The organism is Paenibacillus sp. J22P169 (assembly GCF_059691995.1).
In genome coordinates, this window is sequence record NZ_JCAUAO010000001.1 from 922,744 (window position 1) to 1,038,086 (window position 115,343).

Annotated in this window: 101 protein-coding genes (2 of these 101 only partly in view); 17 read left to right on the forward strand and 84 right to left on the reverse strand. The window is 43.9% G+C overall.

Going from position 1 to position 115,343, the window contains the following annotated elements:
• The 25 genes from AC58QG_RS04450 to AC58QG_RS04570 all read right to left on the reverse strand — a co-directional run.
• Nucleotides 1–667, reverse strand: partial view of a Gfo/Idh/MocA family protein gene (locus AC58QG_RS04450; protein WP_497360892.1) — the 5' portion only. Its footprint begins 233 nt before the window's first position; 667 of the gene's 900 nt are visible here — the first part of the coding sequence; the start codon lies at nt 665–667; the stop codon falls past the left edge of the window.
• Nucleotides 643–1,932 carry a DegT/DnrJ/EryC1/StrS family aminotransferase gene (locus AC58QG_RS04455; RefSeq protein WP_497360893.1) on the reverse strand — a complete coding sequence of 430 codons (1,290 nt, stop codon included), beginning with the start codon at nt 1,930–1,932 and terminating at the stop codon, nt 643–645. Before AC58QG_RS04455 ends, AC58QG_RS04450 begins: the two co-directional genes overlap by 25 nt.
• Nucleotides 1,933–1,956: 24 nt before the next feature.
• Entirely contained in the window at nt 1,957–2,982 is a 1,026-nt protein-coding gene (locus AC58QG_RS04460) for a Gfo/Idh/MocA family protein (RefSeq protein WP_497360894.1), read from the reverse strand.
• 105 nt (nt 2,983–3,087) lie between these two features.
• The gene (locus AC58QG_RS04465; protein ID WP_497360895.1) at nt 3,088–4,266 is read right to left on the reverse strand and encodes an N-acetylglucosamine-6-phosphate deacetylase; all 1,179 of its coding nucleotides are present in this window, start codon (nt 4,264–4,266) and stop codon (nt 3,088–3,090) included.
• Between the two features lie 64 nt (nt 4,267–4,330).
• Nucleotides 4,331–5,914: an extracellular solute-binding protein gene (locus AC58QG_RS04470; RefSeq protein ID WP_497360896.1), complete on the reverse strand. Its 1,584-nt coding sequence runs from the start codon at nt 5,912–5,914 to the stop codon at nt 4,331–4,333.
• A 93-nt stretch (nt 5,915–6,007) separates the two neighbouring features.
• On the reverse strand, nt 6,008–6,880 hold the full coding sequence (locus AC58QG_RS04475; RefSeq protein ID WP_497360897.1) for a GNAT family N-acetyltransferase: 873 nt from the start codon (nt 6,878–6,880) through the stop codon (nt 6,008–6,010).
• Nucleotides 6,881–6,912: 32 nt separating this feature from the next.
• Nucleotides 6,913–7,656, reverse strand: a complete 744-nt coding sequence (locus AC58QG_RS04480; RefSeq protein WP_497360898.1) for a creatininase family protein — start codon at nt 7,654–7,656, stop codon at nt 6,913–6,915.
• A gap of 4 nt (nt 7,657–7,660) precedes the next feature.
• A complete protein-coding gene (locus AC58QG_RS04485; RefSeq protein ID WP_497360899.1) occupies nt 7,661–9,349 on the reverse strand; it encodes a polysaccharide deacetylase family protein in 1,689 nt (562 codons plus the stop codon).
• A gap of 68 nt (nt 9,350–9,417) precedes the next feature.
• Complete coding sequence (locus AC58QG_RS04490) at nt 9,418–10,695, reverse strand: DegT/DnrJ/EryC1/StrS family aminotransferase (protein ID WP_497360900.1); 1,278 nt, start codon at nt 10,693–10,695, stop codon at nt 9,418–9,420.
• Nucleotides 10,696–10,734: 39 nt separating this feature from the next.
• A complete protein-coding gene (locus AC58QG_RS04495; protein ID WP_497360901.1) occupies nt 10,735–11,730 on the reverse strand; it encodes a Gfo/Idh/MocA family protein in 996 nt (331 codons plus the stop codon).
• 6 nt (nt 11,731–11,736) lie between these two features.
• Nucleotides 11,737–13,479, reverse strand: coding sequence for a polysaccharide deacetylase family protein (locus AC58QG_RS04500; RefSeq protein WP_497360902.1), 1,743 nt, complete (start codon nt 13,477–13,479; stop codon nt 11,737–11,739).
• 55 nt (nt 13,480–13,534) lie between these two features.
• Entirely contained in the window at nt 13,535–17,248 is a 3,714-nt protein-coding gene (locus tag AC58QG_RS04505) for a hypothetical protein (RefSeq protein ID WP_497360903.1), read from the reverse strand.
• A 50-nt stretch (nt 17,249–17,298) separates the two neighbouring features.
• A complete protein-coding gene (locus tag AC58QG_RS04510) occupies nt 17,299–18,057 on the reverse strand; it encodes an SDR family NAD(P)-dependent oxidoreductase (RefSeq protein WP_497360904.1) in 759 nt (252 codons plus the stop codon).
• A 39-nt stretch (nt 18,058–18,096) separates the two neighbouring features.
• A complete protein-coding gene (locus tag AC58QG_RS04515; RefSeq protein ID WP_436245376.1) occupies nt 18,097–18,492 on the reverse strand; it encodes a Rid family detoxifying hydrolase in 396 nt (131 codons plus the stop codon).
• A 5-nt stretch (nt 18,493–18,497) separates the two neighbouring features.
• Nucleotides 18,498–19,793: a M20 family metallopeptidase gene (locus AC58QG_RS04520; protein ID WP_497360905.1), complete on the reverse strand. Its 1,296-nt coding sequence runs from the start codon at nt 19,791–19,793 to the stop codon at nt 18,498–18,500.
• A gap of 2 nt (nt 19,794–19,795) precedes the next feature.
• The gene (locus AC58QG_RS04525; RefSeq protein ID WP_497360906.1) at nt 19,796–21,112 is read right to left on the reverse strand and encodes a hypothetical protein; all 1,317 of its coding nucleotides are present in this window, start codon (nt 21,110–21,112) and stop codon (nt 19,796–19,798) included.
• A 15-nt stretch (nt 21,113–21,127) separates the two neighbouring features.
• A complete protein-coding gene (locus AC58QG_RS04530; RefSeq protein ID WP_497362778.1) occupies nt 21,128–21,964 on the reverse strand; it encodes a sugar phosphate isomerase/epimerase family protein in 837 nt (278 codons plus the stop codon).
• Nucleotides 21,965–22,078: 114 nt separating this feature from the next.
• Nucleotides 22,079–23,005 carry a GNAT family N-acetyltransferase gene (locus AC58QG_RS04535; RefSeq protein WP_497360907.1) on the reverse strand — a complete coding sequence of 309 codons (927 nt, stop codon included), beginning with the start codon at nt 23,003–23,005 and terminating at the stop codon, nt 22,079–22,081.
• 11 nt (nt 23,006–23,016) lie between these two features.
• A complete protein-coding gene (locus tag AC58QG_RS04540; protein ID WP_497360908.1) occupies nt 23,017–24,069 on the reverse strand; it encodes a response regulator transcription factor in 1,053 nt (350 codons plus the stop codon).
• A gap of 4 nt (nt 24,070–24,073) precedes the next feature.
• Entirely contained in the window at nt 24,074–25,852 is a 1,779-nt protein-coding gene (locus AC58QG_RS04545) for a sensor histidine kinase (protein WP_497360909.1), read from the reverse strand.
• A 139-nt stretch (nt 25,853–25,991) separates the two neighbouring features.
• Entirely contained in the window at nt 25,992–27,965 is a 1,974-nt protein-coding gene (locus tag AC58QG_RS04550) for a DUF4838 domain-containing protein (protein ID WP_497360910.1), read from the reverse strand.
• A 15-nt stretch (nt 27,966–27,980) separates the two neighbouring features.
• On the reverse strand, nt 27,981–28,847 hold the full coding sequence (locus AC58QG_RS04555) for a carbohydrate ABC transporter permease (protein WP_497360911.1): 867 nt from the start codon (nt 28,845–28,847) through the stop codon (nt 27,981–27,983).
• A gap of 30 nt (nt 28,848–28,877) precedes the next feature.
• The gene (locus tag AC58QG_RS04560) at nt 28,878–29,846 is read right to left on the reverse strand and encodes an ABC transporter permease (protein ID WP_497360912.1); all 969 of its coding nucleotides are present in this window, start codon (nt 29,844–29,846) and stop codon (nt 28,878–28,880) included.
• Between the two features lie 112 nt (nt 29,847–29,958).
• Nucleotides 29,959–31,584, reverse strand: coding sequence for an extracellular solute-binding protein (locus AC58QG_RS04565; protein ID WP_497360913.1), 1,626 nt, complete (start codon nt 31,582–31,584; stop codon nt 29,959–29,961).
• A gap of 117 nt (nt 31,585–31,701) precedes the next feature.
• Complete coding sequence (locus AC58QG_RS04570) at nt 31,702–33,072, reverse strand: hypothetical protein (protein ID WP_497360914.1); 1,371 nt, start codon at nt 33,070–33,072, stop codon at nt 31,702–31,704.
• Between the two features lie 429 nt (nt 33,073–33,501).
• On the opposite strand from AC58QG_RS04570, the gene AC58QG_RS04575 reads away from it, so the two are divergent.
• Complete coding sequence (locus AC58QG_RS04575) at nt 33,502–36,084, forward strand: LamG domain-containing protein (RefSeq protein ID WP_497362779.1); 2,583 nt, start codon at nt 33,502–33,504, stop codon at nt 36,082–36,084.
• 101 nt (nt 36,085–36,185) lie between these two features.
• Here the strand turns inward: AC58QG_RS04575 and AC58QG_RS04580 are convergent, their stop codons facing one another.
• The 11 genes from AC58QG_RS04580 to AC58QG_RS04630 all read right to left on the reverse strand — a co-directional run bounded on the left by AC58QG_RS04580 (nt 36,186) and on the right by AC58QG_RS04630 (nt 46,929).
• Nucleotides 36,186–37,016, reverse strand: coding sequence for a carbohydrate ABC transporter permease (locus tag AC58QG_RS04580; RefSeq protein WP_497360915.1), 831 nt, complete (start codon nt 37,014–37,016; stop codon nt 36,186–36,188).
• Complete coding sequence (locus AC58QG_RS04585) at nt 37,013–37,912, reverse strand: carbohydrate ABC transporter permease (RefSeq protein ID WP_497360916.1); 900 nt, start codon at nt 37,910–37,912, stop codon at nt 37,013–37,015. The genes AC58QG_RS04580 and AC58QG_RS04585 overlap by 4 nt, the downstream gene beginning before the upstream one ends.
• A 72-nt stretch (nt 37,913–37,984) precedes the next feature.
• The gene (locus AC58QG_RS04590; RefSeq protein WP_497360917.1) at nt 37,985–39,295 is read right to left on the reverse strand and encodes an ABC transporter substrate-binding protein; all 1,311 of its coding nucleotides are present in this window, start codon (nt 39,293–39,295) and stop codon (nt 37,985–37,987) included.
• A gap of 93 nt (nt 39,296–39,388) precedes the next feature.
• A complete protein-coding gene (locus tag AC58QG_RS04595; RefSeq protein WP_497360918.1) occupies nt 39,389–41,122 on the reverse strand; it encodes a histidine kinase in 1,734 nt (577 codons plus the stop codon).
• The gene (locus AC58QG_RS04600; protein ID WP_497360919.1) at nt 41,119–41,946 is read right to left on the reverse strand and encodes a response regulator transcription factor; all 828 of its coding nucleotides are present in this window, start codon (nt 41,944–41,946) and stop codon (nt 41,119–41,121) included. Before AC58QG_RS04600 ends, AC58QG_RS04595 begins: the two co-directional genes overlap by 4 nt.
• A 91-nt stretch (nt 41,947–42,037) precedes the next feature.
• Entirely contained in the window at nt 42,038–42,643 is a 606-nt protein-coding gene (locus AC58QG_RS04605; protein WP_497360920.1) for a FumA C-terminus/TtdB family hydratase beta subunit, read from the reverse strand.
• Between the two features lie 15 nt (nt 42,644–42,658).
• On the reverse strand, nt 42,659–43,564 hold the full coding sequence (locus tag AC58QG_RS04610) for a fumarate hydratase (protein WP_497360921.1): 906 nt from the start codon (nt 43,562–43,564) through the stop codon (nt 42,659–42,661).
• 22 nt (nt 43,565–43,586) lie between these two features.
• Nucleotides 43,587–43,949 (reverse strand): succinate dehydrogenase/fumarate reductase transmembrane subunit, encoded by a 363-nt coding sequence (locus tag AC58QG_RS04615; RefSeq protein WP_497360922.1) that lies wholly within the window; start codon nt 43,947–43,949, stop codon nt 43,587–43,589.
• A 48-nt stretch (nt 43,950–43,997) separates the two neighbouring features.
• Entirely contained in the window at nt 43,998–44,453 is a 456-nt protein-coding gene (gene sdhC / locus AC58QG_RS04620) for a succinate dehydrogenase, cytochrome b556 subunit (protein ID WP_497360923.1), read from the reverse strand.
• A gap of 17 nt (nt 44,454–44,470) precedes the next feature.
• Nucleotides 44,471–46,207 carry an FAD-binding protein gene (locus tag AC58QG_RS04625; RefSeq protein ID WP_497360924.1) on the reverse strand — a complete coding sequence of 579 codons (1,737 nt, stop codon included), beginning with the start codon at nt 46,205–46,207 and terminating at the stop codon, nt 44,471–44,473.
• Nucleotides 46,207–46,929, reverse strand: coding sequence for a succinate dehydrogenase/fumarate reductase iron-sulfur subunit (locus AC58QG_RS04630; protein WP_497360925.1), 723 nt, complete (start codon nt 46,927–46,929; stop codon nt 46,207–46,209). The genes AC58QG_RS04625 and AC58QG_RS04630 overlap by 1 nt, the downstream gene beginning before the upstream one ends.
• Nucleotides 46,930–47,050: 121 nt before the next feature.
• On the opposite strand from AC58QG_RS04630, the gene AC58QG_RS04635 reads away from it, so the two are divergent.
• From AC58QG_RS04635 to AC58QG_RS04660, 6 genes are all read left to right on the forward strand, one after another.
• Nucleotides 47,051–47,797, forward strand: a complete 747-nt coding sequence (locus AC58QG_RS04635) for a GntR family transcriptional regulator (RefSeq protein WP_497360926.1) — start codon at nt 47,051–47,053, stop codon at nt 47,795–47,797.
• A 33-nt stretch (nt 47,798–47,830) separates the two neighbouring features.
• The gene (locus tag AC58QG_RS04640; RefSeq protein ID WP_497360927.1) at nt 47,831–48,616 is read left to right on the forward strand and encodes a sulfite exporter TauE/SafE family protein; all 786 of its coding nucleotides are present in this window, start codon (nt 47,831–47,833) and stop codon (nt 48,614–48,616) included.
• 113 nt (nt 48,617–48,729) lie between these two features.
• Nucleotides 48,730–49,008 (forward strand): UxaA family hydrolase, encoded by a 279-nt coding sequence (locus AC58QG_RS04645; protein WP_497360928.1) that lies wholly within the window; start codon nt 48,730–48,732, stop codon nt 49,006–49,008.
• 3 nt (nt 49,009–49,011) lie between these two features.
• Nucleotides 49,012–50,169, forward strand: coding sequence for a UxaA family hydrolase (locus AC58QG_RS04650; protein WP_497360929.1), 1,158 nt, complete (start codon nt 49,012–49,014; stop codon nt 50,167–50,169).
• A 203-nt stretch (nt 50,170–50,372) separates the two neighbouring features.
• Nucleotides 50,373–51,164 carry a FadR/GntR family transcriptional regulator gene (locus tag AC58QG_RS04655; RefSeq protein ID WP_497360930.1) on the forward strand — a complete coding sequence of 264 codons (792 nt, stop codon included), beginning with the start codon at nt 50,373–50,375 and terminating at the stop codon, nt 51,162–51,164.
• A 24-nt stretch (nt 51,165–51,188) separates the two neighbouring features.
• Nucleotides 51,189–52,253 (forward strand): YeiH family protein, encoded by a 1,065-nt coding sequence (locus AC58QG_RS04660; RefSeq protein ID WP_497360931.1) that lies wholly within the window; start codon nt 51,189–51,191, stop codon nt 52,251–52,253.
• 383 nt (nt 52,254–52,636) lie between these two features.
• Here AC58QG_RS04660 and AC58QG_RS04665 read toward each other — a convergent pair whose 3' ends face one another.
• The 3 genes from AC58QG_RS04665 to AC58QG_RS04675 all read right to left on the reverse strand — a co-directional run bounded on the left by AC58QG_RS04665 (nt 52,637) and on the right by AC58QG_RS04675 (nt 55,441).
• Nucleotides 52,637–52,942, reverse strand: coding sequence for a hypothetical protein (locus AC58QG_RS04665; RefSeq protein ID WP_497360932.1), 306 nt, complete (start codon nt 52,940–52,942; stop codon nt 52,637–52,639).
• Between the two features lie 656 nt (nt 52,943–53,598).
• Nucleotides 53,599–54,567 (reverse strand): hypothetical protein, encoded by a 969-nt coding sequence (locus AC58QG_RS04670; RefSeq protein ID WP_497360933.1) that lies wholly within the window; start codon nt 54,565–54,567, stop codon nt 53,599–53,601.
• Nucleotides 54,568–54,907: 340 nt separating this feature from the next.
• Complete coding sequence (locus AC58QG_RS04675) at nt 54,908–55,441, reverse strand: GrpB family protein (RefSeq protein WP_497360934.1); 534 nt, start codon at nt 55,439–55,441, stop codon at nt 54,908–54,910.
• A 644-nt stretch (nt 55,442–56,085) separates the two neighbouring features.
• Here AC58QG_RS04675 and AC58QG_RS04680 point away from each other — a divergent pair.
• Nucleotides 56,086–56,580, forward strand: a complete 495-nt coding sequence (locus AC58QG_RS04680) for a hypothetical protein (protein ID WP_497360935.1) — start codon at nt 56,086–56,088, stop codon at nt 56,578–56,580.
• Between the two features lie 172 nt (nt 56,581–56,752).
• Here AC58QG_RS04680 and AC58QG_RS04685 read toward each other — a convergent pair whose 3' ends face one another.
• The 11 genes from AC58QG_RS04685 to AC58QG_RS04735 form a co-directional block, all read right to left on the reverse strand.
• Nucleotides 56,753–58,618: a glucosidase family protein gene (locus AC58QG_RS04685; RefSeq protein WP_497360936.1), complete on the reverse strand. Its 1,866-nt coding sequence runs from the start codon at nt 58,616–58,618 to the stop codon at nt 56,753–56,755.
• Nucleotides 58,619–58,635: 17 nt separating this feature from the next.
• Nucleotides 58,636–59,709: a LacI family DNA-binding transcriptional regulator gene (locus AC58QG_RS04690; RefSeq protein ID WP_497362780.1), complete on the reverse strand. Its 1,074-nt coding sequence runs from the start codon at nt 59,707–59,709 to the stop codon at nt 58,636–58,638.
• A gap of 21 nt (nt 59,710–59,730) precedes the next feature.
• Nucleotides 59,731–61,308, reverse strand: a complete 1,578-nt coding sequence (locus AC58QG_RS04695; RefSeq protein WP_497360937.1) for a DUF3502 domain-containing protein — start codon at nt 61,306–61,308, stop codon at nt 59,731–59,733.
• Nucleotides 61,309–61,348: 40 nt separating this feature from the next.
• The gene (locus AC58QG_RS04700) at nt 61,349–62,257 is read right to left on the reverse strand and encodes a carbohydrate ABC transporter permease (RefSeq protein ID WP_497360938.1); all 909 of its coding nucleotides are present in this window, start codon (nt 62,255–62,257) and stop codon (nt 61,349–61,351) included.
• 44 nt (nt 62,258–62,301) lie between these two features.
• Complete coding sequence (locus AC58QG_RS04705; RefSeq protein ID WP_497362781.1) at nt 62,302–63,216, reverse strand: ABC transporter permease; 915 nt, start codon at nt 63,214–63,216, stop codon at nt 62,302–62,304.
• Nucleotides 63,217–63,294: 78 nt separating this feature from the next.
• Nucleotides 63,295–66,003 carry a beta-galactosidase gene (locus AC58QG_RS04710; protein ID WP_497360939.1) on the reverse strand — a complete coding sequence of 903 codons (2,709 nt, stop codon included), beginning with the start codon at nt 66,001–66,003 and terminating at the stop codon, nt 63,295–63,297.
• Nucleotides 66,004–66,258: 255 nt separating this feature from the next.
• Nucleotides 66,259–67,791, reverse strand: a complete 1,533-nt coding sequence (locus AC58QG_RS04715; protein WP_497360940.1) for a response regulator — start codon at nt 67,789–67,791, stop codon at nt 66,259–66,261.
• Nucleotides 67,792–67,804: 13 nt separating this feature from the next.
• A complete protein-coding gene (locus AC58QG_RS04720) occupies nt 67,805–69,604 on the reverse strand; it encodes a sensor histidine kinase (protein WP_497360941.1) in 1,800 nt (599 codons plus the stop codon).
• Between the two features lie 23 nt (nt 69,605–69,627).
• Entirely contained in the window at nt 69,628–70,923 is a 1,296-nt protein-coding gene (locus AC58QG_RS04725) for an ABC transporter substrate-binding protein (protein ID WP_497360942.1), read from the reverse strand.
• 97 nt (nt 70,924–71,020) lie between these two features.
• The gene (locus AC58QG_RS04730; protein WP_497360943.1) at nt 71,021–72,520 is read right to left on the reverse strand and encodes a glycoside hydrolase family 32 protein; all 1,500 of its coding nucleotides are present in this window, start codon (nt 72,518–72,520) and stop codon (nt 71,021–71,023) included.
• Nucleotides 72,521–72,623: 103 nt separating this feature from the next.
• On the reverse strand, nt 72,624–72,827 hold the full coding sequence (locus tag AC58QG_RS04735) for a hypothetical protein (protein ID WP_497360944.1): 204 nt from the start codon (nt 72,825–72,827) through the stop codon (nt 72,624–72,626).
• A 212-nt stretch (nt 72,828–73,039) separates the two neighbouring features.
• Between AC58QG_RS04735 and AC58QG_RS04740 the strand changes: the two genes are divergently transcribed.
• Nucleotides 73,040–73,375 (forward strand): hypothetical protein, encoded by a 336-nt coding sequence (locus AC58QG_RS04740; protein ID WP_497360945.1) that lies wholly within the window; start codon nt 73,040–73,042, stop codon nt 73,373–73,375.
• 205 nt (nt 73,376–73,580) lie between these two features.
• On the opposite strand, the gene ppsA is transcribed toward AC58QG_RS04740, so the two are convergent.
• From ppsA to AC58QG_RS04775, 7 genes are all read right to left on the reverse strand, one after another.
• Nucleotides 73,581–76,199 carry a phosphoenolpyruvate synthase gene (gene ppsA / locus AC58QG_RS04745; protein WP_497360946.1) on the reverse strand — a complete coding sequence of 873 codons (2,619 nt, stop codon included), beginning with the start codon at nt 76,197–76,199 and terminating at the stop codon, nt 73,581–73,583.
• Between the two features lie 215 nt (nt 76,200–76,414).
• Entirely contained in the window at nt 76,415–77,668 is a 1,254-nt protein-coding gene (locus AC58QG_RS04750; protein WP_497360947.1) for a serpin family protein, read from the reverse strand.
• Nucleotides 77,669–77,760: 92 nt separating this feature from the next.
• A complete protein-coding gene (locus AC58QG_RS04755) occupies nt 77,761–78,765 on the reverse strand; it encodes an aldo/keto reductase (protein WP_497360948.1) in 1,005 nt (334 codons plus the stop codon).
• A gap of 25 nt (nt 78,766–78,790) precedes the next feature.
• Entirely contained in the window at nt 78,791–79,123 is a 333-nt protein-coding gene (locus AC58QG_RS04760) for a carboxymuconolactone decarboxylase family protein (protein WP_497360949.1), read from the reverse strand.
• Between the two features lie 33 nt (nt 79,124–79,156).
• Entirely contained in the window at nt 79,157–79,843 is a 687-nt protein-coding gene (locus tag AC58QG_RS04765; protein WP_497360950.1) for a DUF4405 domain-containing protein, read from the reverse strand.
• Nucleotides 79,844–79,867: 24 nt separating this feature from the next.
• Complete coding sequence (locus tag AC58QG_RS04770) at nt 79,868–80,548, reverse strand: cytochrome P460 family protein (protein WP_497360951.1); 681 nt, start codon at nt 80,546–80,548, stop codon at nt 79,868–79,870.
• Nucleotides 80,549–80,826: 278 nt separating this feature from the next.
• Nucleotides 80,827–81,765, reverse strand: a complete 939-nt coding sequence (locus tag AC58QG_RS04775; protein ID WP_497360952.1) for an AraC family transcriptional regulator — start codon at nt 81,763–81,765, stop codon at nt 80,827–80,829.
• Between the two features lie 210 nt (nt 81,766–81,975).
• Here AC58QG_RS04775 and AC58QG_RS04780 point away from each other — a divergent pair, with 210 nt between their 5' ends.
• The 3 genes from AC58QG_RS04780 (at nt 81,976) to AC58QG_RS04790 (ending at nt 84,840) form a co-directional block, all read left to right on the forward strand.
• A complete protein-coding gene (locus AC58QG_RS04780) occupies nt 81,976–82,827 on the forward strand; it encodes an aldo/keto reductase (protein ID WP_497360953.1) in 852 nt (283 codons plus the stop codon).
• Nucleotides 82,828–83,126: 299 nt separating this feature from the next.
• Nucleotides 83,127–83,831 carry a hypothetical protein gene (locus AC58QG_RS04785; protein ID WP_497360954.1) on the forward strand — a complete coding sequence of 235 codons (705 nt, stop codon included), beginning with the start codon at nt 83,127–83,129 and terminating at the stop codon, nt 83,829–83,831.
• Between the two features lie 286 nt (nt 83,832–84,117).
• A complete protein-coding gene (locus tag AC58QG_RS04790; protein ID WP_497360955.1) occupies nt 84,118–84,840 on the forward strand; it encodes an NPP1 family protein in 723 nt (240 codons plus the stop codon).
• A gap of 108 nt (nt 84,841–84,948) precedes the next feature.
• Here the strand turns inward: AC58QG_RS04790 and AC58QG_RS04795 are convergent, their stop codons facing one another.
• From AC58QG_RS04795 to AC58QG_RS04815, 5 genes are all read right to left on the reverse strand, one after another.
• Nucleotides 84,949–85,764, reverse strand: coding sequence for a DUF2785 domain-containing protein (locus tag AC58QG_RS04795; RefSeq protein ID WP_497360956.1), 816 nt, complete (start codon nt 85,762–85,764; stop codon nt 84,949–84,951).
• Nucleotides 85,765–85,808: 44 nt separating this feature from the next.
• Nucleotides 85,809–86,357: an HAD-IIIA family hydrolase gene (locus AC58QG_RS04800; RefSeq protein WP_497360957.1), complete on the reverse strand. Its 549-nt coding sequence runs from the start codon at nt 86,355–86,357 to the stop codon at nt 85,809–85,811.
• Between the two features lie 116 nt (nt 86,358–86,473).
• Nucleotides 86,474–86,992, reverse strand: a complete 519-nt coding sequence (locus tag AC58QG_RS04805; protein WP_497360958.1) for an AAA family ATPase — start codon at nt 86,990–86,992, stop codon at nt 86,474–86,476.
• Nucleotides 86,993–87,080: 88 nt separating this feature from the next.
• Nucleotides 87,081–88,205, reverse strand: coding sequence for a Gfo/Idh/MocA family protein (locus tag AC58QG_RS04810; protein ID WP_497360959.1), 1,125 nt, complete (start codon nt 88,203–88,205; stop codon nt 87,081–87,083).
• A gap of 114 nt (nt 88,206–88,319) precedes the next feature.
• Entirely contained in the window at nt 88,320–89,648 is a 1,329-nt protein-coding gene (locus tag AC58QG_RS04815; RefSeq protein ID WP_497360960.1) for an aminoglycoside phosphotransferase family protein, read from the reverse strand.
• A gap of 317 nt (nt 89,649–89,965) precedes the next feature.
• Between AC58QG_RS04815 and AC58QG_RS04820 the strand changes: the two genes are divergently transcribed.
• Nucleotides 89,966–90,526 carry a 5' nucleotidase, NT5C type gene (locus AC58QG_RS04820; protein ID WP_497360961.1) on the forward strand — a complete coding sequence of 187 codons (561 nt, stop codon included), beginning with the start codon at nt 89,966–89,968 and terminating at the stop codon, nt 90,524–90,526.
• Between the two features lie 161 nt (nt 90,527–90,687).
• Here the strand turns inward: AC58QG_RS04820 and AC58QG_RS04825 are convergent, their stop codons facing one another.
• The 9 genes from AC58QG_RS04825 to AC58QG_RS04865 form a co-directional block, all read right to left on the reverse strand.
• Entirely contained in the window at nt 90,688–91,746 is a 1,059-nt protein-coding gene (locus AC58QG_RS04825; RefSeq protein ID WP_497360962.1) for a metallophosphoesterase family protein, read from the reverse strand.
• Between the two features lie 220 nt (nt 91,747–91,966).
• Entirely contained in the window at nt 91,967–92,707 is a 741-nt protein-coding gene (locus AC58QG_RS04830) for a metallophosphoesterase family protein (RefSeq protein ID WP_497360963.1), read from the reverse strand.
• 74 nt (nt 92,708–92,781) lie between these two features.
• The gene (locus AC58QG_RS04835) at nt 92,782–94,377 is read right to left on the reverse strand and encodes a DUF5050 domain-containing protein (protein ID WP_497360964.1); all 1,596 of its coding nucleotides are present in this window, start codon (nt 94,375–94,377) and stop codon (nt 92,782–92,784) included.
• Between the two features lie 63 nt (nt 94,378–94,440).
• Entirely contained in the window at nt 94,441–94,830 is a 390-nt protein-coding gene (locus AC58QG_RS04840) for a DUF3888 domain-containing protein (protein ID WP_497360965.1), read from the reverse strand.
• Between the two features lie 163 nt (nt 94,831–94,993).
• Nucleotides 94,994–96,127, reverse strand: a complete 1,134-nt coding sequence (locus AC58QG_RS04845; protein ID WP_497360966.1) for an extracellular solute-binding protein — start codon at nt 96,125–96,127, stop codon at nt 94,994–94,996.
• Nucleotides 96,120–97,901 carry an RNA polymerase sigma factor gene (locus tag AC58QG_RS04850; RefSeq protein WP_497360967.1) on the reverse strand — a complete coding sequence of 594 codons (1,782 nt, stop codon included), beginning with the start codon at nt 97,899–97,901 and terminating at the stop codon, nt 96,120–96,122. The genes AC58QG_RS04845 and AC58QG_RS04850 overlap by 8 nt, the downstream gene beginning before the upstream one ends.
• A gap of 265 nt (nt 97,902–98,166) precedes the next feature.
• Entirely contained in the window at nt 98,167–98,571 is a 405-nt protein-coding gene (locus AC58QG_RS04855; protein WP_497360968.1) for an NUDIX hydrolase, read from the reverse strand.
• Nucleotides 98,572–98,627: 56 nt separating this feature from the next.
• Nucleotides 98,628–99,920, reverse strand: a complete 1,293-nt coding sequence (murA, locus tag AC58QG_RS04860) for a UDP-N-acetylglucosamine 1-carboxyvinyltransferase (protein WP_497360969.1) — start codon at nt 99,918–99,920, stop codon at nt 98,628–98,630.
• Between the two features lie 19 nt (nt 99,921–99,939).
• Nucleotides 99,940–100,641: an FHA domain-containing protein gene (locus AC58QG_RS04865; protein ID WP_497360970.1), complete on the reverse strand. Its 702-nt coding sequence runs from the start codon at nt 100,639–100,641 to the stop codon at nt 99,940–99,942.
• A 256-nt stretch (nt 100,642–100,897) separates the two neighbouring features.
• Here AC58QG_RS04865 and AC58QG_RS04870 point away from each other — a divergent pair, with 256 nt between their 5' ends.
• On the forward strand, nt 100,898–102,247 hold the full coding sequence (locus AC58QG_RS04870; RefSeq protein ID WP_497360971.1) for an MATE family efflux transporter: 1,350 nt from the start codon (nt 100,898–100,900) through the stop codon (nt 102,245–102,247).
• On the opposite strand, the gene AC58QG_RS04875 is transcribed toward AC58QG_RS04870, so the two are convergent.
• The 7 genes from AC58QG_RS04875 to AC58QG_RS04905 all read right to left on the reverse strand — a co-directional run bounded on the left by AC58QG_RS04875 (nt 102,244) and on the right by AC58QG_RS04905 (nt 108,127).
• A complete protein-coding gene (locus AC58QG_RS04875; RefSeq protein ID WP_497360972.1) occupies nt 102,244–102,984 on the reverse strand; it encodes a hypothetical protein in 741 nt (246 codons plus the stop codon). The two genes, AC58QG_RS04870 and AC58QG_RS04875, sit on opposite strands and share 4 nt — an antisense overlap.
• A 75-nt stretch (nt 102,985–103,059) precedes the next feature.
• Nucleotides 103,060–103,527: a GlcG/HbpS family heme-binding protein gene (locus tag AC58QG_RS04880; protein ID WP_497360973.1), complete on the reverse strand. Its 468-nt coding sequence runs from the start codon at nt 103,525–103,527 to the stop codon at nt 103,060–103,062.
• Nucleotides 103,528–103,681: 154 nt separating this feature from the next.
• Nucleotides 103,682–104,827, reverse strand: a complete 1,146-nt coding sequence (locus tag AC58QG_RS04885; protein ID WP_497360974.1) for a winged helix DNA-binding domain-containing protein — start codon at nt 104,825–104,827, stop codon at nt 103,682–103,684.
• 39 nt (nt 104,828–104,866) lie between these two features.
• Nucleotides 104,867–105,328, reverse strand: a complete 462-nt coding sequence (locus tag AC58QG_RS04890; protein WP_497360975.1) for a GNAT family N-acetyltransferase — start codon at nt 105,326–105,328, stop codon at nt 104,867–104,869.
• Nucleotides 105,329–105,352: 24 nt separating this feature from the next.
• Nucleotides 105,353–106,102 carry a class I SAM-dependent methyltransferase gene (locus AC58QG_RS04895; RefSeq protein ID WP_497362782.1) on the reverse strand — a complete coding sequence of 250 codons (750 nt, stop codon included), beginning with the start codon at nt 106,100–106,102 and terminating at the stop codon, nt 105,353–105,355.
• Nucleotides 106,103–106,453: 351 nt separating this feature from the next.
• The gene (locus AC58QG_RS04900; RefSeq protein WP_497360976.1) at nt 106,454–107,302 is read right to left on the reverse strand and encodes a helix-turn-helix domain-containing protein; all 849 of its coding nucleotides are present in this window, start codon (nt 107,300–107,302) and stop codon (nt 106,454–106,456) included.
• A 78-nt stretch (nt 107,303–107,380) separates the two neighbouring features.
• On the reverse strand, nt 107,381–108,127 hold the full coding sequence (locus AC58QG_RS04905) for a phytanoyl-CoA dioxygenase family protein (protein ID WP_497360977.1): 747 nt from the start codon (nt 108,125–108,127) through the stop codon (nt 107,381–107,383).
• Nucleotides 108,128–108,366: 239 nt separating this feature from the next.
• On the opposite strand from AC58QG_RS04905, the gene AC58QG_RS04910 reads away from it, so the two are divergent.
• On the forward strand, nt 108,367–108,855 hold the full coding sequence (locus AC58QG_RS04910) for a hypothetical protein (RefSeq protein WP_497360978.1): 489 nt from the start codon (nt 108,367–108,369) through the stop codon (nt 108,853–108,855).
• A 110-nt stretch (nt 108,856–108,965) separates the two neighbouring features.
• Here the strand turns inward: AC58QG_RS04910 and AC58QG_RS04915 are convergent, their stop codons facing one another.
• The 4 genes from AC58QG_RS04915 to AC58QG_RS04930 all read right to left on the reverse strand — a co-directional run bounded on the left by AC58QG_RS04915 (nt 108,966) and on the right by AC58QG_RS04930 (nt 111,883).
• Nucleotides 108,966–109,523, reverse strand: coding sequence for a YdcF family protein (locus AC58QG_RS04915; protein ID WP_497360979.1), 558 nt, complete (start codon nt 109,521–109,523; stop codon nt 108,966–108,968).
• Between the two features lie 333 nt (nt 109,524–109,856).
• The gene (locus AC58QG_RS04920; RefSeq protein WP_497360980.1) at nt 109,857–110,198 is read right to left on the reverse strand and encodes a hypothetical protein; all 342 of its coding nucleotides are present in this window, start codon (nt 110,196–110,198) and stop codon (nt 109,857–109,859) included.
• 6 nt (nt 110,199–110,204) lie between these two features.
• Nucleotides 110,205–110,381, reverse strand: a complete 177-nt coding sequence (locus tag AC58QG_RS04925) for a hypothetical protein (RefSeq protein ID WP_497360981.1) — start codon at nt 110,379–110,381, stop codon at nt 110,205–110,207.
• Between the two features lie 80 nt (nt 110,382–110,461).
• The gene (locus AC58QG_RS04930) at nt 110,462–111,883 is read right to left on the reverse strand and encodes a PAS domain S-box protein (protein ID WP_497360982.1); all 1,422 of its coding nucleotides are present in this window, start codon (nt 111,881–111,883) and stop codon (nt 110,462–110,464) included.
• Between the two features lie 227 nt (nt 111,884–112,110).
• Between AC58QG_RS04930 and AC58QG_RS04935 the strand changes: the two genes are divergently transcribed.
• Together AC58QG_RS04935 and AC58QG_RS04940 are read left to right on the forward strand one after the other, a co-directional pair.
• Entirely contained in the window at nt 112,111–113,304 is a 1,194-nt protein-coding gene (locus AC58QG_RS04935) for an MFS transporter (protein WP_497362783.1), read from the forward strand.
• A 92-nt stretch (nt 113,305–113,396) separates the two neighbouring features.
• Nucleotides 113,397–114,497, forward strand: a complete 1,101-nt coding sequence (locus tag AC58QG_RS04940; RefSeq protein WP_497360983.1) for a GerAB/ArcD/ProY family transporter — start codon at nt 113,397–113,399, stop codon at nt 114,495–114,497.
• Between the two features lie 3 nt (nt 114,498–114,500).
• On the opposite strand, the gene AC58QG_RS04945 is transcribed toward AC58QG_RS04940, so the two are convergent.
• Nucleotides 114,501–114,731: a hypothetical protein gene (locus tag AC58QG_RS04945; RefSeq protein ID WP_497360984.1), complete on the reverse strand. Its 231-nt coding sequence runs from the start codon at nt 114,729–114,731 to the stop codon at nt 114,501–114,503.
• 11 nt (nt 114,732–114,742) lie between these two features.
• Nucleotides 114,743–115,343: the 3' portion of a Ger(x)C family spore germination protein gene (locus AC58QG_RS04950; RefSeq protein ID WP_497360985.1), read on the reverse strand. Its footprint extends 551 nt past the window's final position; the window shows 601 of its 1,152 coding nt (coding positions 552–1,152); its start codon lies off the right edge, out of view; its stop codon occupies nt 114,743–114,745.

The window sequence follows — 115,343 nt, forward strand, 5'->3', positions numbered from 1 at the left end:
GTAAAGTTCCGATACGTCCGTCCTGCCAGACCGCAGTAACTGTTTCATGACCATTCCCAGAGAAAGCCGTGACAGAACGGCAGCCAGTCCCGAGTACTCGATATAGGACATCAACAAGGTGAATTCCGTACCAATAATAGCCAGGCTGCGTAGGTGTGAACTCGATCGGACCATAGCAGTCAGCCCCAGTGATGTTACTGCTGTCCTCCCTGCTCAGCGACACGTTCAAAGCATCCGCATAGCGGCGTACTGAACCACTCATCCATCGAACACCGAACTGCTCAGCAGTATTGGCTATTGTTTGGGCTTCCTTCAGACTGACTGCAAAAGGTTTATCAATAAAAACAGGTTTTCCAAAAGGAGCAATCTTGGCAAATTGCTCAGGATGCACCCGACCGTCTACGGAAGTGATAAGTATCGCGTCACAGCTCGAGGCCACTTCTTCAGGAGATTCCGTAATGTGAACCCCCAGCCCGTCTCGAAGCTCGGTTGTGTATCCCTCCACACGTGTTGCGCTCGCTTTAAAGTCTGGTGACCCACCGGGAAAAGCCGCAATGATGCGGCCCCCCGAAATATGATTCGGATCATTCGGATCGTTCAAAATTTTGGAGAATACTTTGCAATGGGAAGTGTCTAAGCCTATTAAGCCAAGCTTGAGTTCGGCCATGAGATTCCCTCCAGTTGCAGACCTTTACAAACTTTAACCACAGCGTTGATGATATCCTGAGTGTCCTCGTCTGTCATAATTGGGCTTACTGGCAGGAGCGTAGTTCGCTGTAGTAAGTCTTCCGCGTGCGGGCACATCCCTTTGCTGTAGACGACCGGTTTTTGGAAGGGATAGTTGAATGGAAAATTATCTTTATCCGTTGTTCTCTGATTAAGAATAAAGGATTGCATGTAGATCGGCTCTCCTCCGTACATTTTGAAGCAAAAGATATTCTCCGCATTCATCGCTGCCACAAAAGAATCCGCAGCCGCTTTCGTTGCATGCTGCAGCGCAAAAACGCAGTCGACGTCGCCTTGCAAATCAACCGACGGGCGAATTCGAATGCCTGGTATTTGCTGATTCAAAGCCTCGCGAATCGTTAGATGATGCTTCTTCATAGCGGTTATAACCGTATCAAGCTTTTTCCATTGCTCAATCATGACAGCGCCGGTCATTTCATTCATCCGGTAGTTTTGTCCGATGAACGAAAACTGAGGCGTAATTTGATATTTGCCTTTGTCTCGGAAATTACCCTGATCATGATATCGGGCAGCCCTTTCAAACAATTCCGGTGAATTCGTGACCACAGCTCCGCCTTCTCCTGCAGTGAGAATCTTTTGCATTTGAAAGCTATATACGCCGATATCCCCGATCGTGCCACAGTAGCGTCCTTTATAGGTACAGCCAAGTGATTGCGCGACGTCTTCAATAACCGGAAGATCGTACTTACGAGCAAATGCCATAACCCGGTCCATATCACAAGCGCTGCCATTGATATGAACCGCAATGATTGCCTTCACTTCCTCATCCATGACTCTTTCCAAGTCGTCCACGTCCATATTTAATGTGTCGTCCATATCAACAAATACCGGAACAGCATTCGCACACACGACCGCTCCCGCTGTTGCTGTGAACGTATTCGCTGGAACGATCACTTTATCCCCATAGCCAATTCCGAGTGCCTTTAAGGCAACAATAAGTGCCGCTGTACAAGATGAAACGCCAAGAACGTAGGAGACATTCAACCGTTCCGCCATAAGACGCTCAAACTCCTCAACTGCTCCCAACAGTTGCGGTCCGTAATATCGGAACGGTGAGCCTGCGGCAACGACCTTGGCTACATGTTCGGTCTCTTCTTCCCCGTAAAGCATTGCACCTCTTAGCATCGGCGGAAGCGGTTTACTGCGAACCGGTTCTCCTCCATTAATAGCCAACAGCTCTTTCATGGACTATTCCTCCTTGATTGTTTATTATTCAAATGGAACTGGAATGCCGCCTTGCTCCGATGAGCGGTGAATCAACTCTATCAGGCGAATCGCGTCTCTGCCGGCTTCACCCGTCACGGCTGGCTTTCGCTTTTGACTGACGGATTCAATAAAATCAATGATCTGCTTGCTATGAAAAGCGGAGTTAATATTTCGGGGATCAGCACCGGCATTTCCACTTGTCTTGTCATTTTCATAGTTGGGAAGTGGGATACCAGGAACCGTCCAATGGGTGATCGCTTGACCTACAATTTTAATTGTTCCTTTATCCCCGTAAACGTTAATGCTTGGCGGAAAGCCTGGTACTGCGGAGGTTGTGCACATCAGGGTGGCAAAGCCTCCGTTCTCCATGGTTAATATAGCTAGCCCCATGTCTTCGGATTCCATCTGATGCGTTTGCGTCGCAGTTCGACCTGTTACAGACTTCACCTTTCCGCCAAGCCAGAGCAGCAGATCTATCGAATGGATACCTTGATTAAGCAGGGCTCCGCCATCTTCGGCTTTCGTACCGCGCCAATCTGCTTCATCATAATAGGATTGCGTTCGATAGAACGGTCGAGAAACCTCGACAAGCAGCAGATTGCCGATATTTCCCTCTTCTATCATCCGCTTGAGCAACTGATGATATGGAAAGAATCGTGTCTGTGAGACAACAGACAAAGTAAGTTGTTTCTCCTGAGCTAAGTTGATCATCGCTGAAGCCTCTTCCGTTGACATGGCGATAGGTTTCTCAACCAGCACGTGTTTTCCCGCATGCAGTGCTTCCATAGCGATGCGCCCATGACTTCCACTGCCTGTCGTAATGCAGACGATATCAATTTCCCGGTTATCCAATATCTCATGGTAATCGGTCGTCCAAGCGCAAGTATACCGTTCGCTCGTCCCTCGTGCACGTTGCTCTGTTCTACTGGAAACCGAGACAATCCGTGCTTGATCGATACCGCTTAGTGCTTCTAGATGAACATCAGCAATGGAACCGCAGCCAATAAGACCAAAACCCCATTTTTTCATGTTAACTGCCACTTCTCGATCTGTTCACCATCATATAAAGCACCCTTTCCCTAAATTCATATTCAGATTAGTCAATTCGAGCTGGTTTGACCATGTTTTTTAGTATTAAAACATGTCATTTTGTGCTTTAATTGCATATCGGGAAATTCCTTGTTTATAGGTCTCACAGATGCAAATCGCTCCGTCACCCATTTGCTTAAAAAGAACAAGATCAGCCGGAGCTCCTATTTGCAACCCGATGTTAGTGGGCAAACTCATCAAAGTCGATGGACGCACAGAAGCCATGTCCCAAGCTTCATGCAAGGAACTTAGCTTCTTACGAATCAGATGTGCAATCCCCCATGGAAGCATCTGTGCGGAACCAGCTAGAAGCTGAGGTTCATCTGCTAAGTGAAGACGGCCTTCGTTCGTTTTCACAACATGAATGCGATTGTGAGAGTAGTAGTTGCCAGGAGGCATCCCACTTAGATGAACGGCATCACTTACGAGAATGGCACATTCCTGCTTTACACGCATAACGACTTTAAGAAAAGATTCTGGCAAGTGAAATCCATCCGCGATTAAAGAAACCCAAAGTGAGTCTTGGGCCAGCTGCTCCCATAAGTAATTAGGGTGACGTGGAAGTGTTAAATGGGCCCCGTTTCCAAAATGGGTTGCCATTCGGGCACCGGCAGAGACCGCGTCCCGAATTTGCTCCGGAGATGCGGCAGTATGTCCGATTGCGACTATAATACCTTTTTCTGAGCATCGATGAATGAAGTCAATTGAATTTGGCCACTCAGGGGATAAGGTAACTATCCTTATTCGTCCCCCCGCAGCTTCCTGCCAACGTACGAAGGCATCCCAATCAGGCTCGCAAACAAATTCCCGTTTATGAGCTCCTCGAGGTCCATTTTCAAGTGATATGAACGGTCCCTCCAGATGAATACCGCCTACTGTGTCATTCGTTGCTGAATCTTCCTCGCATGCCATAGCAATCGCTTTCATCGCTTCAGAAATGTTAGCCGCCGAATTCGTTGTGATCGTTGGGAAAAATGTCGTAACTCCTTCTTTCCAAACCTCACGAACAATCGAGTGTACTCGTTCTGAATCTATGGGAAACACATTTAAATCAATGCCCATACAACCATTCATCTGCAGATCAACTAGTCCTGGTGCAATGAAGCATTGATCTTTGTAATTATTGTCACCAGGTGCGGTGCGAATGTTAGTAATAATGCCCTCCTTCACAGTAACGACGATGGATTCACCGGTTATATAATGCGTACCATGTATCTCATTCATAACGATCTCCTCCTATGAAAATAACCCGTTTATCGATTGCATAAACGGGCTGTTTAACAGATTATTATTTTTTGTAATAGCTTTTATACCAATTTGTTGCTTCTTGAATAACCTGTTCCCCGCCTTGTCTTTTCCAGTTCGTAACGAACTTGTCAAAGGCATCATCGAGGGGTTCTCGATCCGTCAGCACTTTGATGAACATGTCCATATATAATGAACCATCTCGATATCCCAACTCAGGCTTCGCTTTTAGTAAGGCTGGGGTCGGCATATACATGGACTCGTCTTTAAAGAAATTCATCTTCGTATATTCGATCCCTTTCTGGGTCAAGGCGGCAAATTTACCCGCGTTAATGACTAATGGAGACATACGGGCATCACCGCCTGGGTTGATCATAACTTGGTAAAAGACCCTCGTACCTTTGTCCATATTGACTTTCGCATTCGGATCCCAGTTGATAGTTCCATTCGTTACCTTATAATTGACCCCTTCAATCCCATAAGCAAAAAACTTGTTTTTAGCTGGATCTTCCGAATGCACCCAGTCAAAAAACTTAATGATATCCTCTGGATGCGCAGCATTTGACGATATGGTATAGACGTTGTTCACACCTGTTCTTTCTGGAACCAAATTCACTTTTCCTTGCGCATTCATTGGTCCAGGCAGCACTCCCACATTTGCATTCGGATCAGTGAACAAATATTCTTGACCTCCACTAGTCAAAACTTGCACTTGATGAAACCACATGCCCACTTTGCCCTGATGAATCAGGTCTCCCCAATCATTATCCTTCATTGTGAACATGTCTCGGTTGATGTAGCCCTTATCGTAGAGCATTTTATAAAAACGGATTGCATCCTTCATTTCAGGTACAATCAAATTCGGGACAAAGCGCCCGTCGCGATATTGCCAAGCATCTGGATAGGCACCGAAATATCCGAAAAAGGCCTCGGAGAATGCAAGACCTTTGCGCATAGCAAAGGGCACCTCATCGTTCGTGTTGCCATCGCCGTTCATATCGAGATTCTTGATTGCATCGAAGAAAGCCAAATAGTCATCCATCGTTTTCGGTTCTTTCATGCCAAGCTTGTCCAGCCAATCTTTGCGATATAACAGCACAAGCATATTTGGAAGTGCAGACATTTTGGGGATTCCGTAAATTTTTCCGTTTTTGCTAACACGCGGATCCTTCCAGGCTTCAGCTGGAATGTCCTTTTTCAAGTTCGGACCATATTTGTCAATGAGCGGCCCAAGTTCTAGAAACACACCGTCCTCGACCGCATTCGGATGACTTGGATTGTCAATTCGGGACGACCACATAACTTCGGGAATATCACCGGATGCAAAACGAATGGCAAGCTGTTTGTCATAAATGCTGGAGCTGACCATTTCAAACTTAACATTGTAGGGGGTACCGGTATATTGGCTGAAAAGCCTCGACATTTCCTTAAAATACTTATCGTCCTCGGTTAAGTTCTGGGCGTATTGGTTACCGCCGTCCTGCATGAGGATAGTGATGTCGATCGGCTTTTTCGAAACCTTGTTGACATCTTGCTTAAGTGCTGTAGATTCCGAACCTTGGCAAGCTGATAGAAGGCTGCTCGTGCCCATTACTGTGATCAAAAACAAGAGAAGACGTTTACTCATGATCCTTTCGTTCCCCCTTTGAAGAAAGCGATCTGCACCTCCTCTAATACTAACGAATAAGCTATCCTTTCGTAAACATATATATTTGAATTTTCAGCCTTTTTCAGCACCAGATGTGCCATAGATATGCTCTGGTTGCCCAGGATATCGGTTATCTCCTAAAAACATTCGCCAAAACCCTCTTTGTACTTCAAAACCGTACTTTTCCATCAAGGCAGTACCTGATACATTCGGTTTGGGAACGTCCAAAAATATTCCTCTGTCTGGGATGCTTCGCAAGACTTCAACAAAGAGTACCTCTGCCGCCAATTCATTGACAGCTGTCCATGGGCCGATCTGTACCGCATCGAAACCAACTCTGGCAAGTAGATATCCAAGTACAACGCCGTCCTTCTTAATATAAAAGGCCAGTTCTTCATGACGCTTATATAAGGTACGTATAATTTCTTCGCGATTGGCTCCAAAGCAATGTGCATCAAAGGCAATGATCTCATCCAAACTTCCCTGTTTGAGGGGCTTCGCTGATAGGTCCGTGACCAATCGCTGAAGCGGCAGCTTAGGAGCCTTTCCTTGATATCTCGTAACTTCATACTCATCCTGAAAACCGAGTGGGATGTAAACCTTCTTACCCATCGGCGTGGCGTCCAGCTTTATACAGTCCACGCCATGTTCCTCCAAAAAAGTAATCGTCTTCTGAAGAAGGGCAGTCCCTATCCCGAATCTTCTTTGAGATGGATGCACGAGTACCATGCCTATCCAGCCGAATCGGTTCTCATAGGGGATAGCCGTCGCAGTTCCCGCTTTTTCTCCTCCCATTTCCGCGAGAAAACAACCGTATTTAGCAAAGCGCATATATCCTCGCCAATCGTTCTCCACTTGATTCCAACCAGCTATATTTTTCAATTCCATGGCAAAAGGAAGATCTTCCTCTGTCATTACCCTCACGCTCAATCCGCTCAACTGCATGACTATTCCTCTCCTCTTAGCTGGACCAAGTTTTATTGCTTCAGTTTGCGGATTCTTTCTTTTTCCCCCTCTATTTGTTTCAAATACGCCAAAGAGCATTCTACCATTAAGTCCATCATTTTTAGGCCCTTCTCGGCACTTGCAACCTCCGGATAACCCCAGTAACCGTCTTCCGTCAATTCTGTAACGTCAAAGTAATCCATGAAATCCTGAGGCACACTCGTTGGTGCAGCTTGCGGGACATAATCCTTAACATGTTCAGGACACAGATGCAGGATGTGCGAGGTTTCCTTTTCTCCTCCGTGAATATCGAGCTTCGTATGCTCCATGACTTCATGCTGCCGTCCTAGAGCGACCGATGTGTGGATGAGAATGACTTCCATCACATCTTCGCGGTCTGCGAAGTCTCGATTAAGCTGCCGAATCGTCGGCTTTAATATCCAATTGCCACCGTGTCCGTTGATGAGAATAAGGCGTTTGAAGCCAGAGTATAACAGTGACTCAGCAATATCTCTGATGACAAGGGCAAGTGTATCTGCCTTGAGATAAACGGTACCTTTAGCAGCACGGTGCTCGATTGAGGAAGCAATACTTATCGGAGGGAGCAGGTAAGCACTCAGCGTCTCCGCTATTCTCTCTGCCAGCGCCCCGGCAATAATATTGTCAGTACCATAAGGAAGATGACTTCCGTGCTGTTCCAGTGCGCCAACTGGCAAAATCGCTGTATCACACTCGGCATTCTGAAAATCTTTTCGATTATTATACATCGTTAGCATAGGTTCACCCTCTTTTCAGTTGTACGCACTTAACGCCAAAGCGTTCTTTGATAAGCTGCTCAGCCCCTGGTTCCTCTTCCGAGAGAATCGGACGCCAAAAAACCGCCTGCTCAGCTTCATTCTCATCGTACTTGGATCTGATGATGACATTCCCTTTTTCATCCAAACCAGAAATTCTTATTTGCCTTCGGTTTCGCTCCCAACTATTAATTTGTTTCCCGGTCCAAAACGTGAATCCGCGTTCTTTTGCTATATGCACTGTTTGGAGCAGAGCCTCACGAACTTCCGGCGAGCTGTGAATACGTCCTTGATGATATAAGAAATGTGCTACACCGCGAACCTTCTCCACTTCTTCTAAGAAGGGGACAATGACGCTTGCATCGGTAAATTGTGGAATATCTTGTGTCAAAAATCCGATTTCCAGCACATCATAAAGTCGATTAGCCTCATTCGACCAAGCTATCGGATAATACGGATGGCAGGTTCCGAAAAGAAACCCAGCCGCTCCCGATTTGCTCGGTCCTCGTGTCTGATCCGATTCGATGCCGCATGCTTCACACCACTGAAACAGCTCTCCCCAGCCTTCAAATCGGGTAAAATGGTTTTTATTGCTGGTCACCTTACCTTGGACCGTTACCTGAAGCCACTCGAATTGCCGATTGAAGTCTGCAAGATCCCATCGGCCACCCTCGTTGATATTCGAGTTGAAATGAAGAGCGAGCTCATGTCCAGCTTCCTCAATTTGAGGATAAAGCCAAGCACTGTACCCTGGCTTCATCATGCACCAAGAGGAATGAATATCAGCGATCGCTAGTGTTTGTAGTGTAGTTACTGCATCTTCGTCAAAATTGCGATCGCTATCATGAGAAATCATAGCTACTCTATCTACACCTTCTGGCCAATAGTCGGAAAAAGGCACAGGTTTTTGTTTTTCAACCATTCGTCTGAGAATATGTGACACAACTGCTTCCCGCCATAAATCCGCGTAAGGATGTGCGAAGTAAGCCATTCCGGTTTCTGTCGTTTTTCTGTCGTACGCCCAATTCATCTCTAGTCCATCCTCAGCTTTAAGCAGCCCATCGTTCAAGTTCCCAGTCCCATCAGCAGCTGGAGTCCCGTCCTCCAGAACGGGTCCTGTTCCTTGCTGCAAACCAACAATCGTTCCCATAACATCGACGCTCCAACGTTCGAGTGTTCCTAAACCGATTGTAAATTGTTGCAACAAGGCTCCGGCAGAAACTCCATGGGGAACATTTGCAATTGTCCCCCATTCCTTGCATGCTTCTGCAGGCTCTTTTTGTTTCACCCAAGTCGAAGCACTTAGAAAGCGCAGCGGTCTCGTATCCCCCATCTCCTCTGGCAGATGAGCATATCCTGCTGTAATCGGCTCTGTCCCGGCGAAGCCAAGCCGCCGAGCCATACCATTTAATCCGGAGAAAGAAATGACAATACCTCCACGTTCCGCATATCTCCAAATAGTATCATTGGCTGCCTCGTGACTTGGCGCTGCAGCAATGAGGATGAGATCAAACTTATTCTCCAGAATCTGATGCAATGCATCGATCCATTCGAATGGGATGCCTGCATGGGAAAGCACTTCACCAGCATAAAGGCCGAATGTATTCAGCCCATATGTCAATCGCTGCTCAATCGACCCTTTGTCCCGCAGAATCCCGATTCTCGCAATGTTCATGCGTCATTCTTCCTTTCCAATCAAGTAAGATGACTTCGGTTGCCTTCAATCTCGGGAAGATCCTCTCATCAACCGTGAGCCTTGGCGCTTTCTTTGGCTTCCAACGCCTTTAACACTTTAACAGCTGCAGTAGCGATTTCATCCGCTTCATCATCGGTGAGGATCGGGCTGATCAAAGTAATCGTTATTCTTCCCAGCAGGTCATCACATTGTGGACACATGTCTTTTGTATATACGACTGGTTTCTTGAACGGAAAATTATACGGGAAATTGTCCTTTTCGGCTGTACGTTGCTCGAAGAAACACGGAATCATATAACAGGGTATACCATCGTACATGGCATGAGTAGAGACATTTTCCGCTTTCATTGCGGCTGCATATTCTTGAGCCCGTTCCAGTGTTGAATGAACGATGCCAAGTACACAGCCAGTATCGCCGTCATCGTCAACAGCTGCGCGGAATCTTACACTCGGCATCTCAGCCGCGATGGTCGAGCGAATTTTTCGGTGATGCCTTCTCATCGTTCCGATCACGATATCGAGCTTCTTCCACTGTTCGATCATGACGGCGCCAGTCAGCTCGCTCATACGGTAATTTTGTCCGGACATGATATATTGCGGTTCGATTTGGAAGCGTTCTTTATCCCGGAACATGCCTTGATCATGATACCTGACGGCCCGTTCGAACAGCTCAGGGTTCGAGGTGATAACCGCTCCGCCTTCGCCTGCCGTTAACATTTTATTCATCTGAAAACTGAACACGCCGATGTCCCCGATTGTGCCGCAAATCCGTCCTTTGTACGTGCAGCCTTGGGATTGGGCTACGTCTTCAATTACGTAGATGTTGTGCTTTTTGGCGAACGCCATAATTTTATCCATGTCACATGGACTGCCATTGATATGTACCACGATAATCGCTTTGACTTCTTCGTCGTAAACCCGTTCTAGATCGTCAGCATCCATGTTGAGCGTTTCGTCCATGTCGACGTATACAGGCACCGCATTACTACTTACGACGGCTCCTGCCGTTGCGATGAACGTATTTGCTGGTACAATCACCTTGTCTCCGTAACCGATTCCAAGCGCCTTCATAGCAACCACCAAACCTGCCGTACAAGAAGAGACGCCAAGCACATATGGGATATTCAAGTCTCGTGCTATCATGTCTTCCAAAGCCTTGACGGCATACTGCATATCCGGGCCATAGTAACGGAACGGTGATTGAGCGGCAAGCACCTTTGAGACCGAATTCATTTCTTCTTCTCCAATCAGCATTGAGCCCCTGTAAGGTGGAGGCAGCGGCTGGCTCCTAACTGGTTTCCCTCCGTCAATCGCTAACTTTTCCATTTCTCAGTTCCTCCTTCAACTTGGTAATCAAAGTGGTTCTTACACACTTGTTAGCTTCGTGCTCGCGCTGTCAATTTTTAAAACGGCCTCATTCGCCCGATATACGTCCTCCGCCAACAAACGGTGCGGTTTTCCAGCGATTTGATTTAAGAAATCTGCCGCCAGTGTGGCGGGAGGAGTCTTGATCTCCCAGCGAGTCGTCTTGTTATGATGATCGGTAAAGGCAACGAATGGTCCTGGTTGTCCGAGCGGGTCTCCGGACGTCCGGATTTCGGCTCTGCCTTTCGTTCCGGATACGAATATGCGGCCGTCTCCCCAAGATTCGAACGCTTCGGGCATCAACCAATCTGATTTCATCGTAGCGGTTATATGGTCTTCCAGGAGCACGTTAACGACAGCATTTTCATAAAGACTTGGATACTCCGGAAACCGATTTTTGATCAACATGCTAGTGTGCCCAACGATTTCCTTGCCTGTAAACCACCACAACATATCGACGTCGTGAATCATCAGGTCGATGATCAGACCTCCGTTCAGCGTTTTATTGAAAAACCAATCAGGTCTTGTGGCCGGATGAAGTTTATGCGGCTTCAAGAAGGTGAAATCCTCGATTTCGCCTAACAGCCCTTCGTCAATCATTGCTTTCAGTGTAAATTGAGCCGGAGCAAAGCGGGCGGTCAGCATCATTCCTAGCTTAATCCGTTTTCGGTCAATCACCTGACGGAGTCTGCTCAAGCCGTTCTGGTCGATAACAATCGGTTTATCCGTCATGACGTGGATCCCATGTTTTTCAGCCCATTCAATCACGTCGATTTTGCTATCGTTGGGTCCAGCGCTGCCAATGATTTCTACTCCCTGTTCAAGAAGTTCATCCATGGACTGGAACAGCGGTACTCCATAAGAAGCCGCGTACTGTCCCGGAATATGATATTTGCTCTGGTCGAAGATTCCAGCAAACTGATGCCCTTCTTTGATCATTTCTTCGATAAATGACTTGATATGATAGTGCTGACAACCGACAATGGCAAATTTCATGTTTGTTCAACTCCTACTTTGTAAGCTTCTCGACATTCGTTTGCACACAACTCCGAATTTCATTTCAACTTGGTCTTCTGGGCTTGCCTGTTCATTCTCGCGAAGCGGCCGCCAGAAAACAGCCTGATCTGCATGGTTGGCAGTGCCCAGGATGACAGCATCATCTTCCGTCACGCCGATGATGCGAACCGTTCTTCGAGCTCGTTCCCACGCGTTGATCTGACTGCCGGTCCAGAAAGTGAAGCCCCGCTCCCGCGCTTCTTTGACAACTAGTCGAAACGATTCCCGCACTTCGGGGAACCTTTGAATACGCCCCTGGTGGAATAGGAAATGAGCTACTCCCCGAACCTGGCTTACTTGCTCCAAGAATGGCACGATTACACCCGTATCGGTAAATTGGGGTAAGTCCTGAGAAAGGAAACCGATTTCCAGAACGTTATACAGCCTGTTTCGTTCATCCGCCCAGGCAATCGGGAAATACGGGTGGCACGTTCCGAACAAGAAGCCCGCATTTCCTTTCTTGCTCGGTCCCCTCGTCTGATCCGATTCGATGCCGCAATCTTCACACCACAAAAACAGCTCGCCCCAACCCTCGATGAGGGTCATATGATTTTTGTTGGTGACTGCTTTTTGTCCAACGTTATCTTGCAACCATTCGGCTTGGCGCTTGAAGTCCTCGTGTGTCCATCTTCCGCCTTCGTTCACGTTTGAGTTAAAATGGAGCGCAAGTTCATGTCCTGCTTCCCTAATCCGCGGGTAGATCCATGCGCTATAGCCCGGCTTCATCATGCACCATGTCGATTGGATCCCGTGTTCCTCCAGAATGTCCAAAGTCGCAATAGCGTCTTCGTCCCAATTGCGGTCACTGTCATGGGATAGCATGGCTATCTTTGAAATTCCTTCAGGCCAATAGTCAACAAATGGCAATATTTTGCCCTTCTGTGCCATTCTTCGCATAATGTGAGAGACAATAGCCTCTCGCCACAAATCAGCGTAAGGATGTGCGAAATAAGGCGCCCCTTGTTCCGTTAGCACGCGGTCATGCGTCCAATCCAGCTCTACTCGGTCGTCCGCCTTCCACAGTCCTTCATCGATGGGGGCGCTGCCGTCTGGATCCGGAACTCCGTCGTCGAAAACAGGTGCTGTTCCCTGCTGCAGACCGACAATTGTTCCCAGGAGATCGATGCTCCAGCGTTCGATTGAGCCCGACCCGACCTGGAATTGCTGCAGCACCGATCCAAGCTTCTTTCCCTTCGGTTCGCAGGCGATCGAGCCCCATTCCATACTTCCATGAAGCGATCCATTCGTGTCACGGACGCCAGGTCCCCAATCGCCTGCATCCGCATGCTGCTTAGGACGCACCCAAGGAACGGCGCCGAGAAATCGGAGCGGCCGGGTGTCCCCGAGGCTCTCTGGCAATTCGGCATAGCCTGTCGGGAGCGATACAGATTTCATAAGGCCAAGCCGCTTCGCCAATGCGTTGATTCCCGCGTAACTGACGACGATCCCGCCCCGCTCCGAATAAGACCAGATCAATTGAGATGTCGCTTCATCATTTGGGGCTGCTGCTACGATAATCAAATCATAGAATCTTTCCATCATATGATGGACGCTATCCAACCATTCAAACGGAATGCCAGCATGGGAAAGCACTTCTCCGATGTACCGTTCGAACACGTTCAATCCGTATTTCAACCGTTGTTCCTCTATGCGTCGATCCAGTAGAACTCCGACTCTAGCAATGTTCATATGCGGTCCCCTCCGTAGAAATGCTCCAGCCTTGCTACTATCCCGATTAGTCGCGTCAACTTAATAAAAGTCGAAGCACATTAGAAAGTGTGAACGAATCCCCGGGTTTCACGTCCATGTGCACCCGTTTACCACGATATTCAATGACCTGTTTATTCCCCAATCCAAGCCGTTTATGTGGAGAAGACCAGCCTTCTTCCAACTTAATGAGCGTCATGTCGGAGCGAAAAGTAAGTGTGCAGCCGTCAAGCTGTGTCTCATTAAGGTAGTACGCAGATGGCTTCAAGTAATCCGAGGAGTCAATTAATGCAGCCTGGCCTTGGAACGCTTGTTCCAAGCTCTCGTCAACTCGATCGAGCTCAACTCGAATGGCTCGGGTTTCTGCGTCCACTTCAGTTATAACCCCTTGATAAGCAGGCGCGTCCGCTGTCCACTCTCCATCCGATGTGCGTATAAAGGAGTAATGTACAGCTTCAAGCTGAACGAGCCGGTCATCACGATAACGCAGTACTAGAGACTTAGCATCCGTCTCAAAGATACGACCTTGGGAATCACAGTAACGGACCTTTTCCCCTTCGGTATAAGAACTGAGAACAATATCACGATGCTTACCGTCCACATACCGAATCTCGATGCCAGTCGACATAGGGTGAGGAGGAGCTGAGTCCAATACCGATTCCAATGGAAGAACAGTTTGCAGGAACGACGTTCCTTCGTACGGCTCCAACACGCTTATAAAACCTGTTGAATGATTCGCAGCGTCAATGTTGTCTTCGTCCCGCCATAATACATAGGGTTCCCAGCGTGATTTTCGCATTTCTTCCCCGCCCTTTTCTCCGAGGCATAGGATGAGTTCGCGCTGCTCCCCTTTGGGAACTGTATGAATTTTCAAGGACGCAGTTCCATAAGGGAACGTCCAAGAAACCGGTCGATTCACCTTAGCCTTGCGTAAAGCTTTCATCCATCCGTAGCCAGGCTTGCTGTACAACGGAACATCGGAACCAGCAAGTGTGCCATCTATATGCGTCCATTCCGTTTCTTCAATTCCTTCGAATTGTACGGATTCTGGTGTACAGTCCATTCCTACCGTATTATAATCGAACGTTTTTCCGCCAGATAAGCCATTAAAATCAACTACATAGGCATTCTCCTGATCAGGAGCTTGAACGATCCAACACCAACGTTCGTAATGCGTTCCCGGGTAAGTAATCGTATTATCAAGTCCTGCCATTTGGAGTATATTACCCTCGTAGTGACCTTTTTGGCGTGAATAGGAAGGCAACTGATCTTTACCATCGACTATAGCAACTGTACAAGCAGCCGAATGTGTTTCCCACGCCTCATATTTGGGACTGAGCCACGTAAACGGATATCTCCCACCTGATGCTTGCAAATGATACCCGAAGCCCCCAATCCACAAACCCAGCTTATCACCATGATGATGTCCTGCGGTCGGCTGTCCGTACAACATCACGTGCTTGCAATTGTGGGCATTCGTACCTACGCGGAACATACTCGTTTCGGAATCTTGCAAAAGGAAGGAAGGTTGAAGCTGATCGGAATTTGCTTCATACTGCTGATATTCCTCCCACTCGGCCGCCGTAGCAAGCAGTAAGAACGAGTGCTTATTATTCGTTTCTCGAACGCTCCTGAGGCGATAGTCGGTTAACTCCTCCTGATTATATCGGGATAAAAGTCCACCTATTACCGATCGAAGCGATGGCGAACGGCGGTAAATAATTTCATAGGAAGGTGTATACGTGATTTTGCCTTTTCGTCGATCCTCAGATACCGGCTCTACATTATCCGCGAGCGTGTCGCCAAACATTGGTATCAGGCTTCCCGACCGAAGCTTCGCAAACAGTCCGATCACCTGCCTCAGACTGAAGTCCGAGTCTTCAAACAAATCGATTCCATTTGGAAAATACTCCTCATCAGAGAACCCGTAGTTGTTGTTCGCCATCATGGACACTTGCTCGCAGATGGCTGCCATATAGCCCAATGAATCGTAAATATAACGGCCATCTCGGAAAAAGTTATTACGAAACTTTGATTCCAAGCTATATTTTCCACCATACAAAATATGATGCATAAGCTTGCCGCTTCCCATATACGAGGCGATAAGCAACTGTAAATAAATCCAACGCAGAGACCAGTCGGCGTCGCGAGTTTTCTCAATTTCACAACTGTACAATATGTAGGGAATCATTTCGTGGACAGCGGCGTTCACATGGAATGGAACCGTTCTTTTCTTATTTTCTGCATCGGGTTTGGCTGCAAAAAACTGTTCTAAATCAGGACGATACGCTTCCCCTGCTTCAAAAAGCAGGTCTGCTGCTTCAAAAAAATTAGAAAGCCAGTGGGATTCCGTTGTAGTCGGTTCGGATATTTGCACCGTATCGTAGTAGCCCGATCCATAGTTGCCGTTCATATATGGAACCAATTCGGCAATTCGCCCCATTAACAGTAAAGCTTTGAAGGCATATTTCTTCTCACCAGTCAGTAGGTAGGCATAAGCCAAATTATTAATCGCACCAGAGTTTTGCATGCCGGTCGTCTCTTCACAGACATTTGTATCCTCCAAAACGGAGCAATATGGATTTCCCATCAACATGGATAGGATAAATAGACGGTACGAAGCCGTAAACATATACCGCACACCTGGATTTGGAAATCCTTCTGGTGCCAAAAACCCTTGGCCATCGTCGTCCAATACGATCTCCTCACCCGTTGTTGGGTTTTGCAGCTTCATCCCGTTATACCACCATGTTTGGGTAGTTGGGTTATAATATTGATAAGGCCGCTCTAAACAAAGCTGATAAGCCGTTCGTTTGCCGCCTTCGAGAGGATCCCCGAAATATTGGCCTACTGAAAGGGCCCTAGGGTTGCCAACGGGTACCAACTCGAACAGCTCATCATCGCTTTTGGCAGCCCAGTAATCAGCAATTTGCATGATCTCTTCTTTCACTCGTCCGCCCCAAAGTGTCGTGTTTGCAGACACACGAGCCTGTTCAACCTCGGCCCTAGATATTCTAGCCGTAAATCCCTTACGTTTCTCCGTAACATAGCCGTATATTTCTTCAGGTATCTTCCACTTTACCCATCGAGTAAAAAACAGCGTACTCTCTGCTTGAATAGTATGCTTTCTCGTTTGAATCTCCTCATCAGACAGACCTCGGGTCAGCAGCAAATCGCCCATCCCTAATCCCATCGTCGGCCGATCGCCTGGAATTCCCGACCACGTAATCAGCGTCGATTCATCTCCGCTTTTTAAAGTGCGAACTGCATTAAACCCAAGGATTCGCTGCTCAGTTGACTCAATCCGCAAAAACCGCAGCGGCATACTCACTGACAGGTTTACAAAGCCTTCCGAAGCAGAGATCGAATAATCAATGTCCGAAGGAATCTCAAGCCGTTCAATTTCATAGAGGAATTCCTCATACACCACACTGCCATCTTGTTTAAACTTCATCGAAAATGCCCCATGACGTTTCCTGCGCGTATGGCCAAAATCGAAAAAAAGCACGACTTCGCCGTCGGCTTCGGGAGGGACAGACTCAAAACGCAAATCAAGGCAGAAATGATCTAATTTCGTATAGGCACAGAATGAAATAGCGTGATCTGAGTCCTTTAGTTTACTAATCTTCGCTCGGAAGCCCAGATCGGCAACCTTAAACTTCTCTGACTGGGTAACTTCGAAAATGCTGTTGTGTTCATGTACCAGATAAATCGGATAAGTCTCTTGGTTATTGCACTTTTCCACGCGCATCTCCATGTAGCACCCTTTCCTTTCGGCCTTTACGAAAGCCGATTAACTGATCATGCGAGTTTGATGACTTGACCGCCATCCACCACGAGATTATGCCCAGTCATATAACGAGAATCGTCTGATGCTAAGAACAAGGCAGCATCCGCTATCTCATCTGGCTGACCGACTCGGCCCATCGGTATCGTTTTGATATAATCAGCAATAGCCGGAGGATCGTCAATCATCGATTTTGTAAGTCGAGTTTCAATAAAGCCGGGACATAACGCATTCACCCTGATTCCGTATGGAGCCAACTCAAGCGCCATAGACATGCTAAGCAAGTTCATGCCGCCTTTTGTCACATTGTAATGCGCCTGCATGGCTTCCGCATTAATGCCATTCACACTTGACATATGAATGATAGAGCCACCCGTCCGTCGTTCCACCATTTCTCGAGCAACTCGCTGTCCGACGAGAAAAGCCCCCTTCAAATTCACGTTCATGTGCTCATCCCAATCTTCCTCCGAGATATCCAAGAATGCGCTCAATCCACAAATGCCCGCATTGTTAACCAAGATATGGACAGCACCCCAGCGTTCGATAACGTCATCCACCAATCGGTCAACCTGACTTTTCGCCTGAACATCAACCTGAACCGTCATAACCTCGCTGCTTTCGCGTCGAATAATGTTTGCCGCCTCTTCTAGAGCGGTAATGCTGCGTCCTGCAATCGCCACTTTAGCGCCTTCTTTAGCGAAACGAACAGCTGTTGCCAGTCCGATACCGAGCGAACCACCTGTAATGATCGCTACTTTACCTTCAAGCCTCATTGTGAGTCCTCCTAGTCAAAAACCTTATCCTTCGGATTGTTAACCCTCTGGTATGACAGCTACAACGTCCACTTCCACCCGTACGGTCAATTGGCTGCCGACCGTTGTGCGAACCGGGCGAACGGGTCCTGGAAAAAGCTCTTTATACACACTGTTAAATCGTTCAAAATCATTTAAATCTTCCAAATGCGCCGTAACTTTAACCACATCTTGCAATGTAGCTCCTGCCGCATTCAGAATGGCTTCTAAGTTACGAAACACAAGTCGCGTCTGCTCCTCGATCGTACCCTCCACGATCTCCCCCGTTAAGGGATCTAACGGTCCTTCTCCTGAAGTATAAATAAGATTACCTACCCGAATCCCTTGCGAATAAGGCCCCGTATTTTGCGGCGCACCGGTTGTGCTGATCTCTTCTTTGACCCACTTGTTTGCCATTGAAATTATCCCCCGCTTTCTACTCCGCACCATTCAACAATGGCGGTAATATAAATTTTAGTAAGCTTGATCAAGCTTTCTATGTCTACAAACTCGTCCGGAGCATGAGCATTCTCTCCAACCGGTCCAAGTATGACTGCTGGCGTGTCTGAGTAACAATTGAACATAAATGCGTCACAAGCAAATGGCGCCGTGTAGGCTCCAACAGGCATACCCCACTCCTCTTCCGCTTGCTGCAGCAAAATGTTCGTAAGTGGTGTTTCAGCACGGCTTCCAGGGAGAAACCGGGTGATCAACTCCCAGTCGACCTCAAGCCCCACCAGTTCTGGTTGTGAGCTTAACGAACGTATCGCACCAATAAATTCTGACTCCAAGACTGAGAACGACTCACCTGGCAAACATTCAACCCAAATTTCAATCATGCAAGTTTCTGGGATCCCGTCGGCCATGCCAGGCTCAAAGCCACCTGCTTGGATCATCGAAAGCACGACCGCAGGACTTTGGGACTCGCCAGTCGGTGTAACGAAACATTTACGCGCCTGCATATCATTCTGGTAACTTTCAATAGCTCGAATAAGGTGTGCCATTCCGTATACCGGATTTCGAAGTTCTTCACCGCCAAAACCCATGCCACCTTTACCGCGAACTCTTATCTTCCATGCAGCTCCACCCATGTGTGAATCACAGACTCGCATGTTAGTAGGTTCTGGAACGATCGCAGCGTCTGCTCGATTCCCGCGGACGCGGCCAGCCAAAGTTCCGTTGGCACCGCCCATCTCTTCATCCACGATGCTCTCGAAGCTAAGGTCACCGAGCAATTGGACTCCTTTTTCCTGCAAATATTGAAAAGCAAGCAAGACGGCAGCGGTACCGCCTTTCATGTCGTTTGAACCGCGACCATACAAACGCCCCCCTATGATGACGGGTTGAAAGGGGTCCTCCGCTGTTTTTCCTGGAATGCCTGGCACGACATCTGCATGAACGACAAAGAGCAGTGATCTTCCTTCGCCTTTTCCCTTTTTGTAAGCATATAAATTCGGCCGATCCGTATAGTTGCGTTCCCCCCAGTAAGCCGGATGCGTTCTCAATCCATCTACCTCTGATAATGCGTATAATTCTGCATCGAAGTCGAGCTCCATTAACGCCTTCTCCAGGTATTGCTGCATGGGCAATTCATTCCCATTGGGAGGTTTATTTTCGCTCGGAATGGCTACCATCTCCATAAGCATCTTGACTAGATGGTCTTTTTGATTGCGTACCCAGCTTTCCAATTCTTGATCGGCAAATATCGCTTTACTCAATCTCATATCCCTCCATCCGAATCGCATAATTGGTTTAAGAGCCCAAGCACTGTGTCGACCATCCGTTCACCAGAGTCAGGGGCCAGCCGCGTTCGAGAAGTTAAACGAGTCTCGTATCCGCCCTGATTGAACGCTTCTCGGGTTGCTACATATCCGTTGACACCGTTCGCATAAGCAGCGATTAGTGTATGGGGGGATGGTGATCTTTGTTTAAGGTCGTGACCGAATTCCACGAATAATTCACATGGAAAGGCTGCAATTGCAGCCGCCCCAATTCGAAGCGCCTGAATTTCAACGGATACTTCCGTTTCCTGCCGCTTACTAAGCGTGAGAAGCTGCCTTGCAAAAAAGGAGTCCGCCTCGGTTATTGCTACCTTATTCTCAGCATGCTCTGACGCACGAAGCAGATCTTCAGCTTTCTGGAGATCCTCTGATGATGGCTTTCGTACAGCAAGTGAAAGCAGCTCGCATCGCCCTTCTACATGCAGCGAATTCTCCGTGACAGCTTTTTCTCTAGTCTTGATAACTTCACCCGCTAACACTTTCCCCATTTGGCGAAAGGCATCAGGCGTGGGCCGTAAGGTATGCATAAAATTAAGATGATTAATATTCCCGCAAGCCCCGTTAAGAAAAAGACTAATGAATGAATTGCCGTAAACCGCTTTCAACACACGGCTAATTTCTCCTGGATAGTCTGCGCTATACCGTTTTCCACCTATCGTGTCAGGATGACAGGCGAAATTCGTTATGACTCCAAGCGGATTTCCGTCCTCGCCATCTAATCGAATGATGAAGACATCTGAATCAATAGGACCAGCCGGCTCAAGAATGTCTGGATTATTAAAACCTGGATTAGTCCGCAGACTTCCATCCCGCATAAAATAGCGACGATTAAACGAGATTCCGTCCTCTTCACCTTTGGCGAAACCAATTTGGGCTTTTCTTCTGTTTCCATAGGCCAACACTGCTGCGTCTGCAGCCTTTTTGACTAAGAACGCTGTGTACTCGTCACCATCTGGACCGCGATCACGATAAATGGGCCCACCTGTATGCGTATGTGTAGCAGCAACCAAAATATGGGATGCAGGAATTCCGGTATCCGCTGTCACCCGTTTGCGGATGGCATCCACTTCTTCCTTCTCTATCCCAATCGTATCGAGTGCGATGATAGCGGACAACCTCTTGCCATCGCCAATTACAACGGCTTTAACGTACAGGTTGTCTTTGACCCCAATGGCAGGTCTCGGTGTAAAATAACCTGGAATGGCAAACCCCAGCGGGGGTGTGATATCAATTTCGAATAAGCCGCATTCGATCATGTTTGTTCCTCTCTTCTACATCCGGTTATTAACAGGTAAGCCGAGTTTCTGCTCGACATAGTCCCTACAGACCATCAGACTGTTTAGAGGGGTGCTCGTTGACTGATCAATTTCAATCGTCATCCAACCGTCATATTGGATTTCTTCCAAAAGACGAACAACTGCTGGAAAATCAATGGACCCCAGACCCAATTCGCAAAAAATCGGCAGTGCCTCGTCTCCAGACAAAACAGGAAACTTGGTACGATCCGGTTCGTCCGGAGTGACGTCCTTGATATGCATATAAGCAATCCTATCTTTGTATCGCCGCATCAAGGTAACAGGATCCATGCCTGCCTTCGTTAGATGGGCTGTATCCGGACAAAAGAAGACGAAGTTCGGGTCCGTCATTTCCATAATGGCATCGATTTCGTTTTCATCTTGAATCTCTGTATTCAGATGCGGGTGCACACAGGCTTTCACACCCAGATCGTAGCAGCGTTTGGCAGATTCATTAATCGCTCTTGCAGCGGTCTTTAATTCCTCTAACGTAGTGCCTCCCGCTATTCGCGGTCCTCTCGGTCCAAGTACGATCCGATCACTGCCGTTCTGAGCGGCAAATCTAGCGACTCGCGTATTATAGGCCACTGTTTCATGGAATTGTGAAGCATCGCTGAATCGTCCCCCACCATATAACGCAGACAATACAAGGCCATATCGCTCAAATAATGCTTTGAATTCATGAACGCGATCTTCGTATTTCAGTGCGATTCTTGTAAAAGTTTCACACGCTCGGAAGCCCAGAGACGACGCTTCCTCCATCCCTTTAACGAAATCTTCTTCCCACGTAATTAAGTGACAGGATACTTTCATCTTCAAGACTCGTACTCCTCCTTTTTACCCATTGGGAGATAGCCTAACTTTATTCTATTTTTCACTAAATCGGGATGGTATTTTATATGGTAATATGTCTTTTCATGAGTAATCTTATTTGGTATATAAATTGTAGGTTTTCCAGATAGAAAACCCTACTTTGGCATAGAAATCGACTTCCGAAGTCCAATCGATGACCATCAGATGATGATTCCTTTCTTGTAAAACCCGCATACCTGCTAGAAGAACGGCTTTTCCGTACCCATACCCACGATATGGAGCCGCAATGCCGAGTGGACCGATGCCACCGCATGGCTCCTGAAAGCATGGACTCCAGAATTGATTGCCTGCGAGAATGGGGGAACTTTCGTCATTAATACGGCAGAAGCCGATAATAGTATTCGACTTACGCAAGAGGACAAATTCTCTGCCTGTCCCCCCTGATGCAAAATACCGGTGTGTCGTCTCTTCCCAACGCCCAGGAAAGGATATCTTCATGAAGGCGAGCAATTCTTCACGATCAGCTTCTCTGGCGACAGACAACGTGACTTCCGACCCAACATCTTCCTCTACGATTACTTTACTACGAAAATCACCTAACAGATCGTAAGTGATTCCCCGTTGATTGAACCCACGATTTTCAAACCAACGTTTCATACCTACGTACTGGGAGGGTACTCCAGGAAAGAAATGTCCAGAATCCCCGCCTAGTGCAATTGAGCTCATTCCTACGTCATTTAACGATTTTTCAGCCATTTTGAGCAGTGTACCGCCAATACCTAAATTTCTATAGCGAGAATCAACGAGCAACATTGAAATATAACCCACACCTATTCGCTGAATTTTGCTTATTACGACACCTGTCAAATAATCGGACGATTCTTCCTCAACGACAAAAGAACCCTCCGATAAAAAATCCGGGTGGTTCAAACTGTTTTGATACAATAGACGTGTGCGGAGCGGAAAATCGCCCCCTATCTCTCGATTCCACAGTTCACAAATTCGTTCCAAATGGCTTGGTCTTAGCTTCACTGTTCGCATTTCCAACCTCCTCATCCTTCTAAGGAATGGCGGTACTCTGACGGAGAAAACTTGTAATATTTCTTGAACACTTTAGCAAAATGAGCATATTCATTGTAGCCGACCGCATAGGCAACCTCGTAGACCTTATTGTTCGGATCACTCAATAGCTCGATCGCCTTGTCCATTCGTAATTTGGCTATATATTGGGTGTAGCTAACGCCAACTTCTTCTTTGAACGACTTACTGAAATACGTTGGCGACATCCCTGCAAGTTCAGCTGCGTTCATCATGGAAAACGATTCGTTCGCAAAATTCTGATTGATCTGTTTCACGGATTCCAACATATTTTTATGCGAGCCCCAATTGCGAATATGTCGGATTTCCTCCATTGCACATTGCAGCACTAACTCAATATGTCGTTTCAATTGCTCGGCTTGACCGTTCCATTCATAGTCGGGAAGTGTTTTTAATTGAATTCTGTTGCCGCTCAGACCCGCTATTTCCGCCTGCAACAAGTAAAATAAGTGAATAAACATCTCCTTAAGTCTTGCTGAATTAGCTCGATAAGTCTGCAACCGTTCGTGTATTCCTTCAAGCTGCTCCCATACGGCAGCCACGTTGAGGACCCACATGTGCTTCGCCAAAGTCTCCGCTTCTACCTTACACACAGCGATCCATTCACTCCGCTCAATAATGCCTTTACGTTCATTGCCCAGTTTCTTCTCGGTTAAAGAAAGTACTCTTAATACTTCGTCAACATCAAGCGGCTTAAGCAGATAATCGGAGACACCATGTCGAAGTGCCAATTTTGCATAGCTAAAATCGCTGTATCCAGAAATGATAATTACTTCAGTCTGGATCCCACGGCTTACGATCTCCTCAGCGAGTCGCAACCCATCCATTACCGGCATTCGAATGTCGGTAATGACAACGTCCGGTAAGGAGTCGCAAATAAGATCCAGCGCTTCTTGACCGTTCTCGGCAAATGCACTTACCTCAAAGGAAGAAGTCTCCCGCTCAATGATCGTCTTCAAACTGCGTTTCACTGATGGTTCATCATCCACAATAATTACTTTATACATGCCCTTACCTCCCTGGCAATGTAATATCCATCTGTGTACCGTTCCGCCCTGACTCGCGGATATATACGCCGTATGGTTCTCCGAACGTAAGTCGAAGGCGGCTGTGCACATTCCACAATCCAAGATTTTTCTCTTGAAATTGATGCTCGCGAACCATTTGTTGAATCGTGACCTCCGTAAATAATCGGTTCAACCTGTTCAACGTCTCCTGAGTCATTCCATTTCCTTTATCAATTAACGAAATGACATACGCCCGATCATCTGTGAAACTGCCAGATATTTTCAAGTATTCCGGCTTGCGACCGTGATCTTCGTATCCGTGCTGAAAGGCGTTTTCCACAAGCGGTTGTAAAATGAGACGTACGGTGGAAACTTGCATCGCTTCAACTTCATCAACATCCCATTCAACTTTGAGGCCTTCATAGCGCTCTTTTTGAATAGACAAGTATGTCTGCATATGTTCAATTTCTTCTAAAAGTGTGACCGTTTTTTGTGGATTTCCGACGTTATAACGGAACATTTTGGCGATGGAGGTCACCATTTTACTAATCGGCCGTACCCCAGCTTCAATGGCATAGGAATTTACTACCTCCAACGTGTTGTAAAGAAAGTGTGGATTAATTTGCGACTGTAAGATTAGGAGGCTGGACTCCATTTGCTTAATTTCATTTTCCTTTTGTTTCAACTCAGCTAGATGCACGACTTCAATTAGCCTTTTGATTTCGGAGACCATGTTGTTAAAGCTGCCGAACAAGCTGCCAATTTCTTTGCCTTTATGCACTGGCGCACGAACATCCAGATTTCCGTTTTCAGCTTTGCGCATAAGTTTCTGTAGAAGGAGCAATGAACGTGTTATGGAGAGTGTGAAAGTCCCAACTGCAACTAGAACCAAAACAACTAAAACAATGCCAATTCCAAGTGTGATATAACGCAGATTCATCAAGCTGCCGATGAGCTCTTCTAGCGGGAGTTCATCCACAATGACCCACCCTGTAGATTTAAGATCATCGTAAATGACGAGTTTCTTCTTGCCTGTTGATCGATCGATATAAAAGCCGCTCTTCTCTTCTCCTTGCAGACCCGTGTAAGTTGGAACTGCCTCATTCACGTACTTTCCCCACAACTTTTCATCCTGGTGATAGATGATTCGATTCTCCGAATCCATCACCCAGATTAAATCAGAATTGCCTAGCTTTACGTTTTCCAGCAAACGGGGAATCACTTTATAGTTCACATCAATGATGAGCATTGCTCTTATTTTGTTTTTTGAGATATCCCGCAAATCGCGCGTGATCGTAAGCACATTCGTGGAGTTAACTTTTCGGACGCCTTCGATGTTGAAGTTTTTGAATGTCCGGTTCGTTGTTCGATTCCCCTTATATTCGCTAAAAGCTTCAAGAGAACCGCGGTCCTCGTAGCTGCTCACGATCAAACCATCCTCCGAGACAATGGAGAGATTAATAATGTCTGTTCGCACCGATAATATATTTAAAAATAGCTCGTTGTCTATTTTTCTTTTCATAGTGTACATATCGTAAGTGTCTGCATTTATTGAATTTATAAACTGATTCACTAATGGAGAAGTTAAAACGGGTGATGTGATGGTATCTAGCTCCACGAAGTAAGAGTCGAGGTTATCATTAACTTGTTCCACAATTTGACGACTGTAGTGTATCGCGTTGTTTTCGATACTTTGAGTAGACTGTTCGTACCAGATCATGCCAGATACTATAAAAGGGATAAAGACAAAGCCAAGAACCAGGATGGCCAATTTCACATGCATTGAGAGCTTCCTAATTTGGACCATCCTTATCCCACCTACCAGCTTTTAAAACCTATTATACCATGGAAGCGTTTCATTTTGGACAACCTTTTTAGGACTCAAGCGTATGTCCGAAGAAGATTCTCCGTCGGACATACGCTTAGGTGACTTCTCCGCCAAAATGAGTTTTTGTTTCATCATCAAACATCTTGTGCAGGGTTTGAATATACAGGAAAACATCAAATACAGGCTGGTACAGATCCTCATTACGCTGGACATAATCGGAGGTTTTTGCCCAAAGTTGTCGGGCCTCCTCTGCCTTACCATCCGCTCTAGCCTCTAAAGCAGAGGCAAGAAGACTTATGATATCAGCATGGATTTGTAAATATTCCCAAGACTTTGCGATCGTTGGATGGAGCTCAGAACCTATGTTTCTCTCCAAAACAGGTCGAAAAGCGTTCACTACCTCTTGTACAGAACGCAATTTGTCAGCTGCTTCACTGCTGACCCTCTGCTTCTCGCCTCTCATATAAGGTGGATCAAAAAGGTCAGAGATCGTTTCTAAATACGTTAAACAAGCTTCACCCTCGTCCCCGAAGGAATCAATGAAATATTCTTTGGCTAATTGCTTGAAGTCCGCTTCATCGTTCCATAACGTTTTGCCAAGCACATACATGCCGAGACCAGTTGGGAAAAAGGATCGCTGCGTTTGATCACTGATGATTCCGTTTAGACGAAGTATCTTTAAATTTTTCACGTCTTGACTGATCATCTCAGCCATTTGGAAATACCCAGGATCAAGATAATGATCCCACATATGATGATACTCGTAGGTAAAGCCATCACCGTCAAATAAATGTTGCCACGCTTTCAAGAAGGCGACGTTCTCTCGGATGTTCGTTGGGAACTTCAGTCTGTTTCGAACAAAAGGTTGGATTTCGATACCCGTTGTATCCGAATCGTAGCTTCGGCTGTACGTTCGGCTAATGGGTGCGAATAAAAGCATGAATCGCCCCGGGTTTTTCAATGTTTCATTCTTGGGTACCCACAATAGATCCAAATAAAGCAAGAACACAACTCTCGTGCTCAGATTTCTTACAGACAATTCCTCGTCCAATTCGTTTAACATCATGATATAAAAATCAGACGGTAGCTCCTTAACACAATTTTCACATTCGCAGTGGTTATTGAACGCATCAGCTAGCCAAAAATGCAGCATATCGATATGGGGGTTATTTTGCGCATGATCGGCAGCGTATTGGACGACCAACCTTCTTACGTCGGGATTGGAAAAGCATAAATTCGTATTCAGTGGTACGCCGTGCCATAGCTCCCTCTTTCCATTCACTAAGGCAAAATAACGGGACTTCTCTTCTTCAACCGCATAATCAACGGAATCCCAGCCTAGACAAGGAAGTCCAAGTGGCTCGCCTGTCCAGCCGTGCCCTACAGCATGATAAAGGAGGCCCCGTTTTTTGATCTCATGCTCCATCTCCACCGTAAAAGCATCTACTTGTTCGATTGTAATGGTCTCGGGTTGTTTGTACTTGTTATGCCGATGACCATACCAACGGTCAAAAAATGTAAAGGGGGTTTTGAATTCCAGGAAGTAGGAATTGAAGCCTGCTTTCGGCGCCCAATGTATGTTGTCCAGCATATTTTCGATGCTGACTGCACCTTCGATACAAAGCCCTCTATGTCGATATGCGGCGATCTCGTTAACCTGAACGTTTATCGTATCCAACGCCCTCTTAGGAACGTAATCTCCATCCGTGCCGGGACGCAGCCATCGACATCCTACCTCTTCAAGAAATCGATAAACCCCCAGTAAAACGCTGCGGGGATTGGAACCAACAATACGCCCCTTTCCGGCAGTTACGTCGATATAGATGGCATCGTCCAGCTCTGGATTATCTAATTCGGGCAGCGGAATTCCTAATTCTTCGAACAGTCCTATCCAAAGGTGCGAAGTTCCTTCCTCGGTATAGACGACTTCTTTTAGCGTGTCAACACGAGAATCCGGGGACATCCGAAGTAGAAAACTTGACAGCTCATGAATGGCAAAATTAATTGTTGATTGTTCTTGGGTCGTAGCAATCGTCACTATTCTGACCTCTGCATTGTTCAATATCATGGTTGGAATTTCCTCCTATTCCTTCAAAGAGCCGACATTGGCGCCTTTGACGAAATATTTTTGCAAGAATGGATAGACGAGAATAATAGGGCCCGTTGCAAAAATGATGACAGCTGACTTCATTGATTCGACGGTGTGTTCGAGAATTTGGGATTGGTCGAACTCGAGCGAAAGTTGACTATCCTGGACGATGCCCCGCAATATAATTTGCAGAGGATACATCTGTTTGTCTCGGATGTAAATCAAAGCATCAAAATATGAATTCCACTCGCCTACAGCATGAAAAAGCCCTAACGTAGCGAATACGGGCAGAGATAACGGGATCGTAATTCGGGCAAAAATTCCGAATTCAGAACATCCATCAATGGAAGCAGCATCGAACAACTCGGATGAGATTCCCTGAAAGAATGTTTTCATAATAATGACACCGAACGCGCCAACTGCTCCTGGAAGGATTAGAGCCCAGTACGTATTGATCATTCCTAAGCTTTTGATGACTAGAAATTTAGGTATGAGCGGTACTGAGAAAATGAAGGTAACAATAATGAGTTTCAATATTAGTTTACGTCCTGGCATCATCGATCTTGAAAGCGCATAAGCCATCGTGGAGGTAAAAAACAAATAGGCAAGAGTCCCCATAATAGTAATGAAGCAAGTAACAGCCATAGCCCTCCACATGTGGGCTTGCGTAAGTATGATTTGATATACGGACGTATTAAACCCTTTTGGCCAAATGAAGACTTCATTTAACTTCACATATTCGTTAGAACTTAGAGAAACTGCAAGCACATGTAGCATAGGAGCAAACATGGAGAGGCTAAGCACTGTAAAAAACAATCCGTTAAGGAAATGAAACCATCGTTCAGATTTATAAATTGGCAATGTACAGTCCTCCTCTCTCCAAAAGATCCCTTAGTAGATACTCTCTCCTGTAACGCGTTTAGCTAACTTGTTCATTCCAAAAATTAATATAAGTCCTACGACTGCTTTGAAAAATCCGAGTGCCGTCGTATAACTGTACTGTGCCCCTTGAATACCTACACGATAAATATAGACATCAAATACATCCGCAACGTTCCGATTAAGCGAGTTAGCATAAATCAAGATTTCTTCAACACCGGTATCCAGGATATGACCGATCCGCAACAGGAGCAAGATGACAAGTGTGGGCATCAAGCTAGGCAGCGTAATGTACCACATTTGCTTCCAGCGGTTCGCGCCGTCAACTGTAGCAGCTTCATATATATTAGGGTTGATCCCAGCAATAGCTGCTAAATAAAGAATCATGCCCCAGCCAACTTCTTTCCATATCGCAGAACTTACTACAATTGTTCTGAAAAACCGAGAATCCTGTAGGAAGATGATTCTATCCATACCGAACCACGCGAGGAGATCATTAATAATCCCTTGAGGATCAAGCAGTTGATAGAAAATTCCTCCAACGATTACCCATGACAAGAAGTGAGGGAAATACAACAGCGTCTGTATTGTACGTTTGAACAGCATCTGCCTGATCTCATTCAAAAACAAAGCGAGAATAATGGGTGCTGGGAAACTAAAAAATAACCTATAAAAACTGATAATTAGGGTGTTTTTAAGAAGATGGTAGAAATCATACAATGAAAACATGTTCTTAAAATGCAAAAAGCCTACCCACTCACTGCCGAAAACACCTTTGAAAATGTCATACTTTTGAAAAACAATCACATTTCCAAACAATGGGATATATTTGAATATGGCAAAATGTATTAACCCAGGCAAGCAAATAAGGAATAGAGCCAACTTCCGATTGGAACCGATCTTGTTAATTAGGAATGAGATGTTAAAACGTGACAGCTTCCGATTTGGAGCGATATTTTTAGTTGGGGAAGTGTTGCTCATCAGAAAACCACCTTTACTCGATTGCTCAACAGCGTATAACGTAACGTATTAGAATGATGGAAATTAGAGATGAAAGGGGAAGTTTTCACTTCCCCCCTCAAGTTGATCATCATTATTTCTTTTTGTTTTTAGCATACCAGTCATTTGCTTCCTTGATCGCCTGTTCTCCACCGCGTTTTTTCCAATCAGCTACAAAATTGTCAAAGCCTTTGTCAGGATCAATCTTGCCAATCATAATTTGAGTAAGAGTATCCAGGAACAATGAACCAGCAGCGAACCCAAGTTCTGGTTTTGTTTTGATCGAATCTGGCGTTGGCATGCTCATACTTGGGATCTCGAACAAGTTCTTCTCTTCGTATCCCACGCCTTTTTTAACTAACTCAGGATCAATTACGCCTTCTCTTTTAATCACTTCAGGATCCATCCGTGTGTCGCCTGACGGATTCACCATTGTTTGGTATTGCAGCTTTTCATTCGCGTTAGCAGGTAGCTTAGGATCCCAAGTAATTTGACCGTTGGCTTCTGTGTAGTTACGGTCTTTGATTCCGTAACGGAAGAATGTGTCCTTTTTCGCGTTATCCGAGTAGGTCCAGTCAAGAAATTGGATAAAGCGCTCTGGATTTTTCGCGTTTTTGGTCAGAATATACACTTTGGCGATACCAGTTCCTTTTGGACCGAGTATATATTTGCCATCGGCTTGCTTCATACCTGGCAGCAAGTCGATTTTCGCGCTTTTTCCAGCAAATTTATCTGGCGTCCAACTATTCAAATTCCGCAAATCGTGACTCCAAGTCGCAACTTTATCGTCTTGAATCGCCTTAACCCAGTCCGCGTCTTTCACGTTAATAAAGTCTTTGTTAATATAGCCTTTATCGTATAGCATTTTGTAAAACAACATAGCTTCTTTCATTTTCGGATTAATGATATCCGGGATGAACTGGCCGTTTACATCATGCCAAACAAGCGCTCCATTTTCACCCGGTGAAATACCTTGCGCATAGAAGAAGAAGTTACTGAATCCAAACATACCACGAATTTCATATCCGACTTCGTCATTTTTTCCATTGCCATTTAGATCAGTTGTTTTTACCTTTTCGAAGAAAGCAAGATACTCTTCCATCGTCTCAGGTTGTTTCATGCCTAATTTATCGAGCCAATCCTTTCGGATCAGAAGTGCTTGAGGGTTGATTGGAGTTAACAGTTTCGGAATCCCGTAAATTTTTCCATCTTTGCTCAAAGCGGGAAGGGACCAAGTCGCTTCTGGCACTTTTGCCTTAATATTTTTACCGTACTTGTCAATCAAATCGTTCAATGGAAGAAATATGCCATTCTCCACCGCAGTAGCATGTGCAGAGTTAAGAATGGAGTCCGATGTTACAACTTCTGGAATGTCACCAGACGCGAAACGAACAGTCACTTGCTGTGTATAGTCGGCCGATGGGATGAATTCATACTTAATCGTAGTCGGTTGACCTGAAAATTCGGAAAATAATCTTGCCATTTCCGTGTGATACGGATCCTCTTTTGTCGCCGTCTTGGAGTATGCGTAACCACCATCGTTGGATATAACGTTAAACGTTGCCTGAACCTTAGGTGCCTCTGTTGCCTTGGATGTTTCTGTTGTTGTTGCTGTTGCTTTAGTATCTGTAGCTGAAGGCGCATCATTAGAGCTACATGCTGTAAGCAATACGGAAATACTCACCGTGACTGAGAGTGCTGCGGGTAACCACTTTTTCATGCGTTTTCCCCCTTTACCTTGCTTCATATTGGCTATACTTAAACGTTTTACGTTTCTTCTAGCTTAAAAGAAATAGAGACATTCGAATATGGAAGAAATAGTTCATGTTATGTGCTTTTATGACTTATTTACTATGTTTAACTCCCCTTTTGGAGTTTGAAGCCTTTTCTCTGCCTCTTTGACGGCACCTAGGATAATCCATTCATTCTCTGGTACGAAAGGCCCGCGATACCCGTGAAGGACGAATGCCTCCGCTTCATAACCGCCTTCTATTAAAATTTGACGTGTAGGAATATAGGTAGGAACTCCGTTGCTGTAGCCTAGTACCATTACGTTCATTGTGGTGAATAACCTTTTAATCTGTAAGGCATATTCAGTGGGTACTTCTCCTTCCAATGCGATTATTCGGAACCCATCACTCAGCCCCCACACTGTGATTGTAAAAGGAAGAATTTTGCGCACTCTGCCCTCGTAAATGGCTTCAATCGTTCGTCTTGCTGCGCGTCTTCTGTAATCGGTTTTCGTTTCGTCTTCTACGATGGCAAGCATTTCAGTAAGTCCCCAAGGCTCTGTGAAAAGTCTTACTTCCAACTCCGCAGTCTGCATGGCTCCTGTAAGCTGCACAGCTTCACACTCAGACATGATCCGCTTAACATCTTCCGCCAATTCCACCCCAGCTTCTCGCATTTCTTCCACCGAGCACGATTTAAAGCGGTCTCCGATTACTGTTTTCAGCGGTTTAATGTCCGCAGCGCAGCCTTGTAAAAAAATCGCAATGCTGCCAGGAAACGATGCTTCCAATTCCGTGCAAGCTTGACCTACAAACTCCGCCGAAATCTTATTCGGCCCAATACAGGTCGGATGACATCCGTAACTGAACAACAGTCCCTTAAGCTCACCCTGTGAATCATGCAATTGGAGCACGAAAAGGTCTTGGTCTGTTTCTGCTTGGAAATTGGGCTTAAACATCAAGCCTTCTTCTGTCATGAGCCGTCTACATACCCCTGCTTTAGAAATCCCTTTCAACAGGTGAAGCGTGCCTTCTGCTAGGTTTTCCGAACATTGCTGCACCAGGCCGATTAACGTATCGCGAATAAAACGATAATAGCGGATGTCTTCCGTGTAATCGATGTCCGCGTCATTCTCCGGCCATTGCTCTTGTCCAAGGCTGTACCCGCCTCTGCGTCCTTCCTGTGCCTCTCCTGTCAAAAATACGGAGCAATGTGTGTGGGAAAAATTAATCAACACCTGCTCGGGTTTTAACCCGAATACTTCTCGTAAAGCTTTCTTTATATCTGTTACAAAACTGCGATCCCCGCCAAGTGCATCCAAAGTAATGACAACAAGCTGATCCGTGCTTTCAAGCCAGGCAACTTTAACGAAGATGTCATCCAGCACCCCTTCGCTCTTTCGATCCCTCGTTCCGAAACCGGCTAAAAAAACAGGATTATCTGGCGTAATGCATTGTTTTGCGACTGCGAATTTCAAATAAATCAGCTCCTACTTGTATGAGTTGCGCCAACTCAATCACTTCTCTTAATAGTACTTGGAGCGATGAAAAAGAAATATGTTCAGACGCCAAAAATCATGTGTTTTTATGACTACATCAATAAAAATGCTTCCCCAATCGATTTCGCCATGAATTAATAAAAAAACACATATACATGGCAATCCATTTCCGCTATATCTTAAGATGCAGGGAACCTATTTCATGGAAAGGAGGCCTTACGTAAGGAAGCTGAGTTCCAACTAATTCAACTCGTTTCGAAGGTCAAGGTTTCTTTTGTGCCAATTACACATTGGTCGGATGCACATCGAGTTTGTAGTCATCGTATATTTTTAATACTGACTGCCATCTAGAGATGATTGCATCTGGATGTCCCGATCACAAATCCGGAAATGGAGTGTGAAACGGTGATGAGATTGAAGTCTTTCAAATTGTTTAAGAAGTCTGTATTATCCGCTGCTGTTACTCTTCTAACTGTTGCTTCCGCTGTCTTAACTCTCCCTCCTCAGCATGCACTTGCTGCATCCGAATTCACAATAAATACAGGTACCGTGTTGCAATCCGATTTCGTCGGCAGTGGTACGGAGTACAATCAGAACCTTTACTCAACGATCAGCGCAGTAGACGGAATTACTGCAGGTAACGTTGGTCTATTGGAAACTAAAGTAAAAGCGCTTGATTCGCAAATCGTTCGAATCTTCTACGATTCCAGAGGCGAAGATACCATCACTTACCCGGATTATATGACCTCCTTCGAGCAAACTGTAGCATTGGCGCAAAGCTCTGGCGCTGAAGTTAACATCACCTATTGGCATGGTCCTTACACCAATATCACGACGCAGATGCAGGCTTTTGCGAACGAGTTGTACCGTTTGAAGGTTACACTGGGTTATTCCAAAGTCAAGTACGTTACAATTCAGAACGAAGTCAACTCGACCGCGATTACACAAAGCGATTATGAAACATTCTACCGAACGCTGAACACACAACTTACAACACTTGGAATTAAGAGCGGTATCAAGTTTATCGGTGGCGATCTGTTGCTTACTAATCAACAGTCCTGGTTCGATTACATGGATGCCCACATGACCGATATCCTTGATGGTTACTCCATTCACATTTACTGGGATTATGATGATGTGCAGTATGGGATTGATCGATTAGATGGCGTACGCACGATTATTAATGGTTTATCGGCGGCTGGGCAGAAGCCGGTATACATCATGGAGTACGGGGTACGTGGTGAGAAGACCACTTGCACGTACGACCCAGGTTGCTTAAACGGCACATCTACCCCTATCGGGGATACTGTAATCAGCGCTTATGAACATGCCGAATTTACGATGAATGCGATGAAGAGGAAGTTCGTTGCCCTGACGAAATGGGATGCTTACAAAGCAAAGTATGATAATGGTACGCAGTACCACAGTGAAATCGGTAGTGGAACAGATGGCTACCCATTGAAGCCCGTGTATAACGTAACGCGGTTGTTCACACACACGGCTAACAGTCACTGGAACCTCGTAAGTGTATCGGGATCGGTTAGTGGCAAGATCGTGAATGCCCTCAAAGATCCAAGCTCTAGCAATTTGGCAGTCTACGCACTGAACGACACAGGTGCTGCGACAACCATTTCTTTTAACGGAGTTGGCGCAAATACAGCGTTCCGATTGTTCGTTTGGAATGAGAATGGTGATGGTGGTATAACAGATAAAGGTATCGTTTCGGCTGACTTCATTGGACATATCCAAGTGCGCCTAAATTCGCAAAGTTTTGCAGCATTTACGACGCTGAATGTTACCGACTTGGAACGTCAAGCTTATTGGAAGTTCGACGAAACCAGTGGTGTAGTAGCGGCTGACGGTACGGAATACGCTCGTAATGGAACTGTGGTAAGCGGTGGCGGTTGGATTGGTGGCAAGATTAGCAATGCCTTGGATTTCAATGGTTCTTCCACTTATGTTACTACTCCGCACATCTTGAACCCAGCCTCCCCATCCAACTATGGCGCATTTAGCGCTTCGGGTTGGGTGAGACCGGACACAGACACGGGCCTTTCACAATACATCCTCCAGCAAGACGGAACCAATGGTAAGGTCTGGTTGTTGCGTTACCTAGACGGTCGCCTTGAAACTTTCCTCGGTGGTATAGGAACGTTCTCGACTGGCACAATTCCGCTCAATGCGTGGACACACGTTGCCGTGACTTATGATGGCACGACAGTCCGCCTGTTCTTGAATGGTGTACAGGATGGTTCTCGTACGATCGCTATGAATTCTGAGCCTGTCGGTGGAATGATTATTGGTGCAAGTAAGACTCTCGGCAACCTCTTCAACGGTGGTATTGACGAAATTTCCATTTACAACCGTCAGTTGACCGCGAACGAGATCAAGGACCAATACAATAGCGCTTGGTGGAAGTTCAATGAGACTTCAGGTACTGTAGGCAGCGACTCCGCAAGCTATAGCCAAGCAGCCACATTGATTAACGGCGCTAGCTTCGCTTCAGGTCGAGTTGGTAATGCCCTTGACTTGGATGGCGTAAATGACTATGCTACTACGCCAAATGTTGCAAATCCAGGCACTAGCAGCTTCACTGCAACTGCTTGGGTGAAACATGATGGTGCTGCTAGTACGGCAAAATATGTATTACAACAAGACGGAACAAATGGCAAGATTTGGTTGTATCGCGATAGCACAGGCGTTGTCGGAACATACCTCGGAGGGTTACCGCTACTCGGAACTACAAACATTCCAGTAAATCAATGGGTCCACCTTGCAGTAACGTACGATGGAACGACGGCGAAAGTCTATATGAACGGTGTGCTTGAGAATTCTGCTGCTAGAACCGTCGCCTCCGAACCTAGTGGTATGATCATTGGCGCAAGCAAAACTTTCGGGAACCTTTGGAAGGGTTGGATCGATGACACGCAAGTATTCAATCGTGCGCTAAGTGGTACCGAAATCTCGGATCAATACGAACTGGGACGTTAATTCCAGTAACTGTCATATATGTGAAAGAAGCCCGCTCCCAATACTAGGGGGCGGGCTTCTTTGTATATACGCATCGATTCCTAACTCCTCTCCCGTTAGCTTTAACCTTTTAAAGCTCCTGCCTGCAGCCCGCTCACAAAGTATTTTTGCAAAAATAAGAACATGATAATAACCGGAGCCAATACGAGTATAAAACCGCCAAACAGTAAGCTTAAATCGGTCTGACCGAGGTCTGAGAAAAATTTGTATAGACTTAATGTAACTGTGGGATATTTATTCGAGGTCAGTAGGACTAGGGGCAGCAACAAGTCATCCCATATGTGTACGAATTGAAAAATAAATAGTGTGGCGCTGATCGGCTTCATTAGCGGAAAGACAATTTGAACAAATAGACGGATCATTGAACAGCCTTCTATCTTGGCAGCTTCCTCCAGCTCGATGGAGATTCCCCTGATAAATCCGACAAACATAAAAATGCTGAACGAGGAAAGCACCCCGATATAAACAGCGGAGATGCCGAACAAGCTGTTATATAGATGAAATTTTTTCAAGACGAAGATAAGTGGAATGAAAGCCGCCTGAATCGGCATCAAAATGAGCGATACATAGAACCAGTAAACGGACTGAAAAAACCAGTGATTGATCCTAGCGATCGCGTACGCTGCCATGGCCGAGAAGAAAATGATATACGTCAAACTCATAATGGCAATAGAAAAAGTGACAGCATACGCTTTAAGTATTTCCATTGCTTTAAACGCTCTAAAAAAGTTATCCAGCCCGATACTGAAATCTGGGAAAGCCAATGGGTGCTGTTGAATTTGCTTATTGGATTTCAGCGAATTAACCGCTATTAAATACAATGGGATGCTATATAAAAGAGCTAACAGTAGGACGGAACCTTCGAATATTCTTTTTTTCATTCGCGGATTCATTCGTATGCCCTCCCCTCATATTTCTTAGTCACTACGACGAACAGTAACGTAATTGCTAGTACGAATATGACCAGTACGCAGGCTGCCGCCATTCCGTAGGCCAAATCAAGCGATTGAAATGCGTTTCTATAAATTCGGATCGCGAGCGTCTCGCTAGCACGTGCAGGGCCTCCACCCGTCAAGGCAAACGGCAGGTCGAACAGCTTGAGCCCGGACGCCAACCCGATCAGCGTGTTTACCGTAATACCAGGTGCAATCATCGGCAGAATGATGCTGAAAAACTTTCGACTTGGCGAAGCCCCATCCATGATGGCCGCTTCCTTTATCTCGTTGGGAACGAACTGCAGGGCAGCCAAGTAGACGATCATTATGGGCCCGGTCAGCTGCCAAACCGCTACCAGGATGATGGTGTAGGCCACAAAGTCGGGTGAATCGACCCATAAAACTTTTACTGGTCTCCCCATTAGACTGCTGATGATTTTGTTCATCAACCCGTTGTTCGTGTCCAATATGTAGCCCCAGACGTACGCCCCTAAAACGATTGGAAGTAGTTTAGGGAAATAAAACAGCGTCCGCATCAAATTTTTCGTTTTGAATGCCTGGTTGACCGCGAGGGCGAGCAGCATGCCGATAACATTCGTCAGTAAAGCGATTGCGACTCCCATCCATAGTGTTCGATACATCGTCTTGACGAAAGACGCGTCCGAAAATATTCGCTGATAATTTCGGAAGCCGATAAAACGGTACTCACCCAGTCCGTCCCAATTCGTAAAGCTGTAGTACATGGTTTGAAATACTGGGATGAGCATAAACGTGACTATCATGACAGATATAGGAAGCAAAAACAGAATGCCGATCCAAAACGTTTTGAGGTTTAAAGAACCTTTCCTTCTCATGTGCGCATTCCTCCAAACTTTTAGCAAAAAAGGAGAGAAGCATGAAGTCTTCCCTCCTACCGAAACATCGGTTTATTTTTTAATTTTATCGTTGTATTCCTTGATCCACTCGTCTGCGGCCTTGTTCACATCACTGCCGAATGTAACGCCTTGCGCCGTCTCAGCCAACTTGATGAAAACGGGGTTCGTCATCGGTTTCAGGTTGGCGAATGTCGTGACTTTTCCGGATTTCAGCCAGTTTTGTGTATCGGCAAATACCGGGGATACTTCGCCAATGCCTGGCATCGCCGACATGTTTTGTTTGGCCTTAATAATCTTGGCAAAATTTTCTTTGCTGAAGAACCAGTTCATGAACGTTTTGGCTTCATCCAAATGCTTGGACTTCGCATTAATCGTCAAACCATCCTCAATCGTATAAATATAACTGTTATTCATATCTGACGAATAAGGTAAGTTCATGAATCCCCATTTGAAGTTCGGGTTATTCTGTTCGATATTTGGCGTAGACCACGTACCGCCAAGTACCATAGCCGCCTGGCCTTTTGCAAATGCCTGAAAACCTTGTTCGATGGCATATGTGTAGCTTCCGGTCAGCACGTATTTATTCAACTTATTGAATCGGTCATAGCCTTCCAACAAGACATCCCTGTATTTTGTCCAATCCACTTTATTGTTTAAATAGGCGGTCTGGAAATCCTTATCCGTTAGCCCTTTATTTCCGAACGTCCAGTGGAACACGTTGCCGATGGCCGTTGCCCATTTACCGGAGTACACAAGAAGCGGTACGTTCTTAGCTTTCAGTTTTTCTCCCGCATCCATCAATTCCTCCCAGGTTTGCGGCGGCTTCGAATAGCCGATGGATTCAAAGAGGGGGATGTTGTACGCAAATCCCACGAAGCCAAGGCCTGTTGGAAATTCCGCCATTTTCCCGTCCACGGTAACACCACTACGAACATCCTCAGAGAAATTTTTGGCTGCTTCCAATTGACTCATATCGTAAAGATAACCCGCCTTGTTAGACAGTGCGGTCAACTCTTGTAGCGCATTGAGCTGGTAAATATCCGGCATTTCAGCCGTCGTGATCATCGTTTGCAGCTTGGCATTTCTTTGATCGGCGGGAAGTGTCTCTAGTTCCACATTGATTTCTGGATGCACTTTCTTGAATTCGTTAATCATGCCTAATACCGTATCCTTGTTGACGATCAACCCTTCAGCGATCTGCATCGTGAGAGTAACCGGATCCTTCTTCACCTCGGGCTTAATGCTGCTTTGCGGAAGCGGCTTGTCTGTGCTGACATTGGACGATTCGTTGCTTGAGCACCCTACCGACAACACTAGCAGCAGCGCACTGATGACACCCCATGAAATAGTTTTACGGAACATAGGCACAACCTCCTTTTATATATATCATTATTATAAGAGGCTTTCATTTTTCGTTCTATCCTACGGAATTAGCATATCATTCGTACAGATTTGCTAATTAACATAATCTTGCTTCATTACGACGTACGTCCCCTCATTAGGGACACTATATATTTGGATAGTTCCATTGTCAGATTGAAGTAAAAAACGTTGTGCTGTCACGTATAGCCCTGTTCCCCAATCTTTCAACTCGTCTACGTTATCCCGGGTCAAGTGTATATCGATCGGCCCCGGAAAACCTTGGCCATTATCCCTAACCTCAAAGCAAAGCCTGCCGGCATCCGCATAGACTTTAATCAACAGTTTGGCATTTGGGTTAATTTGTTCGAACCCGTGAATGAATGCATTCTCGATAATGGGTTGTAGTATGAGCTTACTCACCTTGAAGGACATGATCCGATCCTCGAATTCAATCTGAACGGCCACTCGCATACCAATCAACTGCTGCTGTAAAAAAATATAATCTCTCAACCATTTGAGTTCTTCTGCGCATGTCACCTTCTCCCCGGGATGGGTCGTTGTATACCGTAAAATCACGGACAGCGCTACGATCAAATCCGATGATTTATCCGGATCTCCCTCGTATACACGGCATTGGATCAAGTCGAGCATATTATAGATAAAGTGAGGGTTGATTTGCGACTCCAGTGACTTCATCTGAAAGTAAAGCTTTTCCTGATACTCCTTCTTCTGATTCTCGAATAGACGCTGAATCTCCGTAGTCATATCATTGAAAATATCACATAGCATCCCGAGTTCGTCCGTTGAATATTTTCCGATTTTCACATGAAAATGACCTTCCTTGGCTTTCTCCATCTTGTCCGCCAATATGTACAGAGGCTTTAGCTGACGAGTTACAAACCCGATAATCGCAGCCAGCATGAGGATGTTAGCAATGACAAATAGCCCGTTGTTCTGAATCAATGGCACGATGTAACTCCGTGAAAGCCGCTCACTAGAGAGATAGGCCTTGACTTCCCAGTTGTAAGGTTGGATCGTTTGCTTAAATATATGGGAAGCATCCACCGGAATACGCTCGGTATGGTCATTCGTATAAATGAGCGTCTCTTGCGCGTCGGTTACAACCGTTTTGATCAATTTGTTATCTGAAGGCGACTTTAGTAATTGCTCGAACATGGCGGTATTTACGGTTATCAAACTAACACCCAAGGGCCGCAGATCAATCGGGCTGCGAATCACTTGACCAAATGAGATGTAAGTGAATGGATCATCCTCTTGAAAATAGGATCTATGTGCCGTAAACACTGAATTGACTGGACCGTTGGCTTTAATTTGTTGAAACCACGGTACTTCCTTATAGGATGATAAGAAGTTTGAAACATGCACTTGCGCGGATTGATTGGAGCGTTGATAAATAATATTGCCTTGCATGGAGAGGTAGGTAAACATGATTTGAGCATTCATTTGACTGAAGAACTGATTGCTTAGTTGAGTAAATACCGCGTTCACATAGGAGTCATTTGTTGGAGAAGGGTTGTCCGCTAACAATTTCAACTTGTCGAACAGCAAGTTATCGCCTTGATAATCCCTGTAAATGGTATCGTTCATTTTCTCAATGGATACGAGGTTTTGACGAAGAGATTGTATGGAATCCCCTAGAATCGTTTCATACTGATGGACAACAATCCCCCGAGTGATGCTTAGCCAAGAGCGAAACAGGACGATTTCAAAGAATAAGAGAGGAATCGTAATAAAAACAATAAAACCAATCACAATTTTTTTGCGGAGGGACGACTTCATATGGGACGGATATAAGGATTCCCTCATATCGAAAACTCATTGGGTGTACTAGACTTTTGTTTGTATTCCGAAGCGGATAAACTCGTTTGTTTGCGAAATAACCGGCCAAAGTAGGTAATATTGCCAAAACCTATCATTTTGGCGATGTCGCCGATTTTCATTTCCGTATCGTCCATTAGAGTTTTAGCAAGATTGATGCGAAAACTGTTTAGAAATTGAATTAAGTTCATCCCTACCTTTCTAGAGAATATGCGGCACAAGTGACTCTCACTGACATGTAATCTCTCAGCCAAACTGTTCAGTGTTATCGCATGCATGTACTCTGTACTGATAATTCTTAGTACTTGTAGGACGACCTCATCGGTAATTTTCTTTTCATGAATCAATAAGTTTAACTGCTTCTCTGCAAAAGCTCCCAGCGGATATTGCGGCGTACCGAACAGAGTCGACGGGCTGGCTGTATGCATTCCAACTCGCCCATCCATGTCGTCCGCCAGCCGTACCAGCACCTCTTCAAGAATAGAATTGGAAATGGGCTTCAGTAAGTAATCGAACGCATCGCTGCGAATAGATCGTTGCGTGTACGGAAAATCGGAATAGGCCGATAAAATAATGCATTTCGTTTGCTGCTTCTCTTCCTTGCTTAACCGCTCCAATAGCTCCAAGCCATCCATAAAAGGCATGCGGATATCAATAAAGGCTGCATCCGGTCGGGTTACTTGAATCATCTTCAAACCGTCCAAACCGTTGTACGCCTTGCCAACAATCTGATAGTCTTCATGAAGCCTGGAAATTCGTTTGGCCAATACGTTGCACAATTCCTGTTGATCTTCCACTACTACAATTCGCAAACAGAGCCCCCCATTCCCGATAGGTCAAATCTGGATACGGTTGAATAAGTTAAAAAGGAGCCTGTAATCTCACTGGGCTCCGTTGTGGCTGCTATTTTATACCTAACCGCTCATAAATCTTATCGAGATTATTTACTGCCTGGGTTTTCACATCTTTATACAAATTCCCACCATAGCTGTCCACGGAAACGAGCAGTGGACCGAAGTCTTTAACTCGCAGCTTCCAAATCGCTTCCGGCATTAAATCTTCCCACCACACATCTTCAATTTCTTCAATCTGTGTGGTCTCAAGCGCTGCTGCTCCCCCTACGATAGAGAAATAAACGCCACCTACTTGGACACAAGCTTGTGCACCCGGCTCAAGCATACCGCCTTTTCCGGTAATAGCCTTAACGCCGAATTTCTCGAATAATCCTTCCACAAAACGATCCATTCGTGTACTTGTTGTTGTTCCAATACATACCTTTTCGTACTTACCATTTTCCAGTTTCTTGACACCTGGAGCTGTATGAATGGTTACAGCGCCTCTAAGTTGCGGGATTAAATCTTCAGGTGGATCAATCTTATGATCAAACATCCGGATCAGGTTCGCATCACGAATACCGAAGATATGTCCGTTGACGGTAACGGTGTCTCCTACACGAAGCTGTTTGACGAATTCGTCTGTCATTGGCGTTTGAAGTAGATGATGTGCCATGGGAATCTCCCTTCATTAATAACTAATTACAACCGGTTGACTATCTGCAAAGGTAGCTCTTATTCGGCGTGCTGGCCAACACATCATATTGACTGCAACCGGATTCATCGTTATATGCGTATCAGCCGTTTCGATATGAACGGCTAGCGCTGTCACAGCTCCTCCCAATCCATTCGGGCCAATGCCAGTCAGGTTGATCGCATCTAGCAGTTCTTCTTCAAGTGCCGCGATGGTCGGATCAGGATTAGGTTTACCAATCTCTCTTGCCGCAGCTTTCTTGGCCAATGCCGTACAGAGATCTGCCGTACCGCCCATACCAACCCCTACTAAGGTTGGAGGACATGGATTCGCTCCTGAATTGATTACGCAGTCAATGATAAACTTTTTCGCGCCGTTAAGCCCTTCAGCCGGATATAACATTTTGAGATAACTCATATTTTCAGATCCGGAACCTTTGGGCAGCGCCATCAACTCGATTGCCGTTCCCTCAACAAATTCCCAATTGAGCACTGGCACTTTCTTACCGATAGCGGTTCCTGTATTTTTACGAGTAATCGTATCGCATACACTTGATCGTAAAGGATGCTCTAATGTGGCCCTTTTCGTGCCTTCACGAATGGCTTCTTCCAGTCGAATCCCATCGAAACGAACATTTCGGCCAATTTTAATGAAAAAGACAGGGATGCCCGTATCCTGGCAAATCAGCATGTTCTCTTCGTCCGCCACATCAATATTTTTTAAGATCGTACTCAAAATTTGTTTCCCGGTCGCATACGTTTCTTTCTCATAAGCACGTTGTACGGCTGCCCGAATATCAGGAGGAAGATCTTTTAATGACCGAATATATATGTCTTTACATGCGTTTTCAATTTCCTTATAAACGTGTTCCTCGACTTGCCAGATCGGTTGCAAGTTGCTCATTCCCATACCCTCCCCAATTTTGTTAACCCATGGTCATAATTTTAATTAAAGCAGCCCCACCCCAAAGGGAAAAAACAATTCCGACTGTCATCAAACCAACGCTCCAGCGTTTAATTACACGTCTGTTACTTGTATAATCAAGCACGATATTGCGGACTCCGTTTAACCCATGAAATAAAGATAGAGCAAGCAAGCTAAAATCCAAGGCGATATACCCGATTGTACGTAAACGTTCTATTAAATTTGGATAACTTGGGGGCACATCGGGATGAGCATAATGCGAGTTCCACATATGAATCACGATTAAAAAAATAAGGGCGACACCGGTGACTCTTTGAAAAAACCAAGTAAGAACATTTCTTCTTATTTTAGATGTCGTATCCATGGATATTTCTCCTTCCTAATTAGGTATGGGGTCCCGGAAAAGTAATAGTTAAAGGAATGCTCGAATAAACAGCCAAATAAATATACCTACTGCAAGACAACAAATGAGCGCAAACAACTCTTTCTGTCTTTTCACAAAAAAACCCATATCCAATAACACCAATCGAATCCCATTTAATGAGTGGATAATAACACCGGCAAGAATGATTAAATCGAAAAATAGAAAGACAGGATTATGAAATAAAACTTGAAAAACTCCCTGAAAGGCATCCTCCCCCATGAACATCGCCGTGCCCATAGTGCCAATATGAGCTAGTAAATATAGTAATAATCCTACACCGGAAATTCGATGAACCAGCCAAGCTTTCATCCCTACGGAATGGCGTCGTAAGACATCAACCTTGTGAATCTGGGGATCGACATCTACTAATTTATGATCCTTCGTTATTTTAAATTCCGCCATCGGTTTCACCCTTTCTAAGGCAATATTTAGGAAAGCCTTCATCGTAAGATTAACCTTATTTAACTTGCTGCGAACTTAACTCTAGCAACTTCACCGAAAATTTCTTCAGGTTGCACATGCGTAAATGCAACAGGATTAATTTCAGTCTCAGGCCCATCTTGACCTTGTTTCATGAAAATATTTTTGTACCAATTCTCATTATCTGTTACTGGACAATCCGTACGGAAGTGGGAACCACGACTTTCTGTCCGCAAATAGGAAGCTAATGCAATCATTTGTCCGATTTGCACGATATTTTTTACATTCAACACTTCATGCCATGCGAGATTATAGTCTCTTACCCCAGCTACGCTAATTCGATTCACACGTTCCGCATATTCCGCTAACTTCTCAAGGGCAATTTTGAGATCGGGGCCATTTCTTACGAGCCCTACCTTCTCCCACATCAAATCGCCAACTTCTTTACGCAATTGAAAGGGGTTTTCACCTTTTTCCCGTTTGAAAGGCTGCATCATTTGGTCAACAAATAGATTCACCTGACTTTCAGACACTTGATGGCGTTTCACTGCCATTACATATTCAGCAGCAGCATCTCCTGCTCGTGCTCCGAAAACCGTGGAGTCTGCCACTCCGTTTCCTCCAAGACGATTCGAACCATGAATACCACCCGCATCCTCTCCGGCAACAAAAAGCCCGGGTATACCGCTAAAGCAATCCTTATCAATGGTGACGCCACCCATGTGGAAATGTCCAGTAGGACTTACATCTACGGGCTCCATACTTAGATCGCGACCAACATCTTTGCATCGATCAACCATACCCGGGAACATTTGCAACACTTTTTCACGACCCAAATGAGCAACCGATACTTGTACACCGCCCAAACGAGTCCCCCGTCCGGCCATAATTTCCATGTAGGCTGCTCGCGCTACACGGTCCCGCGTCGAACGTTCCATCCGTTCCGGATCATACTTTTGCATAAATCGTTCACCGAGTGAATTATAAAGATGGCCGCCAGCGCCTCGCAGCCCTTCCTCTAATACGCCGCCATTTAAACGCGAGTTTTCGGCTAGCAGACCCGTTGGGTGGAATTGCATCATTTCCATATCTATGAAATTAGCACCCGCCCGATAAGCCATTGCCATGCCATCTGCGGCTTTTTCCAGGGATGGAGCAGCAATTCGATACATGCTTGCTCCGCCGCCAGTACCGATAATGACTGCCAAAGACTCTACAACGATAAATTTTCCTGTACGTAGATTTAACATTAAACACCCGGCCACAACACTTTGATCATCGTTATATAAAAGCTCAACAGCACGTACTTCATCCCAGCAAATGACACTTTCCTTGGCATAAAGTTGATCTCTGAGTCGATTAATAATCTCAATTCCCGTTAAATCTCTTCTATGTACTGTGCGGTCAAACGATTGTCCAGCAAAAGCCTTCTGATGTATCGTTCCATCCGGGTTGCGGTCAAAGAAGCACCCCATCTTCGTTTCCAACTCACGAATTCGTTGGGGTGCATCGCTGACTAACGTCCACGCTAATTCTTGGTTGTTAATCATGCCGCCGCCTTTAAGTGTATCTTTGAAATGCATATCGAGGGAATCGTTAGGATTGAGAACGACATTATAACCGCCTTGAACCATACGGGTACATCCGCTTTTCCCGACCAGTCCTTTGGCAGCTACAATAATCTTCAATTTTGGATTGCGGTCGTAAGCGTGATGGGCGGCAAATAGACCCGCACCTCCGCTGCCAAGAATGAGAATATCACATTGGACACGTTCCATTATTTGCTACCTCCCTTTAATGCAGCTGTAACCGCGCGCGATTTCAATTTTTGGATGGACCAAGTTGGAGCTAGCTTCTTCGGACAAACTTCCATGCAGTTGAAAAGGGTATGACAACGGAGAACACCATCTTCACTTGCAGCCACTTCCATCCGCTGCCCAGTGCCTTGATCCCGTTCATCTGCTACGAGCGTGTAGGCACGATTCAATGCAGCAGGACCGATGTAGCTATCGTCCAAAGATACTAAAGTACAAGCTGAATAACAGGCACCACAAGTAATACAGTCTATGTTTTGATCAATAATTTCACGGCTGCCCGAATCTGGGGGAATCACGGCAAAGTCATTTTCCGCTTCGGCAGTTGGTACAAAATAAGGCTTTATACGCTGCCACTGCTTAAAGAATGGATCCATATTCACGGCAAGATCTTTAATGATCGGCAAATTCCGTAGAGGACGCACGGTAATCTCCGAACCAAGCTTCGCAATTTTCGTCCGGCATGCGAGTCCTTCTTTATTATTCATGATCATTCCGCAGGAACCGCACATGCCGAGACGGCAGGAACAGCGAAATGAAATCGTTTGATCTTGGTCGGAAAGTATAATAAATAGCGCATCCAATACCGTCATATTCTCTTTCGCATCCACGGTATATGAATCATACCTAGCCTCCGTATCGACATCTGGATGATAGCGGAGCACTTTGATTTTCACATCTGCCATGTAGTTCCCCCATTTCAAAATTTTTTTGTATTACATTGTATTCAATCGTTATAGTTTGTATTATAATGTTATATAACGATTCGTCAATCATTTATTTTTAACTTAGGAGGCAAATATTTATATGATAGATCGCGCTAGCCACATCAGTATGTATGCACAAATAGCAGCCATTCTCGAGTCTGCCATTCAATTGGGAGAGCTTCAGCCTGATCAGAAAATTCCTACTGAAGCAGAGCTTATGGAAACATACAATGTTAGCCGCATGACTTCCCGGCAGGCCATTGAAATTTTGCATGAGAAAGGGTTAGTTGTCAGAAAGCAAGGGAAAGGAACTTTTGTCATAGGTCCGATGCTTAAACAAGAGTTAGGCGGCATGGAAGCATTCTATGATTCTTTCTTGCAAAAAGATTTAGTACCCAAGCTTCTTGAAATGAAGGTTACCGATACACCAGATGATATTGTGAGCATTTTAGGGGAAGAGTTTGCACAATCCCTTTTCCTAAAAAGGATGTACTACCGCGAGGAAGAAATTTTTGGTTTCAGTCTCATGTATTTGCCAGTGAGTTTAGCTTCCACCGTAACCTGGCCATTGGCTGAACAAAATGCAGGCTATACATTGCTCACTAAGCATGGAGGATACTCTTTGAAAAATGCTAGCTTGACTATCCGAGCCCTTCCTGCCAATAAAGAACAAGCAGATCTTATGAAAATTCCGACCAAAGATCCATTGCTCCAGTTGTCGAGAACTAGCTTCACCGCAGAGGGGCAGCCCATCGAGCATATCAAGCTTTATTTGCGGTCTGACTTATGTGAATTAAACATGAATGTACCAGGCAATTCCTTCCTGGTTGATGGGATTAAAAAATAGAACGAATAAGCAGCTAATGAGGAGATGGATGACATGTCATTTGCTTTGATTCTCATTGGATTTACCGGTGGCATTTTAACGGGGTTAATGTCAGTTGGAGGCGGGTTAATTCTCACTTTTTTACTGCTGCTGACCCCTCCTTTGTTCGGACAGGAATACAGCATGCATCGGATAGCTGGAATGGTCATCGTTCAGACTCTTTTTTCCTCAAGCTCGGGATTAATTACTTACTGGAGAAGCCGTCTTATTGATAAGTACCTGATTCGATATATGGGACCACCCTCTTTGATTGGCGGAGCTATAGGCAGCGCTTTATCGGAACAGATGAGCCATGAGCTGCTAACCGCCATTTTTGCCATACTTGCCCTGATTGCAACAGCCTCCATGTTTATGCGGCGTGTTGAAGCGAACTCAACACCGTACCGCAATAAAACATGGGCTGTTTGTTTAGGCCTCGGTATCGGTTTATTAGGCGGTTTATTCGGTTTAGGAGCTGGTTTTTTATTTTTACCAGTTATGATTAATCTATTTCGTATCGAATCTAGAACAGCCGTAGGTACTGGACTGGCGGTTGGATTACTTCTTGTGGTCGGTGCCCTCATTGGGAAAACGGTTGGAACGGCTGGGACCAGTTTTCCTTGGCTCGAAGGCTTAATTTTAGCCGTAGGTGCGATCCCTGGCGGACTACTCGGATCACGACTCGGGAAAAGGATGAAATCACAATCTCTTCACGCCATTATGGCTATTGCGATTATTATCGTTTCGATTAAAATTTGGGCTGGTCTACTTAGTAATTATGGACTCGTACCAAAATTTTGAAATTGTTATTGTCAAAACCGAATTGTCAGATTATACTGAACTCATAATTGGTAATACCACTTACCTATTACGCAAATGATAGGTACCAAAAAATCTTTAAGGAGGCTTACACGATGCACAAGTTTCTAATTCACAAACAAGGAGATCATGTCGGCGTGGCTACGTCTGACATCGAATCCGGCGAGAGAGTAATCGGTGTCTTTATGGATGACGAGTCAACTATTGAGGTTACAGCCAATAGCTCCATCCCACTCGGTCACAAAGTGTCCATTGTCGATTTGGCTCCAAAAGATCATGTTCTAGAATACGGCTTGCCAATCGGAGTTGCTCCAAACGGTTTTAAAATCGGTGATTATGTTCATACCCACAATATCAAAACACTGAGGTGGTAGAAAATGACAAAACAACTTTATGGTTATCGTAGAGAAAACGGTGATGTAGGTATTCGCAATCATGTAATTATTCTCCCGGTAGACGATATTTCCAATACAGCTTGCGAAGCGGTAGCTCGCAACATTCAGGGGGTTATGTCTCTCCCCCACGCTTACGGGCGCCTTCAATATGGGAAAGACCTTGAGCTGCATTTCCGTACTATGATCGGTACAGGTTCCAATGCTAATGTAGCAGCAGTGATCGTCATCGGCATTGAGCCGAATTGGACGAAAGTTATTGCTGATGGTATTGCCAAAACAGGAAAGCCAGTTGCCTCCTTCTCCATCGAAGGAACGGGCGATCTGGAAATCATTCGCCAAGCTTCCTGGAAAGCAAAAGAATTCGTTCAATGGGCTTCCGAATTGCAGCGCGAACCTATTGAATTAAGCGATCTGAAGGTTAGCATTAAATGTGGCGAGTCCGATACGACAACAGGGTTAGGTTCTTGTCCTACTGTCGCTCAAGCCGTTGACCGTCTGATCGATGCCGGTGCAACTGTATTCTTCGGCGAAACTTCTGAACTGACAGGCGGCGAGCATCTAATTGCTGATCGTTGTGCAACGCCAGAAGTTCGACAGAAGTTTATGTCCATTTACGACGATTACATTACTGAAATTAAATCTCAAGGAGTCGACCTTCTTGGTTCTCAACCGACGCAAGGTAACATTGCCGGAGGATTGTCAACGATTGAGGAAAAAGCACTTGGCAATATCGAGAAAACAGGCTCTAAGCCGGTAATTGGCGCTCTTGAACCAGGTGAAATGCCGCAAAACGGGCCTGGGCTCTATTTTATGGATACATCGTCCGCTGCTGCCGAGTGCATTACATTGATGGCTGCAGGTGGAGCGGTTCTCCACTTCTTCCCTACAGGTCAAGGCAACATTATCGGCAATCCGATTGAACCCGTCATTAAAGTTACAGCAAATCCAAAAACAGTCAGTACAATGAGCGAACATATCGACGTAGATTGTAGTGGTTTATTATCCCGTGAAATCAATTTGACTACAGCAGGCGATATGCTGATGGATTACCTCTGCCGTGTAGTAAATGGCCGTTTGACTGCAGCAGAAGCGCTTGGACATAAAGAGTTCGTAATGACCAAGCTGTATAGAAGCGCTTAAGAAATTAGAGTTCAAATACGCAGCAATTCATCATAGTTGGATGCCCTCCGAGGTATCCAACTATACATGTATTTGTGAGTTTCATCCTTCCGAATAACGTGTAATGGATGTCTTTAGAGCACTATTTTGCTATAATGGATCCGTCCATTCACGAAGTTAAGTCTGTCCCTTGTACGGGGGTAAGAGAAAGAAGGTTAATTCACTTGTTTAAATCGATTAATGAGGAACGTAAAACATTTTCACGCAAAGTGGTCGAACATATCCACGAACTTCTCGCTTCCGGTCAGCTTAAGCCGGGTGATAAACTTCCTTCTGAACGTGAATTGGCTGAAATGATGAATGTTAGTCGGCCAACCATTCGGGAAGCATTCAAAATTTTATCAGCCATGAATTTACTTAACATTCGTCAGGGTCATGGCGTTTTTGTTGCAGATCAAAGTGCGCGACTTGACAATTTAGCCTCTTTTTTGTTTCTGCAGACCGACACGATTTATGAATTGTTCGAAGTTCGAAAGATGATTGAAACGGAGAGCGCCGCCAAAGCGGCTAAACGAGGAACATCAGACTTCTTGGAGCAAATCTATGAAACAACACGCGATTGTTACAATAAAGTCATCGTGCAGCAACAGTTTCAAACCAAAGAAGAACGTGATAAGTTTTTGTCCGAATCCGATCAGCAGTTCCACCTGACAGTCGCTGAAGCAGCAGGCAATGAAGTTGTTATGCGGGTCATGACCAATTTGATAGATTTACTGCGGGAAAGCAGGATGCAATCCATGAAAATTCCAGGGAGGGTCGAGCAATCCCTGAAGGAACACATGCTTATTGCACAGGCTATTAAAGATCGAGACGCAGAGTTGGCGCGTTCGAGAATGTTCGAACATCTTAGCAGTGTCGAAAGAACTCTTCTCCTTGAACTAGAACAAGCAGGAATACCAGCCAACTTAAAGGATGAAAGCGAAGATCCTTCGGACATATCTGAGAAGCCGTTCTAATTACTTATAGAACGAAATTTGGCGATGGGAGATGTTAGTTTGCAGATTCCTAATACACAGCCGGGTCCTCTCGGAACAACCACTGTAAGTGATATGGCCAGTTGGAAAAAGCCTCTAAAAGGTATTGCTTTGACGGCGACTCTCGCAGTATTGGCGGGGCGTATTGCAGAAGCTCCATTCTTTTCCATTATGGGGATTATGATTATTTCCATCATGCTTGGTGTCCTATGGAAATCTGTCATGGATATCCCTGTAGGTGCCAGTATCGGCATAACGTTCAGCAGCAAGTTTTTACTTCGAGCAGGAATTATTTTGATGGGAGTTCGCTTGAATCTTAATCAAATTTTGAATGCTGGAATGCGAGTCGTTTTTATCGACATAATCGTGATTGCATTTACTTTGACTATCATGATCTTCTTGGGTAAATGGTTAAGGGTGGATAAGACGTTAGGGGTTTTAATCGCCGTTGGCACCGCGGTTTGCGGCGCGGCTGCCATTGTCGCAGTTGCACCATTAATAGGCGCAAAAAAAGAGCAAACGGCAATTTCCATCGCTTGCATAGCTATTTTGGGGACTATTGGAGCTGTATTTTATATTTTCTTATACCCTTATTTTGGGCTTGATCCTTATACCTACGGAGTTTTTGCAGGTTCTACACTGCATGAACTGGCACACGTCATAGCAGCTGGAGTTCCTGGCGGAGATATAGGCAGCGAGACAGCTATTCTAGTCAAGCTTGGCAGAGTGGCTCTTCTCATCCCAGTTGCTCTTGTATTGAGTTACTTCTACCGTAGCGGTGAGCGAACAGAAACAGATAAAAAGGGTTTGAGAAACTTACCCGTCCCTTGGTTCATCTTCGGCTTCTTAGCTATGAGTTTGGTAAACACGACTGGCCTACTGCCTTCTTCGTTCATTCACTTCTTGATTGCGGCAAGCGTTTTCTTAATGTCTATTGCAATGGCAGGACTTGGACTGAGTATCAACATGACTGATTTCAAAAAAGTAGGAAGAAACACCATTGTTACGGCTATTGTGGGGTTTATTGCGCTGACAATACTGGGGCAGGTACTTATATCCATCTTTTACTAATTCTTCTCATCTATAATTATATTTGGTATACGACAGTAACGGTAGCCGTCAATCTGATGGTATGCCGTTTTTTTGTTATGAACGGCCTCACTTTTGCTTAATTCCCTTCCGACTTCCAATCACCTTGCTTAAACTCCTTAAAATAACAAAGGAATGCGACACATAGCATTAAACTGCATACAATTTCTTTAAGTAAAAACATAGTGATCAACCTCACATTCATTTTAATTCCGATTGGTTTACTTGCCTTAATGATACATGTAATACGTAATTTTGTCAATCAGTTAAACGAATGGTGGACATGGAGGTATTACCAATTTTCTATTTGAAAGACGAAAAAAAGCCTCCTTGGCAAGTGGCTTTTCGATCATTAAATATTATCATTAATTTCTTATCAGAAATAATAATCCTGATTTATTTCGCACGCAATTTCTAAGTTGTATACGTTCATTTTTAGCCGCATTAATTGCCTCTTCATGTCCTTGTCTAAGTATACAATTCCACCTGAATGAACACGCGCTGATACTGCTTCCTATACGCTCGGCAGCTTCTGAAAATGCCTTTAATTCGTAACTCCCTTGACGGATATGCTTAAGGGTTATTTCTGCTAAAATTTCGTCATTTTCGGGGATCATCCAGTCATCGTTTCGTTGTTTCATTTGCTCACCTTCACTTTCCTTTTTCTCCATTTTCGCCTACATAGATGCATTTTATTCTTACTCATCTCTGTTGTGCCTATTGTCATTATTATCTTTAATTTTCATCATCATGGCCTAGCCGTGAAAAGAAGTTTATCCCATAAACAAAAAAACCGCGATATACGCGGTTTATAATTAATTTAAGTTCTACTTTTCAGTATCCGTGCAGCCTATAACTTGGTAATCCCGCTTGGCATACTGCCTGTGCTTTGAAGGGAACGAATCTGAGAATTTGTTACTCGGAATCCAACTAGAATAAATGATGAGGTTACATTGTTAAAGTTGAAAGCTCGTAAGTCTGCAATGTTCTGGCTGCCACTGAAAATTCGAAAATTCCCTGTAAAGTTGCGCCCTGAAAACAGTACTAACGTAACTTGACTAGGAAATACAACATTTCTTAGCCGGAAACTGGAGATGATGTTGTTAAAACCGAATATTCCCAGATTTGAAACTGCCACGCCTCGTCTAAATGTTAGACTTCTTCCAGTAAAGTTAAAACCCGAGAAAAATGTAACTCTAACATTACGATTAAAAAATAATCCCATCCCTATCACCCTCTTAATCACAAGATAGTAACAGTATATGAATTGGTTCATATATTGGCTTGGACTTATGTTAGATTACGCCTTTCAATGGATCGCCATTTTTCACTTTTGATGGTAATGAGTCCGCTTCTTGAATTGATAGAGAAAGAATTTAAGGGAAAGAATCAAGAGCGCGAAAGCAATTCCCGTTTCGATAACGATAAAAGGATAAACTTGGATGTACTTAGCTCCGTAAGCGATCATTGAGGTCCACTCGCCGGTCTTCGTCAGATAGATAAAATAGGGCACTTCACCTGGTACTAACTTATCTACCATATCCAACGTTTCTGCACCTCCAATGAAGATATTGAAAATAGCCAACTGTCCCATTAGGAAGAGCACCAGGATGAATTCAGTTATCGCCATATAAAGCAGCTCAAGTCGCATGCTCGAAAGGATGTGCTTTACAATTCTGTGATGTGGCGTGCCGCCCATTAAACGGGAAGCGTCGACGTACGGTTTCCGATTGTAGAACCGAGCTCTTTCGGCAATTTGGTAAGCGAGAGGAAAGACACCCAAGACGGTCACCATGACGAAAAAGACAATCGTAAACAGCATTAAGCTGTGAGGATTCGCTTTGTCCACCTCGTTCAAGCCAAGACCGAAGAACATACCTACCAGCGGCGGATACAGAAACAAGAACGCTGGAACAGCAGAAATTACCCAATGCATGGCTCGCAACGCACCGCCTCCCCTACCCGTCGTCCCTGACCACATTCCGAGCGGCACAGCAATGGTGAATCTTAAAGCCACCAATAATGCGGCATTCGCCAACGTGTATTTCAATCCATTCAGGAGCAAGCTCAAAATATCCAATCCCCTGTGGTCGCTCCCTAAAAGATAAGTTGCATTCGGGGAAAAAGGAGGAGTTTCACCATTCATTTTTCCTTCGATTATTTTTGTAATTAAGACGACTTTATCCGCGTTCGTAATGCCATGGGGTTTCAGCATCCCGCCAAATCCTGCTAACAATACGATGAAAATGATAATTGCACAGGCGAAATAGAACATTTTCGAGGATCTCTTAAGCATGGTCATGCCCCCTCCCTGATCCAGACAACATAGCGCTTACCGAGCAACGCAGGGAAAGTTCCCCGCCATATCTAATTAGACAACTAGCAACTTCAATGTGTGACATCAATACCAATTCCAATGAAAGACGCGAATTCCAAAAGGTATTAGTTGCTTTTTCTTCTTTATGATAGCTTCGGGGAGTACCTAAAGTAACATGAGAAAAGGCAACCAATCCACATGGGCTGGCTGCCTTTGTATGCTGCTATTGAAATCTCATTCCTCGTTACCGTAGTGTTTACTTGACCAATTTGGGTTACAGAAATCACCAACGTCGTTATTTTTGTCTCTATCGGTTCTTTCAACTTAACAACTGATTTCTTCTGCGTTCTCCCCAACTTAATGCTTCTTCAACCAATTTATCAATTCTCTTTTCTTTTTCTTGCTGATACTCTTCATTTGGGTATGATTCTAATATATTCAACTTTAGTTGACCGTATTTTTCAGCTTCTTGAGGATGTACTAATAAATACGCTTTAAAATCTAAGTAAGAAAGTATTTTTGAATTGCCCTTTTGGAAAATGTGCACGTGATGTGTTCGTGGTAAATCCCCTTTTGTGAAATATCTTCTAGAAGGTATTCCATTTTCTCCTCTTACTCGGTATCCCGCTTGTAACATTTGTTCGTTATACAAATTCACTTGCTCAATATCTTTTACTATAATCAAAATGTCGATGATTGGTTTAGCATAAACAATTGAAGGAACAGAAGTACTACCAACATGGTGTATTTCAAAAATTTCTTTTTGAAAAATATCCTTTAAAACTTTTGACTCGATCTCATATTGATACATCCATTCGTTTGTCCAAGGTGTAATTTCCCATTTTCTTTTCATATTTTGGTTTACTCCCTCTATATTTCAACAATACCATATCATTCTTTATAGCTGTAAAATATCCTCTTTATCCCCATTTATACTCATTTCGCTTATACCAGGATCCTCAGGCTTCTTTGTTTACATGCTAAAATTGTATGTATTGCGTAGGGGGAGCGAATAGATGGATTTTATACAGTTAAATGTTAGAATTTTCTGATCAAACGCAGAACAGCTGGATAACCTACAGTTAATTTTATACAATTTACTTGATCTGAACAAAAGTGGCAGTTTTAACTACATGTTTTCCAGTTATATTGATTATTCGAGTGGATATCTCGTAAATATCTGTATATTTTCCAGTTAATACAACTAAGTACGCAGTAACGTCTCCTAATTTATACACTTCACAAACTACGTCTGCGCGCCGAGTTCCCGTGTCGTTATTACTCGCTTCCTTAATGAGCACTCACTCTGCACAACCTCTAAAACCCATTTACCATCCGCAGCTAGTCTCAATATTTCGGTTTTGCCAGCAGTATACCCACACTCCCTTTTGTAAGAATGAATATATTATTCTATTGCAATCGGAGCAACCAGAGTGGGCCTGACTATTCTGAGTAGTACTATGTATTTGAAGCCAAGCTAGGTAAGGAGATGCTGAGATGGATAAATTACAAGAACTTTTGTCAGCAAGTGATGATAATGCATGGCTAGATGTACTAGGGGATAAAGCGGAGCACATAAAAAATAGCCTTCTTTCCAAGTCCTACGAAGAATTATCCATTGAATTGCTTAAATCCCATAGTTACGATAATACCCAAGTAGCTCCATTACCACCACCTCCTACTTTGACAGTATATAAATTATTTTATAAAAAACTTGTAGATGAAGTAGTAGCATTTTTATGTGGAAGTGACCGTTATTCCGGTGAACGCAAAAAAATAACAGATAATGTATCTCCAACACAAGCTGTGGTGGTGAGTTCAATTTCTGCAGCAATTGCCCCTTTAGCAGGTGTTTCAGCACCGGTAATTGCTCCAGTGGTCGTGTTAATTATTCTTACAATTGGACGTATTGGTTTAAATGCGTGGTGTGCAACATGTAAAGATATTCGAGAACAGCAAAAAACGGGGGAAACTCCTAATCATTTAGAATAATGCTAGTTGACGACTAATTCAGTCGTCTTTTTTATGCGTAAGAAAGCAGTCGTCTCCAACTTGACCACAGCCACCGGTGAATGGTTACTTTAAAATAATGAAAGGGTTCCAGAGCAATCATTCTTGTCTCGGAACCCTTCGATTGCAAACAATTCATCGTAGACTCTTTCCGTTATGCGATAAGTTGAGCCTGTTCCCCCGCATCAAGTTTAATCGTCCTGCAAGAAAAGTTCGGATATAACGCCGAAAGATCAACCTCGAATACACGCTTTGACTTAGATAAATTCGTCAAGGTAAACCCGTCAGCCGTGTATTCGTAGGCCAATTGAAAATGCGATTGCTGTAATTCCACACGTCCATACGTTTGCAATTTTGGCTCTATCCTCAAATCGGCCTCCAAGGTGAACCGTATACCTATATACTCATGAAGCAATACCCAAGAGAATACGCATGGATATTCGTAGTAATGGCCAGCTCCGTGCCAATTCTTATTGTCGATATAATAGACATGGTTCATATCATAGCGTTCTCCCATGATATATCCATCTTTAACGGCCTGTTCCATAACCTGTAGCAATTGTCGGCTCAACATGTCCCCTGCTTTTCTCCAAGACCAGTAAGCCGCATCCCAGCACCAATAGCGCCCTGCTGCACATAAGTCATAAGGACCGCCATCTCCTAGTTCGGACACGGTATATTGTTCAATTTCAGCTGCAACAAAGCTTGGAAACCGCTGGAACTCATTAAACTTAGCATTCATTAACGCCGTGACAGCTTCTTCTTGTTCCATGGTTGAATATCCGAACATAACCGGCAATACATTAGCCAATAAATGGATATGATCGTGTACAACGCCGCTTCGATCAATCCAATCGACAAAACGGCGATGATGCGGATCCCAATATCCGTTGGGTAGGGGCTCTACCATAACTTCAGACAACCGAGTTGCAATTTGATTGTAAAACTCAGCTTTGTCTTCACGTTGTATATACAGCTCTAATTTTCCAAGTAACTGGAACGAATACGCAGCAAGCGCTGTGGCTAACGATTCCCGCCCATCTTTCATGACCTGATCCTCATAATATACATCCGACCAAAGTCGACCATAACGGTCAATATAGTCTTCGATGCCACTTGCCGCCCCTTCAAGTTCTTCGATATGGGCGCTGAGCCATTCTTTATCCTTCGTTAAACTGATATAGAGCCATGCCGACTCCAAGATTTCGACGTTTCCAGTTATGAGGAACATGTTGGCATTCGTTTTGCCATCCATGGAGCTGCGTCGCACGTGATATTCCCTTGTTCCGTCGGGTTGAACAGCGCATGGATTTCTCCACAACCTTTCGGGATCTTCTTTCATAAGTTTAAGTTGAAGCTCCATCATCCGACGAATAACATCCGAATCAAGTTGATTGCCCCAAGCCATTCTCCCTTTTATTTGAAATTCGTGATCCACGTCAGGGTATGTCCCCGCATAGGCATGCTTCATTAGGGTGCTCAGGACGAAGCCATCAGACTCTGGATAGGCAGAAGCTCTTGTTCGTTCTACTACGGAAGGCAGCATCGTTCCCCAATAAAAAGCCGCCAACGTCTTTCCAAGCGCTTCGCCATGCTCAAAATCAAATGTGTATCGGTCACCAAAACAGTCGGCGTATGGCCTGCTCTCATAGGGAATTAACTGACACTTTTCAGATGGAATATGTACCCGAATCCCCTGCTGATCAAGCGTCGAGATCCGGATCACTCCTTCTGCTTTAATTAACCATGAGGCATCTGCAGAGTTGGGATCTTCAGGCAAAACCCAGGCTATGGAATCCCCCTCCAGTGCTCTTCCTTCTTCCATTGGCAATACGTACCATTCCGTAGTCTTTTGCAGGACAAAAGATGGGCCGTAGCTAAAATCCAGCTCTATGGCACTATTTATACTTGCAATGACATGCCATATCGCGTTGTTTTCATTCCATGATTCAGCCTTTATAGATCGAAGAATACCTAAAGGAAGCTTATCCTGATTATTAAAAATGGAAATTAATTTCAAGTGCTTCCCTCCTCTCCTTATGTACTTTGCCTTATGATAAGATTAGGTGCTAAAATCGTAAGTTTCGTCACCTTTTCTTTCTGAATCAATTTGGATAAAATCAACATCGCCTGCTTGCCCAGTTGTTCACTTTGCTGCGAAACCGTCGTTAGTTCCGGATTCATCGCTGAGGACAATTGCGTATCATCAAACCCAGCAATCGCAATATCCTCCGGGATCCGTATCCCACGTGATAGGGCTGTTTTCATAGCACCTATGGCCACATAGTCATTAATACATAAAATAGCTGTAGGACGATTGGACATGGCAAGAAATGCTTCCATTAACTGACGACCACAGGACATAGAGAAACTCCCCATGCGAACCCATTCTTTGCGATAAGTGAGATGATTCGCCTCTAGCGTACGCCGGTAAGCTTGGAGCTTCTCCACCGTCGTTGTCGTTGCTGCGCTTCCGCCTAAGAAACCTATCTGACGATGTCCGCGATCAATCAAATGCTGAACAATCTGCTTTGTGCCTAAGTATTCATCCGTTTTCACACGATGGCATGGATGTCCTGGCAGTGTGCCATTGATCAAAACAATGGGGATTTTCCTTTGAATATCAGCCACTTCCTGCACGAGCGAAGCTGGACAATGTCGTGCATTAATACGGCCTCCCATGAGAATGAGTCCATCCACTTGCCTTTCACATAGCAAGTTTAAATATTCGGATTCTCGGCTGTGATCGCTAAAGGTGTTGCATAAAAAAAGGGTATACCCTAGCTTTTGCGCAGCTCTCTCTGCCCCTCCGAACACCTCTGGGAAAAACATGTTGCTGCTATCCGGGAACAATACGCCAATCATGCCGGTTTTCTTATTGACCAGACTGCGCGCTAAGGCATTGGGTTGAAACTTATGTTTTTCAATAATGGCCATAATCTTCTGCCTAGTAGATGCTCGTACTGGTGCCGTATCATTGAGAACTCGGGAAACCGTCGCGACGGAAACGTTCGCTTCCCTAGCAATATCATAGACTGTAATAGTTTCCAGGATCTCACGCTCCGTTACGTCGAAATGAAAAGCGAAAGATCGAAGGCCTGTTCTGAACAGACCTTCGATGTGTGAATCATCTTATTTCGTGCTTTCTACCATTTTTTTGAATTCATCCAATTGCTTTTGGACTTCCGTCATTACTTTGTCAAAACCGGCAGCTTTCAAGCTCGCTCGGAAATCGTCTACTGCTTTCACAGGATCACCAGCTTTTCCGTAGAGGATCGCAGGTCCCTTTGATCCGACTACCTGTGTAATAGCCGTTAACTCATTCGTGACGTTAGCTTTGTCGAAAACAAATCGACCATATGGATACGCTTTTTTGATTTTGTCATAAGAAGCATACAAAGCGCCTTTTCCAGCCCAGTCTTCGCCATTAGGGATTTCGTTCTTATCGATACGGCCACCCCAGAAGTTAGAGTAGAAATCATCTCTTTGGACATCATAACCATCCGGACGGAATCGTTTGCCATCTTTCACGACATATTGCACGCCTTCAAGTCCATAGTTCATCAATTTATAGACTTCAGGGTCTTGACGAATAAGCTCATAAACCATCAGCGCGCGCTCTGGGTGCTTACTTTTCGCACCAATGGACGTACCGCCATGTGTGATCGACATCGAAACAAGATTATTTTTAGTCGCTGAGAATGGGAAGAATTGCAGATCTGATCCTGGTTGCAGCTTATCCATTTTGATGCGCTCGCCGAGGTAAGTTTGCGTATGATGCTGATCCACAGATGTTTTCCCTGCTTCGAGCTCCGCCCGGTTGTCGCCTTTATAGTTCAAGACATCCTCACGCCAGAAGCCCTTGTCCCCCCAGTCTTTCATCATTTTGGCAAAATTCACGAACGTATCATCGAGGAAAGGGCTATACGCTTTATACTTATCCGCATAGGACTTGCCGTAGACTAATGCGAATAAGCCTGTATTTATTGGGAGCTCAATCGCATCCGTGTAAGAATTGATATAGCCGCCAATATTACCTCCTGATGTACCGTTCGTATCCCAAGGAACAACACCTGGCTTCTTATCTTTGACACCTTGTAAGTATTTCTCTAACGTCTTCCAATCCGTGATTGGCGCCGTGATACCGAATTCCTTCGCCCAATCACCACGATATTGGAATCCATGATTAACCCATTGTGTATAGTGATCTTCTGGGATTAACATGATCTGATTCTTGTATTTCGTCTCGGCCCAGTTTTCTGACGGTACTTCCTTCCACGTGATTGGTGCGTAAGTTGGCAGCAGTTTATCTAACGGTTGGAAGGCGCCTTTTTGTGCATTTTGCCATGTATCCAACCAGTCAGTTGCCACTGTAATTAAATCAACTGGCTCCCCGGATGCGAGCAATAAATTGTATTTCGTTTGCCAATCTGCCCATTCTACCCATTTGATTTCTAGCTTCGCATTGACCTTTTGTTTCAAAATGGCGTTGACCTTTTCCATGACTTTCTCGAACTGACCATTCTTCGGCTTGTCGCCTAACATAACATAAGAAATCGTTTGAAACTCAGACGTATCGATTTTACCTCCTGCTGCCGTTGCTGGCGCTGTCGAATCTGAAGAATTGCCGCCCGATGACGTACAAGCCGTCAAACTTACTGCGAGCGTCGCAGCGAGTGCGATACTTAACGCTTTCTTTTTCTTGAACATGGAATTGCCTCCCCATCATTATTTTGGTCTATGCATAACGTCAGCCTTTAACAGCACCAACGGTGATACCTTTGATGAAATATTTCTGTACCATGGGATAAAACAGGATGACGGGACCCGTTGCAACGACCGCCGTTGCCATTTTCATCGATTCGAGTGGCATATCTCTAGGCTGTACATTGGAGGAGACCGATGAATTCTTGATAAAATCGGCACTGGTGACCACATTATAGAGAAACAACTGAAGCGGTCTATATTTCAAATCCGGCGATAGGAACAGCATGGCATTGTACCATTCATTCCAATAGCCTAGCGCAATAAACAATCCGATCGTAGCCAAAGCTGGTGTCGTCATGGGCAGGATTAGCCTTGTAAAGATTCTAAAATCTCCTGCTCCATCCATTTTGGCTGACTCCGTAATCGCGTGAGGAATCGAGGTAACGAAGCTTTTCATCATAATAATGAGAAAAGGGCTCATAAGTCCGGGTAGCAGTACCGCCAAATAATTATCTTTGAGGTGCAGCCACTGCGTCATGATTAAGTAGAAAGGGACAACTCCCCCTTGAAACAACGTTGTGAAGTAGATGAAAAAGGATATCCGATTCCGATAGGGAAAATCTGGACGTTGCAAGGAATAACCTGTCATCGCGACGATGAATAGCCCAATGGTTGTTCCCACAATCGTAATCCCCAACGTCACACCATAAGAGCCAAGAATAACGCCTGGATTCTCAAAAACGATTTTATAAGCAAATGCACTGAATTCTCTGGGCCATAAATTATATCCATGCAGCGTAATTGATTTCTCAGACGTCAGCGAAGTGCCTAAGACGAGAAGAAATGGGATGAGGCAGCATAGTGCGAAAAAACCTATAAAGCAGTAGCCGAATAGTCGTATGGCCACGGACGTTAAATCCGTCCCCCTCTGCCGAGCGATGACTTGCTCCATGGGATATCCCTCCTCAGCTATTTATCATTGAATAAGCGTTTTTTTTAAAATAAAGTGTTTTCAGGTGAAGCCTTTTTCACAAGCCAGTTTGCTGTAATGACGATGAAGAAGCCAAAAACAGACTGATATAAACTGACAGCGCTTCCTAAAGAGAAGTTAAAATTGTTCATTAAGGAACGGAATACGAACGTCTCAATAATATCTGTCGCATCGAAGAGTGCGGTGTTATTGGCTCCGACTAAGTTATAAAACAATCCGAAATTCCCACGGAGGATGCCTCCCATTGAAAACAGCAGTAAAATAATGAAAGTCGGCTTCAGCCAAGGCAGAACAATAAAGCGAATGCGCTGCAAAGCGTTGGCACCATCAATTTCTGCAGCTTCCACGATCTCGGAGTCTAATCCCATAATGGCGGCGAAATACACGATGGAGCCATAGCCGGTAGAATGCCACAAATACGTGATCACAATAATGTAAGGCCAAATACTAGGGTTCGAGTATGTTTTTACGGGGTCCCATCCAATCGATTTGAGTACGCCGTTCAGCATGCCAAAATCGTAACTGAGAATGTTATAAGCAATGAGGCCAACAAGCACGAATGAGATGAAAAAGGGCAGAAACATGAGAGATTGCGTGATTTTCTTAAACCACTTTTTACGAAGCTCATTGAGTAAAATAGCGATGCCAATCTGCAGTATATTTCCAAATAAGATAAAAGCAAGATTATAGAGAATGGTATTGGAAGTTAGCTTCCATAGTGCGCCTGAAGTCACTAGAAATTTGAAGTTATCAAATCCAACGAAATCACTTCCGAAAATACCAGCCGAGTAGTTATAGTTGATAAAAGCAAGATAGAGTCCAGGCATTGGAAGATACGACATCACTAAGAAAAAAAGAATAGCGGGTACACACATGAGAAATAAGGTGCGATGCGACCAAAATCTTCGCAGCGGTGTCATTCGCTTTCTAACAGCTGGTGAAACAACATCGATTGTCTTTGATGTGGTGGCAGTTTTCATACGCAAACTCCTTTCAAATTAACTAGCGGAGACGGGTACGAATCGTAAAGGCTCCAATATAGCCTGGTTATCTAACGCTACTGCTTCCAACAAAATAGCAAGTTCATTACCCTCTTCTTGCTCATGGAACCATGGTCCAGGCAAGTAAAAGGATTCATCACTCCCGCCACTGAATATTGGTCGATTCGTACCGCCTTCTGTCCATAAACGCCCCACCACATGTCCGTTGAAGAACACCGTCAGTTTCATATCTCGGCCTTTGACATATACACGCCAGCCCAATCCCTTGTTACTATCTTTGAGCTCGTTGTAGAGCCATGCGACTGCCCCAGGCTTCATCGCTATCGCTTCTGTGACAGGCTGCGCGTCTAAGCGCGAGACCTGAGCATGTTGCAATAAGCCTTGTTCCTGACAGCCCGCTACGGTCCAATTATTCGCCGAGCTACCTTCGTACAATGTGATATGTCCGCTCAAAGCAACGTACGTTTTATCGAAAAATAGCGTAATGACCGCTGTTTCTCCCGCCTTTACGAAAGGCGTAAGATCGAGATAGGGATCATGTGGATTCACTTGTCCCAGAGAATGTCCATTTACATAGGCATATGCCTGCGTGAAGTTACCTGGCGTATGTAGAATCCAACGATCGGATGTGTCTGTCAGTTTAACTTGCTTGCGATAGCAGTGATGAGCAGGCTGATCTGCTGATAACCAGCCTCCAATGCTCACGATCGGCCATTGCCCGTCATCCACATCCGCAGCTGCATACTCGTCTTTGATCTCACCAGATTGTACGAGCTTGAATCGCCAGTTTTGGTTTAAATCCCTTGTCGACGTGACACCAACAATGCCGGTAAGTCCCTTAAGACTGTTTAAATGAAGGCCGGGAAGCGTGGTATCATGGAAATTGGTATGTCCCCAAATTTCCACACGAGCTGTTAGATCAGGCACTACCTGTATGCCTTCAGGGATCGGTAGATAGCGGCTAGTTCCGCCTGGTGTTACTGTGCCCATATACCCTTCACCTGTATAGAGAGAAATCACATCACTAGCTCGCTGTATGATGAAACCCTGATAGTCGCCATCAGTCTGCGGCAATTGTGCTTTATACCAAGCGAATCCACGGTAAATCCCATGCTTTTCTAAATGATCGGCATCGTCTCCAAGGTATAGGGTCTCCTCCGAAAGGGAAAGTACTTGGTCAACCTTGCTTAGCCTCCATGTAGTTTCCAGTTCCCGGCTATCCTTCGCTTGCACCGCAAGTGTGTCAATTAGCAGCTTGCCTTCCTCATCAATGCCTTCCAAACGAAGCGCACGCGCACGGCTCATCCCTATGATTTCAAGAATATGTCCATCCGATAAGTGAATCCAAGCTCTAGCTTCATTATCCGATGATTGAAAGGATAAGGTTACGCTTAGTTCTGATTGCGAATCATGAACTGTCATCTCTGTAGTCTTTATTTCAATCGCCGACTCAAAGGAGAATTGAACTTCCCCTACTCCCTCCGTATGGAAAATGAAAAGCGTACGCTGCTCATGCGCTAGATGCTTCACCCGCATTAGTTCAGCCATTGCGTAATCGAGTTGTCCGCCACCAGCAATCCCCCATGTTTGCAGTGGCACATGAAACGGCAAAATCGGGCAATCGAATGCCGAGACATTCAATTCGAATACGAGCTCTCCGCCATGTTTCAATGCTAGTCGATGCAGATCACTTGGCATTGCCTCAGCAAGCGAGGTGCCATAGGTTTGAATGATATGATGAAGCAACCTGCCCTCGTACGCTTCATCTCGGATATGCCCTTCCGGCGTAATCATGCCATGAAAATCATAATCCGACGTAAGGAAGGAAAGCGGATTTCCCCAATTGTTAGCGGCATTCGTAAATCCAAAGTTTGTCCCTGACGCCTGCAAATAAGGACCTAACAATTTGGCGCCCGCTGACAACAGTCTGCGGAGCAGAAAATGGGAGCGGTTCGTTTCGGTGACGAGTAATGGATATCCCATTTGTTTTAATTCTTCTCTGTAGTAGTGAACTTTCTCCTCAAAGGACGGATCACGATCATTCGGGTAAAAATTACAGGTTGGCACAACACCTTCAGCGAACCCGGATGCTTGAAACAAACCGCCTTGACCCGCACACGCTATCAAGGGAACCTTGATGCCATATTGTAGAGCTAGATCTCTCAGAGCTGAAATATAACCTTTGGGATCCTCACAAGGGTAGAAGTCAAGCTCATTCTCCAGTTGAACAGCGATGATGGAACCTCCATGCCCATGTTCATATCGCTGAAGAATAGGTATGATCTCTGCGTACCATCTAGCCACATGCGTCAAGAAAAGCGGATCATTATCCCGAATACGCAAATTCTTTTCGACAAATAAATAGGCAGGCAATGCGCCCCCATCCCATTCTGAGCAAATATACGGACCTGGCCTTGCGATGACCCATAAGCCAGTGTCCGACGCCTCCTGAAGGAACTGCGCAACATCTTTCTCTCCACTGAAATCCCATACTCCCTCTGCGGTCTCATGATGATTCCAAGGAAAATACACATCAATTGCGTTATAACCAAAGGCTTTCACTTTACGCAATCGTTCTTTCCATACTCCCCGTGGGAGTCGGAAATAAAATAAAGAAGCACAGAGTATGATTTCTGATTTGCCATCTATACGCATCGCTTCGGGCGATAGTTGAATGATTGGATCTCGGCTGATGGATCGTTGCAATGGTTAACCCCCTCTCAGTTAGGCTCTCTAGTTTTCGTATGAAACCCGTTTCATTCGCCAAACAGGTTTAATGTTGTCCCTATTGCCAGTATAGTTAAAATATAAAGCGCTTTCATTCAAATAAACTTCTAAATACATAAGAAAACACCAGTGTTCACCATTTCCTTACAAAGCAAAAAAGTTGTGAATTATAATGCAATTCACAACTTCATGCCTTCAATATTTCACTGATTTCTTATATTATTTACTTAACTTTTAAGACTCACATCTAAATTCTTTGACTGTCTTCCCTTCAAGCTCTTTAAACACTTTACAGAAATAGGAGGTTTCTTGAAAGCCCGTTTTTTCTGCTACTTCATATACCTTCAAGGTAGGATTCTGAAGCAATAACTTGGCCTTACGAATTCTATAGCGATTCAAATATTCTACGAATCTTAAGCTTGTCTCACTTTTAAACAAATTGGAAACATAATTACAACTAAGGTGAAGACTTTCAGCCAACTTTGCTACGGTGATATCCTCCGCATAGTGTTCTTCTATATAAGCAATGGCGGCTTGTATTTCTTTCCGAAATGGCATATTCCCCATCGATTCATAACTCAATTCTTTATTCCATTCCTGGAATAATACCTTCAGTTGCTGTAAGGTGGGGAATGCTTCAAGTACACGATTAATATGTCGATAGGTTGCCTCCGCATTTGAAGAAAATTTACCTCTTCCAATCGCAGCTGCTTTCGTTAATATGGTCGCTTCATGGATGATGACTCTTAATTTCTCTAACGATAGTTTTCTTGTCAAAAGCAAGTCAAAGAAAAGCTCAGTTTGCCTGCCTACATCTTCGAATTGACCGCTTTGAATGGCGTAAGCCAAGGCTTTCATCGAGACCTCTACATCTTCTGTTTCCCTAGGTTTCGTACCAGAATAGGAATAAACTTGACCGACACCTTCATATATCGATTGTTCGAGGGCAGTTTCTGCTTGACGGTACAACATCGTCCAATCCTTTAAACCATGCCCGATCGAACTGATGCCTACAGTCAGGGGACTATATTCGCTCTTACTCTCCATGAGCACGGCAGCATGCAGCAACAAGGCTTCCCTACACATTCGTTCACTATGTCCATTTGGAAAATGCGTCATAAGCACAGTGCGATGATCTGAAATCGGAACGAGTATAAGAGCTTCCCCTAGTTCAGCATGCAGGGCACGAGTGGAAATAGAAGTAATCTCGCCCTCGATTAGCATAATGGCTATGGGACCAGAGCGGATCGGAAATCGTATCGCCCTTGCTTGCTCCTCCATCTCTTCAACCGTCTTCAATTCCCCGAATATGAGTTTACGTCCTAGTAAATGCCACATTTCCTGCAGATTCTCATTTCGGATAGCAGCTTGTCTCTTCAAATGATGATCTGTTTCAATTTTCGTTTTCATTTGCCGGAGTAATTGCTGTAGGGATTCAGGTTCCAGATCATGCTTAAGTAAATAATCCTCAGCCCCAAGCTTTAGAGCCTCCTTCACGAAACGAAAATCATCAAAGGAGCTTAGCGCGACAATTTTAATCGAATCATCCTGTTGTTTCACCCTCTGAATCAAATCGATCCCATTCATTTCGGGCATCGATATGTCTGTCAGAATTAAATCGACATGTTGATGATGCAATAAGTCTAGGGCATGTACACCATTTAGAGCTTCGCTCACGATATGAAAGCCGTAATCTTCCCAACGAATAATCGATTTAATCGCATAGCGATAGATCGCATTGTCCTCAACGATCATGGCGTTCAGCATATTAAGCCCACCCTTAACGTTTTATTTTATAAGGAATACGCACAATGGCTTTGGTACCCAATCCTAAAGCACTCTCATAGCTAAGTCCATATTGCTGCCCATAGTAGAGTTGAATTCGCTCATGAACGTTGTGAATTCCGATACCTGTAACACCGGGGACTGATTCTTTCTGAGAGACGACATGCAGAATATTCACGACTTGTGCGGTATCCATTCCTTTGCCATTGTCTACTACGGTAAGAAGTAAATCTCGCTCAACAACCTTCGCGGTTACTCGGATATGCCCTCTTCCCTTCGACATCTCAATCCCATGAAGAATGGCATTTTCGACCAATGGCTGCAGGATAAAATAAGGGACTTCACATGCCAACAACTGTTTATCCACCTCGTAATCCATTTGAAAAGCTTCCCCATAACCAATTTTTTGAATAAAGACATAGTTCTTTAACTGATTCATTTCTTGCTCTAAGCTATGAAATTCACCAACACGTCGTACCGAAGATTTCAATAAGTCGATTACTGAGCTGATCATTCGCTCAATTTCTGGTTGTTCGTTCATGCGAGCATACCATTTCACCGTTCCAAGCGTGTTATATAGAAAATGAGGATTAATTTGACTTCGTAACACAGTGAATTCCGCTTGCTGCTTCGCGATTTGCTCCTTGTATACGATATTAATGAGCTCATTGATCCGAGCTAACATGAAATTAAACCGGAGTGATAAACTACCGATTTCATCTTTACCCAGGGGAACAATTCGCACATCGAAATTACCGTCTTCTACGCGTCGCATCGTCTGCTCCAAAATTTTGATATTTCGCGTAGCTGAGTTGGAAAATATGGCGGCAACGCCCGTCGAGATGAGTACAGCAAGCAATGAAACAAGTACAATTACAAAAACTAATATTTGTGTGCCCGACAGCAAAACAGACATTGGAATAAAGCATAGAACACGCCATCCTAAGGTCGATGTTCGTTCTTGTACGAATAAATGGCTATCCGTGCCTGCGAATTCCACTGTAGCCATTGCTGCATCCTGTTCACTCAGTACATTATTTATACTGTTCCGTATGAGTTTGGCCGTTTCTGGACTTCCTCCACCTACCAGCAATTCGTTTAAAGGGTTGAGTATTGCGACATTACTCTGCTTAATAATTGAACTTCCGCTGCCTAGGGAAAGAAAAAAATTGGCATCCATACTATAAATAATCGTTCCTAAACTGCGATCAATTTGGTTCATATCAACGAAATCTCTGATTAAAAACACTTCATTACGCTCGCGTAAAGAAGGTGTCCAACCCATGCTAAGCTGTTGTGAATGCAGATACGCTTCCGCACTCGACGTCATGCTAGAAACTGCATCATGATTCAGTGTATGGTCCAATCCCTTTTTATTCTCCCACCAATACAATTGCCCTGTGCTCGTTTGGATCATGATGGCATTAAGAAAAGGATTCCCATTCCCATATTGGGCAAGTAGAAATTCCATTCGACTTCGGAAAGCTGGATAGCTCTCACTGGTAACTTGTTCCCCTTGTTCAGCAACAATTTGCCGAATATTCGTATCACTAAGCAGATAAACAGAGGAGGTGAAGGCTTCCTTCGCTTTATTCTCGATATTGTCCGATACTTGATGTATTACCTGCATAGAGAGATCCTTGGTATTGGCTTCAATAAACTTGGTTGAAGCATAAATCGCAACCCCGCCAACGGTTGTCGAGATGAACAGAATGAGTATCATATTGGAAAGAAAAAGCTTCGTACGGATTCGAAAATCCTTGATGCGATTTAATAACGGCTGAAGAGCTCTCATTCATCCCTGCTCCTTACCAACTCTCATTTGGATGGTCTCCGATTTTGATTAAACGCTTGATCCAGCTCTTGAATGCAGGTGTCCACATTGTGAGAGGGGTCAATGATGAATTTCGTAATTGCATTAATGAACACCTTTTGTAGATCTTGGTTCACGAAATCAATATATAGGCTCGACCAATCGTACGTTTTACCCGTTTGTATATAGGTTGTATCTAATTCGATATAGGTCGGATCAAAATCTTTGGGTAAGCCTTTGATAACGGATAGCGCTTTCTTATTCGTTTGGAAAATGTGGCCCATTTGTTGCGTAGCAAACAGCTCCAATGTTTGTAGGGCCGCTTCCTTATGTGGTGATTTGGGATTCACAACAATACCGCCTGTTGATTTCAAACCAAATATAGCTTTTTGTGGATCAGACGAATAAGGAAAAGCGAACAATCCCAAATTGCTCGCTGGATTTTTGGATTTCACTCCATCAACAGTCCATGTGCCGTTTATGATCATTCCTGCTCTCCCTTCCGCAAGGAGCATTTGCGCCTGATTCCAGTCCGTTTCAAATGGTCTTTTATTGACGTATTTCAGGCGCTCACCATATCGCTGCAAAATCTCTTTGAAATGGATTTGATTGTCCTTAAATGAGGTTCTTCCTGCCTCAATATCCGCAATCCATGTTGGATTGGAAGCATATTGATTCGCTAATAAATCTGCCGCGATATCCCAACTAATCGTCCAAGAATCCTTATAACCTGCTGCAATAGGGATAATTCCCACATTTTGCAGGGCTTCACAGGCTTCCATAAATTGTTTCCATGTTTTTGGCGGCTCCTTAATATCAGCCTTGGCAAATGCCTCCTTGTTGTAAATAACACCAACCCCATTCACATCAATCGGCAGAGCCCATATACGCCCATCGGCTGACTTCACGCCACTTAGGTAACGTTCATCGATGTGAGCTAGACTAGGCTGATTGCTTAAATCCATTGCATAGCCTGAACGAATAAAATCCATAGCCGTATCCAAATTATCAATCATATACATATCCGGCATATTGCCCGAAATCGCCCAAGTACGCAGCAAACTCAGATAGTTGCCTCCATCGACACCTGTAAGTGCGAATGTGTATGAAGGATGCTGCTTACTGAATAGTTGCGTCCCTATTTCTAACCATTTCCGAGCACCCTCCTCATCAAAATGGTGGACCCATGAGAGTGTTTGTACACTTGGTTGGTTTCTGGGAACCTTAGTTACGTTCTGTGACTGGCACGCCGTTAACACCGTTAATATCGATAGGCTAAGGAATATGATTCGAGATTTCATCCAATCACTCTTTCTTTTGATAGCGTTTACATAACTATTCGAAAGATATTTCCAATTTCTGATCTAAATTCAAAGTGGGCCACTTATTTATACGATCCTATAATTCCCATACATCTAATTCTTCCATAAAAGCTCCACCTGCTCTGGCAAAAAGCTTAATGCCAAGGCTGTCTCTCTTCGGATAGATGCGGTTCGTGACCGTTTTAATTCCGTTATTCGCGAACAATTCAACAGAAGATCGATCCACAAAAATATGCAGCCTGATACAGCCATCCTCCATTGGATCTAATTGCACTTCACTCACGGTCGACTCACCTACACCCGAATGCGTACGATCAACACGAAGGGTCCGCTCGGCTACCGTGTAGGACACCTCGGTATACTCGGTACCATCCTCTGAGCAACGCAGTTGAAGTCCGAACTCTCCATTCGATTGCATCGTGTTAAATACTGCAATAAGCTCAAGTTGGCTGCCCTTAACATCCAATAAGCTCATTTCTCCCGCTTCAATTCTTCGCCCATCCATCCGGATGTGTTCCTTACGCAGCTTTACCAATTCCGTTACAGGTTGCATCCGCAGCGTGCCATCATTCGCAAGTGACAACTCGCGAGGAAGGGTGAAAGCCCCCATCCAACCATGTTCTTGCTCTGGCATTTGAGCTCCCCATATGTTCATCCAGCCGATCAGGATGCGCCTTCCTTTCCCGTCCACCATGGTTTGCGGTGCATAGAAATCGAACCCATAGTCCAGCCGCTCTGCATAATAATAATCGAATTTCCCTGTTTCATAGCTTAGTTTGCCCGTGAGATACATCGTCTTGGTTGTACCCATATTCATAGGCGAAACGATAAGTACATACTCATCTCGATCACCAAGTGGAAATAAGTCGGGACACTCCCACATATCCCCCATCGTCCCATCGCTCTCAGCCGCAACCCCGAGATAGCGCCATGATAGAAGATCAGGTGATGTGTACATTAATGCTTTGCCAAGGCCATCCTTGCCGTAACCGAGCACCATGTACCACTGACCCTCATGCTGCCAAACTTTCGGATCCCGGAAGCCAAAACCGCCATCCTCAGGTGCACTGGCAATTACAGGATTAGCCTCTGATTTTCTAAAAGTAATCCCATCCTTGCTTGTCGCAACGCACTGAACCTCTACTGGTGTTCGTCCATCAACATGCCCTGTGTAGACTAACGTTAGAGCGCCGTTATTATCAACTGCACTCCCCGACCAACAGCCAATACCGTTAGTTTTACCGCTATCGTAAGCTTCGGATGGTGCTAATGCTACAGGAAGATGCTCCCAGTTAACCAAATCCTTACTTTTGGCATGCCCCCAGTGCATCGGTCCCCATTTGGGCTCGTAGGGGTAATGTTGATAAAAAACATGGTACTCTTCGTTCCAATAGATAAGCCCGTTGGGGTCATTCATCCAGCCTGACGGAGGCATAACATGATAGCCAAGCCTGAAGTTATCATCTACGATCAACCCGGCAGCATGCTCTAACGCTTGGGTTGCTTTTTTTACATATCCCATATGGCGCTTATTACCATTCGTCTCAGCTTGATCCGACCCACCGTGAATATTCATCCTAATTTATCCCCCTCGCTTTACACCTAATCTCCATTTGATGTATTAATATTTCGCATTAAAGCATGAATTTCCTCTATCGTACCAATGGAGAGCCTCCTTTTTATGCTTTCCCCTCATGATAGTCTTGCCATAGTGGGGTGATGTATTTTTCTAATGTTTTTACGACGTCATCTCTTCGGCTCTCGTCGACATGTACAGAGTCATTTGAAATATCATTTCTAATACGAATGAGCACAAATAAAGGGGGTAATGCTGCTTCACGAAGAGCTTTAATCATGTTTTCTTCTTGTGGAGTAATATCCATAACGAATCATATCCCTTTCTAATAAATTTCGGGTCAAGATAATCTCATTATAAACCTTGACCTTAATGTTAGAGTCAAGAGAAAGTGATCATAGCTATACGTCCTTTGAATCGTTTGGTCAAATTAAGCACCTGCTTTCAATAATTAAAATACACTTTTTTAACGGTTCCAACATAATATTTTATTATTGACTGTCGAAGGGGGGATTTCTAATGTACGCTAGATTAAGTATGTTTAGATTAAGACCTGATGCCCCCATATCTTTCGCAGAGCAATGGGCCGAGAAAACTTACATGATCCATCAATCGTTAAAGGGATTTAAAGGTATTACATTTTTGGGAGAAGAGATAACTAATGAGTTTGGTGCTATAAGTTATTGGGAAACGAAAGAGGACGCCTTGGCAGCCGGTGATACAATTGCGGCTAAAGTCTATTCAACTTTATCAAAAACCTATATTGAATCGCCTCCTATTATTGCTATATATGGCGTTTACGACCTACCTGCGGGGAACGGTGAATTAATATTTTCTAGTAAATTTAACTGGTAGGAGTTCTCAGGTAAAAAAAACGTGGGAGCTCTATTTTATTTCTTCACACTAATTCTTTAGCTTAATAAAACAAGGAGCAGCTGCCGCGGCAGATCTGCTCCTTGTTTTATTCAACTGTAGTCACATTACTACAATAGATGAACTGCCAATTACCTAAACCGCCCTTTTATCCATCACAGGTTGGCTTACTTGTCGTATTCAGCCATTACAATATTTCGATATACCCTTCTGTTCCATTTACGCGAATTCGTTGTCCATCTTTGATCAGTTTGGTAGCATTTTCGACACCGACAACTGCTGGTAGGCCATATTCACGTGCAATAACTGCTCCATGGGTCATCAGCCCACCAACTTCGGTGACTAGTCCTTTAATGGATACAAACAATGGGGTCCAGCCAGGGTCCGTAAAGGAGGTGACTAAAATATCTCCCTCTTCCAGTTTAGCCTCATCCATATTTAGGATCACACGTGCTCGTCCTTCGATCACTCCGGAAGAAACAGCTAGACCTACAATTGCTTCGGCTGGCAGATCTTCTCGTTTGTACGAGCCTGAAATGATTTCACCATCCGACGTGATTACACGCGGGGGAGTTAGTTTCTCGAAGAACATGTAATCCTCTTTCCGTTTGTTGATCAACTGATCATCAAGTTTGTTGGTACGTACGACTTCCTGAAGCTCTTCAAAAAACAGAAGGAATACATCTTCTTTTTCATGAATAACACCCGCTTGCACGAGTTGTTCGGCTTCTTTCAATAAGGCCTGCTTGTATACGAAGTAGCGACTAATCATGCCGTATTTGGGATATTCCCGATAACCGATGTAATTTCGGATCAGGCTGATCACTCGTTTGGTCTCATTGGCTTTTTCTTCACCATCAGGTAATTGCTTCAATCGCTCTATTAACGCTTGCTCTTTATCCAAAGCTTCCTGGCGCCCTTGCTCAAACTTTTGTTTGCCGGCATTTGGCTCCATATGTTTGATGTGACCAAGAATCATAGGGACAAGTGTAAGTGGTTTTTCACTCCAACGTGTTCTAGATATATCGATTTCTCCCGCGCATCGCATTCCGTATTTATTCAGATACGCGTAGATCGCGTCTTGCGTTTCCTGTCCGCCATCCAATTTAACGAGTTCATTCAAGAAATGATCGTCTTTTGTCTGTTGTAAATAATCAATGACTTCTGGGTAAGGACGAATGACATCCGCGACATCCAATAGCGCCAGACCCATTTCCGAAGTAATATTGTTTGGCACAGATTGCGAGAGTGTGTCTGCTGCATTTTTTTCACCTAACCACTCAAACATTCGTTCATTAATCCATAATGAAGCATTCATAGCCGTCATAAACACAGCCGAACTCTGGGGATCAAGTAAAATCTTCTTTAATTCCTGGATATCTTCTAAAATAAAATCAAATAACGCTGATCCTGATTTCGTTTGGATGTTTACTTTTAACTCTTCGATCGATGTTTGACTCTTTTTAATCAAATCAGCAACGATTGTCGGATCGTTTTCAATTTGTGCTTGAAACTTCCAAGACGATATACCTTCCTTACTTGTATTGGGACTAGGCACTATTTTACCATCTTCTGGTGACAATTTGATGAAATCTTCCCGCTCTACGATGGTTGTGAGTGCGTTTTGGATCATCGGATCGGATTTCCCTAAAACATTAATGAGCATATGCCTCTTGGTAGGCGAAGCCAGCGTCTGTGTAATATCAACAAACAACCTTCCGCCAGCTCTACGCATGGGTGCAGGAGTTATTAGCAGGTAGAAAGATAATCCCAATGGTTTCATAGGATCGGTCATCATTTGCTGATGGCCAACTGATACATAGACGTGATTTTCTTGATCATTCGCTTCAGGGATCGGGAATAATGTCGTGATTGGACGACTCTGCACAATATAAAAGGTATCCTGAGCCAAACACCATTCAATATCTTGCGGGCTGTTAAAATACGCTTCAATATGTCTTCCGATACGTGCCAGTTGTAAAATTTGTTGTTCCGTCAGCGTTTGAGACTTTTGTTGATCTGGATCAAGCTGCTTGGTCTCAGTTCCACCTTCTTTGCGTCCATAAATAGCTAATTCTTTGGTTGCTATCCGCTTATTGACGATTTTGTCCTCGTGAACGGTGTAATTATCAGCAGAAACCAAGCCAGAAACCATTGCTTCTCCAAGTCCATAACTGGCATCGATGGACAGCAACTTTCGGTTGGAAGTCATTGGATCAGCCGTAAATAAAATCCCCGAAGCCTGCGGGAAAACCATCCTTTGAATGATAACGGATAAATAAACTTGGCTGTGGTCGAACCCATTTTGCATACGGTAGATGACCGCGCGATCCGTAAATAGGGAAGCCCAACATTTGCTGATATGCTGCAAGATTCTATCTTTGCCGATGATATTTAAATAGGTGTCTTGTTGACCAGCAAAAGAGGCATGTGGTAAATCTTCAGCTGTCGCACTAGAACGCACTGCATAAGCATGTTCTTCTCCAAACTGAGAGAGATAGTGGGTAACTGATTTCACAACATCAGAAGGAATTGTTATATCCATAATGATTTGTCGAATCCGCCTGCTGATTTCACCAATTTGATCTCGATCTTCTACTTTTAACATGGTTAGTTGATCCAGCAACGCATGATACGTTTCGTTTTGTTCAATGGCATTGTGATATCCCACTGTTGTGACACAAAATCCTTCTGGTACTTGTATGCCTTCAATTTTAGATAATTCCCCTAAATTTAACCCTTTTCCGCCAACTAGCCCAAGCTGCGTTTTGTCCATTTCCTGAAAACTGAGAACCAAAGAACTCATTCCATATCGCTCCTAACCAATTAATTTTCGAAAAAACTTGACAAGAGTTGGCCGGCATAGTAAAATTAAAGTATAAGATGTATTAACTATGTCCGTATTATCAATAACAGTCGTGAACTGATTATATCATCGTGTCTGTTTATATGCAATATACAAAAGAACCTGGCGTAACAGCCCAGGTTCTTTTTTTTGATTTCCCTCTTTTAATACGGGCGTTACGGTGCGACTACAGACCCTACAAAAAGCCATGCGCCGGTCTGGCGGTCTTCAATCGCGAAGAAGAATGGTCGATTTATCGTCATCTGGAACGGTTCATCGATTGGTGCGGAAGCCGCTGACATTTGTACCGAAGTGACTGCGGCTGCCTCCGTTCCTTTTTCATTGACCTCGATGAAGGTTTTGTGTGTTAAAGCACTGATGAAAAGGTTGGGTGGAACCGGTGCCATACCGGAAAAATCTGCATGAACTATGTCAAAGGGCAGTGTCATGCCCATGGACTTGAGCGGATCTTTCAAATTATCGCTGTATTCGATCTTCAAACGGGGAAGCTTGATTTCACCCCGTTTCGACTGGAACGACTCGTGCCAGAGGTTAGAATTCGCCCACAGCTTGTCATGGAGAGCATCAAGTGTAGAAGATTCATCCGGAAGTATGACCAGCATATCCATCTGCCCCTCTCCGTACGGCAAACGGATGGCTTGAAATCCCTCTTCTTTCAAATATTCGTAGGAGCCTGCTTGCGTCATCATCTCCACTTGCTTGGTGGAACCGTCTTGCAGTTTGAAGCTTTCCTCTTTCGTTGCAGAAAGTTGAAATCCCTTTTTCCACCCGCCATTGAAATAGACCGCATTAATCAGGATCAATACTTCTTGGGGATCAATGGATTCGATCATCTTGGGTATTTTTCCATTGGTATTCTTGTTTACCCAGTCATTGATCGTGTCAGGAGCTTTGGGACTGTTAAAATCGAGTTCAGTTACTTTGGCGTCGTAAAAGGACTGATTAGTTTTCGTGAAATCACCGTGAAAAGGTAATCCTTTTCGCGTCCAAAGCGAGTTGGCAATTTGCACTTTAACGTCACTTCCTGGGTGCTGCAAAAGGTAGATAAGGGACTTGTTGGCCCGATTCATTTCCTCTAGGGTCATACTTTGCCAGCCCAAAGTCTTGGCCATTGAGACTTGCGTTTCCCCCTTACTTCCGTTGTAAGTCATGGCGAGTGCCAAAGAAATGCTGGTCGGCGAAATGAAAATATTTTTCTTCTTATCCTGCTCCGTTTGAACCAGTTGCCGATGGAGCTGCATACCGAAATCGTTGCTTGCTTTGACGATACGATTATCAACTTCGGCTGCCGTGACTTTTCGTTTTTCCAATGAAATCGACTTTCCAGAAGGATTGGCACACGCAGTCACGATCAGTACCAGCAGTATTCCAGCCGCAAGAATTTTACCTTTTTTAAAAATATCATTCATTTCGGACCCCCCTGTCATTCATATGCTTATTAGACGAGGAATCTTTACATAATGTTCCATATAGCCGATTTTAATGTTAAATGACCTTCAATTTAATTAAACTCCCGCCTGCGAGGCAAATCAAACCAGAGACCATCGAGCCAAGCTAGCTCCTCTTCCGTTAATTTGTCCATGTCAGCAGCACGCAGACTAGCGTCCAACTGCTCCGGACGACTCGCACCAATAATAGCGGAGGTGATTCCTGGTTGCTGTGTTACCCAACGTACTGCCGTCGTTGTTGGATCAAAGTGACGTTCTTGGCACCAGGCCTGGTACTTCTCAACTGCAGCGAACTGTGCTTCTTGCCAATAACGTTCCTGATACAATGAGCCCGCATTGTTTCCGAGTCCGAAACGAGTCCCCTCTTCGACACTTGCCTTATTCCTGTAGCGGCCCGTCAACATGCCTCCCGCAAGCGGGTTGTAACTGATGATACCAATCCCCTCATCTAGGGCCAATGGAACCAAGTCTTCCTCAATCATTCGAAACAAGAGATTATAGCGAGGTTGAATGCTCACTATATGGGCGTAATTTTTTCTTTCGGCAATTCCATTTGCTTTCGCCACCTGCCATGCACGCCAATTAGATACACCGATGTAGCGAACTTTCCCTTGCTCAACGAGATCATCAAATGCGCGTAAAGTCTCATCCATAGGAACGCTTGGGTCAAATTGATGAGCTTGATAGAGGTCAAGATAGTCTGTTTTTAGACGACGGAGGCTATCCTCGACGGATGTTATGATATGCTTCCTACTCAACCCACGATCATTTGCTCCGGGTCCCATCGCACCAAAACATTTTGTTGCTAACACAACTTTGTCTCGTTTACTCTCTAGCCATTCCCCGATAATCGACTCGGTTGCACCCGCGATGGCATAAGAAGCCCTTCCTATGGGATATACATCTGCCGTATCGATAAAACTCACTCCGGCGTCGAACGCCTTGTCAAGAATTTCGAAGGAGGTTTTTTTATCTGCTTGGTTGCCAAAAGTCATCGTGCCCAAACACAGATTCGTTACTTTTAATCCCGATTGTCCTAAAGATCGAATTTCCAACATAATCACCTTTTTCCCTTAGTAATTGTTATTTTTCTTTTGAAAATACTTCTTTTGCAACCGTCATCGCTGACATTGCCTTCGGCCAACCAGCATAAAAAGCAAGATGAGTCATGACTTCGATTAGTTCTACTTCTGTAAGACCGTTTTGTTTCGCTAAGTTTAAATGGTTTTTCAATTGCTGCGTATTCCCGCCAGTAATTAAGCTAGACAAAGTAATTAAACTACGGTCACGCGGCGAAAGCTCCTTACGTTTCCATATATCTCCGAATAAAACATCATCGGTTAATTCAACAATCTTTGGCGCAAAATCTCCGAAGTTTTTCTGCGCGACAGTTCGTTCTTTTGAAGAATCTGACATGTACTATCCCCGCTTCCATTTTTATATTTTACTCTACATGTATGCCTTAGCCTTCTCACGTTTCTGAATAAATGTCAAAGTATAATGAGTCCCGCAAATATAAATCCCCATGATAGACAGGTAATCTATTACAAACCTCAAGGCTGTTTCATCGAAGCCCCAATAGCCAAATGGATTATAAATGAGCAACCTAGAACCCATATCTCTTTCAAAGGAAATCTGCACACCGTGAACAACAATTAACACTGCCAGAAAACGCAACGCAATTGTACGAACACGACTTGTTGTGATAACTCCCGTCATTTTTCTCGCTGCATGAATAATCCTTCCCCACGAGATTCCTATATGAATAGCCATGAGTATAAATGCCCAATACGCACTCTGAACATGTATCTGCCTCACGAACATGTCATTATTCAACGGATTAAATGGAATGATCTCACGTGAAATTGGCGCCGCACTAATCAGTGCAACAGCAATCAGTAAAAGGAATAGTATATTTACCGCTATGCGAAGAATTTGTTGAACCCTGTACGTTCCACTAAAAACTGTTTTATACCATCTTCGATTTAAGAAATTGTGAACCGTAAACAATACAAATAAACCAACACCCACCAGTTCATGGACCCTATTTCCGGTAAAAGGATACGCCATCGCTGCTAACATGGATGCTGTCATAAGAAGGTCAACTACCAGCTTAATAAACATTTTTGAATTCACATGCTTACCTCCATAACTTATTAACTACGATGTTTTTTTGGATGTAAGAGCAGCCATGTAATCTTTTAACATATTCAACTCCCACTCTTCCAAAGGAATACCTGCATGCCTTGATTCCGTGCTTTTATCCAGCGATCCCGTAAAATCCTCAAGCTTGAAACTTTTCATCTGACTGTATGTGTATACGTAGTCATCACGTATCTGGCTTGCATGACAAGAAATACAACTCTTCATGTCTCGCTTGTTGTTAACGGACTTATCAGCAAGGAACGCCTGGTATCGCCAATCTCCGTTGCTCTTCTCAGAAGAGTTCTTATCAGCCCATCCAGTACGTTTTTCCGAGACAAAAATGTCAGAAAGTACGCCATCTCTATAGATCTCGAGCGTCAATACGGTTCCACTGGGAAACGGCTTGCCGGCTTTCACTGCTTCAATTGTATTCCTACTCGCATAGAGCAGCTCTTTGGCATTTCCACGATTCACAGTCGTATAGAGCACGCCCTTAACGTAGTTCTCAGGGAGTTTAACTTGTTCAATGTCAGTTCCAGAAGGCTCTGTTTCCCGAGAAATGTCAGTCATAGCGCTATCAGTTGCAGACTGCTCATCTTGCCGATTACTGTTTGTCATATCATTCTTGTCACTTCCACATGCAGAGAATGTAAAAGCAGTAACTAAACTAAAAGCAAGTAATAATCGTTTTTTCAATGTTTTCCTCCTCCGAAATCAGCCACTTCGGCTTACATCTCTAATATATAGTTAACCGGCATATGAGCCCGTCCCAAATGACAGACCCTGCGTCATTTCATTATGTAGCAAATCAAAAAGAAACGGATATCCTGATCATCTTAAATGTTTGCCTATTTCTCTCACGAGAAAGAACACTTTTGAATTTGCATAAAAAAACCAAATAGACTTCCCCCTCTAACATTGAAGAGTGAGATTCTATTTGGCTTTCTAGATAGATCGAACTAATTGCATGCTCCTCACACATTGGAAACTTGTTCAGTAATTACCTCTGCCTGGTCATACGTTTCCTTGATACGCTTCTTATCAGCTTTGGGAGGAAAACCAAACATGCGAGAATATTCACGGCTAAACTGAGAGGCACTTTCGTAGCCTACCCGGTAGGCAACTTCTGAAGCATCCACCGACTCGGTTAATAATTGGCGCCGAGCTTCTTGCAGCCGAAGCTGTTTTTGGTACTGAAGAGGGCTCATCGCAGTGATCTCTTTAAAGTGTCTATGTAACGAAGAAATACTCATATTCGCTAACTCGGCAAGTTCTTCCATCCGTAAAGGGCTGTCATAGTACTTCATGATTTGTTCAATAACAACTTTGATATGATGGGTCGAGCTTCCTTCCGATACTATTTGCTCCAAAATAATCCCATTCTGACCTTGTAGTACCCGATAGAGAATTTCCTTCGTAAATAGTGGAGCAAGCACAGGAATATCTTTAGGATTATCGAGCAAATGTACCAATCGAATGACCGAATCTAACAATGTTGATTCTATCTTGCTGACAAACATTGCTCGCTTTGGATTGTCTTTCGGATCTACTCGAAACTCAGAATCATGCAAAATCTCTAAGATTTGACTAGGTGTAAATTCAAGTTTGAAACCCAAATACGGAACATCGGGAGTGGCTTCAGTGACTTGAGCGGTAACGGGTACATGTACGGATGCAACAAGGTAATCAGCAAGACTGTATGTAAAGCGCTCCTGCCCCAGCCATACCTCCTTCGCCCCTTGAACTACCATACAAAAGGAAGGCTTGTAAACTCCGTAGCTTTGTCCGGCCTCCTTTGAAACACGTATGAAAAATAAGGATGGAATAGCAGTTGGGTGAACACCATCCGTTCCTGTAAAGCGCTCAATGATTTTGGCGAGCTCATTCTGCTGTTTAGAAATGATTTCAGACATTGGAGTCTCCTGTCCCAATTATTAATAGTTCGATTATAGTCCATATTTTTCTGTTACATAAGTGGTAGTGAGAGGATTAGGCAATCATTTGGTAAGAATGGGATAACGACCTCAGTATCATCTAGTGCATAATAGCAGAAGCAGTATTTTCGTACATCATGGATAAGATCAAATCGGGTTACAAATAATTTTAATAATGGAGGATATTATATGCAAAAAGTTATTTTGAACAATGGTGTTGAGATGCCTATTCTAGGTTTTGGTGTATTTCAGATTGTAGATCAAAGTGAATGTGAACAAAGCGTTTATGACGCTATTATGGCAGGCTATCGGCTGATTGATACAGCGGCCTCTTATCAAAATGAAGAAGCAGTTGGGAGAGCAATCAAACGGAGTGGCATTGCAAGAGAGGAATTATTTATCACTACAAAACTTTGGGTGCAGGATACTGGTTATGAGCGCACAAAAAAAGCGTTTGATAACTCATTGAAAAGATTGCAATTAGATTATTTGGATTTGTATCTGATTCATCAGCCATTTGGCGATGTACATGGCTCTTGGCGCGCTATGGAAGAATTGTATCGTGAAGGAAAAGTCCGTGCAATTGGCGTTAGTAACTTCCATGAGGATCGTCTGATCGATTTAATTATCCATAATGAAGTAGTTCCTGCTGTGAACCAGGTTGAAACCCACCCATTCAACCAACAAATCGAAAATTCAAAATTCATGAAAGAGAATAATGTTCAAATCGAATCCTGGGCGCCTTTTGCTGAAGGGAAAAACAACTTGTTCCAGAATGAGCTTTTAGTATCCATAGCTGAAAAGTATAATAAATCCGTTGCTCAGGTGGTATTACGTTGGTTGACACAAAGAGAAGTCGTTGTGATTCCAAAGTCTGTTCGTAAAGAAAGAATTCTCGAAAACATCAACATTTTTGACTTTGAATTAACCCAAGAAGATATGGAATCTATGACTATGTTAGATACGAAACAGAGCCTCTTCTTTTCACATCGCGATCCTGAAATGGTCAAATGGATTGGTAACCGTAAACTTGATATCTAAAAATCGTTATTTTTAAGATCACGTGCAGGTTATGTTTACGCAAAAATAGATATTGAAAATAGGAGCAGATACCTGTAGGTAATCTGCTCCTATTTGCGTGCAGGCATTTATTAGGAAAATGCTTCCAATGAAGTGGTAAAAGGCTGTCGCTCATTCGGTTGTCGCGGTATTCCATTGATTTTCATGTAAATTTATTCCAATGATTTTATAGATTTTTCTAGAATAATTTAAGGTAAGCAATTCTACTTTTCCTATAATAAAGTTATAACCATTCGTAAAGCAATGAGGAGGAAACGGGTTTGCAGAATCAGCAAATTGATCTCAATTTGGCACTTGCCAAAACGTATGCGCCGCAGCTGTTTTTTGATCGCTTGGAGCCATTTTTTCCAGTTCGCGTTGGGGTAACCATATTCGATCAAGACGGTCCATCACCTTCCTTTCGTCGCATGATCAGCTTCGAGTCGGATGCCAGGATTGAAAAGGTCATTGAATATGCCATCTACTGGGATTATGATATCGAGCATTTGTACGAGCTGGAACATGTATGGATTTATGTAGGGCGTGACGGCAGTGTTATCAATTGTGAGTGCAGCTTCCATGGCAAATATTTTAAAGGGCTACTTAAGGATCGAAGTAATATAGCTGAAGGCAATCCAACCCAGGTCAAGCTGTACTCCCAGCCTGGAAAACACGCTTTTTCCCCACTTCTCACTATGCTGGAGCTCATCCCGAATTTAGATACGTGCACATATGAGACAGCGGGCCGAGGCGGTCTATTAGTCCCAGACATGCTGCGGGATAAAATGACTGCGGATGAGGAAACGAACCAATTGGTGGAACGATATTTACAGACTCTCCGGTTTCGACCAACGATGGAATTTATCGAATATGGTTGGGACGACGATTCGCTTTTCGTGACGTGGCCTGAGCTTCTCAATGAGATTCCACAGCGTGTCGACCAAGAATTGACTAAAATCAGAGAGTACTTTGGCATTTCCGAATAGTTACAATAATGAATTATCCATTTTAGGGAAACGATATATGTTCTTGTTTGGCAAAAAGACAGGAACATATATCTTTTTAATAAAAAGTTAGCGCTGCGCGCGAAACCTTGTCCCTCGACACGAACTTGAGGAGGTGAATGAAGCGAAAACATGATGAAATACGCAAATAATTCAATGAGGTTATGAAGTGAGCTTTTTGATTCGAGGTTTTAAAAAGTTTAGTTTTATTACATTGATATTCATTTATGTATTTCCATCTCACTAATCAAATGGAGGTAAAGATTATATGAACAAAAAAATGAAAGCACTTACATTAGGGTTGACATTGCTAGCATCTATCAACTTTGTTCCAGCAGCTAGTGCAGCTGTCTTAGCTCATAACGCAGTAGTAGGATTCGCAGAAGTGACCCCTACTACGACTACTCAAATAGCGGCTAAGCTTTTTCAACCAACTTTGAAGGTTACTACCGGATGTGTGCCTTTTCCTGCAGTAGATGCAGCAGGGAATACAAATGGAGGTTTAGCACCTAGTGGAGCGGCTAATGGGAATTGCAGTTCCAGCACGGGTCAAGTATATGCACGTTCAGGATGGTACAATGGGGTATGGGCAATTATGTATGCTTGGTATCAACCTAAAGATTCACCATCTTCAGGATTGGGTCATAGACATGACTGGGAAGGTGCAGTAGTTTGGATCGATAATCCAGCAGCTGCTTCACCGCAAATTCAGTCCATTTCCTATTCTCAGCACGGTGACTGGCTAAATGTAGCTAAGACTACATCCAATACGAATGGAACTCATCCAAAAATTGAATATAAGAGCGTTTGGCCGCTTAACCATGCCTTATATATTACGAATACAGCAGGTGGATATCAACCGTTAATCGGCTGGGATGACTTAACTGCTGCTGCAAGGACTGCACTAAATACAACAAGTTTCGTGGATGCAAACGTTCCTATTAACGACTCGAATTTCACAAATAATTTAGCAGCTGCTTGGTATCAATAATGGGAGCTAGCATCGAGGAATCTGTTAAGTGGTAAGGACCGGGGCCAGAGAAGATTTACTTCTCTGGCTCCCTTTTCTTGTTATATCACGTTAGTAGCAGAACCCATTTTATTCAATGTACGGATTAAATCTCTTCTCAACCTCAATCAGATCATTTACCGCTGGCAATAATCCTTTTCCAGAAAAACGTATTATAAGACTTCGTGTAAAATGTTTGAAATTAATTCGACTATGTTGTCTCGTTATTTCATCCACTTTATGTATTTTCACTTCCATAAGCCACTCACCTATTACCGAGAGAGGCACTTTCCCCAACTCCACCATGGCAGTCACCACAGTTGCTATCCGCTCATCCTCTTCTGAACGAAACATTTCTGGAGCATTTTCAAGTAATGAGCATAGTCCACTCCACACTAACTTGCACTCTTCTAACCCTATGTACCTGTTGCGGACGCATTCATCAAGGGCATCAGATATATGAGCCGCTGCATGTGCCCAACCTTTTCCTTCTACATAGCCACGAAAATCCTTTTCACTGTTACAATAGGTGATTAAGGTTTTCAATATTTTTCGAACATTAATTTCGGTTAAGTATTCATCCCTATTATCACGGATAAGCAACAACGCTATTAATAATGAGGAAAAGGAACGTAGAAAGATACTATCTGTACCCACTTGCCCGATCCCATTGAATAACATATTTTGAGAAATAGCATGATCGAGCAATTTTAGTAATTGTTCTTCTTGAAGCAACTTTTTTTCTAATAGCCAATTATCTAGTATCCGATATGCTAACTTATCACGTAATTCGGGATCTGTAGAAGAAAGTAATTCTACAACTTGCTGTACGATTAAATATTCATCTATTCCTTGTGGCAGAGAAAAATTATTTCCCACGATTGTTCTTAGTTCTTCTTTTAACACTTTCCCAACTCCAATCAACAGTCGTTCACAGTTTGCTTAGCATCTCATACCTCTTCTTGTTGGTAGTGGTTCCCAATTAACCACTTCACTGCATCTAAGAGGTCTTTCGCAATAAAATCTGGTGATGCTTGCTCATACCATTTGTGACGGTATTTTTCCAAAGACTGTTTACCCCAGCCTGTCTCTACAAGAATTCTTTTGGATCCTACTGCGGCAGCTGCCAGCATATCAGTTGAACCCACATCACCAATAACAACGCACTGTGTCAAATCTAGTTCATGCTCAGCAGCAGCTTTCTGAAGCATTCCAGGACGTGGTTTATGACACACACAGCCTTCTTCAGGCTCATGGGGACATATATATGCTGCATCGAATCCATAACTATCAAATTCTTTTTGAAATTCTAATACCGTTGCTAATCCCTTGGATATGTTGTGCTGATTAGTAAGGGCAAATATTTTAATTCCGTGGTCTTTTAATAACTGCAATGCTGCTAAAGATGAGGGGAATAACTCAAAGTCTTGTGGATGAATGAAGTGACCGTTCCCGCCCAATGTTCCATCACGATCAATAAAAACAGCTTGAATGTTCATTGAAATAAACCTCCTCATTGTGTACTTAACAAACTGGTAATTCTCCAAATGATTGGAAGTATCCTGCTGCTAATTTAATAAACAAAATAGGATCTGCCTAGAAGCAGATCCTAATCCTAAGTTCTCCCGTTAATTGAAGCGATTGAAAGCACCCACTCTTTTATTTGCAATGCGACTTCGGTTACATCGGAATCCGTAGTATCAACGGTCGGCATTGCTGGGGTATATGCCTCATGAGCTATTTCAATCAACCTTCTCGCAAAATTCTTGTAATCTTGAATCACTTCTTCTGACCAATTTCTTTCACGCAAACGTTTTTCGCGAGTTTCATCGTCGCAATGTAAATTTAAATAATATACATGTTTGAAAAAAGGATAATCTAAACATTTTTCGACATCCCAAGGCATAGCAGTTCCGCAAATGATCGTAATCCGCCCGCTTTCTGCAATATTACGAGCTACTCGGAGCCAGATGTTTAGAATTAAAGCATCATTTGTAATATGACATTCCAGGAGGTTATCAATATCAAATACATCAAAGTCGGGCATTATTTTCCGCAATTCATTTATTACGTAAGTTTTCCCTGATCCACTAGAACCCGTAACAATAAATAAAGGCAATTTATGTTTCATCATTTTTCTAAGCCTCATTATGACGATATAATTGTGATGAATTACTCTTTATTATTTTATACCCTTTATCATCGCAAATAAAGAGAGAGAATTATTTCAGTGAAGTCCATCCTCTTTCAGAACGAATCGCCTCAATAATAAGCTGATCGCGATATCCTTCTCGGAAAGTAGGATAGGATTGAAAAATCTCACCACGTATGTCTGCAATAAACTCCCGGAAAAAAGCATTCCATTTGTTCTGTTCAGCATTGCTAGTATCTGGGAATCCTTCTTTAAATCGAGCCGGCATTGGTTTAGATAATGTTCCCTCAGGGCCAGTCATGCTTACGTCAAAGGTAAAAACTCCTTTTGCATCTATCGCTCCATTTTCGCCATAAATACGAAAATACGGATATGTAGGAGAGTACGGCATCATAGCGTCAAATTGAATGACACAAGACAGGCTGTCACCAGATGGAAGTCGGTACTCCATTATGCAAGTAAAGGCTGTTTCTGCATCAACCGATTTCCACTCGGCGGCAGCAATCGCCTCAGTGCTCGGTACAATAAACGATTTCCGAAAATCATTAATTTCACCAAGAACGGGAGCCTTATCTCTGCCGAGTCGGGCCTCACCCATCACGCGGTGTGGATCGCAGCCGAAAACCTTTGTCAGAATCCCTAGAAAGTGCGTGAGACCATTGTTTAACGCTCCACCGCCGAGTGAGAGATCACATGACCAGGTCCATGGGGTGTTTGGGTGAAACATGGGTACGAAAGCAAAAATCTCTGCTGCCTTTATCCGTCCTATTGCTTCCGTACGGACAAGTTCTTGAATCCAAGATGTAGTAGGATCATACGCTTGAGTTGCTGCGTAAGCATGCTTAATACCGGCGCCTTCAACTGCATCCAACATTCTTTTTGCTTCAACTGCAGATGCGGCGAGGGGTTTTTCACAAACAACGTGGGCTCCTAGGGCAATAGCTTCGTGAATAACATCCTCTCGTAATGCAGCAGGTGTCGCCAGCGAAATGATATCAGGCTTCAATTCTCGTACCGCAGCACGCCAATCTGTCGATGCTACAGGAACATTGAGCCTGTCTGCAACCCCTTTCACGATATTAGCGTTACGAGCGCAAATAGCAACCACTTCAACACCAACACTTCTCAATCCATGGGTATGTCCTTCCCCAGCCCATCCGGCACCAATAACAACTGCCCTTAGCGGCGCACTCATTTCGAAGCACCTCCACCTCAACGATTCCAATCGCTTCCAAATATATGTAAGCTACATTGTACAAAGTACACAACTCAACATTAAAGTGAATGAAGGAACGTAGAAAATGCAGTTTTAGCCAAGTTTTCGAAGAAAGAACAATGCCTTACGAAGATAGAAAGATTGTGCATCTTCCAACTCGTCTAGTGACCTTTCCTCAGTATGGTGAAGGATGGATTGGTAGCTTATAGCGTGATATATCGCATGCACGACCTCGCAGAGCGACCAGAGCTCCACCAGACGATGCCTCGGCTCAAAATCGCTCCACAGTTCCAAATATGCGTCTCGCAGTTGGGTCCGCAGCGCTAAATCGCTTTCATCAAAGATAAGGAACATGTCCATGAAGGGATGTGCTATGGATGCGTCCGTCCAATCAATGAAGGTTAACCGATCGTTTAAGTTTGTGACATTCCCAAGGTTAAGGTCGCCGTGTATTAGTGTGGATGGTACTGCGTATTCCAAGAGCTTTGAACACGTTTCCATTATTTTAGGCACTTGGTTTCGAAGCTCGCTAATTTCTTCCTCTGTTAGGTTCGATATCATAAGTTCGTCCTCCAAAAGGGGAGAAATGAAGGGGATAAGTCGATGCGGTCTACGATCCGCACAGCCTAATTCAAGCAACTTATCTACATGGTTGATGGCATCAACTTGGATGGATGCGAATGTGCGCAGTAATTCTAGCTTATTTTCAATGCTCATTTCTATATTTATTCCAGCATCACCCAATAACATCCAACCGTAGCAGGGTTCAGTTCCAATGACAATGGGTACGCGTCCAGGGTAAAGATTCCCCATGAATTGGAGAAACTTAGCTTCATCTACAAACAGCGGTTGTCTCGCGTTTGCCTTAAAGTAAACATTACCATGTGTAGTGGCTACCCGAAGGACACTCGACAGACACCACCATTTCACTTGTTCCGGTTGTGCAACAATCTCGATACCCAATGGCCCTAGAACCTCTTTTATCCAAGACGTGACTTGAGTGAACCATCCACTGCTCTCCCAGGGCTGGCGAAACTTCGGTTGATTTTCTTTCACCAACTCGCCAGAAAGATAATCATAAATGACTTCGAGATGATCCATCCGTTTGAATTGTAAATTTGGGAGATCATCCCTGCTCACCCATTTTCCCTCTTGTGTTAATTCGTCTAAGCCAATGCTCTCCAATAAGAAGATTCCTTCTTTTCGACCCAATAGTATGTTTTCTGTGATAGACACGTACCTGAATGCGACCACGGGCTGACCGAACAATTGCGACATCTCTCGAGTAGCTAAGATCGTGGAGATTTCTCCTTCCACACGCTTAGCGGGGAGACGCCATTCTTCTTTTTCTTTCTGTACAAATACCTGACCAGTGATGAAAGGGTGTAACAGTAACCCATAGATTACATTTTTATTCTCCATATTGCTCGTAACCTACCTCTCTTGGTCTCGGTAGTGCAGAAACTTATATTTCTCCAGCTTCTCAGGCATTTAATCCTATCCAGTAATTAACATTGATACTACTTTACTAGCCAGATTCAACTTTTATTCAAGAAAATCTGTGCAATCGAAGATATGATTTGTCGTGCACATTCTAGGAATCTTCGATATACTTTTATGTAATCATTTCTACAAAGGGAGTGGCAAAGCATAGGCTCCTAGTTGATGTAGACGTTCGAAGAAGAGGTTATATTTATTTTCAGCAAAAAGCTAGGATAAAATCGAAAGGCGGCCTGACCATGCATATTGGAATCGACTTGGACAACACCGTTCTTGATGCGACGACCCCACATCTCCACTACTACAATCAAGCCTCTGGCTTATCCTTAACTGCGGATGACGTCGATAACTTCTATTTATACAAAATGTATGGGTGGAACCAGGAGGAACGCAATGTCGTCTATCACCAGTACGGCCGCGACATCCATTGGGATTCGACGCCACTGCCGTTTGCTCTCGAGGTGCTGCAGCTGCTGTATCGCCAGCACCGGCTGTCGATCATAACTGCGCGACCACTCCTATTCCGAGATGTAACGCTCGAATGGCTCGCGCATCATGGAATAGCGTATCACGACATTGCTTTCGTTGAGGACAAGCTGCAGCGATGTGTCGACTCAAAGGTCGATGTACTGATCGATGATGGTCCACATTATGTACAGTCGTTCGTTCAAGCGCGCAAGCCTGTCATTCTGATGGAACAACCGTACAACCGGTCGGTTCCTTCGCATGACTTGCTGTTTCGCGCCGCTGGGTGGGCGGACGTACAGAACCATCTGGCTGCCATAACAGCGTTGCTATGAAAGGAAACTACCCTTTAGTTTAATAGCAAAAAAAGACCCTCAGTAACGAACTGAGGGTTTCTTTATAACGGTTTCGGAGATAACTGGTGTCAAGCCTAACCTTATTTTGAAGTAATCTGCCCGTTCATATGTTCAATTCTACTTAACCTATTATAATGCTTTTAAACTAAAGCTACAGTGTACTTGGCTGATTCGATCCAGGTCTGATTGGAAAACTCTCGGCCACGAACCACCACTTCGTTGTTGTAGACCTGAACGTACATACCTTGTGCACAATTGGGATTGTCAGTACTCCGTGTTTTACCGACAGAGGCATTATTGAACCAATGAAATGAGTTCTGTGTATTATAGTGATTCTCCGTTGCAAAGTTACGATGGGTGTGCCCGGACAGCACAAAAACATTCTTATAGGGAGCTAAGATTGACCGAAACTCCTTCGCCCTGAGCAACTGGGGCGGTTTCCCGTCCATATCCGGCGCGGGTAGCGGCTGATGTATGAAGACGAAAGCTGGCTTTCCATCCACATGGGATTTCATAACATTCTCGAGCCAGGCAAGCTGCTCATCCGAATACCAAGCACCCTCCCCTACCTCTGGTCTCTCCTGCACATATGCCTCTTGGGACATCATAATCAGATGAATATCATTGACCCAGACATCCTTGTAGTTCTTATCCTTGTAGCCGAAAAACTTCATGAAGCGTTCACGTGACATCGCATCCGTTTTCCCGTTGGGCATCGTTTCATCGGACCATTCTCCCTTACTGTTTATCCAAATGTCGTAATAGTCGTGATTGCCCATATTCGCGTACATTGGCGGTAGTTTGTATTTATCCAATACTTTTCGAAAGAGCTTGTAATCCACCTCGCGACCTACATCAGTGATATCCCCTCCGAAAACAATCGTATCTACCGGCGATTCGAAGCGACTGACATCTTTTAATGCCGAATGAAGCTTATCGGTAATCGTAGAAGTGCCATTGTCTGAAATATGCACATCGCTAAGTAGAAAAAAGGATAGCAAAAGTCGATTGTCGCCAGCGGCAACCGTTACCTCTTCCGGTTGAACGGATGCTTGTGGGATTTCTTTCTGTCCCGAGGCCTCGACTACACTCCCGTTCGTCTCCTGGCTTTTTAAGGTTAGCTTGAGCAGAGCCCCCCCTCCAGTTAATGCAACCGCGACTGCAAGTAATCTTTTGACAAACTGTCTTCTAGAGATCATATGAACCCATTTCCCCCACTTTCTGTATCAGTCACTGTTTAGCATAATAGTACCAGAAGATCGATTATCTATTTATTCGGTTTATCTAAATTCTATCATATTTGTAGTCTCAAAATTACTAAAATCATTCGCGATTGTCTCCATGTTTAATTACCTAATCAGTTGAAAAGGCTACCGAAAAATACGGCAGCCTCTTGTCATGATGGCCATCTTGGATCATTTAAATTACTCCAAGTTGGCCACCATGAAATATGTTAAGAATAAATTCTCTCTCGGGTACTTCTAGTTCATTATATGATTGTAAAAACCGTTTATTGTCATAGGGTACTTCCATAGCTTTTACACTTACTTCCTCATCGGTTACAGTAATGATTCCATATCTTGCATAAGGAAGATGGTAACATCCTAAAGAACCTGGATTAAAGAAAATTCTTTGATTATATACAAAGTTATGAACAATGTGGTGATGTCCAAAACAGACAAGTTGGTAGACAGTTTCAGTATATAGTTGTTCTAACTTTTCTGCTGTTGGCTGCTTATCAATGTCTGAAAACCATTGGTCATTGTCCAAATGATAATGTGTAAATAACAGCTGTTTATCATGAATGGAGAAGGAAAGTTGTTTAGGCCATTTTGACATAAGTTCAACATATTTAGGATTTATTCGATCGGACAACCATTGATGATGGACGCGTTCTTTATGATGTCCTCTTGGCGCTTCATCTTGATTGTGTGCAGCAATAACTGCTAAATCATGATTACCAACTACATAAGAAACATCTTCTCTTTGAGTAAGAAGTTCAAGGACTTCATTTGAATCTGGACCAATCCCAACGACATCTCCTAGACAGAAAATATGATCAATAGCTATGTTTGAGATTTCTTTCAAAACTGCCTCTAGTGCTGGACCATTACCATGAATGTCCGTTAAAATAACAAAAGTCTTTTTGAATTCATCCACATCCTTTGGATATTTTCTTCATAATTCTCTGATGTAATTGAAAAATCCTTCAGATACTTCAAGGAGGCTGCTGATTAATTGTCGTTCAACGATATTGTTCGTATGTCAGAGTCGCCGGAAGTAGCAAAGAGAATCCTCTCGTCGGTTGTGAACACTCGCGAAATCCTATCTGCTACCTCAAGCAGTAAGCGGCCTGAACCGTCCAGAAGTACGACACCGTAGTCTTCATTTTCTCCAATCCGGAAGACGAGATGATTGTTCAACACTTGTACTTCTGCGACTGGCGTTGTCCATACCCGAGGATCATCTCCATTCGGATCAACCTTGTACAGCCCAGATTGGTTGTCTTCCCTCATGGTTGTGTAAAATACGCTGCTATTGATGCTGTCAAACCAAGACACAGCAAGGTCGGACAGTTTGATTTCACCCGTCCCGTCTAGTCCGGTCGAATATAACGCGTTGTTTTCGTTTTTTACATAATAAAGCATGTTATCAATAACCCGAAACTTACTAACGCTTGAGTCAACAATCTTCTCAGTCTTATTCGTTTTTAGGTTGATTTTGTAAATTTTATTTGCATCGGATTCGTTGCGTGAAGCGAGCACATACACATCGTCACCGTTGACAGCAGTGTAGGATGCATCTGCACTGGGTCCTAATGACCAAGTGCCGTTGTACTTAACAGCGTACATGAGATCCGGATCTCCAACACTTATACGACTCGCCCCATCTTGCTCTGATGGTGACAAATACAAGTTACCACCTTCGAACGCCGAAGCGCCTTGAAGGACGACTAACGTACCGTAAGGTGTGTCGTTGAAGTCCATATATCCTGAATGCACTAACTTCGCTTTCCCGTCGTCACCGACTTTCACGAACTTGTCGCTACCCTCAACACCTCCCCCGATGTGATAGGTAAACCACAGCGTGTTATTACGGATTTGAAAGGACACAACCTTTGGCATTCGATCTGTGGTTCCGAAGTTATATGAATAGATCTCTTCCTTATCAGACGGCTGCTGCATGGGAGCCCGATATACATGGTTCGTCGTGTTCGTCGTCTCGATATAATAGTAATACCCTTTGAAAAGGGCAACATTATTTTCACTGGCATATGCAGGAAGGCCGACCTTTTGCAACTGTGGGTTATGGGACTGAATGGACAGACCATCCACCGTATCCCACATATAATCCCAGCCAAACTGGTCATGTGCGAACCTCCAAGTAAGAGGGAAGTACGTCACGTCCCGGAAGCTGAGGAGTGGGTACTCCTCTTTGGCGTTGTCAATGGTATGACCGTTCACGGTAATGGCGGACGCTGGGACTTCCGCGAGATAGGATGCCGCATTAAGGTTATCCGACTTGTAAGAGGCATAGCTCGAAGTCACATGCCCCTGAGAAATCTGTAGCCCATCCTGCTTGGACCAACTGGCTTCCAGCCCTAGCAGTCGAGAATCGTACCAGGTCATAGGAAAGTACGTGATGTCCTTATACACCAACAAGGGGTACTTGCGATATGCGTTATCTACCAGATGTCCATTCACATTCACTTTGTATCCTGGAATGTTCACCCTCACATCCGCCGCATTAGCGTACACCTTTCCAGCCTGGACTAGCATAGACAGACTCAGCGATCCGATCAATACGAATACAGCCAATTTATTCTTCAAGCCCACTCCTCCTTCAAATCAAACATTACTAATATTGGACGAATTTGGAAGTGGAAAGTTGCTTTAGCATGCGTAATTTGCTGGTTTATCCATGATGGAATATTCTTTAATAACCCATTTGCCCTTGGGATAATTGGATATTTTTACTGTGATAACGTCATTTGGCGGATTATGTGCACCTTTGAAAGTCATTGCTTCCATTTTAACCTCAAAGTAAAATTGACCTTGATCTAACCTCTTAATTTCTAATATTTTATTGCATTGAAGCCCCATACCATGACCCATGCCATATTGTTTATCAAGGAATTGAGACATAATCGGCGATAGTTCATGAATTAGTGCATCATGAAGGATCTCTTTCTGCAGCCCATCCGCATTTGGAAATTCTGTGTCAGCTTGTATGGACGATGAAAATGCAAAAAAGAGAGCAAGAATGAATAGCCATTTTTTCATAAGATCAAGACCTCCCCATTTTTTGGAATTATCATTCCCGAAAATACAGAATTCTAACGTTTGAACTATCGTTTCCAGGTAGGTAAATAATTAAAAGCTGCCTTTTTGTTAGGCAGCTCTCTTGTTTTAATAGTCTATCTTATTTTAAAGTCTCGCCATTACCTTACGAAAACCGAGTCCACGACTTCAACATTTGCCTTACATCCACGCCATCATTAATCATTTTGATAATGTCATCATTGATGAGTTGGCGGGACGTGTTCCATTTTTCGTTGAGATAGAAGCCACTAATCTGCACGGAATCTAACTCTTTCAAATAGCGAGACCAAAACCTATGTTGATTCATACCGCTTTGATCGGACAGCGTCCGTGTAATCGGTAAGGTCCGAGGTTGCTTAAAGGTGTCCACTCGCTCTAAGATATAGTGTTTAAGAAAAGCCCAGCAAATCTCAGGATGCTTCGTCTTCGTCGTTATACCACTGGCACCCATGTAAATCATGTTGGCTTCAACTCCCCCAGGCATACGAGGAAGTCCTACAACCCCATATTGGTCTCCAATACCCGCTCGTTCTAATCCGCCTGTAAACCAAGTAAAGCCAAAGACGAGGGCAAAACGTTGATGCAACTCTCCTGCTTCGGAGGGTTCTCCTGGTCTCCTCACGATTTTATTTTCGCGGTACATATCGATGATTTTCCTGAACGCCTCGACTGTTACATCGCTATCGATTGCTCCCCGTGCAGTCAAACTATCCAGCCCTAAATAACTCCCACCATTCCTCATGATGAAAGGCTCGTAATTTTCAATATCCGGTCCGATCCCAAAACCAAACTGAGTTGCAATGCCGAATTCATTACGTAGCGTCAACTTTTTTGCCATAGTCATCATGTCGTCCCATGTCCAATCATCAGTCGGGTATGGAATGCCTGCTGCATCCAACATAGCTTTTTTATAGAGAATGAGAGGAACAGACACATCGACGGGAAGTCCTGGTAATTTACCATCTTTGGTTGCCACTCGCATAATACCAGCGTTTAGGTCGGACGCCAACCCAGGGGTTTCATCAACGAATGGTAATAAATCGATAAATAACCCTTTTTGATTAAACAACCACCAACCACCTGAATCCATGATGTCTGGCGCTTCTGTTTGAAATGCACGCATGGACTCAAAGTTATCGGCCGCTTGTTCGACAACTACTTCTACATTCGGATGAGATGCTTCAAAAGATTCCTTTGCCATCATTAATGGAGATACATTTTCAAATTGTGTTAAATACCGTATTTGTACTTTATTCATTTATTTTTTCCTCCCGATTCCATGTACTTAAAGCTTTTTCCAAATAACCAATTGCAGCTGTTTCAAACTCTTTGGCCTTTTGCAATAAATCGGCGGACTCTCTTCTAACCCCAGAAGATAATGGAGTGGAATCACGTATAAATGGTACTTTTCTACTCACTACCTCAAGTTGTTCGGCGGCTTCCATGTAAGCTTCCGAAGCGAGTAGAATGAGCCGCATGGCTTCTCCTGTTAAAGGAACGGTCTTCAAGAATTTGGCCGCATGGTGCTTGGCTTCCACATATACAGCAGCCAATTGCCCCATTCCATAACGGTTTGGTAGAACATCGGGGTTATTCATGTGCCTTATCCAGCGATCATAGGCGGATAATCCCGAGGTATAGGATAGATAAACGGTCTGCGGCTTATAATCGCATCCTGAACGGGCGTAGCTAACTGCAAACCGAAGTTGACTGAGTACTCTTTCTACCTCAGACTCTTTCTTGACTTCGTTTTTTCCATCGATCCCCGCCAGAAATCGCAAGGGGTTCTCTGCTAAGTCATCATATGACAACGTTTTTCCTTCCGGCTGCATAATATCTGTCACATACACTTCCCGTTTGTCGTCATCGTATCCGTAGATTAAAGTCCACTCATGGACATGTGGAGATGTTGCCAATGTATCAAAATACAACACCGGTTTACTTGTATCCACATACTTGCGGATGAACGGCAATACCGCCTCTTCAATTGGCAAAACGACGGGAAAACGTTCCGCAGCTGCCAATAACGGTATCGCCGCTTGCGATAATTGACCACAAAGAATGCTAACTTTATAGCCCAACTCCTCCATGAAAGTTCTCACTGTATGGCGCCAGTCAAAGATGTAAACTCCGTCGCCATATGTGGTCTTGTCAGAGATTTTAAATCGAAAAGCAAATCCCGACATGCCCATTAACTCTGATATCAACCGCTGGTCACCTATCGTCGCAAGCATATGTCCTATACGATCGATGAGCGTCGTAAGAACAGCAGAAGTCACTGGCCATTCCGACAACTGAACTTTCCTTGCATTCATCATTTCAGTTCCTCCGTTCACTGGCGGAAGGCCTAACAGAACATGAACATGGGCTTGGCGGAGCTTACGCCTGGAACGATGGAGATATGTATGGACTGAATCTGTCGTTGTATGATACATCGCAGCGATTTCAGCTGGAGACAACTGACGAAAGAAGTGCGCTTCAAACATCCCGCGCTCTTTACGATTCAAACAATGTAGCAGCATGTGGATCGTCTCAAATAGTTCTTTCCGTAACAATAATTCTTCAGGGTTGTTTTCTTTATCCGCTGCAGTCTCGGTTGTTCGGGTCAAGTGATATAAAATGGATTCGAGATTCTCCCAATCTACATTTTTGCTACCGAGCGTATCCTTTTCATTCCATCCCCCAATCGGTCGTTCACGCCGAAACGGGCCTCCACGTCGTAGACGCATCTTGGCTTGGTTTTGTACTATCCGATGCAGCCAAGGCAAGAAACGGCTCGTATCAGCCAACGTACCCACATGGAGGAATGCTCGAATTAGCGCTTCTTGAACAACATCATCTGCCAAATGTGGATCGCCAATCATATGTTCTGCCCACTGCCTGGCTCGCCCCCGGTGCATATGAATTAACTCGCCAAATGCTTCCGTATCTCCGAGCTTCGCCCTTTCTGCAAGATCACGGTCACGAAGTGCCTGTTGATCTACACTCGTTCGCTCTTCAATCTCCATTCGTTTGCCAAGATCTGCGCCCATGCCGGCCCTCCTAGATATTCGGGTCTTTCATATAGATAGATGCCGCTCGATGCTATTTACTGAACAAAATTTTAAAAAAATATTTCATGACCCTAAAGAGGTCGCTTATAAATCCTGTATTGATGAATAGTTAGTATTCGATTCATACAACACATTTCCTTTTTATGGATGTAACTTGAATGGACCCTAAATCATAAATAAAATAGGACCAGCCTCATAGGCTGATCCTTAACTATTGTTCTCAAGCAGAGCGCAATGATTGATATCAAAATTCAATATAAAAAGGTTGAAGCTCCTCATTTAAACAATGCTCTATTCTTTGTCTGAAATTTTTCCAAGTTACCATCTCTAATCCTACTTCGATTGGAAAAAATCCTACTTCTAATGCCTCCGGATTTGTTGTTAATTCTCCTCCAATGGGTTTAGCTAAAAATAGTGTATTACAAATACACCGACTTACATTTTGAAAAACACCACAAAATTTTGTTACTTCCACATCTATACCGCTCTCTTCCTTTGTTTCCCTGATCGCAGCCTCTTTCAACGATTCGCCTTCTTCAACCTGTCCCCCTGGCATTTCCCAACCACGCCTAGGACCTTTAATTAGTAATATTTCGTTACGTTCATTTATCACAATTGTTGCCGCAGAAATAATATGCTTTGGAACCACTTTTTTGCCCCCATTCTTCTTGTAAGAAAAAGCACAAAAATAGTCTGCTAGGACATTTACCCATTAAGTTGGATTACGCCGTGCAATTCCTGTTCATCCATCTCGCGCATAGATAGCTTAGCCCCAATAGATTGAAAGCTGCCGATGACGTCCTCATAACCACGCTCGATATGCTCAACGCCTGTAATACGCGTGCTGCCCTCGGCCGCTAAACCAGCAAGCAACAGGCAAGTGCCGGCTCGCACATCTGTAGCATGCACCCAGCCTCCATGCAGCGGAACGCCTCCGCGGATAAAGGCACTATCTTGCCGCAGTTCAATCTCTGCGCCAAGCCGACGCAGCTGTGCCACATGAGCGAATCGCTTCGGAAAGACGCGTTCGGTAATGATGCTCTTACCCTTGGCCTGCAGCAGAAGCGCGGTCATCGGTTGTTGTAAATCGGTGGCGAAGCCTGGATACATGCCTGTGCGAATCCGCGTTGCTTTGAGCGAGCCCCTACCGTAAGCCGTAATGTGGCTCTCACCGCATTCCACATGAATGCCTATCTCCTCCAGCTTGGCGAGGCAGGCTCCAAGATGCTCAGGGATGACATCCTTGACAGTAACCTGACCCCCGTGAAGTCCCGCCGCCATCAGGAAAGCCCCGGCAATCAGCCTGTCGGGAATTACCACGTGCGATCCCCCGTTTAAATAAGAGACACCTTCAATCCGGATACGATCGGTTCCCGCCCCGTAAATCCTCGCCCCGAGCCGGTTCAGGAAGACAGCCGTATCTACCACCTCCGGATCCACAGCCGCATTATACAGTTGTGTCCGCCCTTTGGCCCGCACAGCAGCCAGCATCGCATTAATCGTCGCACCGCAGGTAATCGTATCGAAATAAATATCCGCGCCTTTCAACTCAGCAGCTTCAACTACGTAATAATCGTTGAACAGCTGAACCTGAGCTCCGAGCGATTGAAACACCTTGATATGTTGATCGATTGGTCTTGAGACGAAATTGTCACCGCCTGGAAATCCGATCGTGACTCTGCCGAATTTGGACAACAGCGCGCCTGCAAAATAATAAGACGCTCGGTAGCTAGAAGCCTTGCCCGGGTCTATCAAAGCACTGTGAATACTGCGTGGATCGATGACGACTTGTCCACCTTCTATTTTCAGATTCATACCAATATCCCTGCTGATCCCAGCAATAATAGTAAGATCATCTATGCACGGGATGCCTCCCAGCGTTACGATATCGTCTGCCAGACAAGCCGCGGCAAGCAATGCAAGGGAGCTGTTCTTTGCACCAGGTATATGCACACTTCCGTTCAAAGGACCAGAATACTCCGCCTGAATATATTTCATATATGTATTCCTACTTTCATTATGACGATATTAATTGCGATTCAAGCACATAGCCGTTACCACGCACTGCACTAATAAGAAAAGTATCTTTACCGTATTTTTTGCGTAACCGGTAGACAAGAGTATTTAATTCGTCTAACGAAACATCGGAGACTCCTTCTACTCCCAGCGACCGTTCCGGCCAAACTCTGGATTTGATTTCATCCAGCGTAACAAGCTGGTTCACATTCTCATGAAGCACTTGAATCAGCAAATATTCTTTTTCTGACATCGGGATCCGCTTTCCTTCAACCACACATTCCCTTTTCTCCCAATGAATCGTCAGTGGCAATTCCGGTATTTCTAGCGGTCTTGTGATGCTGAGCGGTTCGATTTCAAGAGTTTGATCGGCAAACATATAAGAGAAGTGGAGGACGGTCATTCCTTTAGCAAGCCTAATGATATCAAAATTATTTAAGGGGTACGGATTATGCGGTGTTACCTGTACACCGTTGATCTCCGTTCCGTGGCGGCTCCCCAAATCATAAAGTACCGCCTTGTCCTGCTCCTTACGAATGATGAAATGCTGCCGCGAAATAAATGCGTTCGTAAAGGCCAATTCAGGAGTCGAGTGATTGGATACTCGGCCTACTTGCGTTTCAACCGCGTTTAGATTCACGCAGGTGCCAGATCGATAGGGCTCGCCGCGAATGATATACAGGCATGCAAAGTCTTCTTCCATTTTCGTACCTCCGGTTGATATCTGGGGAATGTTTCCACTATTTATCGTAACCCAAATAGAGGAGGAATAAAATCACTTTTTACTGACTTCTTCCTCACACTTCAGTAACGCCGAAAACAAGCACCGTTCGCCTCCCTGTACAATTGGAGTCAATAAAAGCAATCATTTGCCCAAATTTCGCAAAGAAAACGATTTCAATTTACTCCAAGATAAAGAGTAGATCCATATCGAGGCGTATCGAAGGAGTTCTTACCTAATGACGAATCCTAAGAAACTAAGTTTGTTTACCATTACATGGCCTTTATTTATTGAATCGTCATTACTAGTATTTATGCGAACCTCTGATACGTTCATTGTGAGTCATGTGTCGGATGAAGCCGTTGCAGCGGTGGGCGTTAGCAATCAGCTCATTATTTTTTTATTCTTGCTGCTCCAAGTGATTTCAACAGGTTCGGCCATCGTCATTTCTCAATATTTAGGTGCCAATAAAATTAGAGATGTTAAAAAGTTCGCCGCTGGAGCAATCGCGCTTAATTGTATATTCGGCTTCTTGATAAGCATATGTATCGTTTGCTTCAGCAAACAGCTGCTTCAGCCCTTCGGCTTGGAACTAGATACACTGGAGCAGGCGCGCATATTCCTATCTATTGTTGGCAGTGCCTTATTTATTCAAGCTATCAATCTGACCATTGCGGCCATAACGCAGGTGCATGGCTATACCAGATATACAATGACGGTCAGCCTGGGAATCAATCTCGTAAATTTGACCGGCAGTATTTTATTTGTTTTCGGTCCCCTCGGCTTTCCAAAACTCGGCGTTCCTGGTGTCGCCATATCGGCAGTATTCAGCCAATTACTCGGACTGGTTGTCTATAGCATAATTTTAACAAAAATCGTTCGATTGAACTTGTCCTTCAGCGACTTTTACAAAGCGAGATTCGAAGATCTGAAAAAAATATTGACAATCGGTATTCCCACTGCCGGGAGCTCGCTCATTTATTCAGTAAGTCAACTGATGACGACATATTTTATTACTCAGCTAGGCGCTGAAATGCTTTCCACTCGGATTTATACACAAAATATAATGACATTCATCATGGTGTTGGCAATTTCTTTGGGACGGGGGACTCAAATCATCATAGGTCGATTGGTGGGTGCAGGTGAAAAAGAGGAAGCTTACAAGCAGTTGTTTCGCAGTTTGCTACTTAGCTTATTACTTTCACTAGCAGCCGTCACTTTGACCGTTTTATTTAGAAAACAATTAATTGGCATGTTTACGGATAACACCGAAATCATTACATTGGGTGCTCTTTTACTGACGTGTGGTTTCCTCCTAGAACCTGTACGTTGTTTGAACATTGTTATAGGAGAAGCTCTTCGAGCTGCGGGTGACGCGCGCTTTATTCTCCTAATTGGCGCATGTGTCATATTGGGGCTGTGTGTCCCGCTAACATATTGGATTGGCGTGCATATGGGGTACGGGTTGTTAGGTATGTGGGGCGTGTTCATCATGGATGAAGGGTTGAGAGGGATTCTGTTATTATTCCGCTGGAAAAGCAGGAAATGGGAGAAAAAAGTGTTGGTGAGCAGTGAGGAAATGGCCTAGTTATCAATACTGACTTGCTCTATTGTGATTTCTTTTAAACTGTCTGTTCCATGTGCACCAGGGCCTATTAGGTTCTCTTCTGTCCAATAACTAACTTGGAATGACGTGCCATCAATCAAATGAATGCGCAGAAATACCCTGCCTTTGTCATCCAGTCCATTTACTTTTTTATATATTTCGCCAAAACCTACATACTCCAACGCAAGATACTGTTTGATGAATTCTTTCTTTGCTTCTTCGGTAAAATCTGAAATATGCTTTCCGTCATTCTCGCTTTCGATACTTATTCTTGAAACTTTTCCGTCAATATCATAAATATCTGAAACCTTCTTAGCTTCAGGGTTGCTAGTTGATTGGTACAAAATTCCCCCAGCCATAAGCCTGAAATTTGATTTATAACCCTCCACTTCGTATAATTTTGTACCCTTAGGCAGGAATGTTGCGTCACCGTTTTTCATTTTATATCCCACACAAGCATTGTCTAATAAAGTATAGTCAATCACGCCAACTTCCTTCCCGTTCTCAACATTCGAGTCTTGCATGGAGGTAATCGACGCTTTATCATCAATATTTTGGTATTTAATACCATTCCACATGAAAGCATCTATGTATTCAATTATTGCATCGGGACAATTCTTATCATTGTGATCCTTCGTTGCCGATAATTCTTGACTCTTAAAACCACAAGCGGTAGTCGATATCAGCAAAATCATCATAAATATCAACTTTAGTCTCATATCGTCAGCCACCCTCTTTTTCTTTAATCAACAAACGCTGAAGAAGAAGGAATTGTTGCACTATACTGTACAATCTTATCTGTATGAATCGTTCGAACCAATACGGGCGGTTACTATTGTAGCTGCTCTAGTATTTACTATGCGCGTATAAGCCTGAACGACAGCATTCGCTACTTCTATATCTTGTACGCTCGTCCCTCCGCTGACTCCGATGCCACCGATAATCTTACTTTCTTTAGCCAACGGAATGCCGCCACCTAAGATGGTCATTTTTCCATTATTGGTCGTATTAATTCCATACGCATCACCTCCGGGAAGTGCAAGTTTCCCGAGGTTTTCCGTTGACATCTGCACGGCTGCGCTAGTCCAAGCCTTGCCCATGGAGACCTCAATATCTGCTATCCTAGCATTGTCCATGCGATGGAAGGCAACTAGGTTTGCACCTTCATCGACAATTGCTATATCACAAGAGAGCCCCATTTGTGTTGCTTTCTGTTCCGCGACTGCAAGCAATTGTTTAGCTATTTCCAATGTAAGCTTCACAGTATTTCACTCCTTGGTTATGTCCTGGTTTACACATTTCTGATTCAAATTTATTTCTAATTTATTCTTCTTATCTGATTAAATACCTACAATGAAAAATGGCAATCAAGGGTTTCGTCCTTGACTGCCATTGCATACTTTTTGGTGATGAACTCTATGGTAAGAACTGAATCTCATGGGTGTGGTCCTCACCAGCCGCAAATTTCATTAGTTGAGCTCCCTCTACGACTAACTCATCGTGTTCCTTAGCAGATAGCTTTATGAAGGGTTCAATAGTTAGTGTAGCTGTCCCGCTCCCCCGCTTGAGATTCCATATTCCACTAACAAAGCCGTCGACTAGGATAACCGATCGGATGATGCCATTCTTGGTGAAAACCCGGTTTCGATATTCAGGATCGATAATCCGTCTACGGTCTGCATGTGACAATAGAATATTGTCAAATTCGCCTAAGAATCGCGGTGGGGACGGGATGTCAGCGTCGGGTCGCGGAGCTTCTGGCAGATCGAACAATTCAGTCCCCTGCTCGTCACGAAAGCAGATGAGCATTGGACGAAGTTTCTCGATGACATCGCGCAGCCTGGTTTGACCTGACCATTCCTGAATGTCCTTGACTGAAGCTGGACCGAAGGCTGACAAATAGCGTTGGATCATCTTCTCCACCCCCGTTTCGGAAGACAGAGATAATCCGAGCCAGCGTTCTGCAGAAGTATGTGCTGCTTGGCCGCTCTGGCCCCAAATGCCACGTGGAGGCAATTGGACAAGTGGCACCAAAGTCCTGATGACAGCTGCGAGGGCCTCAGGGTCACGATCCGGCCACTGTTCGCTTAGCTGCTTTCCGAGTTCGTTGAATGTCATCGGATTTGATTCAACCAGCGCTCTGCCTGCCGCAGCAAGCACGTTCACATCTAAACCAGCGAGACGCTTGCCGTAGGTACCGTTTAGACCTCTGTCAAGGACAGATTGCAACAAAGGACGCAACTCTATACAATCTTGAGCAGACACCAAATGAATCGTAGAGCGCATCAACGCGATGCGCACCGCCTTCCTTTCTACAATAAGACGACTCAGTTCTTCCTGCTGGAAGCCTTCTAGACGTGTCCACAAACCAAAATACGGCGAGTTCGGAGCTTGAGCCTGCATGCCGACTAATTTTCCAATGGCATCCAGTGCTGGCAGATTGACGCGTCTCAGCAACATTTGCCTAGCTAGCAATGCGCGATTTAAGGCACGCTTTCCAAGTACTGAAACTGTTTCTTGTTTTACGCTGGAAATGGTCGCCTTCATCTTAGCTGTACTCATTCACAAGCCTCCTATGTAAAGGATGGATATGATCCTCAATCACCAATGCTTTTCCATTGCTTCTTCACATGTAGTGAAGCCATTTCTTGAATAAAACTGCACGCTCTTACTACTCGGCCAAAGTATAAGAAACTCGACATCATTTTCTTTTGACCACTGCTCCATAGTACTGTGAATCTTGGAACCGATACCTTGATTTCTAAAAGCAGGACGCGTATAAACATTAGTAACATATCCGTAATATGGGTCTGGAGATTTACCAGGCCTCGGTACTTTATGAATGAATTGCAAGTACATATGGGATACGATATTTTTTTCAATTTCTGCAACCCAAATGTACCAATCACCGCTTTTAATGGCTTTAACGAGAAACTCACTACAGATCTGGTGAAACTCCTCAAAACTAACCGCACTTTGCTTCTGCTCTTCCTCCGAGAAGTCCCAGCGCATTTGAACCAGTTCATTAACATCATCTAATGTAGCCAATCGAACAATTACCATTCATTCACCTCTTTCCAGAACCCCTTATTTTCTTGCCATAATCATGAAGCGTTTCGTATTGGTCTTGATTCCCTTCTCCGTTTGATTGGATTCAATAAACTTTTGAAGTATTTCAAAATCATGATCCGTCTGCCCGAAATTAGGAATAACAGGGGTGTATGTTAAAAAGAAGACCAAATCCTCGTACGTTTGGAAATACTGAGTTGCATCATATTCAAATACCTGAATTTCGGAAAAACCCGCTTCAGCTAGCTCTTTAAGATATTTATCTTTTAAGCTCCCTTCATCTGTTCCATAACCCTGTCCTCTACCGAAAGCTTGTTTCATGTTTAATTTATCATTTTCACTTACCTGTTGAGTTAGGAATATACCATCATGCGCTAGGACTTTTGAAACTTCAGATGCATAAAACTCGCTGTGGCGACAGGACACCACATTAAAAAAGGACATAGGAAAGGTAATGTTATCGGCTTCCATTTGTAAGAAGCGAATATTTGTTTTATTTGATTTTATTAAATTTTCAGAAGCGGACTGTATCATTCCTTCTGAATGATCAATGCCAACAAGGAGCAAAGCAGCATCGGCCATTGATAGTAAAGCTTCCCCACCGCCCGTACCAATATCAAGCAATATATTAGACTTATTGCATCTTTGAGTAACTTCATAAAGAAAATCCCAATGTTCCCCTTCAGAAGTGGTCTTTATTTTACTAAAGTCCCAACCATTTAATTTTCCAACCTTGTCGTAAAAATTCTTGTATTCAGATCTGTTCATATCATGTCCTCCATCTTTAAAATGAGATAACAAAAAGCCAAGAGCTGACTGAGCATGAACAGGAGCAAACGAGGATTCATTTGTTCCGTCATACAAGCAGTACGAGTGCCCTTGGCTTAATAAAATTGAAAATCAGCCCGACACCGGTCAAAGTTTTAGTTTCATGAGACCAAATGGGCAGAAAATCCCTAATGGCAGCTGGTACGCGTTTGATCCAGCCCGGAAACTAATTACTTCGAACGATACGGAATGACATCCATTTCACCTCATTTGGAAGATAATTCAATTGTAAATGTTGTTTGCCATATATACAATCATTCATTTATTTTAAGCATAAAAAAAGCCCTTGTATCAAGGACTTTTGTAATACGTTTGGTTAGCTATTCGCACTTGCTGGCGGTACTTCCCTGGATTTATGCCGAAACGTTTAAAGAATTGCTGTGTTAAATAAGGGGCGTCTGCCAAACCGCATTGCTCTGCAATTTCCGCTAACGTATATTCGCTTGTTTCCAGCATTCTTCTCACCTTCTTCAGGCGTAGCTCTCGGAGCATCTGCATCGGATTCAGTTGGAACTTCTCCGAAAAAACTTTATCCAAATAGTTCGGATTCAGATGGACCAATTCGGCTAAGGTCTTTCTCGTTATCTTCTCGCTTAGGGCTGTGTGGAAATAAGTAATAACTTTGTCCAGACGCTCATCGTTTTTATTGGGCTGAAAGCTTCTTCGGATACTTCCTTCATGATGCCAATTTTGGAGTAGCAGATGAATGAGCTGCAGTCCAAGTCCCGAGAGCTCGAGCTCCTGGAATGGTGAGTCCTTCCTCTCCCATGCAACCAACATTCGATCGAAGATTGCCGAGAAAGCACTCGGATCCTGCAAACTCACGACTTCACTAATCGCGTACAACCGGAACAAATCGACATGGAAGCTGTTATATGCCTCCAAATGTAGCCATTGATGGAAACCGGGCACGGTCGCCCGTTCTGAGAATGGAATGCCTGGTGCATGGATCATCACTTGTCCAGAACGAGCTGTTCGACTGTTCCCACCATGTGAGATTTCTACATAACCTTCTTTAACGAAGCTGATAGACCAATAAGAAAATGTACGATTTTGCAAATCGATCGAATCATAGGCGGCATTCTCGACCCGATAGAGCCGAACCTGCCAGGTATCATCCATTAGCTTACCGTCACCCATTCCTCCAACCTCACCTTATTCCCAGGTTTCAAAAGTGTTCATGTATTTTAACGAATCTGCTTGCCCCTCTGACTCATCTCAAACCTCCTCTTTCGTGAGGAAGTTCTCATATGCAACTTTGCCTTCGCGAGCGACTATAGGGCCATTTTTGAAGATAACTCCCGTATCCGGATGCTTAGCGCCGTCAACAGAATATTGAATAACGTAACCTTTCCGTGTCGATTGGCTGCGGTTCGGCGTGCTGCGGTGAAACAAGAGCGAATGAAAGGCAACCATGCTTCCCTTCTTCAATTCTACTGGAATTCCTTCCTCATCTCCATAGTAGCACAATCGTCCGATATCCGTCTTCACATGCTCGACGAGCCCTTTGCGATGCGTACCCGGCTGCACCCAGATGCATCCATTCTCTAAAGTCGTATCTTCCAGCGCCAGCCAACAGGTCATATAGTGTACCGGATCCGTTGGCACATACCCGTTGTCTTGATGCCATGGGAAGTCGCGGTTCGCTTCCGGGCGCTTATAAACCGACTGATCCCAATAAAGCCGGATATCCGGTCCAAGCACATTTGTCGTCAGTTTGACGAATCTCTCATCAGCGATAAAACGCTGAATTTCTGGGTGCATAAAGTTCAATCCCGCCGTGAAATTAATCTGATTCGGGATGCTCCAATTTTTTTGCCCGACTTCCTTCAAACGTCGCTCCGTTTCATCATCAAACTCGTCGATGATTTGTCGGATGCGATCAATCTCATCAACATTGAATAAATGTTCAAAAATGATATAACCTTTTTCTTCGTATTGCTTAAGCTGATCCGCGTTTAACATGCAGCTCACTCCCTATGAATAAGTTTGAATTGCTTATAGCTCTATCATCAGGGATTTGAAGATTGATCTCAATTTACGGGTTCAAGCATTTCATTGTGTTTTTTCCACATTTACGAGTTTTTCGCGCGAATCATCCTTGGACTTAAGCCTTTTCTATTAAAAATAGACATTTACCAGTTTCTTTCCCACCTTGTCCTGCATTATATGAAAGGATGAATAGATAAGGGAGGAGAACTAGAATGGCGGTAATTTTTAAACAAGTTGGTGGGACGGCAATATTCTCCGCGGAGGCCGAAATCAAGACGAAAGATGGCCTGTTAGAGGTCAGTTTAGTGGAAACCCAGCGTTTACCGGGCGGCAACATGGACGGAGTGCTTCAGATCTCCTTGAACGGAAGACCTTTGGTTATCTCTTCGAGTAGCGTTAAGCCGAAGTCTGATAGGAGCAAATCGAAATGCATCCAGCGGCAATTCTTAGTCTACAACGGCAAGAAGGTCAACGAGCTTAGCAAAGCATTGGCTATAGCCTTTGGCAAACTCGGAAGTGAATTGAGCGTATTCGAAAAGAATCATTCGGTTGCGCTGAAACTGCCTTGCTTTCTTAGACTCCCGTTATGCCGCATTACAGAAACCCAATACATCATTGCCTGCAGGCTCAGAGGCAGGCCAGCGATAGAATGCTTAAGAGAAGGCGAAGCTATCTACAGGAACTGCAAGGGCAACTGCTGATTCACTGCTCCACACTTCTCCCTTAACTTTACTAAACTAAAGAGGAGCCTCCACAATGCAAGCTCCTCTAATGGTACTCGGCTTAGGCATTCTTGAGGTATTTACCTTCTTCATTTGTTATTAACCCAATTTGGAATATGATGTCCGAAATATTTTGTTATTTTTTCCGCTTCAGTTAAGACTGTTTTTATTCCTAACTCATCATGATACCAATTATTCTTGTTGATCCGAGATTCGTCTTGTTTTACTTGGAATTTAATATTCGACGGAAAGACTGTTTGATAAGTCATGAGTGCCCTTCGCGAAAAAAAAGATTTACATACGATAATTGCACGTCTCACTTCAAGTTGCTGTTCGATAATAACATTCCAAGAGTTCCTTGCATTGTCAAAAGTGTTTTTCGCTTTATCCTCTTTTAGAATCCGGTTTTCTGGGACACCTAGCGATATACCGACATTTTTTTGATATTCCCATTCAGTTTCTTCGATCTTTGCATTATACCCACCAGAAGGTAATATGTATGATGCCATACCCATATGAAATAATTCAGAAGCAATTTTCATAGGATGTGTATGACTTCCTCCAGGAACAAGTAGGATGTCTGATTCTAATAGCTCTTCTTCTGGGACAAAAACTAGATCGGTTAGACAGTCAAATGGATAAGACACTGAAACCACCTCATCGTTTCTCGTTAGTGCATTTAGCTTAAATCAAAAAAGAGACCAACAGCATTGGGCTGGGGGTCTAGGTTCCATACTAATTCAGTAATACTAAAAAATTAGCTTTTTTTATTTCCCGATCCGAACCCTATTACATATCCATCTAAGTCTCGTACAGAGAAGTCCTTCCAAGATCCCCATTCATGTTCGGTTAACATTGGAATTTTCGTTTTGACTTTTCCCGCCACTTCTTGACCACTCCAAAAATGGAAAATATACCCAAATTAAATATAACGAATATACGTTCGGTTGTAATGATAGCTCAAGGATTAATCCGAAATATTATTCTGTTTTTTGCATTTTGTATCGAACAAATTCAATAGTCATTAATAGTGCTGCAAGTAAAATAAATATTGGAATGATCGCAAGTAGTCCCATAACTCCCATGTTTGGCTTCCATAAGAAAATAAGTGGCAAACTCAAAAGCAAACTAATATACATAATAATTGCTTTTTGTGTAACTGATGAGATGATTGACAATATGCTCACTGGAATCAAAATTGCTGGAGGTCCTCCTAAGTCTGACCCATATTGTATCCTAGTGACAATAAATAGAAATATGGTTATGGCTGCAGCGAGCAATCCGAAATAGGAAGCGATTTTCTTAATATTTGTTTTATTCATGCCTGGTTAGTGGAACAAACGAGATAAAAGCAAGGTTATAACAGGACCGATGACAACGAACCCCAAAAATAAGGCTACAACCTTCAAAGGCGTCGACAATCCTTTAGGTTCATTTAAATTATCAACTTTTTCGTTTAATTTCTTTAACTCTGCCAATATTTCTTTACTCAACTCATCTGACATCCGTATTGGCCTCCCCCAAAGAATTTTCTTTGCCTGGAACAATACAACTGCTTGAGATTTAATAAGATTTCTACCAAATACTAATTCTTATTTCGTAGAGGCAGTTCTATTTCAACAGTCGTACCTTGATTAATTTTGCTCTGAATGGATAATTTACCTCCATGACCTTCGATAATACGTTTACAAACCATTAGACCTAAGCCGGTTCCATTCGTTTTTGTAGTGAAAAACGGCTCCCCTAACTGGGTTAACCCTTCTTCAGAAATGCCTACTCCTTGATCTTTGACGCAAATTACCAGATCCTCATTTGAAGGATTTCTGAAAGATACTTGAATTACTCCACCGTTGACCATAGACTCTATCGCATTCTTCAATACGTTAATTAATACTTGTTTAATTTGGTCAGGATTACAATGTATCGCGGGGATTTCTTGATCTATATCCATTTGTATTTGAACGTTATGCAGAAGAGCATGTGGTTGTAAAAAACCAATTACAGTTCGAATTAGCTCAACGATCTTACTCTCTATGTAATAATTCAGATGTGGTTTAGCTAGCGTCATAAATTCATTGACTACATAATTGATATGCTCAAGTTCTTCCACCATAACGTCAACATAATCTGTATTTTTAGATTTTAGTAAATGTACAAACCCCTTCAAGGAAGTTAATGGATTACGTATATCATGTGCTATTCCAGCTGCCAATTGACCAATTAGGGCCAATTTTTCAGACCTAATAATCGTTTCTTCCGACTTTTTGCGCTCGGTGAGATCACGAATCACACTCTGTACGACAGGGTGTCCCATATTTTTATAAACGTAAATAGAGGATATTTCTACATCAAAAAAAGTGCCGTCCAGCTTCCGCATCTTTCTCTCAATAAACTCACTGTAGCTATCCAAATCAGTCTGCATGACCTGCTGAAGTCGTTCTATAATAATATCCTTATCTTTTGGATAGAAAAATTCAAAGATGGATCTTCCTTTGAACTCATCTGATGAAGCACCGCCAAAAAGTTTACAACCAGCATCATTCACAAACTGGATGATGCCATTCATATGAAGAGCAATGGGTTCAGGATTTAGTTTAATCAATTTACTATACTGTTTTTCTCTTTCTAAAAGCTCCTCTACCGCTTTTTTCTTTTCACTAATGTCCCTTTCAACACCGACAAATCCAATTACCAGACCTTCCGTATTTTTCACGGGTGAAACCGTTACATTCGCATAAAATGTAGTTCCGTCTTTTCTGAGTTTTATCGCTTCGAAATCCTTAATTTGCTCGCCGTTTATTAAAGATTGATATAGTCTAAGAGCATCTTCTTTAGAATGTTCAGGAATCATCGGCAATACTTTCCCGATAACCTCTTCCCTAGTCCAGCCGTGTAACTCTTCAAATTTGTTATTAACCTCTAACACAGTTCCATTTACATCAACGATTACAATTCCATCGGATGTTAAGTTCATTAAAGAATCGATTAAATATTCTTTCACTATCATGAGTAAACGTCCCCTAATTCAATCAATGTTGTAAGATTTATTCGTCTCCTATGGGCAAAACCCTTTATTAGCGCCTTAATTTTCAGAAAAAATAATGTCTCTATTTGTACTCAAATCCAACTTTTCTCAATTAACTGGCGTATAACCGTATCTTCTAAGCTTTAGATGGAAAATATAAACGAATTGATGTAAAGGTAAACTCGACTAGTATATAAGGAGGAAGCTTTATAACCAAAGTAAGCGACAATAAAGATCCCAAACTCGTCTTTCGTCAAGTTTTTTGGGCTGCCGGGTTTGGCTGGTTATTTGATGCAATGGATGTCGGTTTGTTATCTTTTATCCTCGTTGCACTTCGCAAAGAGTGGGCGCTGACGGCCCAGGAGGCGGGGTTACTCGGTTCGGTCAATCTGATTGGCATGACTATCGGAGCAGCTTTTGGCGGATACCTTGCGGATAAGTTTGGTCGTCGTCCTGTGTTTTTACTGACCTTGGTGTGTTTTGGTGTATTCAGCTTCGGCAGCGCGTTTGCAAGCGGATTCGGTAGTATGCTCATTCTGCGATTCTTAATGGGACTCGGGCTCGGTGCTGAGCTTCCCGTAGCCGCTACACTTGTTAATGAATTCGCGCCGCCCGAAAAAAAAGGGCGAATCGTTGTGTTGCTGGAGAGTTTCTGGGCTGTAGGCTGGATTATAGCCGCTGTCCTCGCCTACTTTGTAATCCCTCCATTGGGATGGCGAACAGCTGTAATGCTCGGCGCAATCCCCGTTTTGTTTGCTTTCTGGGTCCGGCGAGCGGTCCCGGAATCTCCACAGTTCGGTATTCATCGTGGGCGACCGATTCAATTAGGTGAGTTGTTCACCACTTATAAAAGAGAGACCATTGCGCTTTGGGCAGTGTGGTTCGCCATTGCTTTTTCGTATTACGGGATGTTTCTTTGGCTGCCTTCCGTTTTGGTCGATAAAGGGTTCTCGATGATCCAAAGCTTTCGTTATGTGCTCTTTATGACACTAGCCCAACTACCTGGTTATTTTGCAGCCGCTTACTTGGTGGAGAAATGGGGCCGCAAGCCGACTTTATCCGTTTTTCTTGTTCTTTCTGGGGTAATGTCATTGTGTTTCGGGTTAAGCCACAGCATTTCCATGCTTTTATTAACCGGCTCGTTACTGTCTTTTTTTAATTTAGGTGCTTGGGGAGCACTATACGCGTACACACCTGAAAATTACCCAACAGAAATTAGAGCAGTTGGAACAGGCTTTGCGGCTAGCTTCGGCAGGATAGGTAGTGTGATTGCACCATTTTTGGTAGGGGCAATGGTGCAGTCGGACATTGGCTACGCATCGATATTCAGCATGTTTGCAATAGTTATTTTAATCGGTACAGGGATACTACTTTTATTTGGTAAAGAAACCAAGGTTCGCTGAGACCATAGTCTCCTTCACAGATAACTTCTAACTGCATACTAGATGTTTAGGAGGGAATACTTGGAGAGAATCTGATCAGAAGGAGAACGTGAATGGAGTCTACAGAAAAAATATCGGGAAATCAGCTATGTTTATTAGTGTTTTCCTTTATCGCTCCCACCCTCATTCTTGTTGTACCTTCGCTTATGGAGAAAATATCTAAGCAAGATGCGTGGATTACGATTTTTCCTGCTTTTTTGATTGGAGCACTACAAGTTTGGATTATGTTAGTCTTGTCGAATCGGTATCCAGGTCAGACGATCATCCAATACAGTTCCCAAATTCTAGGAAAATTCACTGGAAAATTAGTGGGATGTTATCTTCTATATTACTGGATTAATTTTGATTTCGTCATCCTTAACCAACACATACAGTTTATAAATAGCATTTTTCTCATGAGAACTCCATCCATCGTTGTCAGTCTGACATTGGCAATCTTATGTGGTATAGCTGTCTATATGGGGATCGAATCTATCGCAAGGTGTAATGAATATATTTCCATACTCATCTTTGTTTTGCTGATTCCACTCTTGTTACTCATGCTCGCGCAATCGGATCCATCGTTACTCCGTCCAGTGTTGAGTAAGGGTATCTTTCCAGTCCTTCAAGCATCTATTTTCCCTGCTGCTTACTTAGGTCAATTTATTATTTTGGGGTGGATTCTACCTTTTTTAAGTCAACCGAAGGAAGCAGCCAAAGCTTCGTTCATCTCATTGTTTATTATTTCTGGCCTTTTCTGCATAACGGTTTTACCTCTCATCATGATCTTCGGACCGTTAACGAGAAAATTGGCATTTCCAGTATTAAGCGTAATTCAGTATATAGGTATTAAAGGAAGCTTTGAACGCTTGGAAGCTGTAGCAGTAGCTATTTGGGTTATGGGTTGCTTTGTAAAAGTTTCTCTCACCTTTTTTATTATATGTCTAAGTGTAGCCCATCTATTTGAATTAAAAAGTTACAGGAACTTTGTAGTACCCATAACGATTTTATCCGCAATTGGATCGGTTTTGGTTTTTGAGAATTATTCCACCGATTTAAGCAGCTATCTCAGAGATACGTATCCGAGCTTCGCATTTTCTACACATCTCATACTGCCCCTTTCACTTCTAATGATTGATACGATAAAGAGGCACTGGAAGAAGTCAGTGCCTTAGTTTTCATTGCTGTAATATGATTTTTCCGACTTGTCCAAACATAATTCTTGCAGGAACCGTTGTGCTTGGTAAATGAACATGGGCAATAAATAAAGAGCCCAGGATTACACATAGTCCCATCAAACAACTATATATGACAGCCACTTTTGGCTGCTTTTTTTTTAGAAAATACCGAGTTCGATAAATAGTCCAACCCAACGTAAATATAACATAAGCTATCATTTGTAAGATCATGATTCGATCTCCTATTCTCGTAATTCGAAGGTGGAATGTATCATTCCCGCGCCATGGACATTCAAGTTGACTTCTATCGATATATCTACCTCTGGAAATCGCATATCCCATTGATCTCTCATTTTACTCCACTGATCAGGGTAATTTTTATATATTTCTTGACCAAAGCCCACGCTATCTACTTTAAACTCCTTTTGGATTCTAAAAATAAATGCTTGAACTTGCTTCTTGGCTGCATCTTCTAATGCTTTTTTTATTAGTTGAAAATTGGGGGAATCGTTAATATCAAAAGCGGAATTATTCTCAAGTAAACTTCCTTGACCATCTAGTTGAATCTTAAATTGTACAGAATCTTGTTGAATCTTAGTAATTATTTTGCGGTCAACATGGTTTAATACCATCCCAACTTGTCCATTTCCATTGGGTAATTTTGCTGTCAGATAACCTACTCTCAGCTTACCCGTCACCCACAACTGACCTAAAGTTTCATTTTCATCTAATATCCCGGATAGTTTGAGATCTTTAAATACAGCGGTACCCGCGACCCTGAAAATTTGCTTTTGTGGGTCTTTTGAGCGGAGCTCGGGTTCAATTACTCCTACAACGGGATGT

Coding starts and splice junctions, on each gene's coding strand:
- AC58QG_RS04815 (WP_497360960.1), bottom strand. CDS start 89,648: ATGGAGAATAAAAATGTAATCTATGGGTTACTGTTACACCCTTTCATC.
- AC58QG_RS04840 (WP_497360965.1), bottom strand. CDS start 94,830: ATGAAAAAATGGCTATTCATTCTTGCTCTCTTTTTTGCATTTTCATCG.
- AC58QG_RS04920 (WP_497360980.1), bottom strand. CDS start 110,198: ATGAATAAAACAAATATTAAGAAAATCGCTTCCTATTTCGGATTGCTC.
- AC58QG_RS04625 (WP_497360924.1), bottom strand. CDS start 46,207: ATGGAACGTGTCCAATGTGATATTCTCATTCTTGGCAGCGGAGGTGCG.
- AC58QG_RS04595 (WP_497360918.1), bottom strand. CDS start 41,122: ATGAGGGAATCCTTATATCCGTCCCATATGAAGTCGTCCCTCCGCAAA.
- AC58QG_RS04930 (WP_497360982.1), bottom strand. CDS start 111,883: ATGATAGTGAAAGAATATTTAATCGATTCTTTAATGAACTTAACATCC.
- AC58QG_RS04800 (WP_497360957.1), bottom strand. CDS start 86,357: ATGAACATTCAAGCTGTTTTTATTGATCGTGATGGAACATTGGGCGGG.
- AC58QG_RS04810 (WP_497360959.1), bottom strand. CDS start 88,205: ATGAGTGCGCCGCTAAGGGCAGTTGTTATTGGTGCCGGATGGGCTGGG.
- AC58QG_RS04610 (WP_497360921.1), bottom strand. CDS start 43,564: ATGAGCAACTTGCAACCGATCTGGCAAGTCGAGGAACACGTTTATAAG.
- AC58QG_RS04590 (WP_497360917.1), bottom strand. CDS start 39,295: ATGTTCCGTAAAACTATTTCATGGGGTGTCATCAGTGCGCTGCTGCTA.
- AC58QG_RS04645 (WP_497360928.1), top strand. CDS start 48,730: ATGCACAAGTTTCTAATTCACAAACAAGGAGATCATGTCGGCGTGGCT.
- AC58QG_RS04805 (WP_497360958.1), bottom strand. CDS start 86,992: ATGATGAAACATAAATTGCCTTTATTTATTGTTACGGGTTCTAGTGGA.
- AC58QG_RS04825 (WP_497360962.1), bottom strand. CDS start 91,746: ATGATCTCTAGAAGACAGTTTGTCAAAAGATTACTTGCAGTCGCGGTT.
- AC58QG_RS04775 (WP_497360952.1), bottom strand. CDS start 81,765: ATGTCTGAAATCATTTCTAAACAGCAGAATGAGCTCGCCAAAATCATT.
- AC58QG_RS04580 (WP_497360915.1), bottom strand. CDS start 37,016: ATGAATCCGCGAATGAAAAAAAGAATATTCGAAGGTTCCGTCCTACTG.
- AC58QG_RS04890 (WP_497360975.1), bottom strand. CDS start 105,328: ATGGTAATTGTTCGATTGGCTACATTAGATGATGTTAATGAACTGGTT.
- ppsA (WP_497360946.1), bottom strand. CDS start 76,199: ATGAGTTCTTTGGTTCTCAGTTTTCAGGAAATGGACAAAACGCAGCTT.
- AC58QG_RS04700 (WP_497360938.1), bottom strand. CDS start 62,257: ATGGAGCAAGTCATCGCTCGGCAGAGGGGGACGGATTTAACGTCCGTG.
- AC58QG_RS04470 (WP_497360896.1), bottom strand. CDS start 5,914: ATGAGTAAACGTCTTCTCTTGTTTTTGATCACAGTAATGGGCACGAGC.
- AC58QG_RS04870 (WP_497360971.1), top strand. CDS start 100,898: ATGACGAATCCTAAGAAACTAAGTTTGTTTACCATTACATGGCCTTTA.
- AC58QG_RS04455 (WP_497360893.1), bottom strand. CDS start 1,932: ATGAAAGAGCTGTTGGCTATTAATGGAGGAGAACCGGTTCGCAGTAAA.
- AC58QG_RS04640 (WP_497360927.1), top strand. CDS start 47,831: ATGTCATTTGCTTTGATTCTCATTGGATTTACCGGTGGCATTTTAACG.
- AC58QG_RS04535 (WP_497360907.1), bottom strand. CDS start 23,005: ATGCGAACAGTGAAGCTAAGACCAAGCCATTTGGAACGAATTTGTGAA.
- AC58QG_RS04460 (WP_497360894.1), bottom strand. CDS start 2,982: ATGAAAAAATGGGGTTTTGGTCTTATTGGCTGCGGTTCCATTGCTGAT.
- AC58QG_RS04790 (WP_497360955.1), top strand. CDS start 84,118: ATGAACAAAAAAATGAAAGCACTTACATTAGGGTTGACATTGCTAGCA.
- AC58QG_RS04465 (WP_497360895.1), bottom strand. CDS start 4,266: ATGAATGAGATACATGGTACGCATTATATAACCGGTGAATCCATCGTC.
- AC58QG_RS04900 (WP_497360976.1), bottom strand. CDS start 107,302: ATGGGTGACGGTAAGCTAATGGATGATACCTGGCAGGTTCGGCTCTAT.
- AC58QG_RS04715 (WP_497360940.1), bottom strand. CDS start 67,791: ATGCTGAACGCCATGATCGTTGAGGACAATGCGATCTATCGCTATGCG.
- AC58QG_RS04575 (WP_497362779.1), top strand. CDS start 33,502: ATGAGATTGAAGTCTTTCAAATTGTTTAAGAAGTCTGTATTATCCGCT.
- AC58QG_RS04475 (WP_497360897.1), bottom strand. CDS start 6,880: ATGCAGTTGAGCGGATTGAGCGTGAGGGTAATGACAGAGGAAGATCTT.
- AC58QG_RS04875 (WP_497360972.1), bottom strand. CDS start 102,984: ATGAGACTAAAGTTGATATTTATGATGATTTTGCTGATATCGACTACC.
- AC58QG_RS04720 (WP_497360941.1), bottom strand. CDS start 69,604: ATGAGAGCTCTTCAGCCGTTATTAAATCGCATCAAGGATTTTCGAATC.
- AC58QG_RS04525 (WP_497360906.1), bottom strand. CDS start 21,112: ATGATCGAATGCGGCTTATTCGAAATTGATATCACACCCCCGCTGGGG.
- AC58QG_RS04630 (WP_497360925.1), bottom strand. CDS start 46,929: ATGGCAGATGTGAAAATCAAAGTGCTCCGCTATCATCCAGATGTCGAT.
- AC58QG_RS04760 (WP_497360949.1), bottom strand. CDS start 79,123: ATGTCAGATTCTTCAAAAGAACGAACTGTCGCGCAGAAAAACTTCGGA.
- sdhC (WP_497360923.1), bottom strand. CDS start 44,453: ATGAAGGCTTTCCTAAATATTGCCTTAGAAAGGGTGAAACCGATGGCG.
- murA (WP_497360969.1), bottom strand. CDS start 99,920: ATGAAATATATTCAGGCGGAGTATTCTGGTCCTTTGAACGGAAGTGTG.
- AC58QG_RS04515 (WP_436245376.1), bottom strand. CDS start 18,492: ATGGCAAACAAGTGGGTCAAAGAAGAGATCAGCACAACCGGTGCGCCG.
- AC58QG_RS04910 (WP_497360978.1), top strand. CDS start 108,367: ATGGCGGTAATTTTTAAACAAGTTGGTGGGACGGCAATATTCTCCGCG.
- AC58QG_RS04940 (WP_497360983.1), top strand. CDS start 113,397: ATGGAGTCTACAGAAAAAATATCGGGAAATCAGCTATGTTTATTAGTG.
- AC58QG_RS04740 (WP_497360945.1), top strand. CDS start 73,040: ATGTACGCTAGATTAAGTATGTTTAGATTAAGACCTGATGCCCCCATA.
- AC58QG_RS04905 (WP_497360977.1), bottom strand. CDS start 108,127: ATGTTAAACGCGGATCAGCTTAAGCAATACGAAGAAAAAGGTTATATC.
- AC58QG_RS04705 (WP_497362781.1), bottom strand. CDS start 63,216: ATGACACCGCTGCGAAGATTTTGGTCGCATCGCACCTTATTTCTCATG.
- AC58QG_RS04480 (WP_497360898.1), bottom strand. CDS start 7,656: ATGCTAACGATGTATAATAATCGAAAAGATTTTCAGAATGCCGAGTGT.
- AC58QG_RS04695 (WP_497360937.1), bottom strand. CDS start 61,308: ATGTTCAAGAAAAAGAAAGCGTTAAGTATCGCACTCGCTGCGACGCTC.
- AC58QG_RS04735 (WP_497360944.1), bottom strand. CDS start 72,827: ATGGATATTACTCCACAAGAAGAAAACATGATTAAAGCTCTTCGTGAA.
- AC58QG_RS04510 (WP_497360904.1), bottom strand. CDS start 18,057: ATGAGGCTTGAAGGTAAAGTAGCGATCATTACAGGTGGTTCGCTCGGT.
- AC58QG_RS04495 (WP_497360901.1), bottom strand. CDS start 11,730: ATGAAATTTGCCATTGTCGGTTGTCAGCACTATCATATCAAGTCATTT.
- AC58QG_RS04820 (WP_497360961.1), top strand. CDS start 89,966: ATGCATATTGGAATCGACTTGGACAACACCGTTCTTGATGCGACGACC.
- AC58QG_RS04945 (WP_497360984.1), bottom strand. CDS start 114,731: ATGATCTTACAAATGATAGCTTATGTTATATTTACGTTGGGTTGGACT.
- AC58QG_RS04885 (WP_497360974.1), bottom strand. CDS start 104,827: ATGAGTACAGCTAAGATGAAGGCGACCATTTCCAGCGTAAAACAAGAA.
- AC58QG_RS04500 (WP_497360902.1), bottom strand. CDS start 13,479: ATGAACATTGCTAGAGTCGGAGTTCTACTGGATCGACGCATAGAGGAA.
- AC58QG_RS04605 (WP_497360920.1), bottom strand. CDS start 42,643: ATGGCACATCATCTACTTCAAACGCCAATGACAGACGAATTCGTCAAA.
- AC58QG_RS04545 (WP_497360909.1), bottom strand. CDS start 25,852: ATGCATGTGAAATTGGCCATCCTGGTTCTTGGCTTTGTCTTTATCCCT.
- AC58QG_RS04680 (WP_497360935.1), top strand. CDS start 56,086: ATGGATAAATTACAAGAACTTTTGTCAGCAAGTGATGATAATGCATGG.
- AC58QG_RS04850 (WP_497360967.1), bottom strand. CDS start 97,901: ATGGGCGCAGATCTTGGCAAACGAATGGAGATTGAAGAGCGAACGAGT.
- AC58QG_RS04750 (WP_497360947.1), bottom strand. CDS start 77,668: ATGAATGATATTTTTAAAAAAGGTAAAATTCTTGCGGCTGGAATACTG.
- AC58QG_RS04755 (WP_497360948.1), bottom strand. CDS start 78,765: ATGTTGGAAATTCGATCTTTAGGACAATCGGGATTAAAAGTAACGAAT.
- AC58QG_RS04925 (WP_497360981.1), bottom strand. CDS start 110,381: ATGTCAGATGAGTTGAGTAAAGAAATATTGGCAGAGTTAAAGAAATTA.
- AC58QG_RS04675 (WP_497360934.1), bottom strand. CDS start 55,441: ATGAAAAGAAAATGGGAAATTACACCTTGGACAAACGAATGGATGTAT.
- AC58QG_RS04635 (WP_497360926.1), top strand. CDS start 47,051: ATGATAGATCGCGCTAGCCACATCAGTATGTATGCACAAATAGCAGCC.
- AC58QG_RS04845 (WP_497360966.1), bottom strand. CDS start 96,127: ATGAATAAAGTACAAATACGGTATTTAACACAATTTGAAAATGTATCT.
- AC58QG_RS04895 (WP_497362782.1), bottom strand. CDS start 106,102: ATGAACAGATCTGAATACAAGAATTTTTACGACAAGGTTGGAAAATTA.
- AC58QG_RS04650 (WP_497360929.1), top strand. CDS start 49,012: ATGACAAAACAACTTTATGGTTATCGTAGAGAAAACGGTGATGTAGGT.
- AC58QG_RS04530 (WP_497362778.1), bottom strand. CDS start 21,964: ATGAAAGTATCCTGTCACTTAATTACGTGGGAAGAAGATTTCGTTAAA.
- AC58QG_RS04560 (WP_497360912.1), bottom strand. CDS start 29,846: ATGAGCAACACTTCCCCAACTAAAAATATCGCTCCAAATCGGAAGCTG.
- AC58QG_RS04865 (WP_497360970.1), bottom strand. CDS start 100,641: ATGGAAGAAGACTTTGCATGCCTGTATATCATTCGCGGCGAGCCCTAT.
- AC58QG_RS04550 (WP_497360910.1), bottom strand. CDS start 27,965: ATGATATTGAACAATGCAGAGGTCAGAATAGTGACGATTGCTACGACC.
- AC58QG_RS04615 (WP_497360922.1), bottom strand. CDS start 43,949: ATGGATACGACATCTAAAATAAGAAGAAATGTTCTTACTTGGTTTTTT.
- AC58QG_RS04505 (WP_497360903.1), bottom strand. CDS start 17,248: ATGCGCGTGGAAAAGTGCAATAACCAAGAGACTTATCCGATTTATCTG.
- AC58QG_RS04490 (WP_497360900.1), bottom strand. CDS start 10,695: ATGGAAAAGTTAGCGATTGACGGAGGGAAACCAGTTAGGAGCCAGCCG.
- AC58QG_RS04665 (WP_497360932.1), bottom strand. CDS start 52,942: ATGGAGAAAAAGGAAAGTGAAGGTGAGCAAATGAAACAACGAAACGAT.
- AC58QG_RS04585 (WP_497360916.1), bottom strand. CDS start 37,912: ATGAGAAGGAAAGGTTCTTTAAACCTCAAAACGTTTTGGATCGGCATT.
- AC58QG_RS04725 (WP_497360942.1), bottom strand. CDS start 70,923: ATGAAATCTCGAATCATATTCCTTAGCCTATCGATATTAACGGTGTTA.
- AC58QG_RS04660 (WP_497360931.1), top strand. CDS start 51,189: ATGGGAGATGTTAGTTTGCAGATTCCTAATACACAGCCGGGTCCTCTC.
- AC58QG_RS04565 (WP_497360913.1), bottom strand. CDS start 31,584: ATGAAAAAGTGGTTACCCGCAGCACTCTCAGTCACGGTGAGTATTTCC.
- AC58QG_RS04730 (WP_497360943.1), bottom strand. CDS start 72,520: ATGAATATTCACGGTGGGTCGGATCAAGCTGAGACGAATGGTAATAAG.
- AC58QG_RS04540 (WP_497360908.1), bottom strand. CDS start 24,069: ATGTATAAAGTAATTATTGTGGATGATGAACCATCAGTGAAACGCAGT.
- AC58QG_RS04485 (WP_497360899.1), bottom strand. CDS start 9,349: ATGAACATTGCGAGAATCGGGATTCTGCGGGACAAAGGGTCGATTGAG.
- AC58QG_RS04670 (WP_497360933.1), bottom strand. CDS start 54,567: ATGCTTAAGAGATCCTCGAAAATGTTCTATTTCGCCTGTGCAATTATC.
- AC58QG_RS04780 (WP_497360953.1), top strand. CDS start 81,976: ATGCAAAAAGTTATTTTGAACAATGGTGTTGAGATGCCTATTCTAGGT.